This is a genomic window from Phreatobacter sp., assembly GCF_051860605.1.
Taxonomy (GTDB): Bacteria; Pseudomonadota; Alphaproteobacteria; order Rhizobiales; family Phreatobacteraceae; genus Phreatobacter.
In genome coordinates this window covers 57,672-168,860 of sequence record NZ_JBHYDR010000004.1, presented here as the reverse complement: position 1 = coordinate 168,860, position 111,189 = coordinate 57,672, and the positions used below count along the sequence as shown (strand labels likewise).

109 protein-coding genes, 1 other RNA gene and 1 riboswitch (2 of these 111 running past the window's edge) are annotated in these 111,189 nt (G+C 68.4%); of the genes, 66 read left to right on the top strand and 44 right to left on the bottom strand.

Annotated elements, in window-relative coordinates; all coding sequences use genetic code 11:
• The 3 genes from ACTIFS_RS08680 to ACTIFS_RS08670 all read left to right on the top strand — a co-directional run.
• Window positions 1-533: the 3' portion of a thermonuclease family protein gene (locus ACTIFS_RS08680; RefSeq protein ID WP_439573681.1), read on the top strand. It extends 22 nt beyond the left edge of the window; 533 of the gene's 555 nt are visible here — the last part of the coding sequence; the start codon falls outside the window, past its left edge; it ends in the stop codon at window positions 531-533.
• A gap of 78 nt (window positions 534-611) precedes the next feature.
• Entirely contained in the window at window positions 612-2,792 is a 2,181-nt protein-coding gene (locus ACTIFS_RS08675; RefSeq protein WP_439573680.1) for an ATP-binding protein, read from the top strand.
• 100 nt (window positions 2,793-2,892) lie between these two features.
• Window positions 2,893-4,410, top strand: a complete 1,518-nt coding sequence (locus tag ACTIFS_RS08670; protein ID WP_439573679.1) for a malonate--CoA ligase — start codon at window positions 2,893-2,895, stop codon at window positions 4,408-4,410.
• Window positions 4,411-4,641: 231 nt separating this feature from the next.
• On the opposite strand, the gene ACTIFS_RS08665 is transcribed toward ACTIFS_RS08670, so the two are convergent.
• Complete coding sequence (locus ACTIFS_RS08665) at window positions 4,642-5,988, bottom strand: 3-carboxy-cis,cis-muconate cycloisomerase (RefSeq protein WP_439573678.1); 1,347 nt, start codon at window positions 5,986-5,988, stop codon at window positions 4,642-4,644.
• Window positions 5,989-6,092: 104 nt separating this feature from the next.
• Here ACTIFS_RS08665 and ACTIFS_RS08660 point away from each other — a divergent pair, with 104 nt between their 5' ends.
• The 9 genes from ACTIFS_RS08660 to ACTIFS_RS08620 all read left to right on the top strand — a co-directional run bounded on the left by ACTIFS_RS08660 (window position 6,093) and on the right by ACTIFS_RS08620 (window position 14,537).
• A complete protein-coding gene (locus ACTIFS_RS08660) occupies window positions 6,093-6,323 on the top strand; it encodes a hypothetical protein (protein WP_439573677.1) in 231 nt (76 codons plus the stop codon).
• Window positions 6,324-6,394: 71 nt separating this feature from the next.
• Window positions 6,395-6,779, top strand: an RNA gene (gene rnpB / locus ACTIFS_RS08655) — RNase P RNA component class A.
• Between the two features lie 587 nt (window positions 6,780-7,366).
• Complete coding sequence (locus tag ACTIFS_RS08650; RefSeq protein ID WP_439573676.1) at window positions 7,367-8,515, top strand: Acg family FMN-binding oxidoreductase; 1,149 nt, start codon at window positions 7,367-7,369, stop codon at window positions 8,513-8,515.
• The gene (locus tag ACTIFS_RS08645; RefSeq protein ID WP_439573675.1) at window positions 8,512-8,997 is read left to right on the top strand and encodes a MarR family winged helix-turn-helix transcriptional regulator; all 486 of its coding nucleotides are present in this window, start codon (window positions 8,512-8,514) and stop codon (window positions 8,995-8,997) included. Before ACTIFS_RS08650 ends, ACTIFS_RS08645 begins: the two co-directional genes overlap by 4 nt.
• A gap of 115 nt (window positions 8,998-9,112) precedes the next feature.
• On the top strand, window positions 9,113-10,009 hold the full coding sequence (locus tag ACTIFS_RS08640; protein ID WP_439573674.1) for a DMT family transporter: 897 nt from the start codon (window positions 9,113-9,115) through the stop codon (window positions 10,007-10,009).
• A 48-nt stretch (window positions 10,010-10,057) separates the two neighbouring features.
• A complete protein-coding gene (locus ACTIFS_RS08635) occupies window positions 10,058-11,197 on the top strand; it encodes a lytic transglycosylase domain-containing protein (protein WP_439573673.1) in 1,140 nt (379 codons plus the stop codon).
• Window positions 11,198-11,267: 70 nt separating this feature from the next.
• Window positions 11,268-12,398 (top strand): M20/M25/M40 family metallo-hydrolase, encoded by a 1,131-nt coding sequence (locus tag ACTIFS_RS08630; protein ID WP_439573672.1) that lies wholly within the window; start codon window positions 11,268-11,270, stop codon window positions 12,396-12,398.
• Between the two features lie 9 nt (window positions 12,399-12,407).
• Entirely contained in the window at window positions 12,408-12,830 is a 423-nt protein-coding gene (locus ACTIFS_RS08625; RefSeq protein WP_439573671.1) for a carboxymuconolactone decarboxylase family protein, read from the top strand.
• Window positions 12,831-12,965: 135 nt separating this feature from the next.
• Window positions 12,966-14,537, top strand: a complete 1,572-nt coding sequence (locus ACTIFS_RS08620) for a Do family serine endopeptidase (RefSeq protein WP_439573670.1) — start codon at window positions 12,966-12,968, stop codon at window positions 14,535-14,537.
• A gap of 112 nt (window positions 14,538-14,649) precedes the next feature.
• Here the strand turns inward: ACTIFS_RS08620 and serB are convergent, their stop codons facing one another.
• A complete protein-coding gene (gene serB / locus ACTIFS_RS08615; RefSeq protein WP_439573669.1) occupies window positions 14,650-15,546 on the bottom strand; it encodes a phosphoserine phosphatase SerB in 897 nt (298 codons plus the stop codon).
• Here serB and miaA point away from each other — a divergent pair.
• Window positions 15,538-16,485 (top strand): tRNA (adenosine(37)-N6)-dimethylallyltransferase MiaA, encoded by a 948-nt coding sequence (gene miaA, locus ACTIFS_RS08610; RefSeq protein ID WP_439573668.1) that lies wholly within the window; start codon window positions 15,538-15,540, stop codon window positions 16,483-16,485. The genes serB and miaA overlap by 9 nt on opposite strands.
• Here the strand turns inward: miaA and ACTIFS_RS08605 are convergent.
• From ACTIFS_RS08605 to ACTIFS_RS08585, 5 genes are all read right to left on the bottom strand, one after another.
• On the bottom strand, window positions 16,476-18,017 hold the full coding sequence (locus ACTIFS_RS08605; protein WP_439573667.1) for a diguanylate cyclase: 1,542 nt from the start codon (window positions 18,015-18,017) through the stop codon (window positions 16,476-16,478). The two genes, miaA and ACTIFS_RS08605, sit on opposite strands and share 10 nt — an antisense overlap.
• A 98-nt stretch (window positions 18,018-18,115) precedes the next feature.
• Window positions 18,116-18,643: a hypothetical protein gene (locus ACTIFS_RS08600; protein WP_439573666.1), complete on the bottom strand. Its 528-nt coding sequence runs from the start codon at window positions 18,641-18,643 to the stop codon at window positions 18,116-18,118.
• 13 nt (window positions 18,644-18,656) lie between these two features.
• Complete coding sequence (locus ACTIFS_RS08595) at window positions 18,657-19,460, bottom strand: inositol monophosphatase family protein (RefSeq protein ID WP_439573665.1); 804 nt, start codon at window positions 19,458-19,460, stop codon at window positions 18,657-18,659.
• A gap of 90 nt (window positions 19,461-19,550) precedes the next feature.
• Window positions 19,551-20,534 carry a tetratricopeptide repeat protein gene (locus ACTIFS_RS08590; RefSeq protein ID WP_439573664.1) on the bottom strand — a complete coding sequence of 328 codons (984 nt, stop codon included), beginning with the start codon at window positions 20,532-20,534 and terminating at the stop codon, window positions 19,551-19,553.
• The gene (locus tag ACTIFS_RS08585; RefSeq protein ID WP_439573663.1) at window positions 20,531-21,262 is read right to left on the bottom strand and encodes a thiamine phosphate synthase; all 732 of its coding nucleotides are present in this window, start codon (window positions 21,260-21,262) and stop codon (window positions 20,531-20,533) included. Before ACTIFS_RS08585 ends, ACTIFS_RS08590 begins: the two co-directional genes overlap by 4 nt.
• Before the next feature lie 177 nt (window positions 21,263-21,439).
• On the opposite strand from ACTIFS_RS08585, the gene ACTIFS_RS08580 reads away from it, so the two are divergent.
• Complete coding sequence (locus ACTIFS_RS08580; RefSeq protein ID WP_439573662.1) at window positions 21,440-23,362, top strand: hypothetical protein; 1,923 nt, start codon at window positions 21,440-21,442, stop codon at window positions 23,360-23,362.
• 86 nt (window positions 23,363-23,448) lie between these two features.
• Here the strand turns inward: ACTIFS_RS08580 and fba are convergent, their stop codons facing one another.
• Window positions 23,449-24,516, bottom strand: coding sequence for a class II fructose-bisphosphate aldolase (gene fba / locus ACTIFS_RS08575; protein ID WP_439573661.1), 1,068 nt, complete (start codon window positions 24,514-24,516; stop codon window positions 23,449-23,451).
• A gap of 235 nt (window positions 24,517-24,751) precedes the next feature.
• Between fba and ACTIFS_RS08570 the strand changes: the two genes are divergently transcribed.
• The gene (locus ACTIFS_RS08570) at window positions 24,752-25,090 is read left to right on the top strand and encodes a hypothetical protein (protein ID WP_439573660.1); all 339 of its coding nucleotides are present in this window, start codon (window positions 24,752-24,754) and stop codon (window positions 25,088-25,090) included.
• Window positions 25,091-25,105: 15 nt separating this feature from the next.
• Here ACTIFS_RS08570 and ACTIFS_RS08565 read toward each other — a convergent pair whose 3' ends face one another.
• The 4 genes from ACTIFS_RS08565 to tkt form a co-directional block, all read right to left on the bottom strand.
• Window positions 25,106-25,690, bottom strand: a complete 585-nt coding sequence (locus ACTIFS_RS08565) for an alpha/beta fold hydrolase (RefSeq protein ID WP_439573659.1) — start codon at window positions 25,688-25,690, stop codon at window positions 25,106-25,108.
• 655 nt (window positions 25,691-26,345) lie between these two features.
• The gene (locus tag ACTIFS_RS08560; RefSeq protein WP_439573658.1) at window positions 26,346-27,545 is read right to left on the bottom strand and encodes a phosphoglycerate kinase; all 1,200 of its coding nucleotides are present in this window, start codon (window positions 27,543-27,545) and stop codon (window positions 26,346-26,348) included.
• Window positions 27,546-27,603: 58 nt separating this feature from the next.
• Window positions 27,604-28,614 (bottom strand): type I glyceraldehyde-3-phosphate dehydrogenase, encoded by a 1,011-nt coding sequence (gene gap / locus ACTIFS_RS08555; protein WP_439573657.1) that lies wholly within the window; start codon window positions 28,612-28,614, stop codon window positions 27,604-27,606.
• Window positions 28,615-28,714: 100 nt separating this feature from the next.
• Window positions 28,715-30,709 (bottom strand): transketolase, encoded by a 1,995-nt coding sequence (tkt, locus tag ACTIFS_RS08550; RefSeq protein ID WP_439573656.1) that lies wholly within the window; start codon window positions 30,707-30,709, stop codon window positions 28,715-28,717.
• A 294-nt stretch (window positions 30,710-31,003) separates the two neighbouring features.
• Between tkt and ACTIFS_RS08545 the strand changes: the two genes are divergently transcribed.
• From ACTIFS_RS08545 to rpsA, 4 genes are all read left to right on the top strand, one after another.
• A complete protein-coding gene (locus ACTIFS_RS08545) occupies window positions 31,004-31,294 on the top strand; it encodes a DUF4164 family protein (protein ID WP_439573655.1) in 291 nt (96 codons plus the stop codon).
• Between the two features lie 5 nt (window positions 31,295-31,299).
• On the top strand, window positions 31,300-31,674 hold the full coding sequence (locus ACTIFS_RS08540; RefSeq protein ID WP_439573654.1) for a cell division protein ZapA: 375 nt from the start codon (window positions 31,300-31,302) through the stop codon (window positions 31,672-31,674).
• A 117-nt stretch (window positions 31,675-31,791) separates the two neighbouring features.
• Window positions 31,792-32,079 carry a hypothetical protein gene (locus ACTIFS_RS08535; RefSeq protein ID WP_439573653.1) on the top strand — a complete coding sequence of 96 codons (288 nt, stop codon included), beginning with the start codon at window positions 31,792-31,794 and terminating at the stop codon, window positions 32,077-32,079.
• Window positions 32,080-32,455: 376 nt separating this feature from the next.
• Complete coding sequence (gene rpsA, locus ACTIFS_RS08530; RefSeq protein ID WP_439573652.1) at window positions 32,456-34,159, top strand: 30S ribosomal protein S1; 1,704 nt, start codon at window positions 32,456-32,458, stop codon at window positions 34,157-34,159.
• 94 nt (window positions 34,160-34,253) lie between these two features.
• Here rpsA and ACTIFS_RS08525 read toward each other — a convergent pair whose 3' ends face one another.
• Entirely contained in the window at window positions 34,254-34,832 is a 579-nt protein-coding gene (locus tag ACTIFS_RS08525; protein WP_439573651.1) for a transglycosylase SLT domain-containing protein, read from the bottom strand.
• 297 nt (window positions 34,833-35,129) lie between these two features.
• Between ACTIFS_RS08525 and ACTIFS_RS08520 the strand changes: the two genes are divergently transcribed.
• The 16 genes from ACTIFS_RS08520 (at window position 35,130) to ACTIFS_RS08445 (ending at window position 49,639) form a co-directional block, all read left to right on the top strand.
• Window positions 35,130-35,768, top strand: a complete 639-nt coding sequence (locus ACTIFS_RS08520; protein WP_439573650.1) for an MBL fold metallo-hydrolase — start codon at window positions 35,130-35,132, stop codon at window positions 35,766-35,768.
• 200 nt (window positions 35,769-35,968) lie between these two features.
• Window positions 35,969-37,042: a lysylphosphatidylglycerol synthase transmembrane domain-containing protein gene (locus ACTIFS_RS08515; protein WP_439573649.1), complete on the top strand. Its 1,074-nt coding sequence runs from the start codon at window positions 35,969-35,971 to the stop codon at window positions 37,040-37,042.
• Window positions 37,043-37,101: 59 nt separating this feature from the next.
• Complete coding sequence (locus ACTIFS_RS08510; protein WP_439573648.1) at window positions 37,102-37,680, top strand: NADPH-dependent FMN reductase; 579 nt, start codon at window positions 37,102-37,104, stop codon at window positions 37,678-37,680.
• Window positions 37,677-38,390 carry an orotidine-5'-phosphate decarboxylase gene (pyrF, locus tag ACTIFS_RS08505; RefSeq protein WP_439573647.1) on the top strand — a complete coding sequence of 238 codons (714 nt, stop codon included), beginning with the start codon at window positions 37,677-37,679 and terminating at the stop codon, window positions 38,388-38,390. The genes ACTIFS_RS08510 and pyrF overlap by 4 nt, the downstream gene beginning before the upstream one ends.
• 81 nt (window positions 38,391-38,471) lie before the next feature.
• Window positions 38,472-38,801 carry a hypothetical protein gene (locus ACTIFS_RS08500; RefSeq protein ID WP_439573646.1) on the top strand — a complete coding sequence of 110 codons (330 nt, stop codon included), beginning with the start codon at window positions 38,472-38,474 and terminating at the stop codon, window positions 38,799-38,801.
• Window positions 38,802-38,884: 83 nt separating this feature from the next.
• Window positions 38,885-39,856 carry a signal peptide peptidase SppA gene (gene sppA / locus ACTIFS_RS08495; protein ID WP_439573645.1) on the top strand — a complete coding sequence of 324 codons (972 nt, stop codon included), beginning with the start codon at window positions 38,885-38,887 and terminating at the stop codon, window positions 39,854-39,856.
• A gap of 62 nt (window positions 39,857-39,918) precedes the next feature.
• Entirely contained in the window at window positions 39,919-40,203 is a 285-nt protein-coding gene (locus ACTIFS_RS08490; protein ID WP_439573644.1) for an integration host factor subunit beta, read from the top strand.
• 1 nt (window position 40,204) lies between these two features.
• On the top strand, window positions 40,205-40,570 hold the full coding sequence (locus tag ACTIFS_RS08485; RefSeq protein ID WP_439573643.1) for a lipopolysaccharide assembly protein LapA domain-containing protein: 366 nt from the start codon (window positions 40,205-40,207) through the stop codon (window positions 40,568-40,570).
• Window positions 40,571-40,574: 4 nt separating this feature from the next.
• Entirely contained in the window at window positions 40,575-41,534 is a 960-nt protein-coding gene (locus tag ACTIFS_RS08480) for an ornithine cyclodeaminase family protein (RefSeq protein WP_439573642.1), read from the top strand.
• Window positions 41,535-41,543: 9 nt separating this feature from the next.
• A complete protein-coding gene (locus ACTIFS_RS08475) occupies window positions 41,544-42,209 on the top strand; it encodes a phosphoribosylanthranilate isomerase (RefSeq protein ID WP_439573641.1) in 666 nt (221 codons plus the stop codon).
• On the top strand, window positions 42,206-43,423 hold the full coding sequence (gene trpB, locus ACTIFS_RS08470) for a tryptophan synthase subunit beta (RefSeq protein WP_439573640.1): 1,218 nt from the start codon (window positions 42,206-42,208) through the stop codon (window positions 43,421-43,423). Before ACTIFS_RS08475 ends, trpB begins: the two co-directional genes overlap by 4 nt.
• The gene (gene trpA / locus ACTIFS_RS08465) at window positions 43,420-44,256 is read left to right on the top strand and encodes a tryptophan synthase subunit alpha (protein WP_439573639.1); all 837 of its coding nucleotides are present in this window, start codon (window positions 43,420-43,422) and stop codon (window positions 44,254-44,256) included. The genes trpB and trpA overlap by 4 nt, the downstream gene beginning before the upstream one ends.
• A gap of 70 nt (window positions 44,257-44,326) precedes the next feature.
• Window positions 44,327-45,241, top strand: coding sequence for an acetyl-CoA carboxylase, carboxyltransferase subunit beta (gene accD, locus ACTIFS_RS08460; protein ID WP_439573638.1), 915 nt, complete (start codon window positions 44,327-44,329; stop codon window positions 45,239-45,241).
• Window positions 45,242-45,345: 104 nt separating this feature from the next.
• Window positions 45,346-46,668: a bifunctional folylpolyglutamate synthase/dihydrofolate synthase gene (locus ACTIFS_RS08455; protein ID WP_439573637.1), complete on the top strand. Its 1,323-nt coding sequence runs from the start codon at window positions 45,346-45,348 to the stop codon at window positions 46,666-46,668.
• A 329-nt stretch (window positions 46,669-46,997) separates the two neighbouring features.
• Complete coding sequence (locus ACTIFS_RS08450; RefSeq protein WP_439573636.1) at window positions 46,998-48,476, top strand: methyl-accepting chemotaxis protein; 1,479 nt, start codon at window positions 46,998-47,000, stop codon at window positions 48,474-48,476.
• Window positions 48,477-48,565: 89 nt separating this feature from the next.
• The gene (locus ACTIFS_RS08445) at window positions 48,566-49,639 is read left to right on the top strand and encodes a DUF2272 domain-containing protein (protein WP_439573635.1); all 1,074 of its coding nucleotides are present in this window, start codon (window positions 48,566-48,568) and stop codon (window positions 49,637-49,639) included.
• 12 nt (window positions 49,640-49,651) lie between these two features.
• On the opposite strand, the gene ACTIFS_RS08440 is transcribed toward ACTIFS_RS08445, so the two are convergent.
• The 3 genes from ACTIFS_RS08440 to ACTIFS_RS08430 all read right to left on the bottom strand — a co-directional run bounded on the left by ACTIFS_RS08440 (window position 49,652) and on the right by ACTIFS_RS08430 (window position 52,806).
• Window positions 49,652-50,851 carry a multidrug effflux MFS transporter gene (locus ACTIFS_RS08440; RefSeq protein WP_439573634.1) on the bottom strand — a complete coding sequence of 400 codons (1,200 nt, stop codon included), beginning with the start codon at window positions 50,849-50,851 and terminating at the stop codon, window positions 49,652-49,654.
• Window positions 50,852-51,011: 160 nt separating this feature from the next.
• The gene (locus ACTIFS_RS08435; RefSeq protein WP_439573633.1) at window positions 51,012-51,989 is read right to left on the bottom strand and encodes a tripartite tricarboxylate transporter substrate-binding protein; all 978 of its coding nucleotides are present in this window, start codon (window positions 51,987-51,989) and stop codon (window positions 51,012-51,014) included.
• A gap of 67 nt (window positions 51,990-52,056) precedes the next feature.
• A complete protein-coding gene (locus ACTIFS_RS08430) occupies window positions 52,057-52,806 on the bottom strand; it encodes a GntR family transcriptional regulator (RefSeq protein WP_439573632.1) in 750 nt (249 codons plus the stop codon).
• Window positions 52,807-52,888: 82 nt separating this feature from the next.
• On the opposite strand from ACTIFS_RS08430, the gene ACTIFS_RS08425 reads away from it, so the two are divergent.
• The 7 genes from ACTIFS_RS08425 (at window position 52,889) to ACTIFS_RS08395 (ending at window position 59,711) form a co-directional block, all read left to right on the top strand.
• Window positions 52,889-53,176: a UxaA family hydrolase gene (locus tag ACTIFS_RS08425; protein WP_439573631.1), complete on the top strand. Its 288-nt coding sequence runs from the start codon at window positions 52,889-52,891 to the stop codon at window positions 53,174-53,176.
• Window positions 53,177-53,549: 373 nt separating this feature from the next.
• The gene (locus ACTIFS_RS08420) at window positions 53,550-54,701 is read left to right on the top strand and encodes a UxaA family hydrolase (RefSeq protein WP_439573904.1); all 1,152 of its coding nucleotides are present in this window, start codon (window positions 53,550-53,552) and stop codon (window positions 54,699-54,701) included.
• Window positions 54,702-54,818: 117 nt separating this feature from the next.
• Window positions 54,819-55,334: a GNAT family N-acetyltransferase gene (locus ACTIFS_RS08415; protein ID WP_439573630.1), complete on the top strand. Its 516-nt coding sequence runs from the start codon at window positions 54,819-54,821 to the stop codon at window positions 55,332-55,334.
• On the top strand, window positions 55,331-56,374 hold the full coding sequence (locus tag ACTIFS_RS08410; protein WP_439573629.1) for a YeiH family protein: 1,044 nt from the start codon (window positions 55,331-55,333) through the stop codon (window positions 56,372-56,374). Before ACTIFS_RS08415 ends, ACTIFS_RS08410 begins: the two co-directional genes overlap by 4 nt.
• A gap of 9 nt (window positions 56,375-56,383) precedes the next feature.
• Window positions 56,384-57,334 (top strand): hydroxyacid dehydrogenase, encoded by a 951-nt coding sequence (locus tag ACTIFS_RS08405; protein WP_439573628.1) that lies wholly within the window; start codon window positions 56,384-56,386, stop codon window positions 57,332-57,334.
• A complete protein-coding gene (locus ACTIFS_RS08400) occupies window positions 57,331-58,323 on the top strand; it encodes an Ldh family oxidoreductase (protein WP_439573627.1) in 993 nt (330 codons plus the stop codon). The genes ACTIFS_RS08405 and ACTIFS_RS08400 overlap by 4 nt, the downstream gene beginning before the upstream one ends.
• 140 nt (window positions 58,324-58,463) lie before the next feature.
• On the top strand, window positions 58,464-59,711 hold the full coding sequence (locus tag ACTIFS_RS08395; protein WP_439573626.1) for a pyridoxal-phosphate-dependent aminotransferase family protein: 1,248 nt from the start codon (window positions 58,464-58,466) through the stop codon (window positions 59,709-59,711).
• Between the two features lie 3 nt (window positions 59,712-59,714).
• Here ACTIFS_RS08395 and ACTIFS_RS08390 read toward each other — a convergent pair whose 3' ends face one another.
• Window positions 59,715-60,611 carry an HpcH/HpaI aldolase/citrate lyase family protein gene (locus tag ACTIFS_RS08390; RefSeq protein ID WP_439573625.1) on the bottom strand — a complete coding sequence of 299 codons (897 nt, stop codon included), beginning with the start codon at window positions 60,609-60,611 and terminating at the stop codon, window positions 59,715-59,717.
• Between the two features lies 1 nt (window position 60,612).
• Window positions 60,613-61,626, bottom strand: a complete 1,014-nt coding sequence (locus ACTIFS_RS08385; RefSeq protein WP_439573624.1) for an NADP-dependent oxidoreductase — start codon at window positions 61,624-61,626, stop codon at window positions 60,613-60,615.
• Between the two features lie 192 nt (window positions 61,627-61,818).
• Between ACTIFS_RS08385 and ACTIFS_RS08380 the strand changes: the two genes are divergently transcribed.
• The 3 genes from ACTIFS_RS08380 to ACTIFS_RS08370 all read left to right on the top strand — a co-directional run bounded on the left by ACTIFS_RS08380 (window position 61,819) and on the right by ACTIFS_RS08370 (window position 64,759).
• Window positions 61,819-63,003 (top strand): SbmA/BacA-like family transporter, encoded by a 1,185-nt coding sequence (locus tag ACTIFS_RS08380; protein WP_439573623.1) that lies wholly within the window; start codon window positions 61,819-61,821, stop codon window positions 63,001-63,003.
• Between the two features lie 304 nt (window positions 63,004-63,307).
• A complete protein-coding gene (locus tag ACTIFS_RS08375; protein WP_439573622.1) occupies window positions 63,308-64,516 on the top strand; it encodes a DEAD/DEAH box helicase in 1,209 nt (402 codons plus the stop codon).
• Between the two features lie 33 nt (window positions 64,517-64,549).
• Complete coding sequence (locus ACTIFS_RS08370) at window positions 64,550-64,759, top strand: cold-shock protein (RefSeq protein ID WP_296571147.1); 210 nt, start codon at window positions 64,550-64,552, stop codon at window positions 64,757-64,759.
• Between the two features lie 44 nt (window positions 64,760-64,803).
• On the opposite strand, the gene ACTIFS_RS08365 is transcribed toward ACTIFS_RS08370, so the two are convergent.
• The 4 genes from ACTIFS_RS08365 to ACTIFS_RS08350 all read right to left on the bottom strand — a co-directional run bounded on the left by ACTIFS_RS08365 (window position 64,804) and on the right by ACTIFS_RS08350 (window position 70,244).
• On the bottom strand, window positions 64,804-65,079 hold the full coding sequence (locus tag ACTIFS_RS08365; RefSeq protein WP_439573621.1) for a hypothetical protein: 276 nt from the start codon (window positions 65,077-65,079) through the stop codon (window positions 64,804-64,806).
• 464 nt (window positions 65,080-65,543) lie between these two features.
• Window positions 65,544-68,576, bottom strand: coding sequence for an isoleucine--tRNA ligase (ileS, locus tag ACTIFS_RS08360; protein ID WP_439573620.1), 3,033 nt, complete (start codon window positions 68,574-68,576; stop codon window positions 65,544-65,546).
• 219 nt (window positions 68,577-68,795) lie between these two features.
• On the bottom strand, window positions 68,796-69,548 hold the full coding sequence (locus ACTIFS_RS08355) for a hypothetical protein (RefSeq protein WP_439573619.1): 753 nt from the start codon (window positions 69,546-69,548) through the stop codon (window positions 68,796-68,798).
• Between the two features lie 60 nt (window positions 69,549-69,608).
• Complete coding sequence (locus ACTIFS_RS08350) at window positions 69,609-70,244, bottom strand: hypothetical protein (RefSeq protein ID WP_439573618.1); 636 nt, start codon at window positions 70,242-70,244, stop codon at window positions 69,609-69,611.
• A gap of 234 nt (window positions 70,245-70,478) precedes the next feature.
• Here ACTIFS_RS08350 and ACTIFS_RS08345 point away from each other — a divergent pair, with 234 nt between their 5' ends.
• Both ACTIFS_RS08345 and ACTIFS_RS08340 read left to right on the top strand, forming a co-directional pair.
• On the top strand, window positions 70,479-70,925 hold the full coding sequence (locus ACTIFS_RS08345) for a hypothetical protein (protein ID WP_439573617.1): 447 nt from the start codon (window positions 70,479-70,481) through the stop codon (window positions 70,923-70,925).
• A gap of 130 nt (window positions 70,926-71,055) precedes the next feature.
• Window positions 71,056-71,445, top strand: a complete 390-nt coding sequence (locus ACTIFS_RS08340) for a hypothetical protein (protein ID WP_439573616.1) — start codon at window positions 71,056-71,058, stop codon at window positions 71,443-71,445.
• A gap of 11 nt (window positions 71,446-71,456) precedes the next feature.
• Here ACTIFS_RS08340 and ACTIFS_RS08335 read toward each other — a convergent pair whose 3' ends face one another.
• From ACTIFS_RS08335 to ACTIFS_RS08300, 8 genes are all read right to left on the bottom strand, one after another.
• Window positions 71,457-72,182 (bottom strand): hypothetical protein, encoded by a 726-nt coding sequence (locus ACTIFS_RS08335; RefSeq protein ID WP_439573615.1) that lies wholly within the window; start codon window positions 72,180-72,182, stop codon window positions 71,457-71,459.
• Window positions 72,179-73,753 carry an aminomethyl-transferring glycine dehydrogenase subunit GcvPB gene (gcvPB, locus tag ACTIFS_RS08330; RefSeq protein ID WP_439573614.1) on the bottom strand — a complete coding sequence of 525 codons (1,575 nt, stop codon included), beginning with the start codon at window positions 73,751-73,753 and terminating at the stop codon, window positions 72,179-72,181. The genes ACTIFS_RS08335 and gcvPB overlap by 4 nt, the downstream gene beginning before the upstream one ends.
• 355 nt (window positions 73,754-74,108) lie before the next feature.
• Complete coding sequence (gcvPA, locus tag ACTIFS_RS08325) at window positions 74,109-75,464, bottom strand: aminomethyl-transferring glycine dehydrogenase subunit GcvPA (RefSeq protein WP_439573613.1); 1,356 nt, start codon at window positions 75,462-75,464, stop codon at window positions 74,109-74,111.
• Between the two features lie 223 nt (window positions 75,465-75,687).
• Window positions 75,688-76,062 carry a glycine cleavage system protein GcvH gene (gcvH, locus tag ACTIFS_RS08320; protein ID WP_439573612.1) on the bottom strand — a complete coding sequence of 125 codons (375 nt, stop codon included), beginning with the start codon at window positions 76,060-76,062 and terminating at the stop codon, window positions 75,688-75,690.
• A gap of 30 nt (window positions 76,063-76,092) precedes the next feature.
• Window positions 76,093-77,232, bottom strand: a complete 1,140-nt coding sequence (gene gcvT / locus ACTIFS_RS08315) for a glycine cleavage system aminomethyltransferase GcvT (RefSeq protein WP_439573611.1) — start codon at window positions 77,230-77,232, stop codon at window positions 76,093-76,095.
• Between the two features lie 177 nt (window positions 77,233-77,409).
• A riboswitch (glycine riboswitch) is annotated at window positions 77,410-77,516 on the bottom strand.
• A 72-nt stretch (window positions 77,517-77,588) separates the two neighbouring features.
• On the bottom strand, window positions 77,589-78,377 hold the full coding sequence (locus tag ACTIFS_RS08310; RefSeq protein WP_439573610.1) for an SPFH domain-containing protein: 789 nt from the start codon (window positions 78,375-78,377) through the stop codon (window positions 77,589-77,591).
• A 296-nt stretch (window positions 78,378-78,673) separates the two neighbouring features.
• Window positions 78,674-79,129 (bottom strand): DUF805 domain-containing protein, encoded by a 456-nt coding sequence (locus tag ACTIFS_RS08305; RefSeq protein ID WP_439573609.1) that lies wholly within the window; start codon window positions 79,127-79,129, stop codon window positions 78,674-78,676.
• A 97-nt stretch (window positions 79,130-79,226) separates the two neighbouring features.
• A complete protein-coding gene (locus ACTIFS_RS08300; protein WP_439573608.1) occupies window positions 79,227-79,871 on the bottom strand; it encodes a hypothetical protein in 645 nt (214 codons plus the stop codon).
• Between the two features lie 206 nt (window positions 79,872-80,077).
• Here ACTIFS_RS08300 and ACTIFS_RS08295 point away from each other — a divergent pair, with 206 nt between their 5' ends.
• The 5 genes from ACTIFS_RS08295 to ACTIFS_RS08275 all read left to right on the top strand — a co-directional run bounded on the left by ACTIFS_RS08295 (window position 80,078) and on the right by ACTIFS_RS08275 (window position 86,036).
• Window positions 80,078-81,259 (top strand): pyridoxal phosphate-dependent aminotransferase, encoded by a 1,182-nt coding sequence (locus ACTIFS_RS08295; RefSeq protein ID WP_439573607.1) that lies wholly within the window; start codon window positions 80,078-80,080, stop codon window positions 81,257-81,259.
• 159 nt (window positions 81,260-81,418) lie between these two features.
• Window positions 81,419-82,567, top strand: a complete 1,149-nt coding sequence (locus ACTIFS_RS08290) for a two-component system sensor histidine kinase NtrB (RefSeq protein ID WP_439573606.1) — start codon at window positions 81,419-81,421, stop codon at window positions 82,565-82,567.
• A gap of 9 nt (window positions 82,568-82,576) precedes the next feature.
• Window positions 82,577-83,224, top strand: coding sequence for a response regulator transcription factor (locus tag ACTIFS_RS08285; protein ID WP_439573903.1), 648 nt, complete (start codon window positions 82,577-82,579; stop codon window positions 83,222-83,224).
• 95 nt (window positions 83,225-83,319) lie between these two features.
• A complete protein-coding gene (locus tag ACTIFS_RS08280) occupies window positions 83,320-83,775 on the top strand; it encodes a (2Fe-2S)-binding protein (protein ID WP_439573605.1) in 456 nt (151 codons plus the stop codon).
• A 14-nt stretch (window positions 83,776-83,789) separates the two neighbouring features.
• A complete protein-coding gene (locus tag ACTIFS_RS08275; protein WP_439573604.1) occupies window positions 83,790-86,036 on the top strand; it encodes a molybdopterin cofactor-binding domain-containing protein in 2,247 nt (748 codons plus the stop codon).
• A gap of 12 nt (window positions 86,037-86,048) precedes the next feature.
• Here the strand turns inward: ACTIFS_RS08275 and cobT are convergent, their stop codons facing one another.
• Window positions 86,049-87,080: a nicotinate-nucleotide--dimethylbenzimidazole phosphoribosyltransferase gene (gene cobT, locus ACTIFS_RS08270; RefSeq protein ID WP_439573603.1), complete on the bottom strand. Its 1,032-nt coding sequence runs from the start codon at window positions 87,078-87,080 to the stop codon at window positions 86,049-86,051.
• Between the two features lie 174 nt (window positions 87,081-87,254).
• On the opposite strand from cobT, the gene cobS reads away from it, so the two are divergent.
• From cobS to ACTIFS_RS08245, 5 genes are all read left to right on the top strand, one after another.
• Window positions 87,255-88,055 (top strand): adenosylcobinamide-GDP ribazoletransferase, encoded by an 801-nt coding sequence (gene cobS, locus ACTIFS_RS08265; protein WP_439573602.1) that lies wholly within the window; start codon window positions 87,255-87,257, stop codon window positions 88,053-88,055.
• Window positions 88,052-88,240, top strand: coding sequence for a DUF1289 domain-containing protein (locus ACTIFS_RS08260; protein WP_439573601.1), 189 nt, complete (start codon window positions 88,052-88,054; stop codon window positions 88,238-88,240). The genes cobS and ACTIFS_RS08260 overlap by 4 nt, the downstream gene beginning before the upstream one ends.
• Window positions 88,237-88,953 (top strand): retropepsin-like aspartic protease family protein, encoded by a 717-nt coding sequence (locus tag ACTIFS_RS08255; protein WP_439573600.1) that lies wholly within the window; start codon window positions 88,237-88,239, stop codon window positions 88,951-88,953. Before ACTIFS_RS08260 ends, ACTIFS_RS08255 begins: the two co-directional genes overlap by 4 nt.
• Before the next feature lie 66 nt (window positions 88,954-89,019).
• Entirely contained in the window at window positions 89,020-90,540 is a 1,521-nt protein-coding gene (locus ACTIFS_RS08250) for a bifunctional metallophosphatase/5'-nucleotidase (protein ID WP_439573599.1), read from the top strand.
• Between the two features lie 92 nt (window positions 90,541-90,632).
• Window positions 90,633-91,442: a penicillin-binding transpeptidase domain-containing protein gene (locus ACTIFS_RS08245; protein WP_439573598.1), complete on the top strand. Its 810-nt coding sequence runs from the start codon at window positions 90,633-90,635 to the stop codon at window positions 91,440-91,442.
• Between the two features lie 9 nt (window positions 91,443-91,451).
• Here ACTIFS_RS08245 and ACTIFS_RS08240 read toward each other — a convergent pair whose 3' ends face one another.
• Window positions 91,452-92,312 (bottom strand): sulfite exporter TauE/SafE family protein, encoded by an 861-nt coding sequence (locus ACTIFS_RS08240; RefSeq protein WP_439573597.1) that lies wholly within the window; start codon window positions 92,310-92,312, stop codon window positions 91,452-91,454.
• 231 nt (window positions 92,313-92,543) lie between these two features.
• On the opposite strand from ACTIFS_RS08240, the gene ACTIFS_RS08235 reads away from it, so the two are divergent.
• The gene (locus ACTIFS_RS08235; protein ID WP_439573596.1) at window positions 92,544-92,807 is read left to right on the top strand and encodes a hypothetical protein; all 264 of its coding nucleotides are present in this window, start codon (window positions 92,544-92,546) and stop codon (window positions 92,805-92,807) included.
• A 62-nt stretch (window positions 92,808-92,869) separates the two neighbouring features.
• Here the strand turns inward: ACTIFS_RS08235 and dusA are convergent, their stop codons facing one another.
• The 9 genes from dusA to ACTIFS_RS08190 all read right to left on the bottom strand — a co-directional run bounded on the left by dusA (window position 92,870) and on the right by ACTIFS_RS08190 (window position 101,423).
• A complete protein-coding gene (gene dusA, locus ACTIFS_RS08230) occupies window positions 92,870-93,877 on the bottom strand; it encodes a tRNA dihydrouridine(20/20a) synthase DusA (RefSeq protein WP_439573902.1) in 1,008 nt (335 codons plus the stop codon).
• 296 nt (window positions 93,878-94,173) lie between these two features.
• Window positions 94,174-95,001, bottom strand: a complete 828-nt coding sequence (locus ACTIFS_RS08225; protein ID WP_439573595.1) for an SDR family NAD(P)-dependent oxidoreductase — start codon at window positions 94,999-95,001, stop codon at window positions 94,174-94,176.
• Between the two features lie 614 nt (window positions 95,002-95,615).
• Window positions 95,616-96,365 carry a sulfur oxidation c-type cytochrome SoxA gene (gene soxA / locus ACTIFS_RS08220; RefSeq protein WP_439573594.1) on the bottom strand — a complete coding sequence of 250 codons (750 nt, stop codon included), beginning with the start codon at window positions 96,363-96,365 and terminating at the stop codon, window positions 95,616-95,618.
• Window positions 96,362-96,691, bottom strand: a complete 330-nt coding sequence (locus tag ACTIFS_RS08215) for a thiosulfate oxidation carrier complex protein SoxZ (RefSeq protein WP_439573593.1) — start codon at window positions 96,689-96,691, stop codon at window positions 96,362-96,364. The genes soxA and ACTIFS_RS08215 overlap by 4 nt, the downstream gene beginning before the upstream one ends.
• Before the next feature lie 4 nt (window positions 96,692-96,695).
• Entirely contained in the window at window positions 96,696-97,178 is a 483-nt protein-coding gene (locus ACTIFS_RS08210) for a thiosulfate oxidation carrier protein SoxY (protein ID WP_439573592.1), read from the bottom strand.
• A gap of 4 nt (window positions 97,179-97,182) precedes the next feature.
• Window positions 97,183-97,623, bottom strand: a complete 441-nt coding sequence (soxX, locus tag ACTIFS_RS08205; RefSeq protein WP_439573591.1) for a sulfur oxidation c-type cytochrome SoxX — start codon at window positions 97,621-97,623, stop codon at window positions 97,183-97,185.
• Window positions 97,620-99,797 carry a molybdopterin cofactor-binding domain-containing protein gene (locus tag ACTIFS_RS08200; RefSeq protein WP_439573590.1) on the bottom strand — a complete coding sequence of 726 codons (2,178 nt, stop codon included), beginning with the start codon at window positions 99,795-99,797 and terminating at the stop codon, window positions 97,620-97,622. Before ACTIFS_RS08200 ends, soxX begins: the two co-directional genes overlap by 4 nt.
• 10 nt (window positions 99,798-99,807) lie before the next feature.
• Window positions 99,808-100,266 (bottom strand): (2Fe-2S)-binding protein, encoded by a 459-nt coding sequence (locus ACTIFS_RS08195; protein ID WP_439573589.1) that lies wholly within the window; start codon window positions 100,264-100,266, stop codon window positions 99,808-99,810.
• 131 nt (window positions 100,267-100,397) lie between these two features.
• The gene (locus ACTIFS_RS08190) at window positions 100,398-101,423 is read right to left on the bottom strand and encodes a LacI family DNA-binding transcriptional regulator (protein ID WP_439573588.1); all 1,026 of its coding nucleotides are present in this window, start codon (window positions 101,421-101,423) and stop codon (window positions 100,398-100,400) included.
• A 151-nt stretch (window positions 101,424-101,574) separates the two neighbouring features.
• Here ACTIFS_RS08190 and ACTIFS_RS08185 point away from each other — a divergent pair, with 151 nt between their 5' ends.
• From ACTIFS_RS08185 to ACTIFS_RS08150, 8 genes are all read left to right on the top strand, one after another.
• Window positions 101,575-102,351 (top strand): ABC transporter permease, encoded by a 777-nt coding sequence (locus ACTIFS_RS08185; protein ID WP_439573587.1) that lies wholly within the window; start codon window positions 101,575-101,577, stop codon window positions 102,349-102,351.
• A 3-nt stretch (window positions 102,352-102,354) separates the two neighbouring features.
• Window positions 102,355-103,143: an ABC transporter permease gene (locus ACTIFS_RS08180; RefSeq protein ID WP_439573586.1), complete on the top strand. Its 789-nt coding sequence runs from the start codon at window positions 102,355-102,357 to the stop codon at window positions 103,141-103,143.
• A 1-nt stretch (window position 103,144) separates the two neighbouring features.
• Entirely contained in the window at window positions 103,145-103,942 is a 798-nt protein-coding gene (locus ACTIFS_RS08175) for an ABC transporter ATP-binding protein (RefSeq protein WP_439573585.1), read from the top strand.
• Window positions 103,932-105,221 (top strand): DegT/DnrJ/EryC1/StrS family aminotransferase, encoded by a 1,290-nt coding sequence (locus tag ACTIFS_RS08170; protein ID WP_439573584.1) that lies wholly within the window; start codon window positions 103,932-103,934, stop codon window positions 105,219-105,221. Before ACTIFS_RS08175 ends, ACTIFS_RS08170 begins: the two co-directional genes overlap by 11 nt.
• A complete protein-coding gene (locus ACTIFS_RS08165) occupies window positions 105,218-106,276 on the top strand; it encodes an ABC transporter substrate-binding protein (RefSeq protein WP_439573583.1) in 1,059 nt (352 codons plus the stop codon). Before ACTIFS_RS08170 ends, ACTIFS_RS08165 begins: the two co-directional genes overlap by 4 nt.
• Window positions 106,277-106,386: 110 nt before the next feature.
• Window positions 106,387-107,700 (top strand): histidinol dehydrogenase, encoded by a 1,314-nt coding sequence (hisD, locus tag ACTIFS_RS08160; RefSeq protein WP_439573582.1) that lies wholly within the window; start codon window positions 106,387-106,389, stop codon window positions 107,698-107,700.
• A complete protein-coding gene (locus ACTIFS_RS08155) occupies window positions 107,701-108,480 on the top strand; it encodes an SDR family NAD(P)-dependent oxidoreductase (protein ID WP_439573581.1) in 780 nt (259 codons plus the stop codon).
• Window positions 108,481-108,490: 10 nt separating this feature from the next.
• Window positions 108,491-109,486 (top strand): alcohol dehydrogenase catalytic domain-containing protein, encoded by a 996-nt coding sequence (locus ACTIFS_RS08150; RefSeq protein ID WP_439573580.1) that lies wholly within the window; start codon window positions 108,491-108,493, stop codon window positions 109,484-109,486.
• A gap of 35 nt (window positions 109,487-109,521) precedes the next feature.
• Here the strand turns inward: ACTIFS_RS08150 and ACTIFS_RS08145 are convergent, their stop codons facing one another.
• The 3 genes in view from ACTIFS_RS08145 to ACTIFS_RS08135 are tightly spaced (each overlapping or abutting the next) and all read right to left on the bottom strand, a layout consistent with a single transcriptional unit that may run on beyond the window.
• Window positions 109,522-110,133, bottom strand: coding sequence for an ATP-binding cassette domain-containing protein (locus ACTIFS_RS08145; protein WP_439573579.1), 612 nt, complete (start codon window positions 110,131-110,133; stop codon window positions 109,522-109,524).
• Complete coding sequence (locus ACTIFS_RS08140) at window positions 110,130-110,831, bottom strand: ABC transporter ATP-binding protein (protein WP_439573578.1); 702 nt, start codon at window positions 110,829-110,831, stop codon at window positions 110,130-110,132. Before ACTIFS_RS08140 ends, ACTIFS_RS08145 begins: the two co-directional genes overlap by 4 nt.
• On the bottom strand, window positions 110,831-111,189 hold the end of the coding sequence (locus ACTIFS_RS08135) for an ABC transporter ATP-binding protein (RefSeq protein ID WP_439573577.1). The gene runs 385 nt beyond the window's last position; only the last 359 of its 744 coding nucleotides appear in the window; the start codon falls outside the window, past its right edge; its stop codon occupies window positions 110,831-110,833. Before ACTIFS_RS08135 ends, ACTIFS_RS08140 begins: the two co-directional genes overlap by 1 nt.

Below are 111,189 nucleotides of genomic sequence, written 5' to 3'. Positions count from 1 at the left end.
GCCACGCCACACGCCAGAGGCCCGCGCAACGGGGGCTGCCGACCTATGTGCTGCTGGCCTTCATCGCGGCGGCCACCGGGCTCGCCTACTACCTGACAAGCAGCCAGACACCGGCGAGCGTGACCGGCCGCGCCCGCGTCATCGACGGCGACAGCCTGGCTGTCGGCGGCGTGGAGGTGCGACTTCACGGGATCGACGCGCCGGAACTGTTCCAGCGCTGCCTGCGCGCGGGACGCGATGTCCAGTGCGGCCGCGAGGCCCTGCGGCATCTGGTGGCCCTGATCGCAGGCCAGCCGGTCACCTGCGAGCGGCGCGACATCGACCGTTTCGGCCGCATGGTCGCCACCTGCCGCATCGACGGTGTCGATCTCGGCCGGGCCATGGTCGCAGCCGGCCACGCGGTGTCCTATGGCGCCTATGTGGCCGACGAGGCTGCCGCCCGCTCCGAGCGGCGCGGCCTGTGGGGCGGCGAATTCACCCCGCCGCGGCAATGGCGGGACCAGCAGCGGGCCCGGCCCGGTCCGGGAGCCTGACACCTCGCTAAACGATCCTTAACCACGCGCGGCGAGACTTGGTCGGGAAATGCACTCCTGTTGCCGACCGAGCGTTTGATGGCCCCCCCGCAGGTGAACGACATCTGGCAGGTTGCGGCCGCGCTGTGCGTGTTTCTCGTGCTCGCCGGCCATGTGACGCTCGAAAGCGGCCTCGTCCGTGCCAAGCACAGCGTCAATGCTGCCGCCAAGGCGCTTGTCCAGACGGGCATTACCGCCATCGCGATCTGGCTGGTCGGCCAGGGGCTGATGGCCAGCGGCGGGCCTCTGTCCGGGCGTGGCCCCTTCGCGTCGGGCGATGGCGCGCTGGCCGCGCCCCTGCTGTTCGACATCGCGCTCGCTTGCGCCGCCGTCACCATCCTGTCCGGGCCGACCGCCGAGCGCGCCACGCTGAAAGGCCACGCGGTGGCCGTGCTGGCCTTTTCGCTCGCCATCTTCCCGCTCGCCGTCCACTGGGCCTGGGCCGGCGGGCCGACGCCCGGATGGCTGGCGGCGATCGGCTATGTCGACCTGGCGGGCGCCGGCGTCGTCCATGTCACGGCGGGCGCTGCCGCCATCACCGCCGCGGCGTTGATCGGCCCCCGCATCGGGCGTTTCAACGGCAACCGCAAGGTGGCGATCGTCCAGAGCCAGAGTTTTCCCTTTGCGGCCCTTGGCGTGCTGCTCCTGTGGCTCGGCTGGTTCGGCATCGCCATCGGCCGGACTGCCGCCGCCGGGCTGCCGCTCGCGCCCGTCGTGCTCAATCTCGTGCTGGCCGGTGCGGCCGGCACCACAGCGGCCTTCCTGGCAAACCAGATCCGTCCCCGTACGGTGACCGTCATCCACATGATCCAGGGCACGCTGGCCGGCGTGGTCGCGGCCTCGGCCGGTGCCCATCTGTTCGGGCCATGGCTGGCGCTTGCGGTCGGGGCCGCCGGCGCTGCGGCGGCGATCGGCGGCGGCCGGCTGCTGGAGCGGATGGAGATCGATGACGCGCTCGGCATGGCCTCGGTCCACCTGTTCGCCGGCGCGTTCGGCGTCCTGGCCACGGTGGCGGCAGGCACGATCGCGCCGGCCGGGCTTGTCATCCAGGGCGTCGGGCTGATCGCGCTCGTCTCCTGGGCTGCGACCATCATGGCGGCAGCGCTCGTGCTTGCCCGCATGGTCATGCCCATCCGCGTGGCGCCGGAACAGGAGCGCGCGGGCCTCAATGTCTCCGAGCACCGGATGACCACCGATGTCGCCCTGCTGGTCAGCCAGATGGGCACCGTCAACAGCCACAGCGGCATGTTCGCCTATCTGGAGGCCGATGCCGACGGGGAACTCGGCCAGATCGCCCAGGAATACAACCGTGCCATCGACATCTTCCGCGCCCAGATCCGCGGCGTGAAGGACCAGCTGGCCCAGACCGAGGCCGCCGTCGACGCGGCCGGCCGCGAGGCCTCGCGTCTCGCGCAGGACCTCGCCCAACGCGACGAGCGGCTGGAAGAGGCGACCCGGGAGGTTGGCCAGCTGACCGACCAGCTGGCCCGCTCGCTGGTGACGGTCCAGAGCCTCCACGGCATGCGCGACGGCATCGTCCGGCTGATCGGGCGCTCGTTCCGCCAGCCGATCGAACGGCTCCACATCATGGCGAGGCGCGCGGGCACCACCCGCCACCCCGCCGACATCGACGCACTGGTGGACGCCGCGCGCGAGGAATCGGCCCAGCTTGCCCGCCGGTTGGCCGAGGTGATCGACTATGCCCGTGCCTCCACCTTCGAGGCCCCGCCGACGCGCGACCATGCCTCACTCGAAAAGCTGATCGGCGAGATCAACATGATCTACCGGCCCCGGGCCGAAAACCGCGGCGTGAAGCTGCGCGTGGTCTGGACGCCCGACATCTCCTCGATGGCCGGCAGCGCGGCGGTGCTGCGCAAGGTGATGGGGGAACTGGTCAGCCGGGCCGTCGACGTGACGCCGGCCGGCGGGCTCGTCAGCTTCTCGGCGCGCCGCGGCGCAGCAGGCGACCTGGTGATCGACGTGGTCGATTCCGGTGGCGGGGTGAGCCCGGGCCAGATCGCGATGGCGCTGGACCCGCTGGCCGAAGGCACCACCGGCATGGCCGAGAACGAGGCAGGGCTCGGGCTGGCGCTGGTCAAGAAGCTGGTCGACATGCATGGCGGGGCGCTCACCATCCGGTCCCGTCCCGGCGTCGGCACCCAGGTGCGCGCCACCATCCATGCCGATCACGTGAGCCTTACCCTGCCGGCCGCCGTCTGAGGCGTCCGGGCCCGCGAGAGCCAGCCATTCCCGCGCCCCCTCGACCTGGGCAGCGCGATGCGGCATGGTCCGGCCCTCCCCTCACACCCGATCCGCAGCCATGTCCAATCACCTGTTCGACCTCGTCCGCCTTCATGCCGCGGACCCGACCAAGACCTTCATCGAGACCGAGACCGGCCGCGTGCTCACCTATGCCGACCTGCAGGCGCAGACGGCGCGCCTTGCCAATGTGCTGGTCGAACTGGGGGTGAAGGCCGGCGACCGCGTGGCCGTGCAGGTGGAGAAGTCGCCGGAGGCGATCCTGCTCTATCTGGCCTGTATCCGGGCGGGGGCTGCCTTCCTGCCGCTGAACACGGCCTACACGCTCACCGAGCTCGAATATTTCATCTCCGATGCCGAGCCGGCGCTGGTGATCTGCGACCCCGCGCGCCGCGAGGGCATCGCGGCCCTTGCCGCGGCGGCCGGCGTCGCGGCGGTGGAGACCCTCGGCCGCGCCCAGGACGGCTCGCTTGCGCACAAGGCCGCGCAGGCCAAGCCGGTCTTCGACACGGTCGCGCGCGGACCGGACGACCTTGCCGCCATCCTCTACACCTCGGGCACCACCGGGCGCTCGAAGGGCGCCATGCTGAGCCATGACAATCTCGCCTCCAACGCGCTGACATTGAAGGACTACTGGCGCTTCACCGCAGACGACGTGCTGCTCCATGCCCTGCCGATCTTCCACACCCACGGCCTGTTCGTCGCCACCAACACGATCCTGATGGCCGGCGCCTCCATGCTGTTCCTGCCGAAATTCGATGCCGAGCAGGTGTTCGCGCTGATGGGCCGGGCCACCACCATGATGGGGGTGCCGACCTTCTATGTCCGCCTCGTGCAGGACGAACGGCTGACGCGGCACGCCACCCGGCACATGCGCCTGTTCGTCTCCGGCTCGGCGCCGCTGCTGGCCGAGACGCACCGCAGCTTCCAGGAGAAGACCGGCCACGCCATCCTCGAGCGCTACGGCATGACCGAGACGAACATGAACACGTCCAACCCCTATGAGGGCGCGCGCGTGGCCGGCACGGTCGGCTTTCCGCTGCCGGGCGTGTCGCTGCGCGTGACTGATCCGGAGACCGGTGCGGAGGTCGCCAGGGGCGAGATCGGCATGATCGAGGTGAAGGGCCCGAACGTGTTCAAGGGCTACTGGCGCCAGCCGGAAAAGACCGCCGCCGAGTTCCGCGATGACCGCTACTTCATCACCGGCGACCTCGGCAAGATCGACGCCGACGGCTATGTCCACATCGTCGGCCGTGGCAAGGACCTCGTGATCTCCGGCGGCTACAATGTCTATCCGAAAGAGGTCGAGACCGAGATCGACGGCATGGCGGGCGTTGCCGAGAGCGCGGTGATCGGCGTTCCGCATCCCGATTTCGGCGAGGGCGTGACCGCCGTCGTGGTGCCGGAGAAGGGCGCGACGCTGAATGCCGGCGGCATCATGAGCGCGCTGGAAGGGCGGCTCGCCAAGTACAAGCTGCCGAAGCGGATCATCATCGTCGAGGACCTGCCGCGCAACACCATGGGCAAGGTCCAGAAGAACGTGCTTCGCGACACCTACAAGGGGATTTACGGGGGGTGAGGCGAGACCTGCCGCGCCCGCCGGCAGTTCAGCAAACTATCCGTCACCCCCGGCCGAGCGCAGCGAGGGGAAGGGGGTCCAGCGGCCGGGAGCGCCCCCCTCCGCGCCAGACGCCAAGACCCACAGCCATCCCCGCAGGGTTCGCCCTGCCACGTCTGGACCCCCTTCCCTCGCCCTTCGGGCTCGCCGGGGGTGACGGGGGAAGGAGCCTGAGCGCTTCGACAAGCGCCGTCAGCGGGCTTCGTAGCGCGCCAGCACGCGATCCACGAACACGCCGGCGGCGCCGAGATAGCCCGCCGGATCGAGCAGTTCGGCAAGGCGCTCCCGCGAGACATGGCGGGTGATGGCGTCATCGCCGGCCAGCACGTCGAGAAGCGCCCTGCCTTCGCCGACCGCCGTGCGGCAGGCCGCCTCGATGCGGTCATGGGCAACGAGCCGGCCGAGCGTCGGTGCGAGCGCCATCTGGACAGCCTCCGCCATCAGCAGCCCGCCGGTTGCGGCCAGATTTGCGGCCATCCGCCCGGGCCTGACCTCAAGCCCCTCCAGAAGCTCGGCAAGACGGGCCATGACCCCGCCGGTGAGGCGGGCAAGATCCGGCAACGCGAGCCATTCGGCCTGCCAGCCACCGGCGAACCGCTCGTGCTCGCCGGAGCCGCCGGCCGCGATCGCGGCCAGAAGCTGGGGCGCCAGTCCGGCCGCGCCGAGAATGGTCGCCGAGAGCGCGGGATTGCGCTTGTGCGGCATGGTCGAGGAGCCGCCACGACCGGGCGCGGCCGGCTCGAAGACCTCGCCGACCTCGGTCTGCATCATGAGGGCCGTGTCGCGGGCCACCTTGGCCGCCGTCGCGACGAGGCCGGCCATGAGGCTGGCGGCCTCCAGAATGCGGTCGCGCTGGCCGTGCCAGGGCGTGTCGGGCAGCGACAGGTCGAGGAGCGCGGCGAGCAGCCGGGCGACCGCGGGGCCCTTATCTCCAAGAGAGGCGAGCGTGCCGGCGGCACCGCCGAACTGCAGCGCGAGGATGCGCGGCCGCGCCTCGGCCAGGCGTTCGCGGTGCCGCATCAGGGCGTCGAGCGTTCCCGCCATCTTCAGCCCGAACGTGATCGGCAGGGCCTGCTGAAGCCAGGTCCGCCCGGCCATGGGCGTGTCGCGGTGGGCCTTTGCGAGGGCCGCGGCGGCGGCCATGGCACGGTCGAGATCGGCCTCGATGAGCTTGAAAGCCTCCCGCAACTGCAGGACCAGGCCGGTATCCATCACATCCTGGCTGGTGGCGCCGAAATGGACCCATCTGGCCGATTCGCCGTCATGCCCGGCCACTTTCGCGGTCAGCATCTTCACCAGCGGGATCGCGGTGTTGCCGGCCGTGGCGGCGGCTTCGGCCAGCAGGGCGGCATCGAGATCGCCGGCCCGGCACGCAGCGGCGATGGCGGGAACGGCCGCGGCCGGGATCACGTCCGTCCCGGCTTCGGCCTCGGCCAGCGCCGCCTCGAAGGCCAGCATGGCGGCGATGGTGGCGCGGTCTGACCAGATCGCTTCCATGGCCGGCGAGCCGAAGAGCGGCGAGACGAGCGAAACGGACATGGGCGACCTATATCCAGGAGGAAGCCGAGGCTTAGCAGAGGCTTTGCAACGCCACCACGGGGAACCCGCGCGTCCGGGCCCCGCCCCTGCTCAAGGAGAGCGCCATGACCGCCGATCCCAGGAAGGCCGCGGCCCTGCAGGAGCAGGGCACCCGCGAGTTCGACGAGGCGGTGGCCGGCAAGGGGCCCGCCATGCCGCCGCGCTCGGCAACGGCCGAAGAGGGCGCGAGCCTCGACGAGGCGCTGAAGCAGAGCTTCCCCGCAAGCGACCCGGCCAAACCGGCGGGATCGCGCACCGGGCTCGGCGCACCCAGCGGCCGCAAATCCGTCGACTGAGCGGCTCTCGCCGGCCGAACCCCGCCCCCCTGCCCTTGACACCGGCGGGCGCATACCGCACCTGACCGCCGTCAGCCGGCTGGACGGCCGCCGCCGCATCACCCGAAAGGGCGCGGGGGAGGAAAGTCCGGGCTCCACGGAAACACGGTGCCGGATAACGTCCGGCGGGGGCGACCCCAGGGACAGTGCCACAGAGAAGAGACCGCCGGGGCATGCTCCGGCAAGGGTGAAACGGTGGGGTAAGAGCCCACCGCGCGACCGGCAACGGAAGCGGCACGGCAAACCCCACCGGGAGCAAAACCGAATAGGGACGGCAGGGGGAAACCCCGGGCGTGGATCCGCGCCGCCGTCTGGGTAGGTTGCCAGAGGGGCCGAGCAATCGGTCCCCTAGAGGAATGGCCGTCGGGCGGGAGCGATCCCGCTGCACAGAACCCGGCTTACAGGCCGACTGATGACTGAGGGGCCCCGGCGCGAGAGCGTCCGGGGCCTCGCCATGTCAGGACAGAGGTCCGGCCGGGCCGTCAGCAGGTCATCCGGATTCGGCGCACGCCGCAATTGACGCTGGGCACGCCCCGGTTCGAGGAACAATAGGCATCGCCGGGCCTGAGGCCGAAAATGCGCCGCTGGCTGCCGGCCCTCACCGAAAAGACATTCGTCGTCCCGCTGCCGTGGAACAGCCGGAACCAGCAGGTCGGGCTTTCCCCGGGACTGCAGGTGAACCGGGCCACGCACTGCGCTTCAGCACTCCGCAAATCACCCATCAGAACACCACCGGCAATGGCTGCAATCGCCAAAGCCTTCACCATCCACCCCTTCATCGTCACAGATCCCTCGACTGACACAACGCCATGCTTGCAAGACCGGCGAAAGGCTAAGGGCCGGAAGGCGATGTGGCACCACCACCGTCCGCGACAAAGTGTCGTTCCGTGAGCGGCGGCCCCGCCGCGCCGTGCCGGCATCCGATCCACAGAAGGGTCTTGACCACGAGCACAAGGTTCGATATCGAATTATATAGTTCGATATCGAACTTAATGAGGTGAGCCATGAACCGTCGCATCTTCCTTGTCTCCGCCGGCAGCGCCGGCCTTGCCGTGGCAAGCGGTGCCACCGCCTTCGCCCTGACCCGCACGCCCACGCGCGCTCTGCTGCCCTGGTCCGAGGCCGGAGCGTCCCGCTCCGATCCCCGCCGATTCGTGGTCGAACACGCGGTCCTCGCGCCCAATCCGCACAACCGGCAGCCGTGGATCGTCGAATTGACCGGGCCGGAGACCATGACCCTGTTCTGCGATCCGGAGCGACGGCTGCCGCACACCGACCCGTTCGACCGGCAGATCGTCATCGGCCTCGGCTGTTTCGTGGAGATTGCCAGCCTGGCCGCCACTGCGATCGGCTACCGGCTGGAGGTCACCCCCTTCCCCGACGGCGAGCCGCAGCCGCGCCTCGACCAGCGGCCCGTGGCCCATCTGCGGCTGGTGCGCCAGGCCGCGACGGCGCCCGATCCGCTTTTCGCGGTGATCCGGAACCGCCGCTCGACGAAACGGCCCTTCGACATGGCGCGGCCAGTGCCTTCAGCGGCCCTTGCCAGCCTGACGGCGCAGTCCGGCCCGTTGGCCGCCGTGTCGACCGTCACCGATTCGGCGCGCGTGGCGCCGGTCCGCGACCTCACCTGGCAGGCCTGGGGGATCGAGGCGCAGACGAAGCGCACCCATATGGAAAGCGTCGAGCTGATGCGCATCGGCCGCTGCGAGATCGAGGCCAATCCCGATGGCATCTCGCTTGGCGGCCCGATGCTGGAGGGCCTTGCCCTGGTCGGCCAGCTGTCGCGCGAGCAACTGGCCGATACCGGGTCGGCTGCCTTCCGGCAGGGCGCGGACATGTATCGCGCCATGCTGGCAGCGACCCCGGCCTATCTCACGGTCCTATCGCCCGACCGCAGCCGCGCAGCCGAACTGGATGCCGGAAGGGTCTATGTCAGGGCCAATCTGGAAGCGACCCGGCTCGGCCTGTCCATGCACCCGGTCAGCCAGGCGCTGCAGGAGTTCGAGGAAATGGCCGAAACCCGCCGCCAGCTCGACGATGTTCTGGGCGCCCCGCCCAGCGGACGGCTGCACATGCTCGCCCGTCTCGGCTACGGTCCCGCGGTTGGCGAGACGCCGCGCTGGGCGGCAGCAACCCGCATACGGACGGCATGAGCCAGAAGACGTCCCCCGATCGCGATGCAGACCCGGCCGGCCCCGCGCCGGCCGAGCTTGCCTTTCGCGTGTTCAACGAGATCGGCATCATTCACCAGCTGGCGGCGACCGCCTTCGAGCGGGTGATGCCGGACGGCATGACGCTGGCCCAGTTCACCGTGCTCAACCATTTCGCCCGCCTCGGCGGGCGGCGCAGGCCCAGCGACCTTGCCCGCGCCTTCCAGGTGACCAAGGCCACCATGACCTCGACCCTCCAGCGCATGGAGGCCAAGGGGCTGGTGGTCATCGTTGCGGACGAGACGGACGGGCGCGGCCGGCTCGTCGAGGTCAGCGAGGCCGGACGCGCGATGCATCGCGACTGCATCGCGCGGCTGGGTCCGAAACTCGCCGGGATCGTCGCAGCGGTCGGCGTCGCCCCTTTCGCCGATGCGCTCGAACCGCTGACCGCGCTGCGGACGACCCTCGACAGGCTGAGGGACTGATCCGGTCCGGGTGATGCCATCCATCACCGAAATGCGCTTGTCGCGGCCGTGGCTGCCGCAGAGGCTGCGCGCCCATCCCGCCGCGGGCCCGTGCGGCCGCCGGACACCATGCGCCATGAGCCAGGCTGCCGCCATTCCGCCCGCTCCGCGGATCGCGCTGGGGCTCGCTCTCGGCGTAGCCGGGGTGGTGATCTTCGGCGCCACATTGCCGGCCACGCGGCTCGCCGTGGCCGATCTCGATCCCTGGTTCGTCACCTTCGGACGGGCCGCCGCCGCCGGTCTCCTGGCGGCCGTCGTGCTCGTCGTGCTGCGCCGGCCCCTGCCCGCACGGGCCGACCTGTCCCGCTATGGGGTGGCCGCCCTCTGCCTGATCACGGGGTTCCCCGGCTTCATGGCGCTCGCCATGGTGACGGTTCCTGCGGGACAGGGTGGGGTCGTGCTCGGCATCCTGCCGCTCGGCACGGCCGTGGCGGCGGTGCTTCTGGCCGGCGAGCGGCCATCGGTGGGTTTCTGGCTGGCAAGCGTCGCCGGAGCGGCGCTGGTGCTGATCTTCGCCCTGCGCCGGAGCGGGGGCTATGCTCTGACCACCGGTGACATCTACCTGTTCGCGGCCGTGGCCGCGGCCGCGCTCGGCTATACGGTCAGCGCCGTGCTGACGCGCGACCGGCCCGGCTGGGAGGTGGTGTCGTGGATGCTGGTGCTGGCCCTGCCGGTGACGCTCCCGGCCGCCTTCTGGTTCGCGCCGGCACACCCTGCGGCCGTGGGTGCCGCCGCATGGTGGGGCTTCGCCTATGCGGCGCTGTTCAGCCAGTATGTCGGTTTTTTCTTCTGGAATGCCGGGCTCGCGCTCGGGGGCATCGCCCGCGTGGGGCAGGTCCAGCTGCTTCAAACCTTCGTGACGCTTGGCCTCGCCGCCCTCGTCAATGGCGAGGTCATCGGCCGTGAAACCCTGCTGTTCGCGGCAGCGGTCGCGGTAACGGTTCTGGTCGGCAGCCGGATGCGCAGCCGCTAGGCTGACCATCGGGTGGTCCGCGCCACCACATTCGACTAGATTGGGACCATGCCACTCTTCGTGCGGCCCCTCCTTCTCGCGCTTGCCGGGGCGATCGTCGCCGTCGCGCCCGGCCAGGCGCAGCTCGACCTCAGGCCGCCCGGCGTCTCGACACCGGGCCGGTCTGCCGCGCCGGCGGTGCGCCGGCCTGCGGCCAGGGCGCTGCAGGCTGCACCGCTGCCCCTGCCGCGACCTCCCGAGGCCGACGAGGAGCAGGCGCCGGGCGAACCTCAACTCGCCACGGTGCCGCCTGCCGAAGCTCCATCCCCAGCGGCGCCTGCCGCCACGGCCCAGCCCGTGCCTGGCGCGTCGGCACCTGCTCCAGAGGCTCCGGCGCAGCCCGATCCTGCGTCAGCCGCCTCAGCCGCGCCGCCGGCGGCGCCCGCCGCGGCCGACGAGACACCGGCCGCCCCGCCGGCCACGGCCCCCAATCGCTTCGACGAGGCCTTTGTTGCCGCAAGCACGGCCACGGGGCCGGCCCTGACCCCGACCCGGCCGCCGCCGCCCTATGCCTTGCCGCCGGAACGACCGGTCGAGGGTCGCCCGTTCGCGGGACGCACCTTCCCGGTCGGGCGGGAGGCCCATCTGCCGGCGGTGCGGCGGCTTGCCGGCGACCGGCGCGTGCCGATCGACCTTGCCGACACGATCATTGCCATCGAGAGCGCCTACGACCCCCACGCGGTCGGCATGGCGGACGAGATCGGCCTGATGCAGATCCGGCTTTCCACCGCCCGCGAACTGGGTTTCGAAGGCGGCCCGCAGCTTCTGTTCGAACCGGAGACAAATATCCGCCTGGGCACCGCCTATCTGGCGGGCGCCTGGGAGCGGGCCGGGGGCAATCTGTGCGAGGCGCTCGCACGTTACCGTAACGGCTGGGACAGCCCGCGCATGTCGCCGCTGACGATGGAATATTGCCGGCGGGCGGTCATTCACCTGACGGCCATCGGGTCGCAGCTGGTACGAACGCCCGCACAGTCGGCGGCGCCCCAGGCTCCGAGAGGTCCGTCGGCCCCGACCCCGCCGTCAAGCGGCAGCGCCGATCCGGTCGGGGGAACAGACGACCGGTTCAACTGGTCCGACCACGAGACCCGCATACGCCAGATCGAGCAGCGCTTCGGCGGCGACAATTTCGGCATCATAGCTCGCTAGCTTTCCCGTCCATAGACGCAGCCGGCGCGCCCGGCCTAGGCTCCGTGACCGTTCGGGAAGGAGAATGCGCATGCCGGTTACCGCCGATGTTGAGCAGGTTGTCGCGGACATCATCCGCTGGGCCGCGATCGAGAGCCCGACCTATGATGCCGGTGCGGTCAACCGGATGATGGACGAGGGGTCTGCCGACCTGCAGGCCATGGGCTTCCGCATCGAGCGAACGACCGGCACTCAGGGCTTCGGCGACATCGTCGTCGGACGTCTCGACGGGGCCGAGCCGGGTCCCGGCCTGCTGATCCTCGCCCATGTCGACACCGTCCATGCCGTCGGGACGCTGGCCGGCCCGCTGCCGATCCGGCGCGAGGGCGAGCGGCTGTATGGCCCGGGCGTCACCGACATGAAGGGCGGCACGGTATTGACCCTGCACGTGCTGGCCAAGATCCTGAAAGCGCGCGGCGGGCGCCTGCGCCGGTCCGTCACCGTCGTGCTGATCCCGGACGAGGAGGTCGGCTCGCCCTCATCGCGCGCAACCATCGAGGCCGAGGCGCGCAACCACGCCCATGTGCTGGTGCCCGAGCCGGGCCGCGAGCATGTCACCACCACCGGCCGCCATGCGGTCGTGCGATACAACATCCACGTCCATGGACGGCCCTCGCATGCGGGCGCGGCGGTCAGCCGGGGCGTAAGCGCCATCCGCGCCATGGCCCGGATCATCGAGACGGTGGAGGACTGGTCGGACTACGAGCGCGGCCAGACGTTCGCGGTCGGCCGGGTGAATGCCGGCACATGGGTCAACGTGGTGCCGGTCATCTGTTCGGCGGAGGTCTTGTGCGTGGCGGCAACGCCGGAAGATGTCGCCGACATCGACGTGCGCCTGAAGACGCTGCGCCCGCCCTTCCCCAACACGCGGATCACGATCGAACCGGGACCGGTGCGGCCGCTGTTCATGGCCGAAGAGGGAACCATGGCGCTCTATGCCAAGGCCAAGGCGATCGCCGACGCCCATGGCTTCCCCATCGGCCACATGCAGTCAGGCGGCGGCTCGGACGGCAATTTCACCGGTGCCATGGGTGTTCCGACCCTCGACGGACTGGGTGTCTGGGGCGGCGGCATCCACACCAAGGAGGAGTTCTGCGACATTCGCTCGATCCATCCGCGCGGCATCATCCTGGCGGGGCTGATCGAAGATCTCGCGGGTTGAGGACCTGCCATGTCGACCATGCCGATCCTGACCGACGAGCAGCTCACGCCGGAGGCGGCCGCGGTGTTCGCGGAGATCCGGGCGCTGCGAAAGACCGATTTCGTCAACAATTTCTGGCGGGTTCTGGCCAATGATCCGCCCGCGCTGAAGCGGACATGGGAGAGCCTCAGGCAGGTCATGGGGCCCGGCGCACTCGACCCGCTGACCAAGGAACTGCTCTACGTGGCGGTCTCCATGGCCAATTCCTGCGAATACTGCATCCGCTCGCACACAGCGGCGGCGCGGGCCAGAGGCATGACCGATGCCCAGTACATGGAGATGGTGTCCGTGGTGGCCATGGCCGCCGAGACCAACCGCATGGTGATCTCCCTTCAGGTGCCGGTGGACGCCGCGTTCCTGCCCGAGCAGCCGGGGCCGTTCAATCAGGTGTGAAGGGGACAGGCACGAACCGGGCATTTCGGACCAGTCAGGTGGTCGCGTTGCCGGGCCGTTTCGTGCTTGACTGGTGTTCGACGCAATGCCGCCGAAACATGGCGGACCAATAGATCTGCCCGACGGGGATTCACCATGGCCAGGACAGTTTCGATGACGTCTCGGATGGGCGGCGGCCTTGCCGCTGCAGCACTCGCACTCGCACTGGGAACGGGACTTGCCCTCTCCCCCACCGCCATTCCGCAGGCCGAAGCCCGGCAGGCGATCGACCTGTCGGACCTCGCCGAGCGGGTGATCGGCGCGGTCGTCAACATCTCGACAACCACGCGGGTCGACACAGCCGGCGGTGCCCGTCCCGGCGCGCCGCCTCCCGGCCGTGGCGGACCGCCCGGCACGCCCCCCGGTGCCCGCCCGGGTCCTGGCGCACCCTTCGACGAACTGTTCGAGGAATTCTTCCGTCGGCGCGGCGAGAACCCGCCCGGAGCGCCCGGCGGACCGCCCGGCCAGCAGGCGCCGCAGCGGCGCCAGTCCTCGCTCGGTTCCGGCTTCGTGATCGATCCGGCCGGCATCATCATCACGAACAACCACGTGATCGACAATGCCGACGAGATCACGGTGATCTTCAACGACGGCACGCGCCTGCGCGCCGAACTGGTCGGCCGTGACCGCGAGACGGATGTGGCCGTGCTGCGTGTCCAGTCGCCGCGGCCGCTGACCCACGTGCCGTTGGCCGATTCCGACAAGATCCGCATCGGCGAGCCGGTGATGGCCATCGGCAATCCGCTCGGCCTCGGCGGCACGGTGACGGCCGGCATCGTCTCGGCCAAGAACCGCGACATCCAGTCCGGCCCCTTCGACAACTACATCCAGACCGACGCGGCCATCAATCGCGGCAATTCCGGCGGCCCGCTGTTCAACATGGCCGGCGAGGTGATCGGCATCAACACCGCGATCTTCTCCCAGTCCGGCGGCAATATCGGCATCGCCTTCGCCGTGCCGGCCAATACGGCAAAGCCGGTGATCGAGCAGCTTCGCGAGTTCGGGGAGACGCGGCGCGGCTGGCTCGGCGTGCGCATCCAGGAGGTGACCGACGAGATCGCCGAGAGCCTCAATCTCGGCACCCGGCGCGGCGCCCTGATCGCCGGCATCGAGCCCAACGGCCCGGCAGCGCCGGCCGGCATGCGGTCCGGCGACGTCGTCGTGCGGTTCGACGGCCGGGAGGTGCGCAATGCGCGCGAACTTCCGCGCATCGTGTCGGAGACGCAGGTCGGCAAGGCGGTCGCGGTGATCGTCATCCGCGGCGGGCAGGAGGAGACCCTGACCATCACGCTCGGCCGGCGCGAGGGCAATATCCAGCAGGCCTCGACCGGCCGACAGCCGACCCGCCCGACCCCGCCGCCGAACCCGACCGTCTCGGCGCTCGGCCTGCAACTCTCGGGCCTGACCAACGAGATCCGGCAGCGCTTCGGTCTGCGGCCGGACGTCCGGGGTGTGGTGGTGATGCAGGTCGATCCGAACTCGCGCGCGGCCGAGCGGCGCGTGCAGGCGGGCGACGTCATCCTCGAGGTGCAGAACGAGGCGGTGAATGCGCCGGCCGACGTGACCCGGCGGGTCGAGGCGCTGCGGTCCGAGGGGCGCAATTCCGCACTGTTCCTCATCGCCAATGCCGGCGGCGACCGCCGTTTCGTGGCCTTGAACCTGCGCTGAACCCGGGCTGGCCAGGGCCCCCCCTTGAACTAGACTTTTGACGGGCGGTCTCAGGCCCGCCCTTGAACGCGACTTTTGACGGGCGGGCTCAGGCCCGCCCTTCCCGTTTGCCCTACTCGGTGAAATCGGACCGCCGGTAGCCCTGCGCGTAGAGCAGCGCCGTCAGGTCGCCGTGGTCGATGCGGGCATGGGCGGCAGCGGCAACCGCGGGCTTGGCGCGGAACGCCAGGCCAAGGCCCGCCTCCTCCAGCATGGCCAGGTCATTGGCGCCGTCGCCGACCGCCATGGTCTCCTCGGCGGCAAGGGCATAGGCCACGCGCAGCGACACCAGCGCCTCGCGCTTGGCCTCGCGGCCGATGATCGGCTCCTCGACATGGCCCGCCAGTTGGTCATCCGCGACGGCGAGCACGTTGGCCCGGTCCTCGTGGAAGCCGATCATGGCGGCGATCCGTGCCGTGAACAGTGTGAAACCGCCGGAGACCAGCGCCGTATAGGCCCCGTTGGCGCGCATGGTGCGCACCAGTTCGCGGCCACCGGGGGTGAGCGTGATCCGACGCTCGATGACATCGTCGATCACCGAGACCGGCAGCCCCTTGAGCAGCCCCACCCGCTCGCGAAGTGCCGGCTCGAAGGCGATCTCGCCACGCATCGCCCGCTCGGTGATGGCGGAGACATGCTCCTTCAGCCCGACCAGATCGGCCAGTTCGTCGATGCATTCCTGCCCGATCATGGTGGAATCCATGTCGGCGACGAACAGGCGCTTGCGCCGCGATTCGACCGGCTGCACCACCACATCCACCGGCGCCCCGTCCAGCGCCGCGCGCAGTTGTGCGGCCAGCGCGCGGTTGTCGGACGCCCCGTCGGGTGCGAAAGGAACGTCGGCGGCAATTTCAGGGTCAAGGACCACCGGTTCGCCCGCCTGCGGCAGCAGGTCCCGGGCCCGCGCGATAAGCGCATCCGAGACAGCCGGTTCCGCCGGATTGGCAATGAGGGTTGCAACGTGGGTCAAGTTTCGGGTCCTTGCAGCGGCACGCGACCGGCGGCCGTCCTCATTGCAGGTCCGACCGCCAGCGGCAAGTCGGCGCTGGCGCTGGACCTTGCCCGGCGCTTCGGCGGCACGGTCATCAATGCCGATTCCATGCAGGTCTATCGCGACCTTGCCATCATCACCGCCCGGCCGACGCCTGCGGAAGAGGCGCTGGCGCCGCACCGGCTCTACGGCTGCGTGGATGCTGCCGAGAATTTCTCTGTCGGACGCTGGCTGGAGCGCGCCGGCGCCGCGCTGGCCGAGGTGCGCGAGGCCGGCCGGCTGCCCGTGCTCGTCGGCGGCACCGGGCTCTATTTCCGGGCACTGACCTCGGGCATGGCGCCGATCCCGCCCGTGCCGGATGCCGTCCGGGAGGCTGTGCGACGGGAGGCGGCAGACCTTGCCCCGCAGGTCCTTCACGCCCGGCTTGCCGCACGCGACCCCGAGACCGCAGGCCGGCTGCGGCCGAGCGACCCGCAGCGTATCCTGCGCGCGCTGGAGGTGCTGGAAGCGACCGGCCTGCCGCTGGCCGAGTGGCAGCGGGCCGCCCCGTCACCGGCCCTGCTCGCGCCCGGCGCCATTGCGGGCGTCTTCCTGTCGGTCGACCGCGCCGCGCTGCGGCTGACCATCGACCGTCGCTTCGAGGCCATGATGACCGCCGGCGCGCTGGAGGAAGTCGCCCGCCTCGCCTCCCGCCGGCTCGATCCGGCGTTGCCGGCCATGCGCGCCCACGGGGTGCCGGGACTGATCGCCCATCTTGAAGGCCATGCCAGCCTCGACGAGGCCATCGCGAGGGGGCAGCGCGACACCCGCGCCTATGCCAAGCGCCAGGAGACGTGGTTCCGCAACCAGATGCCGGATTTTCAATGGCTTTCGCCGGCCGAAGCCGGAACCCGCCTCGCGGCGCGGCTTCAGACCTGATCCGAGCGGTTGCGCGGCCGCGGCCGGCTGCGGACGCGCGGCGCGAACGGCAGCACGCTGTCCTCGGGCGCCACCGGCGCGGCATCGGGGACGCGGACGATCAGCGCGTCCTCGCCGCCCTCGTCAACCGCCACCACGTTGCGGCCGGAGGCTTTGGCCCGATACAGGGCCGCATCGGCGCGACAGAGCAGGCGGTCCATGCTCTCGCGCCCGTCCCAGGTAGCCACGCCGAAGGAAGCGGTGAAGGAGATCAGGCCGTGCTCGCTCTCGACGCCGGTTGCGGCGAAGGCCGCCCTCATCCGTTCGGCGGCCGCGGCCGCGCCCGTCAGCCCCGTATGCGGCAGGACCGCGATGAACTCCTCGCCGCCGAGCCGGCCGACAAGGTCAACATCCTCGCGCAGGCCGAAGCACATTATGCCGACCGCGGCCTTGAGAACCGCGTCGCCACCGGCGTGGCCGAAATGGTCGTTGACGCGCTTGAAATGGTCGAGATCGAGCGCGATCAGGGCGAGCGGATGGCCATAGCGCCCGGCGAGCGCCAGCGCCTTCTCAAGGCCGTCCGTGAGCGCGCGACGGTTCAGGATACCGGTCAGGGAATCGCGGGTGGCAAGCCAGCTCAGTTCCTGCTCGAGCTCCTGGCGGCGGACGATCTCGGCCCGCAGCGCCTCGTTGGCAGCGGCAAATTCCAGCTGTTTCAGGCGCGCCTCATCCTCGGCCTTCTTGCGGTCGGTGACATCGGCGAAGGTCACCATGAACCCGTCCGCCAGCGGGCCGACGGAGATGTCAAAATAGCGCGTCTCACCCTTTGAACGATAGGGAGCGACGAACTCGTTCGGCTCATGGGTCTCGGCCACACGGACATATTTGTCCCACAGACCGGCCTCGCGCAGCCTGGGAAAGACGCTCATCACGCGCGAGCCCAGCATGACCTCGATCGGCAGGTCGGCAAAGGCGGCGGCACGACGGTTGGCGACGATGAATTCGCCATCCAGTGCCTTCCCCTCGTCGTCGCGGATAATGCGTACCGCGACAATGGCATCCAGGGAAGCGTCCAGAATCGCGCTGAGCAGGTCGTCACGCAGTTCGCGCGGGCGCGAGAAGATGACGACGATCGGCGTTCCATCCTCGTCGCGGCAGGGCAGGACGAGGCGCTCCCAGAGATGGACCTGGGCGGCGAAGCTTGAACGGTGCAGCGTGAACAGGGGCGTCCCCGATGCGATCGCCCGCTCGTTGCACTCGCGGAAGAAGTCGCCGATCGGACCCTGAAACTTGCTGGAGCGCTGGCCGGTCATGTCCAGCCCGACATGGCTGGCAACCTGCTTGCCGTAATGGGCATAGAGATAGTCGCCGTCCTCCATGGGGACGAGGACGATCATCTCGTCGGCCGCCGGGCCGAGTTCGAGCGGGTCGAAGGGGGCGAAGGGGACGAAACCGAGCTTTTCATGCAGGCGCTGCCAGCGCGCGAGCAGATGCCGCACAGCCGGGGCCTGTGCGCGCTCCTCGATACCCGTTTCGAAAATCTCGCGATACATCGGCTGCCTGTCCCGGCGCCAAAACTGCCATCGGCCGTTTAAGGTTCGGTGAATCGCTCAAACCTTCATGCCGCTACGGCATGTATGGCCAAAACTGCTTAGAATTCGACGAAATCTGGAATATCCAGCGGCCTTCCCTCGGAATTGGCCAGCGCCACGTAGTCACGGGAGAGAACCTCACCGAACGTAAATACGTCCCGCACCACCATCTGCCTGCCGCGATCGGTGATGAACAGGGCGAACCCTCCGGTCAACTGCATTTTCAGGAAATCCGGCAAAGACGATGCTTTCCAAAGCATCGGTCGCTTCGGATCGACAAAGACGAATATGACCTTCTCCACCGGATCGCGGTGGAAATAGGCCCCGCAATCCAGCGGGTGGGGTATGCGATTGCGCTCCGGGGCGTCCTGGAGCCTGGCGGTCAGATAGGCGCATTCATAGGCCGCGCAGGCCCCCGGCCGCTCGGGCTTGCCGTAGATGGAGCAGCCACCGCCGGAGATGTGGGTGCAGGGCCTGTAGGCCGGCTTGTCCAGAGCCTCGATGCGCGGCAACCAGCAGCAATAGGTGCAGGTGCGGCAATGGGTGAACCGCTCCCCCGCTTCGCGCCGCCGCTTCGCCTGACCCATGACCCGTCCTGACCTAGGCGCCTTCCTTGCCGGCGTCCTTGAGGGTGCCCAGCAGCATGCGATGGATCGCCTCGTTGCCGGCGCAGACATCGCCATTGACCATCATGTTGTCATGACCGTCGCAATCGGTGACGAAACCTCCCGCCTCGCGCAGCACCACGATCCCGCCCGCCAGGTCCCAGGACGACAGGCCGCGCTCCCAGAAACCGTCGAACCGGCCGGCGGCGACATAGGCAAGGTCCAGCGAGCAGGCGCCGAAGCGGCGGATGCCGCCGAACCGGGCCTGGACGCGCTTCAGCTCGTTGCGGAACTCGACATGGTCGCCGCGCGCGATATGCGGCACGCCGCAGCCGACGACGCTCAGTTCGGGCTTGGTTCGGGCCGAAACCCTGAGGCGCCGGTCGTTGAGGTAGGCACCGATGCCGCGTTCCGCGACGAAGAGTTCGTCATTGGCGGGATTGTAGACGACCCCGGCAACCAGCACGCCGCTGCGCTCCAGCCCGATCGACACGGCAAAATGCGGGATGCCGTGCAGGAAGTTGGTGGTGCCGTCGAGCGGATCGACGATCCAGGTATGGGTCTCGTCGGGTCCCTCGATCTTGCCGCCCTCCTCGCCGACAAAGCTGTAGCCGGGGCGGGCCTTGAGCAATTCGGTCTTGAGGATCTTCTCGGCCTTGCGGTCCGCGGCCGAGACGAAGTCAGCCGGGCCCTTGATCGAGACCTGCAGGTTCTCGACCTCGCCGAAGTCGCGCTTCAGGCTGCGGCCGGCCTTGAGGGCGGCGCCGACCATGACGTTGAGAAGGGCGGAACGGAGCATGAGCGGCTTTCGGTCAGTTTGAGCCTGCCTCTTGCCCGCCGTGCCGCGGCGGGTCAAGTCGCAGGGCCTCAAGACGCGGACACGAGCCGGTCATTTCATCCAGGCCTGGGCACCCCGTTCGGCCTGGTCGCGCAGAACCGGGTCCATCCTCTGCACATAGTCGTGAAGCCAGTCGTCCTGGGCGCCGAGGAGCCGTGCCAGCGTATGCCACTGCGCCGCCATGCGCGGATCGGCGGTCACGCCGCGCCCGGCCGCCAGCAGCCGTGCATAGCGATTCATGGCCACCGGATTGCCGCGCAGGGCCGCCTTGCGGAACAGGGCCGCCGCGCGGGCCTCGTCCCTCGGAACGCCCTGACCGTTGAACAGCATGACGGCAAAGTCGATCTGCGCCTCGATCAGGTCCTGCGCCGCGGCCGCCTCCATCAGGCGTGCGGACCGGGCGATATCGGCGGCAACGCCCCTGCCTTCCTTGAACAGGACGGCCAGCGCATAGGTGGCATCGGCATTGCCCTCGTCGGTGGCGGCCTGGAACCAGCGCGCGGCCAGGACCGGATCCGCCTCGGTGTCGGAGGAGCCCGTCAGCGCGAGAAGGCCGAGATTGTAGGCCGCGGCAGCATGGCCGAGGGCAGCCGCCTTCTCGAAGAAGGGCCTTGCCAGCGCCGGATCCCGGGTCTGCCCGGCCCGGCCGTCGATATGCATCATGCCGAGCGCGAAAATGGCATTGCGGTCGCCGCGGTCGGCAGCGAGCCGATACCAGCCGAGCGCACGCTCCTCGTTGAGTGGCACCCCGAGACCGCCGGCGTGAAGTTCAGCCAGAAGGGTCATCGACACGGGGTCCGCCTCGGCCTCCACCCGCTCGGTGGCAAAGCGGAAGGCCGTGAGGTAGTGGCCGCGCTGGTAGGCACCGAAGGCCTGCTCGGGCGTTGCGACGCTGGCCTGGGGAGCTGCCGGCTGCGCCGCCGCAGGTGGCCGTGGCGCCGCCGCGCGCGCAGGGCCCTGGCCGGAGGCCTGGGCCGCCATCGGGCCGGTTGCCCCGGCAAGGATCGCAGCCGCCAACACCGCCCGCACGATCATGCAGCAGCTCCCTGCCCGATCGATGCCAGCGCGAGGCTGACGGCCGCTGCCGGCCCGTCGGCATGGTCCCAGACGGCATCGCCCAGGGCAATGAAATCGGCCTGCACCGCTGCCAGCGCCTTCACGCTGTCCAGGTCCGGCGCATAGCCGACCACCGGCACCTCGAACAGCTCCGCCCACCACGCGACACGGTCGACCACGGCGGCGAACGGCGGCAATGCTTCGCCCTCGGCCCGGCGCGTGACCGCCGGCTCGCCAAACATCACATAGTCGCAGCCGCATTCGCCGGAGGCCATCGCATCGTCGCGCGAGCGCAGGCCGGCCACGCCCACCATGCGGTCGGGCGACAGGCGCGAGACAGCCTCCTCGACCCCTGCCCGGTCGAAGGCCAGGTGGACGCCGTCGGCGCCGCCCCGCACGGCCACGTCGACGGAAGCGGCGACCATCAATGCGGCGCCTCGCGACTGGATCGCCGGGGCGATCTGCTTCAGCCGGTTGATCAGCGTGCGGTCGTCGGCCGGCTCGAACCGGAGGATGACCGCCGCCACGGGACCTGCGTCGAGGGCGGAAACGATCCGGTCCTCGAAGAGCGCGGGATCACCCAGAGGCGGCGTGACCAGCACGATCTGGGACGGCGCCGGCGGGACGGCAGCCGCCGCCCCTCCCGCGTGTCGGGAGGCAGCGGGCTGGCGGGGGGCGCCCCTGGCGGGCTTTCGTTTCGACGACATGGGCGCACCCTATGGCGGAAAGCGGCGAAAAAGGGGAGAGCTGTTTCGCCGCCATCGCCGGTCGGGACATCTTTCCGAAACAATGGCCGGCAAGCTTCGTCGCCGCACGGACTCGACCGGCCAACACGCCGGTGCAAAACTGCCCGTCCCGCCCTTGCCGCAACGTCAGGATACGTCATGGTTTCCCTTGCCTCTTCCCTGCGCCTATCGGCCGTCGTCTTTTTCTCCGTCTCGACGGCGGCATGGGCCGGCCCTGCCGACGACCTCAGCCGCGCAGCCACAGCAGCCTTCCCGGGAATGCAGGTTACCGGCGGCAGCATCGGCGAAGCACGCGATGAGGGTGGCAATGCCGTCCTGCAGAACATCACGCTGTCATCGACGGGTGCGGAGCCCATCGGGCTGAAAGTCGGCCGGGTGACCGTTTCCGGCGGCATCGGGAGCGACGGCTCGCTGTCGAACGCGCGCGTGCTGGTGGAGAATGCCGAGGGCGCCGGTTCCGACGGCAACGTCTTCCGTTTCGACAGGGCCGAGTTCACCGGCGTCGAGGGTTCGCTGGCGGCCATCCTCGCCAATCTCGCCGCGCAGCCGCCGCTGATCCAGAGCGCGACCCTGCCGGCATCGACCGGCTATTCCGCGCAGCGGATCAGCGCCACGGGCCTGTCGGTGACCCAGACCAACCAGGGCTTGCGACAGAGCCTGCGATACGGGGCCGTGACGCTGACAGACTATCAGCGCGGGCGGATCGGCGAGATTACCATGGCGGGCCTGCAGATGAGCCCCGACGGCGGGTCGCCGGCACCAACCGGCACGGTCGGCGCGATCCGGGTGACGGGGTTCGATTCAACCCTTCCTCTTCAGCCGGGCTCGGCCTCGGGCGTCTGGGCGAACAACGTGACCATCGAGGGCATGCAGTTCACCGTGCCCGAACAGGGGAGCCAGCCCGTCACCATCGGCAGGATTACGATCGGCAGGATGGCCGTCCGCTCCGGCCAGCAGTCGATCATGGAACTGACCCGTGCCATGCAGGCCCTCGCGCCCAACCGCGGAGACGAGGCAACGCAGCGGCGCCAGGCCGGATTGCTCGCCGAGTTCTTCGACCGGATCGACATGGAGCGGATCGAGATTGCCAATCTGACCGGAACCAATCCCGGCGGCGGCGCCTTCTCCCTCGGACGCTTCGCCTTCGTGGGCATCTCACAGGGCAAGATCGGTTCGATCGAGTTCGATAGCCTTACCGCCGAGGCGGGTCTCGGGCAGCGGGTCCAGATCGGACGGCTCGCCGTCGAGGGCATCGACGCGTCCGGGCTGATGGTGTTCGCACGCGAGTTCGCGGCCGGCCGGCACGACCGGCGCGCGCCGCCTCCGCCCACGGTCTTCCCGGAGATCCGGCGGATCCTGACCGACGGGCTCGAGGTCAACGACCAGCGCGGCCGTCTGCTTCGCGTCGAGCGTTTCGAGATCGAGGCAGGTCCGCGCATCGGCCTCGTGCCGACGCGCATCCGCGCCCAGCTTACCGGCTTCGAGGCGCCGATCCGCGATGCCGCGCAGCGTGCCCAGGTCGCTCCGCTTGGCCTGACCGACAAGGTGAATCTCGCCGCGAACCTGGAGATCGAATATGTCGAGGCCGCTCGCGAGCTTCGGCTGCGCACCTTCAAGGTCGAGGTCGACGATGTCGGTGCGCTTGAGCTTGCCCTGTCCATTGGCGGGCTGGAGCGTGCCCAGATCGAGCAGTTGCCGACCAGTGCCGCCGTTCTCGGCCTGTCGGCCAAGGCCGGCCCGGTGACCCTGACCTATACGGAAGAGGGTGGCGTCGCGGCACTGATCACCCACACCGCCGAGCAGTCCGGGGTCAGCGAGGACGACTTCAAGGAGCAGCTCAAGCAGCAGCTGGGACCGATCATCGGCCAGTTCGTGCCGAACGCGCCGCTGGCGGCCCGCATTGCCGAGGCGCTTGGCGAGTTCCTCGACGATCCGAGCTCCCTGGTGATCTCGGCGACGCCGAAGGGCGACATGCCGCTCGCCGCCCTCGCCATGGCGGTGCGCAACTCGCCCTTGATGCTGCTCAACATGGTGGATGTGCGGATCGAGGCCAATCCCTGATCGCCATCGGCCGGTTCCGGCCATGAAGAAGGGCGCGTCCTTGCGGGCGCGCCCTTTTCGGTTCTGAAAGGCCCTGCGGCCGCGTGTCAGGCGATCTTCGGGTCGAGCTCGCCCTTGGCGTAGCGCTTGGCCATGTCGGCCAGCGTCACCACACGCTTGATCTTGGAAGCCTGGCCGGCCGTGTTGAACTCCTGCAGGCGCTGCTTGCAGAGCGCCTGCATCGCCTCCATGGCGGGCTTCAGATATTTGCGCGGGTCAAACTCGCCGGGGTTCTCCGACAAAATCTTGCGGATCTGGCCGGTCATGGCCATGCGGTTGTCGGTGTCGATGTTGATCTTGCGGACGCCGTGCTTGATGCCGCGCTGGATCTCTTCCACCGGCACGCCCCAGGTCGGCTTCATCTGCCCGCCGAACTTGTTGATGATGTCCTGGAGTTCCTGCGGCACCGACGACGAGCCGTGCATGACCAGATGCGTGTTCGGCAGCTTCTGGTGGATTTCCTCGATGACATTCATCGCCAGGACCTTGCCGTCCGGCTTGCGCGTGAACTTGTAGGCGCCGTGCGAGGTGCCCATGGCGATGGCGAGAGCATCGACCCTGGTCTCCCTGACGAATTTCACCGCCTCGTCGGGGTTCGTCAGCAGCTGGTCATGGCTGAGCTTGCCCTCGGCGCCGTGGCCGTCCTCGGCCTCGCCCATGCCGCTCTCAAGCGATCCGAGCACGCCGAGTTCGCCCTCCACCGAGATGCCGCCGAGATGGGCCATCTCGGTGACCTTCCGCGTCACGCCGACATTGTAGTCCCAGTCACCGGGGGTCTTGCCGTCCGCCTTCAGCGAGCCGTCCATCATGACCGACGTGAAGCCTGCCTGGATGGCGGTCATGCAGGTCGCCGGCTCGTTGCCATGGTCGAGATGCACGCAGACCGGGATGTGCGGATAGATCTCCGTGACCGCGTCCATCATGTGCTTGAGCATGATGTCGTTGGCATAGGAGCGCGCGCCGCGCGAGGCCTGGATGATGACAGGAGCATCCACGGCATCGGCCGCCGCCATGATCGCCAGCGCCTGTTCCATATTGTTGATGTTGAAGGCAGGCACGCCGTAGTCGTTTTCTGCGGCATGGTCGAGAAGCTGGCGGAGGGTGATGCGGGCCATGGGCGATTTCCATCCTGTCGTGGCATGGGCTGGCGCTCGTCTAGCGCATGCAGGGTCTCAAAAAAAGGCGGTCCTGATGGCGCAGGCCCGATGCGCCATGGGTGCGGGGCGGCACGCGCAGACTGAAGGCAGCGCTTCCCGCGCCCAACGGCCCGCAACCCGAAGCAATTCCGGAACGTCCACCGATGCGGCATGACGCCTGTCGAAGACCCTTCACATCCCGGAGAAACCCGCCATGCCGACCGCCGCCCTTCTGTCACGCCGGACCGCGTTCATCACGCTCTTCGCCCCGCTCGTGCTCGCGGGCTGCTCGCCGTCCGGCCCGCAGCAGATCGCCAGCACGAGTGTGAATGGCAGGACCATCAGGGTCTATGCGACCGGCAGTGCCGCGCGCTCTTCCAGCGTCGAGCAGATCAACGCCTTGACACGACTGACCGTTGGCAACCGGCGCGTGGAGATCAACCCCGACGGGCGGGTGTCCGTTGACGGCGTGGAGACCGCCCATGGTGCCTTTACCGAGCTCAGCGTGACCTTCGGTGACGGTGGCCGCGTCGACGTCAGGGTCGTCCGCTAGGGCCGATTCATACGCTCAGTAGGGCCTGGGGATCGGAACCGGGGCGACAAGCGGGGCAGAGGTGGCCAGCCGTTCGGCGAGGATCGCCTCGGCCTGGCGCAGCACCATCTGCTGCACCGCCGGATTGGTCGCAAGCATGGCATGCGGGACCATGAAGGCGCCCGCCTGCCACGCATCGATGTTCTCTGCGCCCACCACCTTGGGAAAGCCGGGGCTGTAGATGTTGATGCAGCGCGTCGCCGGGCAGGCGCCGGAGCCGAAGGCCGCGTCGATGGTGATGACGACCGGCGCAGGCTTGCCGGCCGCAATCTGCTCGCGCGCATAGCGCAGCGCCGTCGATCCGCCCATGGAATGGCCGATGATGACGTCCGCCTCGAGGCCAGCCGTGCGGCTCATCAGGTGATTGTCGACGACGGCCCGATAGCCGAGCTGGTCGAGAAGCGAGGCCAGCGCAGAAACCCCGACATAGTTCTGGTGGACATAGATGCCCAGGCCGTCGAGCAGGAGCGCGGTCGGACGCGGCGCGCCGCTCGCGGCGGCGGGTGAGAGCCCGGCGAGGGTGAGAATGCCGGCGGCGATGCTCCTCAAGGCGCCGGTCATGGATCTCCTGCAAGTGTGAGGTCCGGCTCCATCGCCCCCAAGCGGCAGGTGGCAACGTCGACCAAATCTTTAACCTCGCCGGGCAGCGCCTTGCCAGCCCCTTGATGCGTTGCCACACCATTTCGAGCAATCGTGAACGAAGCCGACCCAGCCGCTGAGAAATCGCCGTTTGCTGGAAACAGTACGGTCGGCGTACCGCCCATCCATTTCCCAAGCGTCAGATTGCATCTTTCTTTGATTTTTATAGCAATAGACTCTGCTTGACGTAGATGCAATTTTGACGAGAGCGTCCTTTCTGCAGGAGCCACCTGTGCGCACAAGCGTCGTTGCCGTCCTGTTGTGGGTCGCGCTGACAAGCGCAGCAGTGTCGCAACAAAGGCAGTCTTGTCCGCGCGACGCCCGTGAGGCAAGCCGCGATATGTGGCAAACAGGATCAATTCGGACTGGAATGACCGTCAGAGGCCGCCACCCATGCGGGCGCCAGATCGAGTGCCAAGGTGGAACGCGAAACTCTGAACGCAGCCGCGTGTGTCGATGGACCTAGTTGTCAATTCTGCTTGAATTTGTGCTTACGATACAAAATAAAAACTCGGCAGATCCATGATTTGCTGAATAACCGGGACTGCGGACAGCAATTGGCCATGTGGCGCGAACGTTAGCTGCTGCGTGTTTTCAGCACGTCCACTCCCGGCAGCGGCTTGCCTTCCAGCCATTCCAGAAAGGCACCGCCGGCGGTCGAGACATAGGTGAAGTCGTCCGCGACCTTGGCCGCGTTGAGCGCCGCCACTGTATCGCCGCCACCGGCGACAGAGAGCAGCTTGCCCTCCCGGGTGCGCCGGGCGGCATGGCGGGCGGCCTCCACCGTGCCCTTGTCAAAGGGATTGAGTTCGAAGGCGCCCAGGGGGCCGTTCCAGACCAGCGTCGCCGCATCGTCGATCGCCGCATGGATGCGCGCGATCGACTGCGGGCCGACATCGAGGATCATGGCGTCGGACGGGATGGCATCCAGCCCATAGGCGAAGGAGGGCGCGTTGTTCTCGAAGTGAAAGGCAACCGTTGCATCAACCGGCAGGATGATGGCGCATTTCGCCTCTTCCGCCTTCGCCATGATGCGGCGGGCGGTATCGGCGAGGTCCTTTTCGGCCAGCGACTTGCCGATCCGGATTCCCTGAGCATGCAGGAAGGTGTTGGCCATGCCGCCGCCGATGACGAGGGCATCGACACGCGTCACGAGGTTTTCCAGCAGGTCGATCTTGGTCGAGACCTTGGCGCCGCCAACGACGGCGACGACCGGCCGCTTCGGCTGGTCCAGCGCCTTCGTCAGCGCCTCGAGCTCGGCCTGCATGGTGCGGCCGGCATAGGCCGGCAGGACATGGCCGAGCCCTTCCGTCGAGGCATGGGCGCGATGGGAGGCCGAGAAGGCATCCGCCACCCACAGGTCGCCATTCTCCGCCAGCGCCTTGACGAAGTCCGGGTCGTTCTTCTCCTCGCCCTTGTGGAAGCGCGTGTTTTCCAGGACCAGGATTTCGCCGGGCTTGATGGCATCCACCGCGCGCCTCGCCGCCTCGCCGATGCAGTCCTCGGCGAAGGCGACCGGGCGCTTCAGCACGTGGGCGAGCGAGGGCACGACGGCCTTCAGCGACTGGGAGGGATCCACGCCCTTCGGCCGACCAAAATGGGCGAGGATGATGACCTTGCCGCCGCGGTCGGCAATGTCGATGAGCGTCGGCACGATGCGCTCCAGGCGGGTCACGTCGGTGACCCGGCCGTTCTCCATGGGCACGTTCAGGTCCACGCGCACGAGCACGCGCTTGTCCTTCACGTCGGCGTCGTCGAGGGTGCGGAAAGTGGTCATGGGCATCATCCGAAAGAACAGGGCCGCCCGCGATGCGGACGGCCCGGAAGGCTTTGGGTCAGACCAGCTTCGCCATGGCGACAGCCGTGTCGCTCATGCGGTTGGAGAAGCCCCATTCGTTGTCGTACCAGGACAGGACGCGCACGAACTTCTCGTCCATGACCTTGGTCTGGTCGAGGGCGAAGATCGACGAATGCGGGTCATGGTTCATGTCGATCGAGACGTTCGGCTGGTCGGTATAGCCGAGGATGCCCTTCAGCGGCCCGCGCTTCGCCGCCTTCAGGATGGCCTCGTTGACCTTCTCGACCGAGGTCTTGCGCTTGGCGAGGAACTTGAAGTCCACCACCGAGACGTTCGGGGTCGGCACGCGGATCGAGGTGCCGTCGAGGCGGCCCTTCAGCTCCGGAATGACCAGGCCGATGGCCTTGGCGGCGCCGGTGGAGGTCGGGATCATCGACAGCGCCGCGGCGCGGGCGCGGTAGAGGTCCTTGTGCATCGTGTCGAGCGTCGGCTGGTCGCCGGTATAGGCGTGGATCGTCGTCATGAAGCCCTTGTCGATGCCGCAGGCCTTGTGCAGCACGGCGACGACGGGAGCGAGGCAATTGGTGGTGCAGGAGGCATTCGAGACGACCAGGTGGTCCTTGGTCAGCGCACCGTCATTGACGCCATAGACGACCGTGAGATCGGCGCCGTCGCAGGGGGCGGAGACGAGCACCCGCTTCGCGCCGGCCTTCAGGTGGGCGGCGGCCTTGTCGCGGGTGGTGAAGATGCCGGTGCATTCCATGGCGATGTCGACGGCGAGCGCCTTGTGCGGCAGCTCGGCCGGATCCTTGATCGCCGTGACCCTGATGCGCTTGCCGGCCACCACGATGTGGTCGCCATCCACCTCGACGGTCGCCGGGAAGCGGCCATGGACCGAGTCGAAGCGCAGCAGGTGCGCATTGGTCTCCACCGGGCCGAGGTCGTTGATGCCGACCACCTCGATGTCCTTGCGCTTGCCCTCGACGATGGCGCGCAGGATGTTGCGGCCGATGCGGCCGAAACCGTTGATGAAGACGCGGGTGGTCATGGAAATCCTCTCCTTCATGCGGTCCGCCTGATGCCGCGCGGACCCTTCCGGCTGGCGGGCGCCGTCCGTGGCGCCCGAATGCGTCAATCCGAGGGCGGGCTCAGCCGAGCCGCTTCAGAACGGCCTCGGCGGTGGCTTCCGCCGTGATGCCGAAGTGCCTGTAGAGGTCCTTGTAGGGCGCGGAGGCGCCGAAGCCGGTCATGCCGACGAACAGGCCGTCGGAACCGATCACGGCATCCCAGCCCATGCGCACGCCGGCCTCGATGGCGACCTTGACCGGCGCCGAGCCGATCACGGCATCGCGGAGATCGGCCGGCTGCTCCAGGAACAGGTCGAGGGATGGAACCGAGACCACGCGGGCGGCGACCCCCTTGTCGGCCAGCAGCTTGCGGGCCCCGGCGGCGATCTCGACCTCCGAGCCGGAGGCGAACAGCGTCACCTGCGCCCGGCCCTCCGCCTTCAGCAGTTCGTAGGCGCCGGCCGCCGAGCGAATGGCCTTCGCCTCGGTGCGCAACTGCGGCAGGTTCTGGCGGGTGAGCGCCAGGACGGTCGGGCCGTCGATGCGGTTGAGCGCCAGTTCCCAGCACTCGGCGACTTCCACGGCGTCGCAGGGGCGGAACACCCGCATGTTCGGCATGGCGCGCAGCGAGGCGACATGCTCGACCGGCTGGTGGGTCGGACCGTCCTCGCCGAGGCCGATGGAATCGTGGGTCATGACATAGACGACCGGCGTGCCCATCAGCGCCGAAAGGCGCATGGCCGGCCGGCAATAGTCCGTGAAGACGAGGAAGGTCGCGCCATTCGGGGCAAAGCCGCCATGCAGCGCGATGCCGTTCATGGCCGCGGCCATGCCGTGCTCGCGGATACCGTAATGGATGTAACGGCCCTTGGGATTCTTCGCCGAGAAGGCGACCGCCGACTTGGCCTTGGTGTTGTTGGAGCCGGTGAGGTCGGCCGAGCCGGCGAGGAACTCGGGCATGGCCGGCACGATGGCCTCGATGGCCAGTTCCGACGACTTGCGGGTCGCGATGTTCTGCGGGCTGGCGATCAGCGCCTTACGGTGGGCGGCAAGCGCCTTCGCCAGCTTTGCCGGCCGCTCGTGGGCGAGGCGGCGGTTGAACTCGGCCTGCTTCTTCGGCGGCAGGGTGCCGAAGAGCGATTCCCAGGTCTTGCGGGCAGCCGCGCCGCGCGCGCCGATCTTGCGCCATGCGTCGAGCACGTCGGGAGAAACGGCGAAGGGCTCGGGTGCGATGCCGAGCTTTTCCTTGGCGGCCTTCAGCTCGTCCGCCCCCAGAGGCTCCCCGTGCGCCTTGGAGGTGCCGGCCTTCTTCGGCGCGCCATAGCCGATGATGGTCTTGCAGGCGATCAGGGAGGGCTTGCCGGACTTCTGCGCCCGCGCGATGGCGGCGGCGATGGCCTCCGGGTCATGGCCATCGACGCGCTCGGCGCGCCAGCCGGCGGCCTGGAAGCGCTTCACCTGGTCGACCGAGTCGGCGAGCGACAGCGGACCGTCGATGGAGATGTCATTGTCGTCGAACAGCACGATCAGCTTGTTCAGCTTCCAGTGCCCGGCCATCGCGATGGCCTCCTGGCTCACCCCCTCCATCAGGTCGCCGTCGGAGGCGATGACGTAGGTGTAGTGGTCGACGGCCTTCTTGCCGAACTCGGCCGCGAGCATCTTCTCCGCGAGAGCCATGCCGACGGCGGTCGCGATGCCCTGACCCAGCGGACCTGTCGTCGTCTCGACGCCCCTGGTGATGAAGTTCTCCGGGTGGCCGGGCGTCTTCGATCCGAGCTGGCGGAAGTTCTTCAACTCGTCGAGGGTCATGTCCGGCGCACCGGTGAGATAGAGCAGCGCATAGACGAGCATGGAGCCGTGGCCGGCGGAGAGTACGAAACGGTCGCGGTCGGGCCAGGTCGGGTTGGCTGCATCGAACTTCATGAAGCGCGAGAACAGAACGGTGGCGATGTCGGCAGTGCCCATGGGCATGCCGGGATGGCCGGACTTCGCCTTCTCGACCGCGTCCATGGCCAGCGAGCGGATGGCATTGGCCAGCTTGTCGTGCTCGGCGCGCGGCGGGACTTGCGTGGACATCGGGTCTTGCTCCCTGGCAGCACCACTTCCGACGAGGGAACGGCGCGCGACCGGTCAAATCGGCCCGGAAACCGGATATCCGGGGCCTTCGGGCCGGTGTCGTATCAGCGACGGCCCTTGAGTCAATGGCCCGAACCGCAGAACCGCCCCTCTGGCGGATGCCGGGCACGCCGGAGCCCCGCGAACCCGCACGGTTCGGCCGTTGACGCTGTTCAACCCCCTCGCGTAGGGTCCGGACGCGTTATCGGGCCACGGCAGCCGGGCGCCACCTTCGAGTCACGTTCAGGACCACGCTTGGCAGTTTCAGCCGAACCCTCCCGTCTCGACCGATCCGCAGAACGGCTCTCGGCTGCGCTGGCGCGGCTGGACGCGGCCGTCGCGCGCAAGCAGGAGGCAGAGCGCGCCCAGGGCGCCGCCGCACGGCAGATCGAGGCCTTTCAGGCCGACCGGGCGCGCCTGGCCGATGAACTCGACCGCTCTGCCGAGCGGATCGCGACGCTGGAGGCCGCCAATCGCGACGTGGCGCGCCGCCTCGACATGACCATGGAAGCCATCCGCAGCGTTCTCAAGAGCTACGGGGCCTGACCGCCATGGCGCATGTGTCCGTCACGATCAACGGACGCCAGTTCCGGATGGCGTGCGACGACGGCCAGGAGGGCCATCTCCTCAAGCTGGCCGATGACATCAACGCCAGGATCGACCAGCTCAAGGGGTCGTTCGGCGAGATCGGCGACACACGGCTGACCGTCATGGCCGCGATCATGGTGGCGGACGAACTCGTCGATGTCGGCCGGCGGCTGAAGACGGCAGAACAGGAACTGGCGAGCCTGCGCGAGCAGCGCGCCCTGACGATCGAGCGGATGGAGCGCGAGAACGACAGGCTCGCGACGATGGTCGATCAGGCGGCGGAAACCGTCGAACGGCTGACCGATCGCCTGACCGCCCGGTTGCAGCCCGAGCCCTGATACCCGCCAAGAATGCGGCGCGACTCGGTTGCGCACCAGCCCAGCGATGTCTAAACCCGTGACAAGGAGGCCCGCCTGCACCGTGCCCACATGACCCGCGAGCCCGACAAGCAATCGATGCCGGATCCCGACGCGGACGATGCGATCGCCGACGGGCTTGAACTCGTCCCGCCTCCGCCCGATCAGCCACGCGAGGAATGGGGCGTTATCATCGCCCATCCCGAGCCTGGCAAGGGCGGCGAGCCGAAGATCGAGGCGCGCGTGGTGATGTTCCGCGACAAGAGCCGGTTCTTCGTCTCCTATCCGACGGGCAAGGAAGAGATCCTGTCGCCCCAGCAATTCGTGGCGCTGATCATGGAACTCAAGCGCACCCGTCGCTACACCTTCGAGCGCAAGCGGCCCTAATCGCCGCGTCCGGTGCCCTGAGGCGCCATGCCGGCTTGTGGTCGCTGACCGTTTCCTGTAATTGCGCCCGATCGTCCGAGGTTCGGTCCTTCCGTTTCATCGGCACGGCGAGGAGGCAGACTGCCTCCCGGAGCGGTTCCGCCTCTCCGCCTTCGCGTCTCCGCCGCGGCCCCCGACGGGCTGCCGCCTCCAGACGGGGTGCCGTGCCAGAGCCGGTTCCGACCCGCCGGACATGATACCAGCCGCCAATTGCCCGGGGTGCGCGCGTGAGCCGTTTCGGCCACGTCCGGACGCGATTTCAGCCCCTCGTCCGGTCCAGGCAATCAGGCGGTCCGATCCACTTCGCGCAGCAACGGGCTCTCAGGGACACGTCCATATGGCAACCACCGACAGCATGAATCCGACCCGCGACGATTTCGCCGCGCTCCTCGCCGAGAGTTTCGGCAAGACCGAGATGAACGAAGGTTCCGTCGTGAAGGGAACCGTCGTCGGCATCGAGAAGGACCTGGCGATCATCGACGTCGGTCTGAAGACCGAGGGCCGCGTCGCCCTGAAGGAGTTCACCGGCCCCGGCCGCGAGGGTGACATCAAGATCGGCGACGTCGTCGAGGTCTATCTCGAGCGCGTCGAGAACGCCCTGGGCGAGGCGGTCATCTCGCGCGACAAGGCGCGCCGCGAGGAGAGCTGGGTCAAGCTCGAGAAGGCCTTCATCGCCAACGAGAAGGTCTCCGGCACGATCTTCAACACCGTCAAGGGCGGCTATACCGTCGATCTCGACGGTGCCGTGGCCTTCCTGCCGCGCAGCCAGGTGGACATCCGCCCGATCCGCGACGTCGGCCCGCTGATGAACTCGCCGCAGCCGTTCCAGATCCTCAAGATGGACCGCCGCCGCGGCAACATCGTCGTCTCGCGGCGCACGGTGCTCGAAGAGACCCGCGCCGAGCAGCGTCACGAGCTGGTGCAGAACCTCGAAGAGGGCCAGGTCATCGACGGCGTGGTGAAGAACATCACCGATTACGGCGCCTTCGTGGACCTCGGCGGCATCGACGGCCTGCTGCATGTCACCGACATCGCCTGGCGCCGCGTCAACCACCCCTCCGAGGTGCTGGCCATCGGCCAGACCGTGAAGGTCAAGATCGTCAAGATCAACCACGAGACCCACCGCATCTCGCTCGGCATGAAGCAGCTGCTGGACGATCCGTGGCAGGGCATCGAGGCCAAGTACCCGATCGGCGCCAAGTTCAAGGGCCGTGTCACCAACATCACCGACTACGGCGCCTTCGTGGAGCTGGAGCCGGGCATCGAGGGCCTGATCCACGTCTCGGAAATGTCGTGGACCAAGAAGAACGTCCATCCGGGCAAGATCGTCTCCACCTCCCAGGAGGTCGAGGTCGCCGTGCTCGAGGTCGATTCGTCCAAGCGCCGCATCTCGCTGGGCCTCAAGCAGACCCTGCAGAACCCATGGGAGGCCTTCATCGAGCGCCACCCGATCGGCACGGTGGTCGAGGGCGAGGTCAAGAACAAGACCGAGTTCGGTCTGTTCCTGGGCCTCGAGGGCGATGTCGATGGGATGGTCCACCTGTCCGACCTCGACTGGAACCGTCCGGGCGAGCAGGTCATCGAGGAGTTCAAGAAGGGCGACGTCATCCGCGCCCAGGTCCTCGACGTGGACGTGGAGAAGGAGCGTATCTCGCTCGGCATGAAGCAGGTGGGCGGCGATCCGTTCGCCGATGCCGGTGAACTGCGCAAGGGCCAGATCGTCACCTGCGAGGTGACGGACGTGAAGGAAGGCGGCCTCGACGTGAAGCTGGTCGGAACCGACCTCTCGACCTTCGTGAAGCGTTCGGAGCTCGCCCGCGACCGTGCCGACCAGCGCCCCGAGCGCTTCGCCGCCGGCGAGAAGGTCGATGCCCGCGTCACCATGTTCGACCGCAAGGCGCGCAAGGTGCAGGTGTCGATCAAGGCGCTGGAAGTGGCCGAGGAGAAGGAGGCCATGGCGCAGTTCGGCTCGGCCGATTCCGGTGCCTCGCTCGGCGACATCCTGGGCGCCGCGCTCAAGGCCCGCACCGAGAAGAAGTGAGGCGCTCCGGCTTCACAGCCGGTCCCTCCCGACCAGACGCGAACGGCCGCCCCACGGGGCGGCCGTTCTGCTTTCAGACGCGCGGCGGGAGCCGTCAGAGGCTCGCCATCGCCCGCGTCACGCGCGCGGAATAGGCGGTGCGAGTGCAGGAGGCGGCCAGCCCGCGGTTGTGCAGGGCCGCCGCCCCGGCATGGGTGCCGCAGCGCCGGTAGGCGGCGGCAAGGTGCCGCATGCCCCATTCCAGGCCCGCCTCGCAGGAATTGAGCCCCGCGGCCGGGCCGCGATAGCCCAGGCCTCGGGCGGTGGCGGGCTTGATCTGCAGCGGCCCGAGTTCGCCCGCGCGCCCGCGCGCGTTACACCGCAGGCCGCTCTCCACCCGCGCCACCGCAACGGCAAGGCTTGCCGGAACACCATGGCGGGCCGCGACATCGGCGACACGCCGGGCAATGCCATTGGCAGGAACGGGGGCCGCGGCGCGCGGGTTGCGGGCCGGCCGGGCGACTGGGCTTGCCGGGGCGTCGGTCACTGCCGCCGCCTGGATCCTGGCCCAGGACAGATTGGCCGGATCGGCCGTGGAGGCCTCGAGGCGCGTCCCTCCCGCGGCGAGGACGATGGCAATGGCCGGCATGAGCCGAAACAGGAAACGGACGCGGACCGCGTTGAATTCATTCATTCTGATGATTTCCAGATTGAGAGGAGAAGGTTCAGGCAAACGCCCGAAAAGCGACCAGATCAGGCGCTGATGCGCCTCGGTGAATGACGTCGATCGCTGTGATCCACTGACGCCAATGTCGCGGCGGCGCTTATATCGACGAAAATTGTGCACCGCAATAACTTACCGTTACAATCACTAACCTGCCACTTGAGGGCCGCATCTGTGGCAGAATCTGGAACAGCTGGACGCCTGATCTGACGGGTTGCCTTGGCCGGCCGGTGCCGCTAGGCACGAGGTCAGCGCGAGGAGCAGGTGATGGCCAGACTGAAGGTGATGATCGTGCCGGTGACGCCGTTCGAGCAGAACTGCTCGATCGTCTGGGACACCGACACCATGAAGGGCGCCGTGGTCGATCCGGGCGGCGATGTGCCCCGCATCCAGGGCGCGCTCGCCGAGTTGAAGGTCGTGCCCGAGAAAATCCTGATCACCCACGGGCATATCGACCATGTGGGCGGGGCGGCCGAACTGGCGGAACTGCTCGGCGTGCCGATCGAGGGGCCGCATGAGGCCGATGTGCCGCTGCTCGCCAACCTCCCGAGCCAGGGTGCTCGGTTCGGCCTTGCCGGCGTCAGGGCCATGACGCCGGACCGCTGGCTGGTCGAGGGCGACACGGTGACCGTCGGCGGACTGACCTTCGACGTGCTGCATGTCCCGGGTCACGCGCCGGGTCACGTCGTCTTCGTGCATCACCCGTCGGAATTCGCGCTCGTCGGCGACACCGTGTTCCAGGGCTCTGTCGGACGTACGGACCTGCCCGGCGGCGACCACGACCTGCTCATCAAGGGCATCAAGGAGAAGATCCTGCCGCTCGGCGATGCGTTCACCGTTCTGCCAGGCCACGGGCCGGCCACAACGATCGAGCGCGAGCGGCTGAGCAATCCGTTCCTGCGCTGAAAACGCAACGCTACGCTGGACAATCGCGCAGGCCTGCCTACATTTCGTCCGTGAAGGCTCGATCCAGAGTGCCGTCTGTCCCGGGGCGCATCCTAAGGGTTTTTCCCTATATGATGTGACATATCCGCGAAATGGTTCGTCTGCTAGGTGCCGGACGCCGGCGCGGGCCTTCTCCCGCCTTCAGGACAATGGGACGGGCCTTGCTCAACAGCACCATCAGCTTCCTGCGCGATCGGATCGGCTTCAAGCGGATCGTGCTCGCAGTCTCCTTCGCGATGCTCGCCTTCGCGGTCTATATCCTCTACCACAAGTTGAAGGTCATCGACTGGTCGAAGGTCTGGGAGGCGATCGGCCAGATCGGGCCGACCACGCTGATCATCGCCGGGCTGTTTGCCGTCGCGGCCTATGCGACCCTGACCGTCTACGACTATTTCGCAACGCGCACGATCGGGCGTGACGACATCCCCTACCCGGCCTGCGCGGTGGGCTCCTTCACCAGCTATTCGATCGCCCACAATCTGGGAGCGACCGTCTTCACGGCGGCCGTCGTGCGCTACCTCGTCTATTCGCGCTACCAGATCACCGGTCCCCAGGTGGTGAAGATCTGCTTCATCGCAGGTCTCACCTTCTGGCTGGGCAATGCCACGGTCCTTGGCCTTGGCTTCGTGCTGGAGCCGGAGGTGGTGGCACCGGTGGTGCGGACCATCGGGCTCGGCGGCGATGCCGTCCGCATTGCCGGCTTTGTCGTGCTGGCGGCGCTGGCCGGCTGGCTCATCTTCGTCTCGGTGCCGCGCCAGTTCGGCTCGGGCGCCTGGGTTATCAAGCTGCCGAGCGCCAGGCTGACCGGACTGCAGATGGCCATCGGCGTGGTGGACCTCGCCTGCTGCTCGGCGATCCTCTACGTGCTGCTGATGGCCATGCCGAATGCGCCGCCCGCCCCCTTCGTGGCGGTGGCGGTCATCTTCTGCTCCGCCATGCTGCTGGGCTTTGCCACGCACGCGCCAGGAGCGGCCGGTGCCTTCGAGGCGACGCTGCTCGTGGCCCTGCCGCCGCTCGGCTTCACGGCGGAAGCGGTGGTCGCCGCCTTCATCCTGTTCCGGCTCTACTATTTCATCGGCCCCTTCCTGCTGGCGCTGCTGCTGATCGCCGTGCGCGAGTTCGCCTCCGGGCACCGGTCGCTTGACCACCTGAAGGAGAGCATGGCGGTGATCCGTCAGGCCGAAGCGAGCCAGGAAGCGGCCAAGCAGGCGACAAAGCCGGGCCCGGCCGAATAGGCGTTTACGGGCCTCGGCCCCGCCGCTAGAAGGCCGTCATCGCAGCGGATGGAGGCTCCATGGTCCGGGTTCTGGTCTTTTCGGGATCGATCCGTTCGGCATCGCTCAATGCGAAGCTCGCCGCGGCGGCCGCGCTGGAACTGGCGCGCCTCGACGCCGAGGTGACTTTGCTGTCGCTCGCCGACTATCCGCTGCCGCTCTACGACGGCGACCTGGAGGCGGCCGAAGGCCAGCCGGACAACGCCCTGAAGCTGAAACGCCAATTCTGCGACCACCAGGCCATCTTCATTGCCGGCCCGGAATACAATGCCGGGGTCACGCCGCTTCTGAAGAATGCAATCGACTGGGTCAGCCGCGTGCGCGAGGACGGCGAGCCGCCGCTCGCCGCCTATCGGGACCGGGTCTTCGCGCTCGGCTCGGCCTCGCCGGGCGGCTATGGCGGCATGCGCTCGCAGATGGCGACGCGCCAGGTGCTGGAACTCGGCTGCGGCGCCCTGGTCATCCCCGAAGGCGTCGCGATCCCGGCGGCGCATCAGGCCTTCGACGAGGACGGCAGCCTGAAGGAGGAGCGGCTTCGCAAGCTGCTCGCCAACACTTGCCGGGCGCTCATCGAACGGACGAGGCTGCTGGCACGATGACGATCCCGAACGCCGATCCACGAGCGAAGCTGTTCGTCGCTCTCGACCTGCCCTCCGTGGCCGCGGCCGAGCGGCTGGTGGCGCTGCTCGGCGAAACGGTGACGCACTACAAGATCGGCTACCGGCTGGGCTATGCCGGCGGCCTCGCCTTCGGCCGGGACCTGATCGCCGCCGGCAAGACGGTGTTCTTCGACCTGAAGCTGCACGACATCGACAACACGGTGCGGGAGGGCGTCGAGTCCATCGCGGCCAGCGGCGCCCATTACCTCACCGTCCATGCCTATCCGCAGACCATGCGCGCGGCGGTCGCCGGCAAGGCCGGCTCCGGACTGAAGATCCTCGCCGTGACCATCCTCACATCCTGGAACGATCTCGACTGCGCCGAGGCCGGCTATGCCGGGACCGTGCCGATCCTGGTCGCCAACCGCGCCCGCCAGGCGGCCGCACTCGGCATCGACGGCATCGTCTGCTCGGCAGAGGAGGCCGGCAGCCTCAGGACCTCCGGGCTGCCGGATCATGTGGAACTGGTCACGCCCGGAATAAGGCCCGCCGGATCGGCAGCCGGGGACCAGAAGCGGGTCGTCACGCCGGGCGCCGCCATTGCCGGCGGTGCCGACCGGCTGGTCGTCGGCCGCCCGATCACAGCGGCAGCCGACCCCGCCGAAGCCGCCAACGCGATTTTGATGGAGATCACCGCTGCAATGCGGTGAAGTCGTGTTATTCTGTTCGGGATCACAAGGTCCGGGTTCGGGGCATCGCCCCGCCTGACGTTTCAGGGAGCCCTTGCCCGAATGCCGAGATCGGACGTACCCCGTCGCCTGAGCCCGATCGAGGCGCTTCTGACGGCCATATTCGGCGTCGGCGGCGGCCTTTTCATCGCGGTGTTCATGTTCGTCCAGCTTCGATCCGCATGGATGAGCGGCGTCGTTGCGCTCGGCCAGGGCGGCGACGCAGCCGTTGGCCTCGACTACGAATCGGAGCCTTTCAGCTTCATCATCGCCATGTCGGCCCTGTTTCCCGCCGCCATCATCTGCGGCATTGCCCTGTCGGCTGCCAGCATCATCGTACTCGTCCGACACCGCGGTGCGGTCCGTCGCGCCGCCCGGGTCAGCCGCAAGTAGCGCGGCACGCCAAAGGCTTGCGCGAGCCGCTGCCGGGGGCTACCTGAACAGCGGGCCTGACGCCCGGCGGGAGCCTGCGGACCATGTCTCTGGATACCGATGTCGTCATGGACCGGCGCCTGATGCGCCGGAAGCTGACCTTCTGGCGGGTTTTGGCCGTGGCCGCCGTCATTCTCGCGATCGGCACGGCCGGCTGGACGATCGGACGGCGGACCGGGCTCATTCCCGGCCTCGAGCATGTCGCCCGTATCGAGGTGAAGGGCGTCATCACGCAGAACGCCGAAGTCATCCAGATGATCGATCGCATCCGGCAGAACCGCTATGCCCGCGCGCTTGTCGTGACCATCGACTCTCCCGGCGGCACGGTGTCCGGCTCCGAAGCGCTCTATCAGGCGATCCGGGCCGTGGCGGCGGTCAAGCCGACCGTGGCCGTGGTCGAGGGCCAGGCGGTGTCGGGCGGCTATATCGCGGCGATCGCCACCGATCACATCGTCTCGCGCGAGACCTCGCTGACCGGCTCGATCGGCGTCATTGTCCAGTTTCCCAATGTGGTGCGCCTGCTGGAACAGCTGGGCGTGCGGGTCGATGCCGTGCGCTCCACGCCGCTGAAGGCCAATCCCAGCGGCCTCGAACCGACCAGCCCCGAGGCGGTCGCCGCGCTGCGCGAGATCGTCGCCGACAGCTATTCCTGGTTCCAGCGGATCGTCCGGGAGCGCCGTTCGATGAGCGAGGACGAATTGCGAACGGCCTCGGACGGCCGCGTCTTTGCCGGAAACCGCGCGCTTGCCATGAAGCTTGTCGACACGATCGGCGGACCGAACGAGGCGCGCACCTGGCTCGTCGGGCGCGGCGTGGCGCGAACCCTGCCCATGCAGCGCTACCGGCCCGCCTCCACCACGCGCGCTTCCCTTGTCGGGGCGCTGGCAGCGCCACTGGTGGAAGCTGCAGGTCTCACGGCCTTCGCTGAAAGGTTGCGCGCGACCGGCGTCGCAACCCAGGTCGAGCTCACCGCGCTTGACGGGCTTCTGGCCGTCTGGCAGCCTCCAACCCCATGAGCTGATTTAGAAAAATAGCCCTCAGGGCAACAGAGGGGGCGCGCAGGCGGCGCGCGACAGAGATGATCAAGTCCGAACTCGTCCAGAAGATCGCCGAGCGAAACCCGCAACTCTACCAGCGCGATGTCGAGAACATCGTCAATGCCATTCTCGACGAGGTGGTTGCGGCGCTCGCTCGCGGCGACCGGGTGGAACTGCGCGGTTTCGGGGCTTTCTCCGTGAAGGCGCGCAATGCGCGGGTGGGTCGCAACCCGCGCACCGGTGCCCATGTGAAGGTCGAGGACAAGGTCGTGCCCTTCTTCAAGACGGGCAAGGAAATGCGCGAACGCCTGAACAAGGGCGCCTGACATGCTGCGCCGGATCGTCAACTGGCTGGTGGTGCTGCCGATCGCCATCGTCGCGGTCGCGCTGGCGGTTGCCAATCGCGGGTCGATGACGGTTTCGCTCGATCCGTTTTCGCGCGAGGCGCCGGCCTATGTGCTGACCATGCCGATCTATGTCGTCATCCTCTTGACCCTGACGCTTGGCGTCGTCCTGGGCGGGGTGACCGTGTGGTGGCGGCAGGGGCGGTATCGCAAGCGGTGCCGGCGCGCGGAAAGCGATCTCCATGTCGCCCGCGCGGAGGCGAACCGGCTGCGGACCGAACTCGACCGCTCGGCAGGACTGGCCGCGTCCGGCGGCGTGCCTGCCCGCATCTCGAGGCCGGCAGCCTGATTTCATGCGCATCGTCACAGCCGGCGAGATTGCCGCCACCCTGTCCTATCCGGCGCTGGTCGAGGCGCTCGCCGACGCCTTCCGCGCCGACTTCACGGTGCCGCTGCGCCATCACCATCCGATCCCGCAGGCGGGCGGCGAGCCCGAGGCCATGCTGCTGCTCATGCCGGCCTGGACACCGCCGGGCGAGGGCTCCTATGTCGGAACCAAGATCGTCTCGGTCTATCCGGGCAATGGCACGCGCAGCCTGCCGGCCATCTATGGCTCCTACCTGCTCAGCAACGGCCAGACCGGCGCCCCGCTCGCCATTCTCGACGGCACGACGCTGACCGTCTGGCGCACGGCCTGTGCCAGTGCGCTCGCATCGCGGTTCCTGTCGCGCAAGGACGCCTCGCACATGGTCATGGTCGGGGCCGGTGCGCTCGCCCCGCATCTGATCCAGGCCCATGCCGCCGTGCGGCCGATCCGCCAGGCCGCCATCTGGAACCGTTCGCGCGACAAGGCCCATGCGCTGGTCGAGGGCCTGCAGGGTCTCGTTCCGAATGTCCGGCTCACGGTCACGACCGACCTGCAGGCTGCGGTGGAGGAGGCAGATATCGTCTCCTGCGCCACCATCTCCGCCAAGCCGCTGATCCATGGCGGCTGGCTCAAGGATGGCGCCCATCTCGACCTCGTCGGAGGCTATACGCCGGCCATGCGCGAGGCCGACGATGCCGCCGTCACCCGCGCCAGCCTGTTCATCGACACCCGGACCGGCGCGCTGAAGGAGGCCGGCGACATCGTCGACCCGATCCGGCGCGGCGTCGTGACCGAGGCGGCGGTGAAGGCGGACCTGTTCGAGCTGTGCCGCGGCCGGCACGCCGGCCGCACGTCTGAACAGGAGGTGACGCTGTTCAAGTCTGTCGGCACGGCACTGGAGGATCTTGCCGCTGCCATGCTGGTGTGGCGCTCGCTGCCGGTCTAGGACAGCGGCATGTCGCTCATCGTCAAGATCTGCGGACTGAGGTCCGCCGCCGCCATGGACGCCGCCCTGCAGGCGGGAGCCGACATGGTCGGGCTGGTGTTCTACCCCCGCAGCCCGCGCAACGTGCAGGTGCCGGAGGCGGTCGCCCTGGCGGCCCGGGCCCGCGACCGGGCGGCGGTGGTGACGCTCACCGTGGATGCCGACGACGTGATCCTCGGCACGATCATCGGCGCGGTGAAGCCCGACATTCTCCAGCTTCACGGATCGGAAAGCCCCGAGCGGTTGGCGGAAATCCGCGCGCGTTTCGGGGTGAAGGTGATGAAGGCGGTCGGGATCGGCGAACCAGCCGACCTCTCCGACCTCTCGCACTATGCCTCGGTGAGCGACTATCTGCTCGTCGATGCCAAGCCGCCGAAGACGCCCGAGGCCCTGCCGGGCGGCAACGGCCTTGCCTTCGACTGGCGGCTGGTTGCCGGCCTTGACCCCGGCGTGCCCGTCGTGCTTTCGGGAGGCCTGACCCCCGAGACGGTCGCAGAGGCCGTGCGACTGACCCGGTTGCAGGGTGTCGACGTATCATCCGGCGTGGAGACTGCGCCGGGCATCAAGGATCCCGGCAAGATCAGGGCCTTCGTGGCCGCCGCCCGCCGCGCTGCCGGCGAAGGAGACAGGCGATGAACGCACCCGCAAAGCCGAACTCGTTCCGGTCGGGACCTGACGAGCAGGGGCGTTTCGGTCCCTATGGCGGCCGCTTCGTCGCCGAGACGCTGATGCCGAACATCCTGGAACTGGAGCGGGCCTATCAGGAGGCGCGGAGCGACCCGGCCTATGCGGCGGAAATGGGCGGCCACCTGACCCATTATGTCGGCCGCCCCTCGCCGCTCTATTTTGCCGAACGGCTGACCGATCATCTCGGCGGCGCGAAGATCTACCTCAAGCGCGAGGAGTTGAACCACACCGGCTCTCACAAGGTGAACAACGTGCTGGGCCAGATCCTGCTCGCGCGCCGGATGGGCAAGAAGCGGATCATCGCCGAGACCGGTGCCGGCCAGCACGGCGTTGCGACCGCCACGCTCTGCGCGCGCTTCGGCCTGGAATGTATCGTCTACATGGGCGCGGTCGACGTCGCCCGACAAGCTCCCAACGTGTTCCGCATGAAGATGCTGGGCGCCACCGTCGTCCCCGTTCAGTCCGGCGCGAAGACGCTGAAGGACGCCATGAACGAGGCCCTGCGCGACTGGGTGACCAATGTGGAGACGACGTTCTACTGCATCGGCACGGTGGCCGGCCCCCACCCCTACCCGTCCATGGTCCGTGATTTCCAGTCGGTGATCGGCAACGAGACCCGCGAGCAGATGATGGCGGCGGAAGGCCGCCTGCCCGACAGCCTGATCGCCTGTGTCGGCGGCGGCTCCAATGCCATCGGCCTGTTCCATCCCTTCCTCGACGATCCCTCGGTCGAGATTTTCGGCGTGGAGGCGGCCGGCCACGGCCTGGACAAGCTGCATGCCGCATCCATCTCCGGCGGCCGGCCGGGCGTGCTGCACGGCAACCGCACCTATCTGCTGATGGATGCCGACGGCCAGATCGAAGAAGGCCATTCCATCTCCGCCGGCCTCGACTACCCGGGCATCGGGCCGGAGCATTCCTGGCTGAACGACATCGGCAGGGTGACCTATCTCTCGGCGACCGACGACGAGGCGCTGGAGGCCTTCCAGCTCTTGTCGAAGGTCGAGGGGATCATTCCGGCCCTGGAATGCGCCCATGCGCTGGCCAAGGTCGCGGACCTCGCGCCGCAGCGCCCGAAGGACCATCTCATGGTCGTCAATCTTTCCGGCCGCGGCGACAAGGACGTGCCGCAGGTGGCCGACATGCTGGGGACAAAGCTGTGACCACCCGCCTCGACACCCGTTTCGCCGATCTGGCCCGCGAGGGCCGCGCCGGCCTCGTCACCTATGTCATGGCCGGCGACCCCGACCGGGAGACCGCCCGCTCCATCCTGAAGGCGCTGCCGGGCGCCGGTGCCGACGTGATCGAGTTCGGCATGCCCTTCACCGATCCGATGGCGGACGGGCCGTCCGTCCAGGCGGCTGGCCTGCGCGCACTCAAGGGCGGCCAGACGCTGAAAAAGACCCTGGAGGACATCGCCTGGTTCCGCGAGAGCGACCAGATCACGCCGATCGTGCTGATGGGCTACTACAATCCGATCTACATCCATGGCGTAGACCGCTTCCTGGCCGATGCCCGTTCCGCCGGCATTGACGGGCTGATCGTCGTCGACCTGCCGCCTGAGGAGGATGCCGAACTCTGCGTGCCGGCCCTCAAGGCCGGGCTCAACTTCATCCGTCTCGCGACCCCGACCACCGACGACAAGCGCCTGCCGACCGTGCTGACCAACACCTCCGGCTTCGTGTACTACGTCTCGATCACCGGCATTACCGGCGCGGCGACGCCGGATTTCGGCAAGACCGCCGACGCGGTCGCCCGCATCAAGGCGCACACCGCCCTGCCGGTGGCGGTGGGCTTCGGCGTCAAGAATGCTGACCATGCTGCGGCGGTGGCCCGCGGCGCGGATGCCGTGGTGGTGGGGTCGGCGCTGGTGGATGCGCTGAAGGGTTCGCTCGATGCGGACGGCCGGGCGAGCGACCGCACGGTGAGCGCGGTCACCGATCTTGTCGGCTCGCTGGCGGCAGGGGTTCGGAACGCACGCAGGGCTGCCGAATAACGGCCGTCTTTGCCGGTCATCTCACGCATTCCTCCGCGGATCGATTCTGTCCGCCTTCGGAGACCGAGCCATGAACTGGATCACCGACGTCCTGCCTCCGAAGATCCGCTCCTTCCTGAAGCGGGACACGCCGGAAAACCTGTGGATCAAGTGCCCGGAGACCGGGCAGATGGTCTTCCACAAGGATCTGGAGACCAATCTGTTCGTGATCCCCGGCTCGGGCGTGCACATGCGCATGGGCTCGACGGCGCGGATGCGGTCGGTGTTCGACAACGGCACCTGGATCGACGTGGCGCTGCCCGACGTGCCGGCCGATCCGCTGAAGTTCCGCGACGAGAAGCGCTATGCCGATCGCCTCAAGGACGCACGGACCCGCACCGGCATGGCCGATGCCATCAAGGTCGGCTACGGCAAGCTCGACGGTCTGGCGGTGACGGTGGCCGTGCAGGACATGGACTTCATGGCCGGCTCGCTGGGCACGGCGGCGGGCGAGGCGATCATCCGGGGCATGATGACGGCGGTGGAGAAGCACACGCCCTTCATCATCTTCACGGCCTCCGGCGGCGCGCGCATGCAGGAGGGCATCCTGTCGCTCATGCAGATGCCGCGCACGACCGTAGCCGTTCAGGCGCTGCGCGAGGCCAAGCTGCCCTATCTGGTGGTGCTGACCAACCCGACCACGGGCGGCGTCACGGCGAGCTATGCCATGCTGGGCGACGTCCATATCGCCGAGCCCGGCGCGCTGATCGGCTTTGCCGGCCCGCGCGTCATCGAGCAGACCATCCGCGAGAAATTGCCCGAAGGCTTCCAGCGTGCCGAATATCTGAAGGATCACGGCATGGTCGACATGGTCGTCCACCGCCACGACCTGCGAGACACGCTTGCGAGGCTCTGCCGGCTGCTTACCAAACAGCCGCCCCGGCCCGTGCCGGCCGAGATCCCGGTCGTCGAGACCAAGGAGACGGCAGAGCCGGCCGCATCCTGACGCGCAGTTCCGGCCTGCGCCGGCCACCCTTGACGGCGGGGCCTCCCCGGCCTTCTGTCACGCCGTTTCCGGCATCCTGCCCCCCTGTCGTTCCCCGCCGCATCATGACGGTTGCCACCACACCGATCGCCGACATCCTGGAGCGGCTCTCCCGGCTCCATCCCAAGCTGATCGACCTGTCGCTCGATCGGATGCACGGTGCGCTCGCGCGGCTTGGCGATCCGCATCTTGCCCTGCCGCCGGTCATTCATGTGGCCGGCACCAACGGCAAGGGTTCGACCTCGGCCTTTGCCCGCGCCTTCCTGGAGGCCTCCGGCCGGCGGGTGCATGTCTATACCTCGCCGCATCTGGTGCGCTTCAACGAGCGCTACCGGCTGGGCGCCGCCGGTGGCGGCCGCCTGGTCGACGACGAGACGCTCGGGGAGGTCCTGCTCGAGGTCGAGCGGAAGAACGAGGGGCAGCCGATCACCCAGTTCGAGATCACCACCATTGCCGGGCTGGTGATGTTTGCGCGCCATCCGGCCGATGCGCTGGTCCTGGAGGTCGGGATGGGCGGCCGTTTCGACGCGACCAATGTGGTGGCGCGGCCGGCCGTCTCGGTGATCACGCCGGTTTCGATGGATCATGCCGACTATCTTGGCGACACCATTCCAAAGATCGCGGCCGAGAAGGCTGGTATCCTGAAGCGCGGCCGGCCCGCGGTCATTGCCCGCCAGACGCCGGAGGCCATGGCGGTGATCGAGCAGGCTGCTGAAGCCACCCGCTCGCGGCTCCTGGTCTCCGGCCTCGACTGGTTCGCGCGCGAGGAGAACGGGCGGTTCATCTATCAGGACGAGAATGGCCTGATCGACGCGCCGCCGCCGCGCCTTGCCGGCGCTCACCAGTTCGAGAATGCCGGCACGGCGCTCGCGGCGGTCAAGACGGCCGGGTTCAGCCTGACCGACGCCGAGGTCGCCCGCGGATTGCAGGCTGTCCGGTGGCCGGCACGGCTGCAGAGGCTGACCGGCCGGGTCGCCGATGTGCTGCCTTCAGGCGCCGAGGTCTGGCTCGACGGCGGGCACAATCCGGGCGGCGGCGAGGTGCTGTCCGAGGCGATCGGGACCATGAACGCCCGCAATCCCCGGCCGCTGGTGATGGTGGCCGGCATGATCTCGACCAAGGATCCGCGCGGCTTCCTCGACCATTTCACCCGTTTCGCGCCGAGGCTGCTGGCCGTGCCGTTCGCCTATCCGGCGGCCCTGCCGGCCGAGGCGCTGGCGGAGGCCGCCCGCGCAACCGGGATCGATGCCGTGCCGGCGGCGAGCCTCGATGCCGCGCTGGACGCCATCCGCGTCTCCGACTGGCCCGTGCCGCCGCGTGTACTGATCACCGGCAGCCTGTATCTGGCCGGCGAGGTTCTGGATGCGGACGGCTGGGAGCCGGACTGACGCTGTCCGGTCGCGGCAGGGTGGCGCGCGCCGGAGGCCGAGCGATACCTCGCGGGGGTCGCCCAACCCTCGTGAAACGCCCCGGCCCGAGATGATCCCGGAAAGCCCCCCTCCCGTCACCTGCAGACAGACCACCGCGTTTGCGATTTCACCTCAAGTGCCTGCCAATTTCAGGTGATGCGCGAAACTGGAACCGGTTCAAGTTTGTTTCAAACGGTTGCATCCCGATCTTGTGATCGGCAGATTGCCGTTTCGAGGTTCCGTTAGGTCACCGTTAACCGGCCCCGGGGATGGTGTGGCCATTCCCTAACGTCATGGACGGACCATCGATGCTCGGCCCCTGGATCAACGACAAGGCAGCGTGGATTGCGGCGCTCGACCGTTCCCAGGCCATCATCCAGTTTGAGCCCGACGGACGCATCCTGGACGCGAATCGGCTGTTCCTGGACTGTGTCGGCTATGCGCTGGAGGACGTGCGTGGCCAGCATCATTCCATGTTCGTGCCGGCGGAGGAGCGGAATGCGCCCGCCTACAAGGCGTTCTGGAGCGAGCTTCGCGCCGGACGCTTCCAGAGCGCCGAGTTCCGGCGCATCGGCAAGGGCGGCCGCGAGATATGGATCCAGGCCAGCTACAATCCGCTGATCGACCGGCGCGGCAAGGTCTACCGGGTGGTGAAGTTCGCCACCGACATCACGGCCGAAAAGCTGAAGGCGGCGGACGTCAGCGGCCAGATCGCTGCGATCCACAAGTCGCAGGCGGTCATCGCGTTCGACCTGTCCGGCACCATCCTGACCGCCAACGACAATTTCCTCGCCACGCTCGGCTACCGGCTCGACGAGATCGCCGGCCGCCACCATTCGATGTTCGTCGATCCGGCGGAGCGGGACACGCAGGCCTACACGGCCTTCTGGGAGGCGCTCGCGCGCGGCGAGTTCCAGACGGCCCAGTACCGGCGCATCAGCAAGGATGGGCGAAGGGTCTGGATCCAGGCGAGCTACAATCCGATCCTCGACATGAGCGGACGTCCGTTCAAGGTCGTCAAATTCGCTACCGACATCACCGCGCAGGTGGAGGAGCAGGCCCGTCGTGCGCGTGTCCAGAGCGAGATCGCCCAGGGCCTCGACGCTATCACCGAGGCCGTCTCCAGCGCCACCCGGGAGGCGACCGAGGCGGCTGCCGCCTCCACCCAGACCACGGGCAATGTGCAGGCGGTCGCGGCCGGCGCAGAAGAGTTGACGGCATCGGTTGGCGAGATCAGCCGGCAGGCCGAGCACGCCCGCGACATCTCGACCCGCGCGGTCGACCAAGCCAACACCACCAACAGTATTGTCTCGGGACTGTCGAGCGCGGCGCAGCGGATCGGCGATGTCGTGCAACTCATCACCACCATCGCCGCCCAGACCAATCTCCTGGCGCTGAACGCCACCATCGAGGCGGCACGGGCCGGCGAGGCGGGCCGCGGTTTCGCGGTCGTCGCCTCGGAGGTGAAGAGTCTTGCCACCCAGACCTCGCGCGCAACCGAGGAAATCGGCGCGCAGATCGCATCGGTGCAGACATCGACCCAGGGTGCCGTTCAGGCCATCGACGAGATCGGCGCGACCATTTCGACGATCAACGAGATTTCCGCCGCGATCGCGACGGCCGTCGCCCAGCAGCGTGCCGTGGCCGAGGAGATGTCGGGCAACATGCGCGTGGCTGCGGAGGGCGTTTCGGCGATCAGCAGCAGCATGGGCGCCATCGCCCGCTCGACCGCGAGCGTGGACGATTCGGCACGGCACATCTCGGAGGCCGCGCGCGCCATTGCCTGAGGCGCGGAGCGCCAGATCCTCGCCCCGCTTGGCGCCGCGCCCCGAAGGCTGTCAGATGAGACGGCATCGGCAGGGCAGCGGCGACAGGCATGACGAGGACGGCACATCAGCGGGCTGCAATTCCCCGGGCGGCGGCCTTCGGGGCCAAAACCCTGCGCGCGGCGCTGCTGCTGCCAGTGCTGCTGGCGCCATCGACGCCGGCCAGGCCGAGCGAAAGCCTGCCGGCTCCCGAGAGGACCGCCCTGCGTGCGCTCTGCCTTGCGACGGCCCGGCAGCCGCCCTCCCCGCTGGCCATGGAGATTGCCGCAACGGCGCTCAGGGAGCATGCGGCCTTTGGCGGCCATGTGATCGGCCGCGACGGACGGCTGCTCGTGTTCGGGGCCGTGGAGGCCGATGCCCGCCGCGATCCGGCGCGGGGGCTCGAGCCGGCCTTCCGGCAGGTGATGCGCTACTGGCAGACGCTCGGCCCGGTCGAGGGCAGCCCACTTGGCCTGCGGAGCGGGGAGGACGGCACGCCGAACCTGCCGCTTGCGACAGCCCTTGAACGCCTCGGGCGCGCCGATCTCTCCGACACGGAGCGGCAGGCGCTCCAGGCAGCGGCCGAACGCGCGGCCGCCGTCGACGTGCCCTGGTCGGCCGCCTTCGTCTCACATGTCGTGCTGTCGGCCGGCGTGTCGCGCAGCCGCTTCGCCGCGTCCATGGCCCATGTCGACTATGTCGCCGAGGCGGCGCGGCGCTCGCGTGCGGAGACGGGCGGCACCGCCCATTCGGCGCTCTACCGGGCCTGCGATCCCCTGGCGACGCCGGTCCGCCCCGGCGATCTCGTCTGCCTGCACCGCCATCGGCCGGGCGAGGCGCCCCCGGCCGGCAGGGACGGGCTGTTCGCCACGCTGCTGCCCGGCCTTGCGAGCGGCGAGCGGCCCGTCTGGTCGCTACACTGCGACATCGTGGTGAGCCGCGACGAGCGACGGCGCACGGCGGAAGTGGTCGGCGGCAATGTGCTGCAATCGGTCAGCCGCCGGATGCTGCCGGTCGACCGGCGCGGCGCGCTCGCACGCGGGCCTCAGCGGCCGGACTGTTTCGAGGATCGCGGCCCCGGCCCGCTGTGCCGGCCGGAATCGGCCGCCTGGTTCATGCTGCTGCAGGCGACCGGCCCGGACTGACCCGCCCGGCGGTCAATAGGCGTCGCGCCGCCGCAGCAGGGCGAGCGAGGCCATGGCGCCGACCGCACCGAACAATGTCAGCGCCGTCATCGGCACCGGGCTGAGATAGGCCCCGACCATCGTGCCGGCGATCTGTGCGGCGATGGCGCCAAGTCCCATCTGGGCGAAACCCACGATGCCGGAAGCCGAGCCTGCAGCCTGCGGCCGGACGCTGACAGCGCCGGCGATGGCGCCAGGCAGTTGCAGGCCATTGAAGAGGGCAATCGCCGCCTGCGGGATGAACAGCATGGCCGGGTGGGTCATGTGACCGGTCAGGGCAATGGCGAACTGCACCAGCGCCGCAGCCAGCATGCCGATGCAGCCCCAGAGCATCAGCCGGTCGGAGCCGAGCCGCGCCGAATAGCGCCCGCAGATGGCGTTGCCGATCATGTAGCCGGAGGCATTGACGATGAACCACAGGCCGTAAGTGGTCGTCGACTGGCCCATCAGGGTGATCGTGATGTGCGGCGCGCCGCCGAGAAAGGCGAAGAAGGTGATCGAGGACAGCGCCCCGAGCAGCAGGTAGCCGACGAAGATGCGGTCGCGGGCCAGACCGCGGGCATCGGCGAGAAGCTGCGAGATGGTCGGCGACGACACCGTGGCGCGCGTTTCCGGCAGGCGCTGGAAGGTCAGCGCCATGGCGGCCAGCGCCACCACGGCCGTGGCGACGAAGACCCAGCGCCAGCCGACGCTCTCGATCAGCAGGCCGCCGAAGGTGGGCGCCACCATCGGCGCCACCACCATGGCCATGGTGACCCAGCCGATCATGGAGGCCGAACGGTCGCGATCGAACACGTCGCGGATGATCGCCCGGCCGATCACCTGGCCGGCCGAGGCACCGAAACTCTGCAACACACGGGCGAGCACCAGCATGGAGGCGCTGGCGGCGAAGGCCGCGAACAGGCTGGTGGCGGCCGTCAGCGCCAGCGCGGTGAGGACCACCGGGCGGCGGCCGAACCGGTCGGACAGCGGCCCGAGCACGAGCTGCGATACCGCCATGCCGGCGAGATAGAGCGTGATGGTCAGCTGGATGAAGCCGGGATCGGAATCGAACAGCTGCGTGAGCATCGGCAATGCCGGCAGGGGCAGATTGAGCGCCATCGGCCCGATCGCTGCCAGCACGACAAGGAGCGGCACCAGGGCTCGCGGCTGCAGGCGGACATCGGGCGTCACGGGCGGGGCTCGAGGCTCCAGAAGGCGGGGCCGGGGATCACGCCTGCTCGCCGCGCGCCGGTCAAGCCATGCGGGCGCCGGGCTGCCGTGCCCCAAAACGGCAAGGGCCCGCGCGGCAAGCGCGGGCCCTGACTGTTTGAACGGTTGACGGCCGTGGCGGTCAGTTGGACGGCACGAAGCCGGACTCCGCGATCACGCGGCGCCACTTCTCCACCTCGGCGACGAGCCGGGCGCGCGTGGCGTCCGGGCCGCGCTGGCCGGCAGGGAACAGCGCGGTGCCAAGGTCGGAGAAGCGCTTCAGGATGGTCTCGTCCTTCAGCGCCACTTCCATCGCCTGGTAGAGGCGATCGACGATGGCAGGCGGCGTGCCCTTTGGCGCATAGAGCGCGTTCCAGACCGTCACCTCGAAGCCGGGAATGCCAGCCTCGCGCAGGGTCGGCAGATCGGGCAGCTGGGCGACCCGTTCGGTGGAGGTCACCGCATAGGCGCGGACCCGGTTGCCCTGGATCTGGGGGATCGAGCTGGTGGTCTGGTCGCACAGGGCGTCCAGCTGGCCACCGACCAGATCATTCAGGGCCGGACCCGTGCCGCGATACGGAATCTCGGTGAATTTCACGCCAAGCGCCGACTGCAGCATCATGTTGCACATGTGCGAGCCCGAGCCGACACCGGCATTGCCGAAGGTGATGTCGCGGCCGACCTTCTTCACATGGGCGAGCAGTTCGGCGATCGTGCGGGTCTCCAGCGCATTCTTGGACACCACGACGAAACCGCCCTGATTGATCAGGCCGATCGGGGCGAAGTCATTGATCGTGTCGTAGGTCAGGTTGCGATAGAGCGTGGCACCGGCCGCCAGCGCCAGATGGTGGAACAGGATGGTATAGCCATCGGGAGCGGCGCGCGCGGCACGCGCGGCACCGGTCGTGCCGCCGGCCCCGCCGACATTCTCGATGACCACGGTCTGGCCGAGCGTCTGGCCCATCGACTGGGCGACGAGCCGGGCGATGATGTCGGACGGCCCGCCTGCCGCATAGGGCACGATCATGGTGATGGGGCGGGTCGGGTAGTTCTGGGCCGCAACCGGGGCGGCGGTGATGCCGAGGGCCAGGATGCCGGCGGCGATGGAACGTCCAATCATTCGTTTCCTCCAAGCGACAAGACGGGATTGTTGTCGGGCGCTGCCGGTCCGTCGTGCCGGCAGCGTTTCATTTCAGGTCCGCCAGATAGAAGAACGCATCCGTGCGGCAGATGGAAAGACGCCATTCGACCTTCCGGCCGTCGAGATCGGCGGCGAGGCGGTCGACGAGCAGGACCGGCGACCCGGCGGCGATGCCGAGCAGCGCGGCATCCTCGTCCGGGCAGGCGATCGCCTTCAGGTGCTCGGTCGCGCCGGCGATCGTAACACCGTAGCGCTCCGCATAGAGCCCATAGAGATTGTTCGGCACCGGATCGGCGACAAGCAGGCCGGGAAAGCGCGCGGCCGGCACGGTGACCGTCTCGGTCACGGCCGGCATGCCGCCCAGCGAGCGCAGCCGGCGAATGGCCACCACCTGTTCGCCCCGCACGAGACCCAGCCGCTCGCGCGCCTCCGCGGAGGGTGCCCGTTCGGAAACGCTGACCACGTCGCTGTCGGGAAAGGCCCTGCGGCCGTCGTCGCGGCGGAGCTTGAAGAACTGGAAGAGGACCCGGTCCTCGTCGTGGGCGGCGACGAAGGTGCCCACCCCCTGCCGGCGGACCAGCAGGTGATCGGCGGTCATCGCATCGAGCGCCTTGCGGACCGTTCCCTGGCTGACACCCAGGTCGCGGGCGATCTGGAATTCGGACGGGATCAGGGCGCCGGGCGTCCATTGGCCCTCGGCAATGCGACGCACGAGGCGCTCCTGCACCTGCCGGTAGAGCGGCCGGAAATCGACCGCCCCCGCCCCGTCAGCCTGTGCCCCGGCCCTCACCGCCATGCATTCCTCCGCAGAACCCACGTTGACAGACTATCACGTCCTGTGTCTTATACAAGACTAGAAGTCTGAGGAGGAAACGCCCATGGGGGCCCCACATCTCTTGGTGCACGAAAAGAAGGACACGGTCGGTGTCGTGGTGATCGAAGGGCTGAAAGCCGGCACCGACATGCTGGCCGTCATCACCCACGACAATTCCGATTTCCGCATCACCGCGAAGCAGGACATCCCGATCGGCCACAAGGTGGCGCTGAAGGATATCAAGAAGGGCGAGACCGTCTGGAAGTACGGCCAGGACATCGGCATCGCCAAGGCGGACATCAAGAAGGGCGAGCACGCCCACGTCCACAACATCAAGACCAAGCGCTGGTGAGGCAGGAGGGGGCGGTGGAGATCCGCCCCTGTCATCCCCGCCCAAGCGACAGCGAGGAGAAGGGGATCCAGGAGCCGGAAGGCTCATCTTTCGGGAAACCTGCCGCGCCAGGCACCGTCGGGATCCACAGGGACAGCCCATGGATCCCCTTCCCCCGCCAGACGCGCGATGCTCCGCATCCCGCGTTCCGGCTCGCCGGGGATGACGGGCAGCGACGGCCGACACACAAGAGGAAAACGCCATGTCGCTCATGGTCGCCAATTTCGATCTCGTCCAGCGCAAGCTGAAGACTGTCCGCGGCCGCAAGATCGAGGCCGAAGCCTTCAAGGCCCCCGTCGTGAAGCGCCCGACGGGCCGCGCGCTCGACAGCATCATGGGCTGGCGTCGCGAGAACGGCCGTGTCGGCGTGCGCAATCACGTCCTGCTGCTGCCCCTCGATGACCTGTCGAACGCCGCCTGCGAGGCGGTGGCCAACAACATCAAGGGCACGCTCGCGATCCCCCATGCCTATGGCCGCCTGCAGTTCGGCGAGGATTTGGACGTCCACTTCCGCACCCTGATCGGCGCCGGCTCCAATCCGAATGTCGCTGCCGTGGTGGTGATCGGCATCGAGGACCAGTGGACCAAGATCGTCGTCGACGGCATCGCCAAGACCGGCAAGCCGGTGGTCGGCTTCGGCATCGAGGGCCATGGCGACATCGCGACCATCGCCAAGGCGGGTTACGTGGCCAAGGAATTCGTCCAGTGGGCGAGCGAGCTGGCGCGCGAGAAGTGCCCGATCGAGGACCTGTGGATCTCCACCAAATGCGGTGAGAGCGACACGACGACGGGCCTGTCGTCCTGCCCGACGGTCGGCAACATGTATGACAAGCTGATCCCGCGCGGCATCTACGGCGTGTTCGGCGAGACCTCGGAGATCACCGGCGCCGAGCACCTGTGCAAGGAGCGCGCGGCCACCAAGGAGGTGGGCGAGCGCTGGTACAAGATGTGGAAGGCCTATCAGGACGACGTGATCGAGGCCCACAAGACCAACGATCTCTCGGACTCGCAGCCGACCAAGGGCAACATTGCCGGCGGCCTGACCACCATCGAGGAAAAGGCCCTCGGCAACCTCGAGAAGATCGGCCGCGAGTGCCGCTACATCGACATCCTGCAGCCGGCCGAGGCGCCGGCCAAGGGACCGGGCCTCTACTACATGGACACGTCCTCGGCGGCTGCCGAATGCGTGACGCTGATGGCGGCAGGCGGCTACGTGATCCACACCTTCCCGACCGGCCAGGGCAATGTCATCGGCAACCCGATCGTGCCGGTCATCAAGATCACCGGCAATCCGAAGACGATGCGGACCATGCCCGAGCATATCGACGTCGACGTGTCTGGCGTGCTGAAGCGGACCATGACCATCCCGCAGGCGGGCGATGCGCTGATCGAGAACATCGTGCGCACCGCCAATGGCCGCATGACCGCATCGGAAGCGCTCGGCCATCGCGAGTTCTCGCTGACCAAGCTCTACCGCTCGGCGTGAACGACGGGCGGGAGCTGGCCGAACCTGTCGCGAGGGACGCGCTGCATGATGCAGTCGCGTCCTTCGGGGCTTGCGTGCCTGCCCTGGCAGTTGTGAAGGGTTGAGTCCGGGACCGCCATGACCGCGCCCTTCGCCGACCCTCTTGCCACCGGGCACCTCTCGCTTACCCCCATTCGCGAATCCGACTTTGCCGACCTCTGCCGGCTGACCGGTGATCCGGAGGTGGGCGGCAGGCTGAAACATGGCGTGCTGGACGAGCAGGCCACGCGCGCCATGCTGGCAACCTATCTGGCCACATGGGAGAGGCGCGGCTTCGGCGTCTTCGCCGTCCGTGAACGCAACGCCGGCGCCTTCGTCGGCATAGCTGGCCTGTGGGATCACGACGACGACCTCGGGATCGCGCTGCGCTATGCGGTGATGCCCGCCTTTCGCGGCAGGGGCTATGCGGGCGAGGCGGCGCGTGCCGTGCTGGCCTTCGCCGCCTCCCGCGGCATCGGGTCCGTGATCGCGGCGACGCGGGAGGACAATCAGGCCTCCCGGCACATCCTCGAAGGTCTCGGCTTCACCCTGAGCGAGGTCCGCGGCCCCGCGGACCATCGCGTCGTCCTCTACCGGAGCGGGGCCGCGGAATGACCATGAGCCTTGCGGACGCCTCGCGCCTGCGCACTCTCGCCCCCGGCCTGGCACTGGCCGGCGCGGTGGCGGTGGCCGCCGTCCTCGCCGAACCGCTGATGCGGCTGGCGACCGGTGGCCGGTTCGTTCTGCCGGTGATGGTGATCGCGCTCATCATCGGGATTGCCCTCAACGGCATGGCCGGCGGGCAACGGTTCGAGCCGGGCCTGACCTTCTCGGTGAAGAAGCTGCTGCGCTGGGCCATCGGCCTGCTCGGCCTGCGGATCGCCTTCGGCGACATCCTCGGCCTCGGCCTCGGCACGCTGGCTCTGGTGGTGGGCTCGATGGTGGCGACGATCGCCGCCGGCATCTGGCTTGCCCGGCGGCTCTCCGTCCATGACGGCTATGGCGCGCTCGCGGGCGCGGCGACCGCCGTCTGCGGGGCCTCGGCCACGCTCGCCACGACCACGGTCCTGCCGAATTATCCCGCCAAGGCCGCCGATACGGCCTTCACCGTGGTGGCGGCCAATGCCGTGTCCACCATCGTGATGCTGGCCTATCCGCCGCTGGCGCTGCTGCTTGGCTTCGACGCCACGCAGACCGGCATCTTCCTCGGCGCCACCATCCACGACATGGCCCAGGTGGTGGGTGCCGGCTATGCGGTGTCGGAACCGGTGGGCAATGCGTCTGTCGTGGTCAAGCTGTTCCGCGTGTTCCTGCTGCTGCCGGTGGTGCTGGCGATCGGCTGGTGGTTCACGCGCCAGGGCGCCCATGCCGGCGAGGCCAAGGTGCCCGTGCCGGTCTTCGCCCTGGTGTTCCTGGCGCTGGTGGCGGTCAATTCGGTGCTGCCGGCCATTCCTGCCCTGGCCGCTCCCTATGCGCTGATCAAGGGCTGGCTGGTCCATCTGTCCAATGCCGGCCTGCTGATCGCCATTGCCGCTCTCGGCCTTGGCACATCGCTGACCGCGATCCTGTCCATCGGGTGGCGCCATGTCGCCGTCTTCCTCGGCACGACGCTGGTGATCCTCGCCATCGTCACCGCCGGCCTGTTCATCATCTAGGGGGCTGCCATGGCGGACACCGCAACACCCGACATCGTCATCTGCGAGTTCATGGACCAGGCAGCGGTCGACGAACTGGCACGCGACTTCTCCGTCCACTACGACAAGGCGCTGGTCGACCGGCCGGACGAACTGGCACGCCTCGCCGCCGGCGCGCGGGCGCTGATCGTCCGCAACCGCACGCAGGTTCGCGGCGCCTTGCTGGAGGCGGGCGCGAGGCTGGAAGCCATCGGCCGGCTGGGCGTCGGGCTCGACAATATCGACCTTGCCGCCTGCAAGACGCGCGGCATCGCCGTGCTGCCGGCCACCGGCGCCAACGACATCGCGGTCGCCGAATGGGCCATCGCGACCGTCATGATGCTGCTGCGCGGCGCCTATCATGCGAGCGACGAGGTTGCGGCCGGCGCCTGGCCGCGCGAGCGGCTGATGGGCCGCGAGGTGTTCGGCAAGACGCTCGGCCTCGTCGGTTTCGGGGCCATTGCGCGCGAGACCGCCATCCGCGCCAGGGCGCTGGGCATGGCCGTGGTGGCGCATGATCCCTTCGTTGCCGCCGACGACCCGGCATGGGAGCGCATCGGCGCGCGGCCGGCCGGGCTCGACGCCCTGCTCGCCGGCTCCGATGCGGTCAGCCTCCATGTGCCGCTGACCGAGGGCACGAAGAACCTCATGGATACCGCCCGCCTCGCCGCCATGAAGCCGGGCGCCGTGCTGGTCAATGCCGCGCGCGGCGGGGTGATCGACGAGGCGGCGCTCGCCGCCGCCCTCAAGGCCGGAACGCTTGCCGGCGCCGCGCTCGACGTGTTCGAGACCGAGCCGCTGAAGGCGGGAACGGCGCTGGCCGGTTGCCCGAACCTCATTCTTACCCCCCACATTGCCGGCGTGACGGCCGAGAGCAACGTGCGCGTCTCCTCGGTGACCGCAGCCAATGTCCGTCGGGTCCTGAAGGAGAACCGCCCATGACCACCACACCGCTGGTTGAGGCGCGCGCCTGGGTCGCCGGCATCTTCGCCCGCAATGGCGCATCGGATGCGGCCGCCGCCTCGGTTGCGCGCGCGCTGGTCGGCGCCGAGGCCGAAGGGCTGAAGGGCCACGGCCTGTCGCGCATCCCGACCTATCTCGCCATGCTCAAGGCGAACAAGATCGACGGCCGCGCCGTGCCGACCGCTTCGCGCGTCCGCGCCGCGACGCTGATGGTCGATGCCGCCAACGGCTTTGCCTATCCGGCCATTGATCTGGTCGCGGAGACGCTGCCGCGGATTGCCGCCGAGACCGGCATCGCCGCCGCGGCGATTGCCCGCTCCAACCATGCAGGCGCACTTGGCGCCCATGTCGAGCGTCTCGCCGAGGCCGGGCTGGTGACGCTGTTCTTCGCCAATACACCCGAGGCCATCGCGCCGGCCGGCGGCACGAAGGCGGTATTCGGCACCAACCCCATCGCCTTTGCCTGCCCCCTGCCCGGCCGGGCGCCGATCGTGGTGGATCTGGCGCTGTCCGCCGTGGCGCGGGGCAACATCGTCGCCGCGAAGCAGAAGGGCGAGACGATCCCGGAGGGCTGGGCCCTGGACGCCGAAGGCCGGCCGACCACCGATCCGGATGCGGCGCTGAAGGGCACCATGGTGGCGCTCGGGGGCGCCAAGGGCGCGACGCTCGCGCTCATGGTGGAGGTGCTGGCGGCGGCGCTGACCGGCGCGCATCTCGCCTTCGAGGCCTCCTCCTTCCTCGACGACAAGGGGCCGCCGCCCAATACCGGCCAGATGATCATCGCCGTGGACCCTGCCGGCTTTGGCCATGGCGCGTTTGGTCCCCGCATCACGGCCCTTGCGGGGGCCATCGAGGCACAGGCCGGCACGCGCCTGCCGGGCGAGCGGCGCAGGCAGTTGCGCCAGAAGGCGGAGACCGAGGGGCTCGTTCTGCCTGCAACGCTGGTCGAGGCTCACGGGGCGCCCTGAGCCGATCGCCTTGGCTCGGAACGGGTGCCGGGCCAGCATGGCTGGCCAAGCGCGGCTGCTGCGCCGACACCCATCTTGCTCCGGGAAGGGCCAGCGGCTAGGCGAGTGCGGGATCGGCCCGCGGGCCAGGAGGATCGTCCATGTCCGTCGCCAACGGCCGTCAGCTGCTCGCCATCCCGGGCCCCACCAACATTCCCGACCGCGTGCTGCAGGCGATGATCCGCCCGGCGGAGGAAATCTATTCCGGCCCGATGGTGCAGCTGACCGACAGCCTGATCGCCGACCTTCAGCGCATTTTTCGCACGCGCGCGCGCACGTATATTTACGCCGCCAACGGCCATGGCGGCTGGGAGGCAGCGATCTCCAACGTGCTGTCGCGCGGCGACAAGGTGCTGGTGGTGGCGAGCGGCCGCTTCGCCATCGGCTGGGGGCAGATGGCCGGCTTCATGGGTGCCGATGTCGAGGTGATGGACGGCTCCTGGCGCGCGAGCATCGACCCCGCCGCCCTGGAGGACCGGCTGCGCCGCGACACCGGCCATGCCATCAAGGCGGTCCTGATGGTTCAGATCGACACGGCCTCGGGCGTTGCCAATGACATCAGGGCGATGCGCAAGGCGATCGACGCGGCGGGCCACCCTGCCCTGTTCATGGTGGACTGCGTGGCCTCGCTGGCCTGCATGCCCTTCGAGATGGACGCCTGGGGCGTCGACGTCGCCATGTCCGCCTCGCAGAAGGGCCTGATGACCCCTCCGGGCCTTGCCTTCGTCGCGGCCAACGACAAGGCCCACAAGGCGCACCAGAGCGCCGACATGAAGACGCTCTACTGGGACTGGACCGCCCGGCAGGGCGAGCAGCACTATATGAAATATTGCGGCACGCCGCCGGAGCACCTCCTGTTCGGCCTGCGCGCCGCGCTCGACATGATCATGGACGAGGGCCTCGACGCGGTCTGGCGGCGCCATGCGCTGCTGGCCGCGGCCACCCATGCCGCCATCGGCAAATGGGCCGAGGGGCAGGTCCTGTCCTGCAACGTCATCGACCCGGCGCACCGGGCCTGTTCGGTCACGCCGGTGGTGGTGACCGGTGCCGATGCCGAGGCCATTTCGGCCTACACGCAGACCATCTGCGGCGTGACGCTGGGCTCGGCCATCGGCGATCTCTCGGGCCGGGCGTTCCGCATCGCCCATATGGGCCATGTCAACGCGCCCATGGTGATCGGCTCCCTGTCTGCCGTCGAGATGGCGCTGCGCGGCCTCGGCATTCCCCATGGCGAGGGCGGCGTTGCGGCCGCGATCGCCTCGCTGTCGGAAGGGGCCGGGCTGCCGGTGGGGCCGGCCATCCACGAACTGCCCGCGGACGACCTGTCGGCCCCGACCGCGCCGGTGTGAACGCTAGGCGTCCAGGGCTGCAAAGGCCTCGGCGCGCTCGATCAGGCGACGGGCGGCGTTGACGGTCGGCACCTCGACGAGGTGCCCATCGATCTCGCACGGAATTCCGGCACGGCGCGCGGCCTCGAACGCGGCAACCCGTCGGCGCGCCTCGGCGACCTCGCCGGCTCCCGGCGTGAGGATGCGATTGACCAGCGCGACCTGCTCGAAAGCCACGATCGACTTTGCCCGGAACCCGCGCCGGCGTGCCCAGAGCAGGTCTGTTTCCGCCTCGTCGAGGCCGGAAAACGTGAACGGGCAGTCGATGGCCACCGCTCCAGCCGCGACGCATTCGATGAGGAACCGCTCCCGGACTGCGGCAAGCTCGCTGCCCTCGGCGCTACGCTCGGCCCCCAGATCGGCGGCCATGTCCTCCGAGGCGACGAGGGCTGCGGTGATGCGGGAACTTGCGGACAGGATCTGGCCTGCCCGCACCAGGCCTGCCGCCGTCTCGATGTTCGGCACGATCTCGGTGGAGCCGACAGGCAGCCCGAACGAGCGTTCGTGGTCACCGATGGCCTGGTCCAGGGCCGCCACCTGATCGGCCGAGGCGACCTTGGACATCATCACGATATCGGGCGCGCCCGCCATGACACCTGCAAGGTCGTCGCGGCCGCAGGTCTCGAACGGATTGATGCGGACGGCCGCGAGCGCGCCCGCCTCGCGCCAGCGGGCAAAGACCGCCGGCGCCAGGCCGCGTGCCCCGGCCCTCATGTCCGGTGGCGTGAAGTCTTCCAGTTCCTGGATCAGGACGTCGGCACCGATCGCGCCGGCAGCCTCCAGCCGGGGACCGTCGGCACCGGCGACAAACAGCCAGGACCGGCGCAGCGCCGGCGGACGGCGCGGCGCCACTCCGCTCACGTCAGCTCACCTTGACGACGAGTTTGCCGAAGTTCTTGCCCTTCAGCAGGCCGATGAAGGCCTCCGGCGCCTTGTCGAGGCCCTCGACCACATCCTCGCGGTACTTGACCTTTCCGTCCCTGATCCACTGGCTCATGTCGCGGAAGAAATCCTTCGACTGATCGGCGAAGTCGCGGACGATGAAGCCGCGGAAGGTCAGGCGCTTGGTCAGGATGTCGCGCAGCATGAGCGGCATGCGGTCCGGCCCGTCGGGCAGCGAGGTCGCATTGTACTGGGCGATGACGCCGCAGACCGGGATGCGCGCGAAGAAGTTGAGCAGCGGGAAGACGGCGTCGAAGACATGGCCCCCGACATTCTCGAAATAGACGTCGATGCCATCCGGGCAGGCCGCCTTCAGATCCTGCGCGAAGGTCGGCGAGCGGTGGTCGAGACCGACATCGAAGCCGAACTCCTCCGTCAGCGCCTTTGCCTTGTCGGGGCCACCGGCGATGCCGACAGCCCGTGCCCCCTTGATCTTCGCGATCTGGCCGACCGCCGAGCCGACCGGGCCGGTTGCGGCAGCCACCACCACGGTCTCGCCGGGCTTTGGCTGGCCGATGGTGAGGAGGCCGGTATAGGCCGTCATCCCCGGCATGCCGAGGACGCCGACGGCCGTTGAGATCGGTGCCGCTGTCGGGTCAATCTTGCGCAGCGCCGAGGCGTCGGCGATGGCATGGCTCTGCCAGCCGGAATGCGAGAGCACGATGTCGCCGGGGCGAAAGCGCTCGCTGTTCGACACCAGCACCTCGCCCACCGTGCCACCCTCCATGACCCCGCCAACAGGCACCGGAGCGGCATAGGACTTGGCGTCGTTCATGCGGCCGCGCATATAGGGATCGAGCGAGAGATAGCGGATCTTCAGCAGGACCTGATCCGGACCCGGCTCGCCGATGGGCGTGTCCGCGATGGTGAAATTGGCTGGGGTCGGCTCGCCATGCGGGCGGCTGGCAAGCTGGATCTGGCGGCTCGTGGTCATGCGGCTCTCCCCATGCGGCGCAGTCGCCGCTCCCGGCCCATAGGTAGGCGGCAAGGCCAGCCACGGCAACCGACCGAAGGGCGGGGGCATAAGCAGAGCGCCGCATGGCGCCAGCCAGGCCAGCCCATAAGATGGCCCGGGCGGCCAGCACCCGACACAAGAGCGGAAGCGGCGGCCCGGGGGGCCCAAGGGTTGGAAGGATCAGGCGACAGCCTGCCACCGCGCGTCAATCCGATGCCGTTCTTCGGCCTTGCCGGCGGCTTCTGGACGCGGCCGGGATTTCATGCGGGCTGGCTGCTTGCCGTCTCGCTGCTGGTTCTGGTGGTGACCAATGTCGGCGTGCAGGTTCTGCTCAACCGGTGGAATGCGACATTCTTCAATGCCCTCGAACAGCGCCGGGCGGCAGACCTGATCGCCGGCATCTGGCTGCTTCTGGCCCTGGCGCTGGCGGCGGCGGTTGTCGCGGCGCTGACAATCTGGGCGCGCATGCGCCTGCAGGTCGGATGGCGCGGCTGGCTCACCGGCGCACTGATCGCCCGCTGGCTGGGGGAGCGGCGCTTCCTCTCCCTTCCGCAGACCGCGCCCCATGTCGATTCGCCCGAGTTCCGCATCGCCGAGGACGTGCGCATGGCCATCGACCCGATGGTCGAACTCGCGGTCGGGCTGGTGAACGCACTGCTGTCGGCCGCAGCCTTCGTCGCCATCCTGTGGGTGGTGGGCGGGGCGATCACCCTGCCCGTCGGTGGCGGCATCACCATCCCCGGCTTCATGGTCTGGGTGGCGGTGGCCTATGCGCTGGCAACGTCCGGAACGATTGCCCTCCTCGGCCGCCCCCTGATCCGCGACATCGAGCGCAAGAACGCGGCCGAGGCGGCACTGCGGGCCGACATGGTGACGGCCCGCGAGAATGCCGCGACAATCGCGAAAGAGCAGGCCGAGCCCGCCCATGCCCGCAGGCTGGACGGACGTCTGGGCAAGGTCGTGGGCGCCTGGCAGACGATTGCCGCCCGGCTCGGCCAGTTGACCGTGCTGATCAACCTGAATGTCACGCTGATGCCGCTCGTGCCGCTGATGGCCTGCGCGCCGCTCTATCTGTCCGACCGGATGAGCCTCGGTTCGCTCATGCAGATCGCCGCGGCCTTCGTGCAGGCGCAGTTTGCGTTCAACTGGTTCTTCGACAATTTCATCCGCATCGCGGACTGGGCCGCCTCGGCCGGCCGTGTCGTTGGCCTCGAACAGGCCTTCGCCCATCTCGACGGCAAGGGGGCAAGGGATGGCTCACAGATGCCGTCCGCAGATGCGCATGCCCTGCCCCTGCCTGTCGCCGCCGGGGTGCCACGAACGATGCCGCGGCCGCTCTCGGGTCCTACCAACTGAGCCGCGCGAACGATCCGTTTCAATTCAAGCACTTCGGAGAAATATTTCGAAAGTTCTTGGAACTATTTGAGGCATGGGCGAATTATTTTCCTACCGGGCTTGACGGACGCGAGGGAAGGCCTCATCCTGACGGAACCATCGTCGTGACTGCGCTGCGCCGCCTTCGTTCGTTTCGTACTTCAGGCGTCGACAACCGGATTTCCGGTGCGACAAGACCGTCTGATCCGCCCGGCGCGCGGTTCGTGACTTCAAGACTGGAGGACGCCTCGACAGGCGATTCCGGTAAGTTTGAAAGACCCCTTTCTTGACATCCTCGTCCTTTTCCGCGCTCGGCCTTGCCGAGCCGCTTCTGCGTTCGCTTGCCGATGCCGGCTACTCGACGCCCACCCCCATCCAGGCCAAGGCCATTCCGCATCTTCTCGACGACCATGACCTGGTCGGCATCGCCCAGACGGGCACGGGCAAGACCGCGGCCTTCGCCCTGCCCATCCTCCAGCACCTGGCCGAGGATCTGGAGCGGACGCCGTCCAAGTGCGTGCGCGCACTCATCCTGGCGCCGACCCGCGAGCTTGCCCTGCAGATCTTCGACAGCGTGCAGAAGCTTTCCGCGCATATGAAGCTGCGCAATGCGGTCATCTTCGGCGGCGTTGGCCAGAACCCGCAGGTTCAGGCGCTTGCCCGCGGTGTCGACGTGCTCGTGGCGACGCCCGGCCGTCTGCTCGATCTCATGGGCCAGGGCGCGGTCAGGCTCGACCGGGTCACCCATCTCGTCCTCGACGAGGCGGACCGCATGCTCGACATGGGCTTCATCCATGACGTCAAGCGGATCGTCGGCAAGCTGCCCGAGCAGCGCCAGTCCCTGCTGTTCTCGGCCACCATGCCGAAGGAAGTCGCCAAGCTCGCCCGCGACATGCTCTGGGAGCCGATGCGCGTCGAGGTCACGCCCGAGATCGTCACGGTCGAGGCCATCGAGCAGCATGTGTTCCATGTCCAGGCGCCCCAGAAGCGCGCGCTTCTGGAACAGCTCCTGAAGGACCCCAAGCTCAGCCGCGTGGTGGTGTTCACCCGCACCAAGCACGGCGCCAACCGCCTGGCCGGCCAGCTCGCCAAGGCCGGGGTCTCCGCCGACGCCATCCACGGCAACAAGAGCCAGAACGCCCGCCAGAAGGCTCTGGCCTCGTTCAAGGCCGGCGACTGCCGCGTGCTGGTCGCCACCGACCTGTTCGCCCGCGGCATTGACGTGGCGGAAGTGACCCATGTGGTCAATTTCGAGCTGCCGAACGAGCCGGAGAGCTACGTCCACCGGATCGGCCGGACCGGCCGCGCCGGACGCACCGGCATCGCCTATGCCTTCTGTGACCCCAGCGAGCGCAGCCAGCTCGCCGCCATCGAGCGGCTGACGCGCGTGCGCCTGGCCGTTGCGGGATCTCCGATCAGGGCACCGCAGGAGGGGGAGCATCCCCTGCCGCCGGTGCGTGACCAGCGTCCGCAGTCCCGGCGACGGGCTGCATGACATCCCACCACCGCCGAACATGAGGAGCATTCCATGGCGACCGGGACCGTTAAGTGGTTCAACCCCCAGAAGGGCTACGGCTTCATCCAGCCGTCCGATGGCGGAAAGGACATCTTCGTCCACATCTCCGCTGTCCAGCGCGCTGGCCTGAACGACCTGCGCGAGGGCGAACAGGTGAGCTACGAGCTCGCCACCGACCGTCGCACCGGCAAGCAGTCCGCGGACCAGCTGAAGCTCGCCTGATCCATCCGCCTCGGCGGGGGATCCTTTGACCATGCACGGGCTTGTCAGTGCACCGTCGCGGTTGCACTGGCGAGACCGGCGCCGATCTGCTCGAGGACGACGATCTCCGGATCCTCGTCCCCGGGCGACGGCGACACCGACAGAATGATGACGCCCGGCCTGCGGGCGGCAACGAATTTGGCCACCACCTGCGCCTGCTCGAAGGTGTCGAGGTAGTGGACGTCCTCGGCGACCATGCGTGCGCCGCGCTGGATGAAGGGCACCACGGCATAGTTGGTGCGTGCGACCCGCCGCCTGACTGCTGGATGTGACCGGGGCATGGCGCCCTCCCGATTGCGCGCCCCAAACATGGCACGCCCGGGCCGCCACGGGATCGGTCATTCTCCCCACGTGTTCTCGCTTAAGGAAAAGACCGGGGGCGCGGGCGGCGCTCCTGCACCGGAATCGTGTGCCCTGCGAGGCTCGCCATGGACTGGCGTCGGGCTCGCCTGCATCGGGCTTGCTGCGTCCTTCGCGGCTCGCTTCGCTCGCACCTCAGGATGAGGAAGTGTGTTGCATCGGCCCTTAGCGCGAGTCGACCGTCGCGGTTCGGCCAACGGCCGTGCCGTTCACCGCCCTCCTCATCCTGAGGTGCGAGCGAAGCGAGCCTCGAAGGACGCAGGACGCCGGATGCATCCGACAACTGGCGACGAAGGGCCCACGGACCTTGCACCCACGGTCCCGTTGCAACGCAGCCAGGGGCGGGACCCGTCCGCCCCTATGGGTCACATCCCTGCCCCGTCCCTCACATCGAGTGGCGCTGTCTCCACTCGCGCATCGCGCCCGCGTCACGCGGGGTGATGTCCGGATAGTCGGGGTCGGCGGTGGCGGGATCGAAATATTTCCAGGACCGCGCGCATTTGGTGCCAGCGGCCCGCGCCGGAACCACGGCGACGCCGCGCACCTCGTCGGTGCGGAAGGCGCCGGCAGGCCCCTCCCCCGCCACCACGCTGGCGCCCGAGGTGATGGCAACCTCCGCAAGGTCGATGCCCTCGAGCGCGGCCATCAGGTCGGCATCGTCGATATGGACGACCGGCGATGCCTCCAGCGAGGAGCCCATGCGCTTGGCCGCGCGCTCGACCTCCAGCGCACCGGTCACCACGCGGCGCACCTTGCGGATCTTCTCCCAGCGCGCGTCCAGAGCCGGGTCGAGCCAGTCCTCCGGCACAGACGCCAGCGGCTGCATGTGGACGCTGGTATCGCGGCCGTAGCGGTCCCACCAGGCTTCCTCGGTGGTGAAGGACAGGATCGGGGCCAGCCATGTCGACACGGCCCGGAAGACCTCCTCGATCACCGCCAGAGTCGCCTTGCGCTCGGGCGAGGAGACCGGATCGCAATAGAGCCGGTCCTTGCGGATGTCGAAATAGAAGGCGGAGAGATCGACATTCATGAACTGGGTGAGGGCCGCGAAGACCTTCTTGTAGTCATAGGTGCGGTAGGCCTCTCGGACGACCGGTGCGAGTTCGGCCAGCCGGTGCAGCATCAGCCGTTCCAGCTCCGGCAGCGCCTCGCGGGCCGGCAGCGGCGTGCCGTCGTGGTGGGCGAGCGCGCCGAGCATCCAGCGGATCGTGTTGCGCAGCTTGCGATAGGTGTCCGACGTGGTCTGCAGGATCTCCTTGCCGATCCGCAGATCGTCCGAATAGTCGGAGGCTGCCACCCACAGGCGCAGGATGTCGGCGCCAGACTGCTTGATGACGTCCTGCGGCGCGACCGTGTTGCCAAGCGACTTCGACATCTTGCGGCCCTCGCCGTCGAGGACGAAGCCGTGGGTCAGAACGACGTCATAGGGCGCGCGGCCGCGCGTGCCGCAGCTTTCCAGCAGCGAGGAATGGAACCAGCCGCGGTGCTGGTCGGAGCCCTCCAGATACATGACGGTATCCGTGCCGCCGTCGACCTTGCGCTTCAGGCCCTCGAAATTCGGGAAGTCCTGCGGGCTCTCAAGGGTGAAGGCATGGGTGGAGCCGGAATCGAACCAGACGTCGAGCACGTCGTCGACCTTGTCATAGTCGGCCGCCGGATATTTCGGCCCAAGGAACCGCTCCTTCGCGCCCTCCCTGAACCAGGCGTCGGCGCCCTCCTGCCGGAACGCCTCGATGATGCGTAGATTGACGGTCTCGTCCTTCAGCACCTCGCCGGTGTCGCGATGCACGAAGACGGCGATGGGCACGCCCCAGGCGCGCTGGCGCGACACCACCCAGTCCGGGCGGTTCTCGATCATGCCGCGGATGCGGTTCTCGCCCGATTCCGGCACCCATTCGGTCTCCGAGATCGCCTTCAGCGCGCGCTGCCGCAACGTGGTGCCATCGGCATAGGGGCGATCCATGGCGATGAACCATTGCGGCGTGTTGCGGAAGATCACCGGCTTCTTGGAGCGCCAGGAATGCGGGTACTGGTGCTTCAGCCGGCCGCGCGCGACGAGGGCGCCGGCTGTGACCAGCGCATCGATCACGGTCTGGTTGGCATCGCCCTTGTCGCCCTTGTCGGTGATGACCTGCCGGCCCTCGAAGCCGGGGGCCTCCTTGGTGAAGCGGCCGTCGCCATCGACCGTGTAGGGGATGGCCGTGTCGATGCCGCGCCCGGCCAGTTTTCGGCCGCTCGCCATCCAGATGTCGAAGTCCTCGCGACCATGGCCGGGTGCTGTGTGGACGAAGCCGGTGCCCGTCTCGTCGGTGACGTGGTCGCCGTCGAGCAGGGGAACCTCGAAGTCGTAGCCGAGACCGTGAAGGGGGTGAGCGCACACGGTCTCCGCCAGCATGCGCACCGGCACATCGAACAGCCGCTCATAGCCGGTGACCTTGGCGGCCCTGAACACATCGGCCGCCACCTTGTCAGCCAGAATGTAGTGGTCGCCGACGGCAGCCCAATTGTTCTCCGGCGCGTCTGTGACGCGGTAGATGCCGTAGGCGATGCGTGAAGAGAAGGAGATGGCGCGATTGCCGGGGATCGTCCACGGCGTTGTGGTCCAGATGACGACGTCTGCCTTTGCATAGGCTTCATACATCGCGCGGTGGCGTTCGAAGTCAGCTTCCGTCCAGGGATCGCCCGGCTTTTCCGGCCCAAGTCCGAACTCGATCTTGGGAAAACGGACCCATACCATGTCGCTGGTATGGTCATGATACTCGACCTCGGCCTCGGCCAGTGCGGTCTTCTCCACCACGCTCCACATGACCGGCTTCGAGCCGCGGTAAAGCTGCCCGGACTCCGCGAATTTCATGATCTCCTCGGCGATCACCGCCTCGGCATGGAAGGTCATGGTCTGATACGGATTGGCCCAGTCGCCGACGACGCCGAGGCGCTGGAACTCCTCGCGCTGGACATTCAGCCAGCGGGTGGCAAAGGCACGGCATTCCTGGCGGAACTCGACGACCGGCACGTCGTCCTTGTTCTTGCCCTTGGCCCGGTATTCCTCCTCGATCTTCCATTCGATCGGCAGGCCGTGGCAGTCCCAGCCGGGCACGTAGTCTGAGTCGAATCCCAGCATCTGCTGCGACTTCGTCACCAGGTCCTTCAGGATCTTGTTGAGCGCGTGGCCGATATGCAGGTGGCCGTTGGCATAGGGCGGGCCGTCGTGGAGGACGAAGCGCGCCCTGCCCTTCGCCTGCCGTCGCAGCTTGCCGTAGAGGTCCATCTCCTCCCAGCTTTTCAGGATCTGCGGCTCCTTCTCCGGCAGGCCGGCGCGCATGGGAAACGCCGTGTCGGGCAGGAGCAGGGTCTTCGAGTAGTCGAACGCGTCGGACGCGTCGGATGGGGCTCTGGCGGTCTTGACGGAGTCGGACATGGGACTGTTCGGCCGTAGGCGGCGGAAGGGCCGCGGATTTCGGGTCGGGTGGAGCAGAACCCCGGACCTCCGGGCGCGCGAGAGGCCGCGCGGCCTTCAGGAGGCCGGGCCGGTAATTCGCGCGACAATGCGGACAGAAAAGCGCATGCCGCCGTCATAAGCGCTGGCGCGCCGGGCGGCAAGGGCTGCGAGGAGCCGGCTGCGAGGAACCGGCTGCGATCAGCGCGCGCCGAGCGCGGCGATGAAGGCCTCCAGATCGGCTTCGGCCAGCGGCCCGGCAGAGGGCAACGCGTCGCGCGCGAAGGCCGCCAGCGCCGTCCGGTCACTCACCTCCAGGGAGGCAACCAGCCGCGGGGTGCTCTCGCGCAGCGCGCGGGCGATGCGCGTGGCCGAGCCGGGGTGAAACCGCCGCTCGCGGATCAGACCGAGGGCACCGATGATGCTGTCGGTCACCTGCCGGCGCAGGTCGTCGAAGTCCACCCGCGCTCGGTCCGTCAGCCGCTCCGGCGGCAGGTTGCGAAAGTGGCTGGCGCCCCACTCGAGCAGGACGATGGAGCAGCGCAGGGTGAAGTCCATGCCCGTCGCGATCTCCGGCTGGAACAGCGCGAGGTTGCCGGCGGCTGCCGGATCGTTGAAACCGCGGGTCCGGAAGGTGACGTAGCGGGCCACGACCTGGCCGCCAGTGACACAGAACGGAGCGAGGGCCAGGACGCGCTCTCGGTCGAAGGTCTGGTCCGGCGCGACGATCCGACGGTCCCACAGGCTCTGGAGGATCGGCCAGGCCTCCCTGTCGGACAGGCGTGGCAGGGTGCCGTTGCGCTCGGCTTCGGCCGACAGTTGCATGAAGCGGCTGATGGCCTCCTGCAGGACCCGCGGGTCGGGCCCGGCGGCCGGTCGGGCTGCGACCGCGGTCGCAAACGCTGGCATGACGGTGACAAGGGCGGCAAGCAGCAGCATCGGCAGGCGGGTCATGGCTGGCCTCGTTCCGGACAGGGGGAAAAAATCGACGCGTGACTGGATGGAATGCGGCCCTCACGGCGCGGTCAGAACCGTCACGAAAGCCTCGAAATCGGCGCTGGCGGACGTGCCGGCATAGGGCAGCGTCTGGCGGACCACGCCGGCGATCTCCTCACGCTCCTCGGCGGGAAAGGCGGCGATGAAGCGGGGCGCGCTCTCACAGAGGGCGACGGCCAGTCGGCCGACCGAGCCGCCCCGCAGATACCCTTCGCGGACCATGTGCAGCACGGCCGAGAGGTTGCGGAACGCGGACTGGCGCAGGTCCTGGAAGTCGACGTTCACGCCGTCGTTCATCTGCTCCGGCGGCATCTGCCGGACAATCCCAGCGATGCCCGCCATCAGGACGGCGTCGCAGCGCAGCCAGAATTCGACCCCTGTCGCAATTTCCGGCTGGTAGAGGAGCGCATTGCCCGGCTTGGCAAGATCGGGATGGCCGCGCGAGCGGAAGGTGAGGTAGTCGAAGACGATCTGGCCGGCCTTGACGCACAGGGGCGAGAGCGCATCGAGTTCGTCCTTCGCGAAGGTTCGGCCCGGAGCGACAAGACGCGGGTCCAGGATGGCGTGAAAGGCTGCCTGCGCCACCGGATCGGACAGGCGCGGAAGCGTTCCGCGCTCCTGCGCCGCCATGACCAGTTCGCTGACAACTGTCACGGCCTTGCGGACGGCGGCGGGCTCAAGCGGAATGGGTGGGTGCGGAACCTCTGCCGCGACAGGTGAAACAACCATCGCGACGGCAATCAGGACATGCCGGAAGCAGGACATGAAGAGAGGCCTCGCGAGCGCCGATCGGCTGATGAACCTATGATTGTTCCGCCATGTTTCCGGGATATGTTGACAAATTCCGCCAAAATGCCGGGTCACAGAACGGCGACACGATCCTGAAACATGACCGGCTCAGGGGATGCGCCCGTCGTCCAGCCACCGGATCACCCCCTGACGATGCCACGCCTGATCGCCCGTCTCCTCGCCGCGGCCCTGCCACTGGCGCCTCTGGCCGCCACCGCCCAGCAGAGCCCGAACGCCCTTCCCCCGGCCATGCACGGCACCTGGGGCTACGAGCCACGCTCCTGCACGGACGAGACCGATGACGGGCGGGTGAAGGTCGAGCCCCGCGCCGTCGAGTTCTTCGCGGCGGCCTGCCGTTTCACCCGGATCCGGACGGGACCGGACAATGCGCTGACGGCGAGCGGCCGCTGCCGGGGCGAGGGAGAGACAGGGGTTGACCAGGGCGCGATCCGCTTCAGGCAGGTGAGCCGCGACCGGCTCGAGATCTCGCTTCAGGGCTCGACCCACGTCTATCAGCGGTGCGAGCGTGCGCTGCCGGTGCGATGACGCCGGCCGCAGGCCTCTGCGCCAAGGAAACGCCATGGCGGGCCCAGAAAAAGCAGAGACGCTGCCGCGGCATGGTGGCGAAACAGGCGCGGATCACGGAGTGCATCCGTTCCTCGTGCACGGTGCCCCCATGATCCGCCTCGCCCTTGTCGCCTTCATCCTGTCCACCGCGACAGCCGGCGCCACGCCCGCCGTGCCCGCTTCCGCCATGCCGGACGACGTCCTCGGCACCTGGGGCCGGGACGAAGCAGCCTGCACAGACCCGGCCAGCGATGGCCGCATGAAGGTGGAGCGCCGGTCGGTGCAGATGTTCGACGCCACCTGCACCTTCGACCGCATCCGGATCATTGCCGACGGGATTTTCGAGGGCCGAGGCCCCTGCGTCGCGGCAAGAGGCGGGCGCCGCTATCGCGGCGGCGTGTCGCTCATGGGCCTTGGCGACCGCATGATGGTCCGCTTTCCCGACAGGCGCGAGAGCCCGACCTATCACCGCTGCGCGCAGGCGCTGCCGGTGCGCTGAGCCACGGAGCGTCAGCGCCCGGCGACCGTATCGGCGAAAAACTCAAGGTCCGCGCGGGCCAGCGGTTCGGCCCGTGCGGCCGCCTGCCGGGCGAGCGCGACCAGCGCATCGCGCTCGGCCTGCGGCAGCATGCCCGCGACGCGCCCGGCGCTTTCGCGAAAGGCCACCGCCATCCGGTCGAGTGCCTCGCCCGCCAGCGCCCCGGCGCCGATCGCCCTCAACGGCATGTTGAACTGGTCCAGCAACTGGGCGCGCAGATGCCCCCAGGACTGGCGCGCCTCGTCATAGGCGATTCCGGGCAGATAGCGTGCGGCCAGAGCGGTATGGGCCTGAAGAAGGCCAGCCGCGCAGCGGATGGCAAAATCGACACCCTCCAGGATCTCCAGCCAGTAGCGCTGGTCCGGCGGGCGGCTCGCGGCGGCGGCCGTCTCGTCGGCATCGAAATAGCGCACCAGCACCATCTGCCCGTAGGAGCAGATGCGCCGCAGCCTCTCGGTGTCGAAGGCGTCGAACGGACGGCCGGTCTCCAGCGCGACGCCGTTCCAGACGCCCAGAAGCACGGCCCGGCCGCGATCGGTGGACAGCCGCGGCAGCGCATCATCGGCGGATTCGCGGGCCATCCGGTCGAAGGCCGCGTAGGCCTCCCCGGCAGGCCGGTCATCGATGGGCGCGGCCGACGCCGGTGCGCCGCAGCCGAGGGCGGCGGCAACAAACAGCGTCGGCAGCAGGCGCCTCATTCTGCAGCCTCGGCATAGGGCGCCGGCCGGGTCCAGCGCAGGACGGGCGAACGGGCGGCGCGCGTCTCGTCGAGACGGCGGCGCGGAGCATGGTAGGGAGCGCCCTTGAACCGATCCACCTCGCCCCGCTTCGCACTCATGGCAAGGTCTCGCAGCGTGGCGATGAACAGGTCGAGGGAGGCCTTGGATTCCGATTCCGTCGGCTCGATCAGCATGGCGCCGTGGACGACCAGCGGAAAATACATGGTCATCGGGTGATAGCCCTCGTCGATCATCGCCTTGGCGAAATCGAGCGTCGACACGCCCGTATTCTTCAGCCAGTCGTCGTCGAACAGCGCCTCGTGCATGCAGGGCTGGTTGCCGAACGGCAGGCTCATCAGGTCCGACAGCGAGGCGCGGATATAGTTGGCGTTGAGCACGGCATCTTCCGACGCCTGCCTCATGCCGTCCGCGCCGTGGGAGAGCATGTAGGCCATGGCGCGGGTGAACATGCCCATCTGGCCATGGAAGGCCGACATGCGGCCGAAAGGCTGCTCGCCCTTGTCGAGCTTTCCGCCCTCCTCGACCAGCGAGAAGCCCTTGCCGACCCGCACGAAGGGATAGGGCACGAAGGCCGCGAGCCGCCCGGAGAGCACAACGGGGCCTGCGCCGGGCCCGCCGCCGCCATGGGGCGTGGAGAAGGTCTTGTGCAGGTTGATGTGCATGGCATCGACGCCGAGGTCGCCCGGCCGCGACTTGCCGACGATCGCGTTGAAGTTGGCGCCGTCGCAGTAGAAATAGGCGCCGGCATCGTGGATCGCCTTCGCGATCTCGACGATTTCCTTCTCGAAGATGCCGCAGGTGTTGGGGTTGGTCAGCATGATGGCCGCAACATCGGGGCCGAGCGCAGCCTTGACGTCCGACACATGAACAGTGCCGTCGGCATTGGCCGGGACCGATTTCACCTCGAAGCCGATGAGGGCAGCGGTTGCCGGATTGGTGCCGTGGGCGGATTCAGGCACCAGAACCACCTTCCGGTGGCCTTCGCCCTTGGCCTCGAGGGCCGCCTTGATCGCCATCATGCCGGCAAGCTCGCCATGGGCGCCGGCCTTGGGGCTCATGGCCACCGCCGGCATGCCGGTGAGCTCCTTCAGGTAGTGCGCCAGCGTGTCGATCAGTTGCAGCGCGCCCTGAACGGTGGAGACCGGCTGGAGCGGGTGGATGTCGCCGAAGCCGGGCAGGCGCGCCATCTTCTCGTTGAGGCGGGCATTGTGCTTCATCGTGCAGGAGCCGAGCGGGAACAGCCCGGTATCGATGCCGAAATTCTTCGAGGACAGGCGCACATAGTGGCGCATGGTCTCAGGCTCGGTCAGGCCGGGCAGGCCGATGGGCGCGGTCCGCGCCAGCTTGCCGAGGCGCGACTTCGCCTTTTTCGGCGCCGGGATGTCCACGCCGGTGACTTCTGGCCGGCCGATCTCGAAGATCAGCGGCTCCTCGATCTGCAGCGCCTTGTTGCCGGTGAAGGTCGGATGGGCGGCGGCGGTTCTGGCGTCACCGGCGGTGGTGGGACGGCCCTGGGTGTTCATGGACATCAGTTCGACCTTTTCATGATCTCTGGAAGTGCGCGACGCAGTTGATTAGCGTCAGCGAAATCAAACGCCGTTCCGAATTTCTCTGGAGATCGTCCACTACGGATCCGCCTTGGAAACTTCGAGAAATTTGAGTTCCATGTGAGATAGCCGCACGAACCCGCGACACAAGTTCCAGCAACCGTGTGTCTAGGGTCAAACACTGCTGTTCCTTCGTGATCCGCCTGCAAATAGGCGTATCCAAAATCTGCATGCCGAAACTCAATCGCGTGCCTCAAACCTCTGACGAATATGAAACCCGAAGCCCCAAAGACATTGGCGGCTGCCAGATGCCAACCCGCTAACGCTCGGCCATCCATCACACGCTCCCCGCCAACGCCGCCACGAAGGCGGCACGGTCGTCGTCGGTGTTCACTTCGGTGTTGGCGACGAGGATCACGTCCTTCAGCGCCTTCGCCTTCGGCCAGAGTCGCGCAGCCGGAACGCCGGCCAGCACGCCCTTCTTCGCCATCTTCTCGACGACCTTCGCCGCATCGCCTTCCACGCGGATGGCGAACTCATTGAAGAAGGACCGGTTCAGTACCTCGACGCCATCCACATCCGCCAGGCGGTCGGCAAGGTCGCAGGCATTGGCGTGGTTGACGGCTGCCAGGCGCCGCAGGCCGGCCTCCCCGAGCAGGCTCATGTGGATGGTGAAGGCGAGGCACATCAGTCCGGAATTGGTGCAGATGTTGGAGGTCGCCTTCTCGCGGCGGATATGCTGCTCGCGGGTGGACAGCGTCAGGACATAGCCGCGCTTGCCCTCGGCATCGACGGTCTCGCCGCAGAGGCGACCGGGCATCTGGCGGACATATTTCTGCTTGGTGGCGAACAGGCCGACATAGGGGCCGCCGAAATTGAGGCCGACGCCGATGGACTGGCCCTCGGCCACCACGATGTCGGCGCCCATCTCGCCGGGCGAGGTGACCGCGCCGAGCGAGACCACTTCGGTGACCACGGCGATGAGCAGCGCACCGGCCTCCTGCGCCTTCTTCGCGATCGCGGTCAGGTCATGCAGGTTGCCGAACACGTCCGGCGTCTGGATGACGATGCAGGAGGTTTCCGCGTCGATGGCGGCGGCCACTGCCTTCAGGTCCGCGCCGGCATCGACCGGGTTCGGCTCCAGCGAGACGAGGTTGTCGCCGGCCATGCGCGACAGGGTCTCGATCGTGTCGCGATAGTGCGGGTGCAGGTTGCCGGCGAGGATGGCTTTCCGCCGCCTGGTCACCCGGTGGGCCATCAGCACCGCCTCGGCGGCGCCGGTGGAGCCGTCATACATGGAGGCATTGGCCACCTCCATGCCGGTGAGCATCGCCACCTGGGTCTGGAACTCGAACAGATATTGCAGCGTGCCCTGGGCGATTTCCGGCTGGTAGGGCGTATAGCTGGTCAGGAACTCCGACCGCTGGATGAGGTGGTCCACCGAGGCCGGCACATGGTGCTTGTAGGCGCCGGCCCCGACGAAGAACGGCACTTCGGAGGCCGAGATGTTCTCGGCCGCGATGGCGCCCATGATCCGCTCGACCTCCAGCTCGCCCCTGCCCTTGGGCAGGTCGACGAGGCCCTTCAGCAGCTTGGCCTTCGGGACATTGGCAAACAGGTCGTCAACCGCGGCGACGCCGATCTTCGCCAGCATGTCGGCGCGGTCGTCAGGCGTCAGGGGCAGGTAGCGCATGGAGGGCTCCGGTCAGATTCGGGGACTCGCAGGACGGACATTGCGTCCTTCGAGGCTCGCTTCGCTCGCACCTCAGGATGAGGAGGTGAGAGCGCTGCATGATTGCTCAAGGGTCCGCAGGCGCGGTCCATCTGCTGCGAAGTGCCAGTCACCCCATCCCTCATCCCGCTGCGCGAGCGAAGCGAGCCCCGAAGAACGCAATGTCCGGCGTAAAGGCCATCCCTTACAGCGTGTCGAGGAAGGCCTTGTAGGCGGCCTCGTCCATGAGGTCGTCCAGTTCGGCGGGGTTGGCGATCTTCACCTTGAAGAACCAGCCCTTGCCGGCCGGGTCCTCGTTGACGGTGGCGGGCGCGCCCTCGAGGTCCGGATTGGCGGCCGTCACCTCGCCGGAAACCGGCGAATAGATGTCGGAGGCCGCCTTGACGCTCTCCACCACCGCGGCGCTGTCGCCCTTCTTCACCGGCTTGCCGACGCCCGGAAGCTCGACGAAGACCACGTCGCCAAGCTGCTCCTGGGCGTAGTGCGAGATGCCCACCGTGCCGGTGTCGCCATCGACGCGGATATATTCGTGGTCCTTCGTATATTTGACGGTGGCCATGGCAGGTCCTCTGAAGGCTTGTTGTGAGTGTCAGCCGCGGAAATAGCGGTGCGGCGCGAAGGGCATGGTGACGACCTTGGCCGGCAGGTCCTTGCCGCGCACCTCGAGGAGCACGGGCGTGCCCGGCTCGGCGAAGCGGCGGTTCACATAGCCCATGGCGACCGGGCCGTTGACGGTCGGGCCGAAGCCGCCGGAGGTCACAGTGCCGATGGGCTGGCCGTCGGCGGCCTTGATGACGGTGCCCTCGCGCGCGGGCGCGCGCCCGTCGGGCAAAAGGCCGACGCGCAACCTCGACGTCCCCTCGGCCAGTTCCTTCTGAACCCGCTCGGCACCCGGAAACCCGCCCTCGGTGCGGCGACGCTTCTGGATCGACCAGTTCAGCCCGGCCTCGATGGGCGATGTCGTGGTGTCGATGTCGTGGCCATAGAGGCACAGGCCCGCCTCCAGCCGCAGCGAGTCGCGCGCGCCAAGGCCGATAGGCTTCACCCGTCCGTCGGCGGTCAGGCGCTGCCAGAGATCGGCGGCATCGCGGGCATGGACCGAGATCTCGAACCCGTCCTCGCCTGTATAGCCGGACCGCGAGGCACGGATCAGCACGCCGCCGGGTTCTGCCGCGACCGACGTCATGAACGTCGTGGCGCTGATTCCCGGCACGAGGTCCTCCATCACGTCGGCGGCCTCCGGACCCTGGATCGCGATGAGCGCAAGATCGGGCTCGACCTGCAGCGTCACGCCGGCGGGCAGGCGGGCGCCGATATGCGCATAATCGGCATCCTTGCAGCCTGCATTGACGACCAGATAGGCGGAGCCCTCCTGCCCGGCCGCGGCGCAGCGGGTGATCATCAGGTCGTCGAGGATGCCGCCATCGGCTGCGAGCAACTGGCTGTAGCGCTGCTGTCCGGGCTTCAGGTTGAGGATATCGGCGGGAACAATCGTCTCCAGGGCGCGGGCCGTCGTCTCCCAATCGGGCCCGACGACGAAGCACTGCCCCATATGGCTGACATCGAACAGGCCGGCATGTTCGCGCGTCCAGTTGTGCTCGGTCAGCACGCCGGTGGGATATTGAACCGGCATGTCATAGCCCGCGAAGGGCACCATGCGGGCGCCCGCGGCGACATGCTGCGCGTGGAGCGGCGTCCTTAACAGGGGACCTGTGGTGTCGTCTGCCATGTCCTGCTCCGGCGCGCGGTCGCGCCCGGAATGAACCGGACACGTCCGAAACGCGGGCCTGTCGCCCGCTCGCGCCCCTCTGTCGCAGGACCTGAGAGATTCACGGCACGGCACGCGGCCGGTCGCTTACTCCGTCGGTGGGCCGGGTTTGGACCCCCGGCCGCTTTCCAGAATGCCATTCCCCCGGCGGTCCATTTTGCCTGAGAGGTTCCGGGGCCGTTGCTCCTTCGGCGCCGGGAGATCCCATCATGTGAAGACCGCCCGAACTCTCCCGCCGGGCTTGCATGGCACACCCATGGCAATGGCCGGATCGGCACGCCAAGTCAAGGCGAGGATGTGGGCAGACCGGCGCCCGGTTAGGCGATGGTGGGATCCGGCCGGCCGGCCGGGGCGGCCGTGCCGGGTTTCAAAGCACCCTCCCCGAGCACCACGGTCGGCTGGCTGCGTCCGGACCCTGAAAGCACCTGGAGCAGCCGGAGGTTCTGCAACTCGGGATTGTCCTTGAGCATGCGGGCCGCATTGCCGAGCGCGCGCAGGGCCGCCTGCTCGCCGCGCGCCCGCTCCAGCGCTGCCTGTCCCTCAAGGCGGGCGCGCTCGACCTCGGAAAAGAGCCGGCGCAGTTCGGGCGGCAGCACGATGGCCGCGATCCCCGCCGCCTGCAGGGTGCAGCCGCACACGACGTCCGGCAGAAGAGCTTTGAGCGTCTCGTCCAGGCCCTTTCGGCCGCCGAGCAGGTCCTCGACGGTCCGTTCAGCGGCCAGCGCCTGGAGAGCCCCGGTCACCGCGATGCGCAGGCTTTGATGATAATCGCCCTCGAAGGCCGCCTGCGGATCGGTGATGCGATAGCAGATCACGGCCGTCAGGCGGAACACCAGCCGGTCAGCACTGACCACGTCCACGGGGCCAACCTGCTCGAACTGATCGTTCCGGCGCAGCCGATAGACATCATGCCTTGAGAACAGTGGCTCGGGATGCCGACCAGGCGGCAGGAGCCGGTCGAAGCGGCCATCGACATAGCGAAGACCGTATTCCCACTCGTACACGATGGTCCGCATCCCGTTGTGGACGTAGAGATGCCGGGCATAGACGGCGAGCAGGAGCACTGCGACGACTGCAAGCGGGCCAAGAATGGCAGCGAAGTTCATCGAACCGTCTCCCGAGGCCACATCCATCAAACGGTGGCCCCCTGGCGCCGCGGGGAGGAGGCGGGAGCCCGAAGCCCGCAGAGCCTCATCCCGGCTTGGCCGAAGCTCGGCGCCAGGAGGCTTCCTGGTCCTTACCAAGGAGGTTCCCGGCCTTCTGGGCTGGCCGCGTCCGCGGTGGCGGATCGTCGCGCGAATTCCGGGAACCGGAGGGGGATCGAGCCCCGCAACAGATCAATCACGCGCTGCGCGGATGGTCAACGGTGAACGCCACAGCCGACCGAAGCCGCCGTGCGGGATCAGGCCGGCACGAGCGGATCGGGCCCGTGGCGGTTCGGGCCAGCGGTGCCGCGCACGAAGCCGAGGACACCGACGGACCAGACAACGTTGAGGACGAACAGGATCGCTGCAAACCAGCCCGAGAGGCCGGACAGATAGCGCACCCCCGCGAGGTCCATGAGCAGGTCGAGCACCACCGCACCGAGGCAGATTGCGACGGTCCACAGCGGAAAATCGAGATCCTTGGTGCGTTTGACCACCAGCGCCGACCAGGGGATGAGGATGGCAATGACCAGCGCCATCGATAGCTGCTTCTCCCCCGTCGAGCGTTCCTCGGCAAGCACGCCTCCAGACACGATGAACGCAACGATCAGGATGCCCGCCGCCAGCAGGCCGAAGCCGATGAGGATGAGATTGCCGATCCAGTACTGCCGGCGCGACAGGCGACCCTCGAAAGGCGGCAGGAACATCGACATGACGGCGTCTCCGGCATCGCCCAGAGTCTGACCGTGCCGTCTGCCGCCGACGGCAGTCAATGCGGGCTTTGCCTCATGACGGGGAGGCGCTGCCGGATCAGCGCTGCGCCGTCCGGCCCCGCCGCCGCTGCGGCCGCTCCGGCTGCTGGGCCTGGGTGTCGAAGCCGACAAAGACGATGTAGGTGGTCAGTTCCGACGCCTCGGGCAGGGCGAACTGAACCTGATCCTCGACCTGCGTGAAGGTGACGTTCGGCGAGCCGGCCGGTATCTCGATCGGCACCTGGTAGAGCCGGGTCCAGACCGGCTGCGACAGACCGCGTGTCACGGCGATGCGAATGGGCAGGGTGATGCGGCCCGCATCGCCCTTCGGGCCGACCAGGATGCGCCCTTCGAGGCCGACGCGAATAGTCATGGTGGTCCCGTCGATGCGGCATTCGCGGGCAAGGTCGGTGATGCTCGCCTGATAGCGCAGTTCGGTCGCGCCCTCCCCGCCCTGGCGCCAGACGTTCGACCCGTCCCGCACCTCGACGCGCGGGCACAGGCGCGGATCGACCTCTGCGGCCTCGGGCGTGACCGGCTGGCCGAACAGGACCGTATGCGCCGGCGAGCCCACACCGGGCGTCGTCTGTCCGCCGGCAGGCTGCGGCGTCGGCCCGCCGCCGAACATGCTTCCCGACGTGTTGCAGCCGGCCAGCACGAAGGCCGCCGCCAGAACACCCGCCACACCCGTCATTCGCCGCACGCCGATCACCCCGGTCAACCCGAACAAGTCGGCGCTTATAGCAAGCGGGTCGCGGCGGAACAAAGGCCGATGCGCATCGGCGGGACAACATGGAGCGGACGGCGGAACCATCGCCATTCCTGATGGACAGGGCCGAGCTTTTTGATGAGAAACGCCCCGGCGCGGCCTGTATGCTTGCGCCCTCTCCGAAAAGGGCCGCCCGCTTCATGACCTTGCCTCTCCTCGCCTCGCTGCGTCCCGAAGCCTCCGGCGCCCCGGCCAGCGGCATCGTCGAGCTTGCCAAATATGCCCGAACCTCGGGCGACGACGTGATCCAGCTGTGGGTCGGCGAGGGCGACCTGCCCACACCCTCCTTCATCTACGAGGCCGCCACGCGCTCCCTTGCCGCCGGCGAGACGACCTACACCTGGCAGCGGGGCATTCCCGAACTGAGGCAGGCGATCGCCACCTACGCGTCGCGGCTCTACGGGCGTGCGCTTTCCGCCGAGCGGTTCTTCGTCTGCGGCTCCGGCATGCAGGCCATCCAGATCGCGATGACCATGGTGGCGGGATCCGGCGACGAGGTGATCATCCCCTCCCCGACATGGCCGAACGCGCCCGCCGCCGCCGGACTGCGCGGCGCGACGCCCGTCTTCGTCGAACTCGTCCACGGCAACCGTGGCTGGCAGATGGACCTCGACCGGCTGGAAGCGGCGATCACGCCGCGCACCAAGGCGCTGTTCATCAATACGCCGTCCAATCCGACCGGCTGGACAGCGACCAGGGAGGAGCTTGCCGCCATCCTTGCCATGGCCCGCCGCCGCGGCCTGTGGATCATCGCCGACGAGATCTACACCCGCTTCGTCTGGCGCGAGGGAATGACGCGCGCGCCTTCGTTCCATGACGTGCGCGAGGACGGCGACCGCATCCTGTGGGTCAACACCTTCTCGAAGAACTGGGCGATGACCGGCTGGCGCACCGGCTGGGTCGAGGCAGACCCCTCGCTCGGCGATGTGGTGGAGAACCTGATCCAGTACTCGACCTCGGGCTCGCCGGTCTTCATCCAGCGCGCCTGCGTGGTGGCGCTGGAGCGCGGCGAGAGCTTCGTCGAGCACCAGATCGCCAAGGCCCGCAAGGCACGCGACATCATCTCCGCGGCCATCGAGGCGACGGGGCGGTGCCGCTTCTCCCGTCCGGACGGGGCCTTCTACCTGTTCTTCGGCATCGACGGCGTGACCGACTCCAACGCTGCCGCCATGCGGCTGGTCGACAGCGCCCGCGTCGGCCTTGCGCCGGGCAGCGCTTTCGGTCCCGGCGGCGAGGGCCATCTGCGCCTGTGCTACCTGCGTTCGCAGGACCAGATCGAACTGGCCGCCGAGCGGCTGGCCGCCGCCATCCCGCAGCTCTGACGGTCCCCCGGACGGCGGATCGCCCGCCGGATCGATTCGGTCTTGCCCTAGGGAAATCCCTGTCGCATGTTCTACGGATGAGGCTGTTTGACGCAGGTATCGCCTGCACGAGCGGCCATACGTGGTGCGTCGGCTCGGGAGGCGGCCATCGGCGAGATCGTGCATTCGCCTGTGAGCGCTTCTGAGGCACGCCTGTCGAGTGTTCTCGACATGGCAGGCGATGGCATCCTCGTGCTCGACGCCCGCGCGACCGTTCTGGTCTTCAACCGCGCCTGCGAGACGCTGTTTGGCTGGTCGGCCCAGGATATTGTCGGGCGAAATGCCGGGGTGCTGATCCAGGCCGAGATGCACAGTGTCGCGGACCTGCGGGTTCTCATCGGCACCGGCCGCGAAGTGATGGCCCGTCATCGCGACGGCTTGTCCTTTCCCGTCGAGATGTCGTTGTCGGAGGCGGAGACCCTCGATGGTCCACAGTTCATCGGCATCCTGCGGGATATCAGGCCGCGCAAGGAGGCAGAGGAGCGGTTCGGTCTGCTGCAGGCCGAACTGACGCAACTGGCCCGCATCTCTGCGATGGACCAGATGGGCGCAACCCTCGCCCACGAGCTGAATCAGCCGCTGACGGCCCTGACGCTCTACCTGCAGGCCGCGTGCAAGATGCAGGCACGCCCGACTGCGCGGCCGGGGAATGAACCGGACGGCAGCGATCACCGACGGAGCCTTAACGAGATCATGGCCAAGGCCCTGCGCGAGGCCGGCCGCGCCGGCCAGATCATTCAGGCGATGCGCCACTTCATCGAGAAGGGCTCGCCCGAACGTCGGCCGGAGGCGCTCAATCCCCTCGTGGAGGAGGCGATCGAACTGACCCTCCTCGGCCAGCGAGGCGGTGTCCGCGTCTCACGGCGTCTGGCGCGCGGGCTGCCGCCAGTTCAGGTCGAGGCGGTCCAGGTTCAGCAGGTGGTCGTCAATCTCGTTCGCAACGCGCTGGACGTGCTGCGGGACCGTGCCGATGGCCGGATCGTCGTCGAGACGCAGGCCCAGGCCGATCACATCGCGCTGACGGTTCGCGACAACGGACCGGGCATTCCGGCCGCCGCAATGGACGGGCTGTTCCGGCCCTTTGCCAGTTCCCGGCCGGCGGGTCTTGGTCTCGGCCTTGCCATCTCCCGCTCCATTGCCCGCAACCATGGGGGCGAGTTGACCGTCGATCCCGGCGGCGGGGGACGTGGCGCGGCCTTTACGCTGCTGCTTCCCCGCCATCCACCACTGCCGATCCCCCCGACGGCGCCCCCGCAAGCGAAGAGCTAGACCATGGCCATGCCCGCAGCCCCGGCAGCAAATGCTGGCAGGTATCCGGCCCCTTCCCGGCCGGATGTCTATGTTGTCGACGACGACGCGGCGGTGCGCGATGCCCTGTCGCTGATGCTGACCGCGGAAGGATATGCGGTCACCGGGTTTGCCGATGGCGCGTCGCTGGTGGAGGCCCTTCGGGGGCATCGGCCGCGCTGCGTGCTGCTCGATGTCAACATGCCTGGCCGTTCGGGCCTCGACGTGCTGCGCGCCATCCGCGAGGAGCATCTGGACGCCCCCGTCTGCGTGATGTCGGGGCAGGCCGATATCCCCATGGCGGTCGACGCCATGCGCCACGGCGCGCGCGACTTCATCGAGAAGCCGGTGGACGCGGACAGGCTGGTCTTTGCGGTGCGATCGGCCGTGGCGGAGCGCCTGCCCGGGCAGGCACCGGTCATCAACCCCGCATCGGAGGGCGTCGGCCAGTTGACGCCGCGCGAACGCGACGTGCTCGGCCAGATCGCCGCCGGCGCCTCCAACAAGGAAGCCGGGCGCAATCTCGGTATCTCGCCGCGCACGGTCGAGGTTCACCGGGCGCGGATCATGGAGAAGCTCGGCGCACGCAACGCGGCCGACCTCGTTCGCATCGTGCTGACCGACCGCCGCGGGGGCTGAGGGAGTCACTTTCCCGTGGTCATGGCGGCCCGGTGCTGGCGATCCGGCGGCCGCGCGCCTACCTTCGCTTCATCCCCATTCGAAGGAGCGCGACGATGCTCACCCTGAAGATCAACGGCCGGCTGGTCGAGGTGGATGTCGACCCCGACATGCCGCTGCTCTGGGCGCTGCGCGACCATGCCAACCTGACCGGCACGAAGTTCGGTTGCGGCAAGGCCCTGTGCGGGGCCTGCACCGTGCATGTCGACGGCCAGCCCGTCCGCTCCTGCTCGACCCCGGTCGGTTCGGTCGGCAACAGCGCCATCACCACGATCGAGGGCATCGAGGGCCCGGTCGCCGAGGCCGTGCAGACGGCCTGGCGCAAGCTCGATGTGGTGCAGTGCGGCTACTGCCAGTCGGGCCAGATCATGAGCGCCGTGGCGCTGCTTTCGGAGAACCGGCAGCCGAGCGACGCCGACATCGACGGCGCCATGCATGGCAACATCTGCCGTTGCGGCACCTACCAGCGTGTCCGCGCGGCCATCCACGATGCTGCCCGGACGCTCGGTTGAGGACGGAGGACATCATGACCGCTTTCCCCGCCATTCGTCCGCCGCATCTGACCACAGAACCTGCGATCACCGTCGAGACCCTGTCGGCGCGCCGGTTCGACGCCACCCGCCGGGCCTTCCTGAAGGGCGCCGTGGCAGCCGGCACCCTGATGGTTGCCGGTGTCGCAGGGCCCGGTGGCGAGGCCCTCGCCCAGGCTCCCGGCGCCAGTGCTCCGGCGAATCCTGCCGCGTTCGTGCGGATCGGTGCCGACGACACGGTGACCGTCATCATCAAGATCCTGGACAAGGGCCAGGGCGTCACGACCGGGCTTGCCGCCATCGTGGCGGAGGAACTCGATGCCGACTGGAGCCAGTTGCGCTTCGCCTTCGCTCCCGCCGACCACAGGCTCTACAACAACCTCCTCTGGGGTCCGGTGCAGGGCGTCGGCGGCTCCACCTCAGTGGCCGGGTCATGGATGCAGTTGAGGAAGGCCGGCGCAGCCGCCCGCCAGATGCTGGTGGCCGCGGCTGCCGCCGAATGGAACGTGCCGGCCAGTGAGGTGAAGGTGTCGCGCGGCGTGGTGAGCCACGGCGCCCGTCAGGCCCGTTTCGGCGCCCTCGCGGCACGGGCGGCGGCGATGCCGGTCCCGGCCAACCCGCCGCTGAAGGACCCGAAGGACTGGACCATCATCGGCAAGGAAGGCACCGCGCCGCGGCTGGATTCCGTTGCCAAGACGTCCGGCACCGCCACCTTTTCCCTCGACGTGCGCCGGCCCGGCATGCTGACCGCGATGGTCGCCCATTCGCCCAAGTTCGGCGGGCAGGTTCGCCGCTTCGATGGCAGCGAGGCCATGAAGGTCAAGGGTGTCGTCGCCGTCGTGGAGATTCCGACGGGCGTGGCCGTCGTTGCGCGCGACACATGGTCAGCCATGAAGGGCCGCGAGGCTCTGAAGGTGACCTGGGACTTTGCGGCTGCCGAGACGCGCTCGACCGATGTCATCATGACCGAGTTCAAGCGTCAGGCCGGTCGGCCGGGCCTGCCCGCCGGACGGCGCGGCGATGCGGCGCGCGGGCTCGCATCGGCCGCCAGGACCGTCGAGGCTGAATTCGAGTTCCCCTATCTCGCGCATGCCTCCATGGAGCCGATGAACGGCACCATCGAGCGACGGTCGGACGGAGGCATCGAGGCCTGGGCCGGGTTCCAGATGCAGACGCTGGAGCAGGCGACGATTGCCGCCATCTGCGGCGTGCCGGCTAGCCAGGTTCACCTGAACACGCTGTTCGCCGGTGGCTCCTTCGGCCGGCGCGCGACGCCCGACTGCGACTATGTCGCGGAGATGGCCCATATCCTCAAGGCGACCGGCTATCGCGCCCCGATCCATCTCGTCTGGACCCGCGAGGACGACATGCAGGCCGGCTATTTCCGGCCCATGGTCTATCATCGCGTGAAGGCGGGTGTGGACGCTGCCGGCAAGGTCGTCGGCTGGGAGCACCGCATCGTCGGCAAGTCGATCCTGATCGGCTCGCCGTTCGAGGCGGCGCTGGTCGCCAACGGTGTCGATGCCACCACCGTGGAAGGGGCAAGCGACACCCGCTATGCCATCCCCAACCTGAATGTCGAGGTCCATAACGGCCGCGAGGGCGTGCCGGTGCTGTGGTGGCGCTCGGTCGGCCACACCCATACCGGTCAGGTCATGGAAGTGGTGATGGACGAACTGGCCCAGGCGGCCGGCAAGGACCCGTTCGCCTTCCGCCTGGAGCACCTTGCCAATGCCCCGCGGGACGCGGCGGTGCTGCGCCTTGCCGCCGAAAAGGCCGGATGGGGCCAGCCGCTGCCGGCCGGAAAGGGCCGCGGCATCGCCGTTCACGAGAGTTTCCGCAGCCATGTCGCCATGGTCGCGGAGGTGACGGTGAACGGAACCGAGGTGAAGGTCGACCGCATCGTCTGCGCGGTGGACTGCGGCATCGCCGTGACGCCGGACATCGTGCGCGCACAGGTCGAGGGCGCGGTCGGCTTTGCCCTGTCCTCGGTGCTACGCAACCGCGTGACGCTGAAGGACGGCGAGGTGCAGGAGACCAATTTCGACACGTTCGAGCCCACCCGCATCACCGAAATGCCGAAGGTGGAGGTGCATATCGTGGCATCGACCGAGAATCCGACCGGCATCGGCGAGCCGGGCGTGCCGGTGCTGGGACCCGCCATCTCCAATGCGGTGTCGGCGGCGACCGGCAAGCGGATCCGCTCGCTGCCCATCGATCTTGCGGCCATTGGCGGCGCGTGACGGCGGCGCCGTTCACGCCTTCCGGCTGACCGCCGCCTGCTCGAAGGTCGCCATGCCGGCATGCAGGGCCAGCGCGTTGCGGACGATGCCGCAGGCGAGCGCTGCGCCCGAGGCTTCGCCGAGGCGCATGCCGAGGTCGAGCAGCGGGCGCTTGCCGATCTTGTCGAGCACGCGCCCGTGGGCCGGCTCCGCCGAGCGGTGGGCGGCCAGGCAATGGTCGAGGCTCGACGGGTCCATGGCGTGAAGCACGGCAGCGGCGGCCGTCACCACATAACCGTCGAGCAGGACGGGGATGCGCTGGAGCCGCGCGGCCAGGATCGCGCCGGCAATGGCGGCGATCTCGCGACCACCGACCCGGCGCAGCACTTCGAGCGGGTCGTCGAGCGCCCCGCCATGACGGGCCACGGCCCGGCGGACGGCATCGGCCTTGCGCCCGAGGCCTTCGGCATCGACGCCGGTGCCGGGGCCGACCCAGTCCTCGGGCGTGCCGCCATAAAGGCCGTGGTGAACGGCGGCGGCCACCGTCGTGTTGCCGATGCCCATTTCGCCGAGGCAGAGGAAGTCCGTGCCGGCAATCGCCTCCATGCCGAACGCGATGGTGGCCGCACAGGCCCGCTCGTCCATGGCATCGGCCTCGGTGATGTCGGGGGTCGGAACCTCGATCGCGAGGTCGAACACCTTCAGGCCGAGGTCGTTGGCAATGCAGAGCTGGTTGATGGCCGCACCGCCGGCGGCGAAATTGTCCAGCATCTGGCGGTTGACGCTGTCCGGAAAGGCCGAGACGCCCTGCCGCGTGACCCCGTGCGCGGTGGCGAAGATCGCCACCAGCGGCCGGTCGATGCGCGGCTCGGCCTTGCCGGACCAGGCGGCCACCCACTCGACGATCTGCTCGAGGCGCCCGAGCGAGCCGGCGGGCTTGGTGAGATTGGCGTCGCGGGCGCGCGCCGCCGCACGGGCATCCTCGTCAGGGCCCGGCATCCGCTTCAGGAGGTCGCGGATGTCGTCGAAGGGCAGGCCCGACGGGCTCGGAGGCGGCATCACCATGACAGGCTTTCGGACGAACGGGCGGCCGGAATCAGCCGAAGAGGGTCCGGAGGGGTTAGCAGCCCGGCCGGGGGGAGCACAAGGCGACGGGCGGAGGCAGCCCGATACCGGGGACCGGGCGCCCGCCAGATGGCCGCGATTGCCCGGCGGATGCGCGGCGGCTAAGCGTTCTGCATGAACCCATCGAGCGCGTTGCACACGCTGATCGCCGGCCTGCGCTTCTATTCGCGCCTGCCGCTGCCACCCGTTGAGGACGAGGCGGATGCGCATGCGCCTCCCGACCTCGACCGGCTCGCGCCTGTCGTGCCGCTGGTCGGCGCGGTTCTCGGCGGCCTTGCCGGGCTGGTGCTGGTGCCGGCGACATGGCTGTGGCCGCCGGTCATCGCCGCCATTCTGTGCGTCGCGGCGGCCATCGTCATGACAGGAGCCTTTCACGAGGACGGCCTGGCCGACACCGCGGACAGTTTCGGCGGATACACGGTCGAGAAGCGCCTGGAGATCATGCGCGACAGCCGGATCGGCACTTTCGGCGCGTCGGCACTCGGCCTCGGACTGCTGCTGAGGGTCGCGCTGATCGCGGCCCTCGTCGACCAGACCGGCGCCTGGGCGACCATGCTGGCGCTGGTCGCAGCGGGGGCGCTGTCGCGCACGGCCGCACTGAGCCTGTTCGTGCAGCTCGACCCTGCCCGTCCCGATGGCGCGGCCCAGGCCGCCGGCCGCCCCGGTTCACGCGCAATCCTTCGCAGCCAGGGGCTGGCCGCGATCCTCGCCATGCTGGTTCTGCCGGCTGCCGGGCCACAGGGTGTTTTCGCGGCGGTGGTCGTGGCTGCGGCGACCGCCCTCATGGCGGTCCGCTTCGCCCGGACCCATCTTGGCGGGCATACCGGCGATGTCGCCGGCGCCACCCAGCAGGTCGGGGAGATTGCGATCCTGCTGAGCCTGCTGGCGCTCGCGCCATCCGGAGCCCTGACATGAGAGACACCGCGATCGAGAGCCCCTGCATCCGCTGCTGCCAGATCAGTGCCACCCACGGCATCTGCGAGGGTTGCGGGCGCACGCTGGCCGAGATCGGTGGATGGCTGTCGCTGACACCGGCAGAGCGGCGATCGATCGTGGCGGAGCTTTCGTCCCGGCTCGCCAGGCTTTCGGAGGCCCCATGACCAACCGCACGCTGCTCTGGATCCTGCTCGGCGCCGTCGGCCTTGCCGTGCTGGTGGCGGCCATCCGCGCCGATGGGTTCGCTGCCGGCACGCTCGGGGTCGAGGACTATGCCTCGCTCGTCGGCCTCTCCATCCTTGCGGTGGTGATCGGCGCCAGCGCCCTCGGCCATTTCCGGTGGCGTATCGGCGATGCGATCCAGGCGATGATTGCCTGGGTGGCGATCTTCGCCTTTCTCGGCGTCATCTACACCTATCGCCACGAGTTCGAGGCCGTCGGCCGGCGGGTCCTTGCCAACCTCATCCCCGGCATGGCCACGACCGGCGTGACCGGGAGCCGTGAGGTCACCGTGCCGCGCGCGCCGAACGGCATGTATGCGGTGCGTGTCGAGGTGAACGGCGCGCGCGCGGTGGCAATGCTGATCGATACCGGTGCGTCCGCGCTGGTGCTGACCGACCAGGATGCGCGGCGGGCCGGAATCCGCGTCGACGACCTGTCGTTCACGATCCCCGTCCAGACCGCCAATGGCCAGGCCCTCACCGCGTCGGTGACGCTGGCATCGGTCGCGGTCGGGCCGATCGTCGAACGCAATGTCCGCGCGCTGGTCGCCCGGCCCCAGGCGCTGACGGCAAGCCTTCTCGGGCACACCTTTCTCGACCGGCTGGAGAGCTATCAGGTGCGCAGCGGGCAGATGGTTCTGCGGGGCCGGTCCTGACGCATCGCGCCGCTTGCCAGGCGTCCCCTGGCGAAGGCATGGTCCGGCCGCTTGAGGAGATCGGGGATGACCGGGATCAGCCGTCGGGACACGCTCGCTGCAGGCCTCGGCAGCCTGGCCGTGGGCCTTGCCGCCACCCCGGCCGGCGCGCAGGCGCCAGCGGATGACACCATCACCCTGCTGCTGGTCAACGACATCTACAAGATGGGCGAAGAAGCCGGCCGCGGCGGATTTGCCCGGCTCAACGCCATCGTCAAGGCGGAGCGGGCGCGGGGCCGGCCCCTGCTCTATGTCCATGCCGGCGACATGTTCTCGCCGTCGCTGATGTCCGGCTTCGACCAGGGCGCCCATACGGTGGAACTCACCAACCTTGCCCCGCCGGACGTCTTCGTGCCCGGAAACCACGAGTTCGACTTCGGGCCTGAGGCCTATGCGCAGCGGCGTGCCGAATCGCGGTTCGCCTGGTTCGCGGCGAACATGCGCACGGCCGATGGCGGCCTGCTGCCAGGACACGAGGACGGACGCATCATCGAACTCGGTATCGCCAGGCTCGGCGTCTTCGGCGTTGCGCTTCCCAACACGCCGGAGGTCTCGAATGCAGGCTCCATCCGCTTCCTGCCAACCATGGAGACCGTGCGGCGTGAGGCGGCACGGCTGCGCGCGGCCGGTGCCGACCTCATCGTCTGCTGCGCCCATACTGACCGGGCCGAGGACAACGACATCGTCCGCTCGCGCCTCGTCGATGTGCTGCTGACCGGCCACGATCACGACCTTGCCATCGCCTACGACGGGCGCACCGTGATGGTTGAGAGTTCCGAGGAGGGCTATTACGTCACCGCCATCGACCTGACGCTGCGCCGGGTGACGGTGGATGGCGTTACCCGCATGACCTTCACGCCGGCCTTTCGGGTGAACGACAGCCGCGCGGCAACGCCCGACCCGGCCACGCTCGCCCGGGTGCGCCAGTATGAGGCGGAACTCTCCGCCGAACTCGACGTGACGGTCGCCCGGCTGGCGGGCGAACTGGACACGCGCACCGCCTCGGTCCGCTCCGGCGAACAGGCCATCGGCAACATGGTGGCTGACGCCATGCGCCTTGCCGCGGGCGCCGAGATCGGCCTGACCAATGCCGGCGCGATCCGCGGCAACCGCGTCTATCCGGCCGGACACTCCTTCACGCGACGCGACGCGCTGGTCGAACTGCCCTTCGGCAATCGCACCGTCGTGGCCGAGGTGACCGGAGTTGACCTGCTCGCCGCACTGGAGAACGGGCTCTCGCAGGTCGAACAGCGTGCGGGGCGCTTCCCGCAGGTCGCCGGCCTGGTCGTGACCGCCGATCGGTCCCGCCCCGCGGGCAGCCGGATCGTTTCCGTCACGGTCGGCAATGCGCCGCTGGAGCCGACCCGGCTCTACCGGGTCGCGACCCACGACTTTCTGCTGCGCGGCGGCGACGGCTATGTCACGCTCGGCCGAAACACGCGCGACAAGGACGTGCAGGGGCGGCTGGTGGCCCTGGACCTGATGAACTACATGCGCCGGCTCGGAACCGTCACGCCCGCCATCGAGGGACGCATCGTCCTGCGCTGAAACGGCCGCGCGGCCGCCCGATCCGTGCCACCTTTACCGCCGAAGGTCTCGCCGCCCGGACTCCGGCCCGCCTTTTTCGTCACGAGACCGACATGACCCGCAGCCTGCTTCTGCCCTCCCGCCGCGATGCCCTGATTCTTGCGGCGGCCCTGCCTCTGGCGACACCGGCCATCGCCACCGGAGCGGCCGACCTCAAGCAGCCGTTCCGGGCCGAGGGGGTGACCGGCACGTTCGCTCTGGTGGCCTCCGATGGCGGCGCGCCCGTTCTCGTTGATCCGGCCCGCGCACGGCGGCGCTACGTGCCGGCCTCGACCTTCAAGATCCCGAACAGCCTGATCGCCTTCGAGGCCGGCGCGGTGGCCGATGCCGACGCCATCGTGCCCTATGGCGGAACACCGTCGCGCAATCCCGCCTGGAACCGCGACATGTCGCTTCGCGAAGCCATGCCGATCTCCAACGTGCCAGCGTTCCAGCAGGTCGCCCGGCGTGTCGGGCTGCCGGCCTATCGCGACTGGCTGGCACGGCTCGACTATGGCAACCGCGACCCCGGCACCGTGGTCGACCGCTTCTGGCTGGAAGGGCCGCTGACGATCAGCGCGCTGGAGGAAGCCGGCTTCAACCTGCGCCTCGCCCGCAGTGGGTTGCCGGCCTCGGAGCGCGCGCAGGCCCTGACGCGCGATATCGTCCGCCTCGAGGCCGACGGCGGGGCGACGCTCCACGGCAAGACCGGCTGGTTCGTGAAGCGCGGGCAAACCTCGATCGGCTGGTGGACCGGCTGGGTGGAGCGCGGCAGCCGCATCCACGCCTTCACCCTGAACATCGACATGCCGCAGATGGCTATGGCGCCGAAGCGCCTTGCGGTCGGCAGAGCGATCCTGAAGACGCTCGGCGTCTACGGCTGAGCCTCAGGCTCAGGCGCCACGGGCGACGAGATCCCACAGAAAGCGCAGGCAGACGATCAGAAGGAAGGCGCCGAAGGCCAGTTCCAGCCGCCGCTTGGGCATGGAATGGGCCAGCCGGGCGCCGATCGGCGCGGTCCACATTGATGTCGGGATGAACAGCAGGAAGCCGATCAGCGAGACATAGCCCAGCGCGAACGGGAACTGGATGGCTGCGACCGCCGGAAACTCGGCCGCCTTCGGCCAGCCGGCATAGATATAGCCCAGCGCGCCGGGGATGGAGATGAGAACGCCGAGGCCGGAGGAGGTCGCCACCGCGTTATGAATGGTGCGCCCATAGGCCATCATCACCAGATTGCCGAGCTGGCCGCCGCCGATGCCCATCAGGCTGGACAGCACGCCGATGACGCCGCCCGTGGCGACCATGCCGGCAGGGCCCGGCATTCCCGTGCCGAAGTTCAGTTCCTTGCCGGTGAGCAGGCGCCAGGCGGACAGCCCGGCGACGAACACGAAAACGGCCTTGAACACGCCGGGCGGTGCGTAGCGGGCAACCAGCGAGCCGGCAATGACGCCGACGATCACGGGTATGGCCCAGGCCCGCAGCACCTCCATGTCCACCGCACCCTTCGCCTTGTGGGCCTGGAAGGAGCGGATGGACGTGGGGATGATGATGGCCAGCGAGGTGCCGACAGCCAGCGGCATCTTCAGGTCGGCAGGCACCCCGACCACGCCGAACAGTTCGTAGAGCACCGGCACGATGACCGCCCCGCCCCCGACGCCGAACACGCCGGCCAGAATGCCCGTGGCCGCACCTGCGATCAGGAGGCCGACGGCAAGAATGGCGAGTTGGTCGAAGGGAACGCCGAAGAGCATGGCAAACCGGGGGCAGGCGGAGGGAGCGGCGACTTAAAGACCGATGGCGCCGGTGGCGCAAGCGTGGCACGCGCGCAGCCGCCCTGCCCCGCCGCTGCAACAAAGGCCGATACAGTGGAAACAGCGCGGCCATCCGGCGGGGCGCGAGCGAAAACAGCAGCCGTCATGGTCCCGGTCGACGCAGCCGGCCACCGGCCAGGTGCTGCAGACCCGAACACGCAAGGACCTCCCATGACCCGCCTCAAGACCCTGTCCCTCGCCGGTGCCCTGTCGATCGCGCTCGCCACCTCCCTGTCCGGCCTCGCCATGGCCCAGACCGCCGGCAGCGGTGGCGCCGGCGGCGGCGACGGCGGCATCTCGTTCAATGACGTTCCGGTCGTCATGATCCAGATCCCGACCTACCCGCAGCCGGTCCAGAATCAGGCGACCACGGCCCGCGAATGCGCCTTCGAGCTGCTGCGCGGCCACTACTGCACGCCCCGCCGCGCGCGGTAACAGGCACCAAGGCCAGAACCTGACGGGCGGCGGTCGAAGGACCGCCGCCCGTCGCCATGTGGTCAGGCCGCCAGACCCGCGGTCCGTTGCTCGCGGCGCACCAGCGCAAGCGCCGCGCGGATCACCTCGATGCCGGCGCCGGGCCGGGGTGCCTCGACGGACAGGTGGCGCCGGAACGCGCGGGCGCCGGGCACGCCCTGGAACAGGCCAAGAGTGTGCCGGGTGATCGAGGACAGGCGAATGCCCCGGCCGAGAGCCGCCTCGACATAGGGATACAACCGCTCGACAGCGTCATGCAGGCAGTCGACCGGTGATGCCTGTCCGAACAGGACGGGATCGACAGAGGCCAGAAGCCAGGGGTCCTGATAGGCGGCCCGGCCGAGCATAACCCCGTCGAGAACGACGCCATCGCGCGGCGCCAGCAGGTCGCGTGCCTGTTCGAGGGTGCTGATCCCGCCATTGATGGCTACCCGCACATGCGGAAGCCGGGCCTTGAGACGGAACACCCGGCCGTAGTCGAGCGGGGGAATCTCCCGGTTCTCGCGCGGCGACAGGCCCTTCAGCCAGGCCTTGCGGGCGTGAACGATGATGGCGTCCGCCCCGGCCGCAACGACCGCATCGGCCAGCGTGTCCAGCGCCACCTCCGGATCCTGATCGTCGATGCCGATGCGGCATTTCACCGTGACCGGCACCGCCACCGCCGCCTTCATCGCCGCGATGCAGTCTCCGACGAGCGCCGGCTCGGCCATCAGGCAGGCGCCGAAGCTGCCGCCCTGCACGCGGTCGGAGGGGCAGCCGACATTCAGGTTGATCTCGTCATAGCCGAAACCCTGGCCGATGCGCGCCGCTTCCGCCAGGGCGCGGGGGTCGGACCCGCCGAGTTGCAGTGCGACCGGATGTTCGGCCGGATCAAACCCGATGAGCCGCTCGCGGTCGCCATGGATCACGGCATTGGCGGTGACCATCTCGGTATAGAGCAGCGCATGGCGCGTCAGCCCCCGATGGAAGAACCGGCAATGCCGGTCGGTCCAGTCCATCATCGGGGCGACGGAGAACCGCCAGGGCCCGATCCTGGCTGTCTTTTCCTCGTCCCCAACGGTTTGCTGCCGATTCACGCCGCTCGTTCCTGTCCCTGATCCTGCCGGTCCGCAGCCGCTTCCGGTCGCGACCCGCACAACTTCTGCAGACACGGGGCCCATCCTGTAAACCGAAGGACACCATCGTCCAACTCATTCGCAGGGGCAGCGGGATCAAGTTGGCCAGGCGGGCACGCCCGTGTCAGACATCAGGAGAACAGTTGCGGGGCGGCCCGGCATCGCCAGCGGGATCCCACGTCGCCGGACTGCGGCGTCGCGGCAGGCGCGGGTCAGCGCGGCCCGGGCGAGAGGCGCTTCAGAACCTCGGACACAAGCCGTGCGAAACGGCCGTAGGCGCCGGGCATCAGCCTTTGAATAACATCGGCCAGACGAGCGTCGCGCCCTATGACGAGACGGGTTCTCGAACCCCTGATTGCCTCCACGATCCGTCTGGCGATGTCGTCGGGGGCGAGGCGCGCGTTCCGATAGAAGCGCTCCTCGTGCTGTTCGCGAACCTCGTCCGGCATGCGGAGCGCCGACAGGGCATTGCGGGCGATCCTTGTTTTCGCCGCCGCCGGATAGACGGTGAGAACCAGAACGCCATCGCGGGCGAGTTCGTTTCCCAGCGCCTCGCTGAAGCCACGCAGGCCAAACTTCGATGCCGAATAGGCCGCCTGACCGGCGGGCGCCACCAGACCGAAAACGCTCGACATGTTCACGACCACCCCGCGGGGGGCTGCCTTGACCAGCGGGAGAACCTGGGCGGTGAACCGGATCGGCCCCAGGAGATTTGTGCTGATCACCGACTCGAGTGACAGAACGTCACACTCATCGACCCGGCCATGAAGCGCGATGCCAGCATTGTTCACGAGAACGTCGATTCTCGGAATGGTCGCCAGCAGATGCGCGGCAGCGTCAGCGATGGAGGCCGAATTCGCGAAGTCCACCACCAGGCTCAGCACCTCGACCCCGTCCTCGAGCGAGCGCCGGACGTCCGCAAGCCCTTCCGCGTCGCGATCAAGCAGGACAAGCCGATAGCCGGCGGCGGACAGTTGGACAGCAAGCGCTCTCCCGATGCCGGCAGCGGCACCGCTGATCGCAGCTACTGGTCGCTCCAACCCTTCCTCCCAAACTGAACCTGGCCGGGCATGACGTCTTCCTGAGCCGTTTGACCAATCCGCCTTTTTCTATGCTAATTGCGGTTCCCAACCTATCGTTCGGCGAGGCACTGTCCGAGGAAAATCGGCTTTCGGCCGGTGTGGGAACCAGCGGCCTTCAGGGCAAAGTCCACCCCCGCAATGTTCGCCATTTCATGAGACGTCCCTCGATCATCCCGATGGCGTTGGTGATCGAGTTCCGTATCGTCCGGCGTGTTGCGCCTCCAGGCTGGCGATCGGCTCGTTGCCCTTGCGGTCAGTGTCAGCCGCTGGCCTGTAGAAGACTCGGGCGGCTCAGGATTTCCCGCAAACATGCCGCCAAGTCGCTTTCCGTCAAACTTCAGCGTCTTGCAACACGACGTCGGCCTCGTTCTCATTTATCTGCTATTCCATGACTATTATCTTGATGCCTTGCAATTCATCATGGGCGCCACCGAGAAGCGCAAGGGACTAGCCGGCCCCGTCTCGTGCATTCGCGGTACTCTCGCCGACGCGCTTCACGCCACGTTTGTCCATTGTCATCGATGTCTTTTCTTTTCAAAGAATGGTCTTTGACCTCAACTCGGCCTACGGCCTCAGCGACGAAGTCCCGGCGCCTCGATCGGCAGGCCTTTGGCGCGCGCGGCCAGATAGAGCTCCAGGGCGAGGTACTCCGCCGAGCCATGGGGAAACTGCGTCGCGCGCACGCCAAGCGAACAGGCGCGCAGGCGCCGGTGCAGCGAGCCCATCGCGTTCCATTCGAGCCGGTAGGCCGGAAACCCCGTGCCGACCCCGCTTGAAATGACATCGCCACGCAGGCGGCGGCCGACATGATCGTCGTGGCACTGGCTACAGGCAAGATTGAGCTGGCCCTGGCGGGTTTCATAGAAGCGGCGACCCTGCTCGACAAACCGCGTGGCCGGCCCGTCGGTCGCGACCGCCATCGGCAGACCGCGCGAGCGCAGGGCGATGGCGGCGGTGAGCGACAGCAGCGCTTCGCTCTCGTAGCCGAAGGCGGGAGCAGCCTGGTTCTCACTGCGACAGCGCTCGATCCGCCCTTCGAGATTGATCAGCGCACCGTCACCCGTCACGGCCGGGTAGCGGGCGGCAACGCCGCGCATGCTGCCGATATCGCCGTGGCAACCCTGGCAGGCCGGCTTGCCCGTGGCCGGAACGGCCTTCCACTGCGCCTCGCCCTCGTCGACCCAGAGCCAGCCGGGATGGCGCGAGGGATCGTCCTGCAGGGCGCGCAACTCCGGCGACAGGAAGGTGGCGGGCGCTCGCACGTCCCCGGCGGTCGCGACCCCGGCCAGCAGGCATCCGGCAATGGCCGCGGCAAGCCTCATGTGACCGTCAGCATCTGCCGGCGCTCATAGGTGACACCGCCGTCCTCCAGCCATTCGAAGACGATGTCGGCGGACACGGTCGCTCTGGTGGTAAAGGCGATATAGGGATTGGCCGCGATACCGGGCGACAGGTCCATCCGCATGATCTCCGCGCCGTCATAGGTGGCGCGAAAGGTGTGCAGGATGCGGCGCGGCACGGGCGTGAGGCCCTGGGCACTCACCCCCCGCTCCATGGCATGGCGCACGAGAACGCGGATCTCGACGATATCGCCGCGCCTGGCTTCCGCCGGCATGGTGATGCGCGCGGGGATGGTTGCGCTCGTCATGGTGTCAGCCCCCGTCCACACAGGCCCCGAGGATCACGATGACCTCCCTGGCCGCCCGATGCACCGCGCCCTTGCTGGTCTCGGCAAGCACGACGACCGCCTGCGTCTCGGCAAGGCGGATGCGCGTCGCGACCTCGGCCCGTCCGGCCCGTGGGCCGATGTGAAAGACGGCCACACGGGGAAACGGGTTCTTCTCCGACAGGACATGGATGGCGGAGACGTGATCCTCCTCGTTCATCGGGCTGTCAACGGCGATGGTCAGGTCGATGGAATTGCCGTTCTCCGAAAGGGGCGGCATGTCGAGCACGATTCCGGACGCGGCGGGGATGCGGCCGGCGAGAATTGAGGCCTCGACCGATGCGAAGGTTTGCCCGGTGGCGGGCTGGGCCATCGTCCGGCCCGGCATGGCAACCGCAGCAGCCGTGGCCGCCAGCGCTGCCCGACGCGACAGCCTCACAGGCCGGTGTTGATGGTCGAGCTCCGCCATCGTCTCACTCCTTCAGACCCGACAGATAGGCGACGACGTCCTCGATCTCCTGCGCACCGAGGACGGGCCGCCCACGATAGCGCTCCTCGACATGGACGAGGCCCGCAACACGATGATAGGCCGGCATGACCGCGTTCGCGTTCACCTGGGTCGGATCGATGACGCGCAGCCTGATCTGCCCGGCCGACAGCCTGAGGCCGACACCGGCGAGCGGTGGGCCTACCTCACCCATGAAGGTCTCCGACGGGTCCGGGATCGTGTGGCAGATCAGACAGTTCGCAGTCTCCCGGTTGCGGACGATACGGGCGCCGCGCGCCGCATCGCCGGTGAGCCCGCCAAGCGGCGCCTCCACGGCATCGGCGGTTACCGTGAACGGGGCAACCTCCTGCCCCGCGGAGGGTCCCGCGAGGCACAGGCCGAGGAGCAATGCCGCGACCCGCGTCACGCGCGGCGCAGGTCCTGGTCCTTCAGCGGCACGGTGCGGATGCGCTTTCCCGTGGCGGCGAAGATGGCATTCAGGACAGCAGGCGCGGCCACCATGATGGTCGGTTCGCCGACGCCACCCCAGAACCCGCCCGAGGGCATGACGATGGTCTCGACCTTCGGCATCTCGTCCATGCGCAGGACGTTATAGGTGTCGAAATTGGTCTCGACGATCCGTCCGTCCTGCACGGTGCACTCGCCGTAGAGCAGCGCCGAGAGCCCATAGACGAACGAGCCTTCCACCTGCATCTCGATCTGGCGAGGATTGACCGCATGACCGCAATCGGTGGCCGCGACGATGCGATGCATCTTGAGCTTGCCCTGCGCATCCACCGAAACCTCGGCCGCGGCGGCGACATAGCTGCCAAACCCCATCTGCTGGGCGATCCCGCGATGGATACCGGCCGGCGGGGGCGTTCCCCAGCCGATGCGCTCGGCAACCGCGTTCAGAACCGCGAGATGACGGGGATGGTTGCCCATCAGCTTGCGCCGGAACGCAAGCGGGTCCTGCCCTGCCGCATGGGCCAGCTCGTCGAGGAAGCACTCGAGATAGACCGCGTTCTGGTTGTGGTTCACGCCTCGCCAGAAGTGCGGCGGAACGTGGGTGTTGCGCATGGCATGGTCGATCAGAAGGTTCGGGAATGCGTAGCCGATCTGGCTGTCGTTGCCGCCCGGGTTGAGCCCCTGGAACACCACCGGGTCACGACCGTTCTGCAAGGCCGTCGGGAACACATAGGACAGGATCGACTGGCCGGAAATGCGCATGTGCAGGCCGGTGAGGTTGCCCTGCGCATCGAGGCCGCCGGTCAGCTTGCACATGGTGACGGGGTGGTAGCGCCCCTGAACCATGTCCTCCTCGCGGGTCCACATGGTCTTGATCGGCACGCCGGGCACCTGCTTGGCAATGTTCACTGCCTGGATCAGCCAGTCATGCGTGGTGCGGCGGCCGAACCCGCCACCCAGATCGAGGCGGTGGACGTCACAGGCGGTCTGCGGCAGGCCGGCGGCCTGGGCCGTCGCGGCCAGGGCCGACTCGCCGTTCTGCGTCGGGCACCACACCTCGCAGCGGGTCGGCGTCCAGCGCACCGTGGCATTCATCGGCTCCATCGGCGCGTGGTTCTGGAAGGGGTAGGAGTAGACCGCCTCCACCTTGCGCGGTGCGGCCGCGATCGCGGCGCGGGCGTCGCCATTGGAATTGCCGACGAAGGCTTCGGCCGCATCAAGCCCCTCGCGCAGCTGCGCGGCAATGGTTTCAGAGGACACGGCCCGGTTCGGGCCGTAGTCCCACTCCACCGGCAGGGCGTCGAGCGCGCTCTTGGCCTGCCAGAATGTGTCGGCCACCACGGCGACCGCCGTATCGCCGACCTTCAGCACATGCCGGACGCCCGGCATGGAGGAGACCCTGGCCGCATCGAACGAGGCGACCTTTCCACCGAAGACCGGGCATTCCTTCGGCACGGCCACCAGCATCCCGTCCATTTTCAGGTCGGAGCTGTAGACCAATGAGCCGGTTGTCTTGGCAGCCGTGTCGAGCCGCTTCACCGAATGGCCGATCACCGTCCAGTCCTTCGGATCCTTCAGCGGCACATCCTGTGGCGGCGTCACCCGGGCTGCGGCTGCGGCGACCTGCCCGTAGCGCACCGAGCGTCCCGAGGCGGCATGGGTGATGACGCCATCCTTGGCCGCGCATTGCGCGGCAGGCACGCCCCAGGCCTCGGCCGCTGCCTGGATCAACATGATCCGCGCGGTGGCGCCGCCGCGCCGGACATAGTCCTGGCTCTGGCGAATGCCCTGGCTGCCGGCGGTGAGGAACGCGCCCCAGGCGCGGTTGCGCGCCAGCGACTGGCCCGGCGTCACATATTCCGTGACGATCTTCGACCAGTCACACTGGAGTTCTTCGGCGATGAGCTGGCAGAGCCCGGTGCGGGTTCCCTGCCCCATTTCGGAGCGCGCCATGCGGATGACGACCGTATCGTCCGGACGGATGACGACCCAGGCATTGATCTCGGGGGCCGCAGCGGCAGGCGCGGCCTGCGCGAGCACGTCCCGTGCGGGCAGGTAGAAGCCGACGGCGAGCCCGGCTGCAGCCTTCAGCATCGTGCGGCGGGTGGGGCGGGCGTTCTCGATCAAGTTCATGGTGCCCTCCTCAGCCCTGGCGGTTGCCGGCGGCCTGCTTGATGCCGGCCCGCACGCGATTGTAGGTACCGCACCGACAGATATTGGTCATCGCGGCGTCGATATCCTCGTCGGTCGGGCTTGGCTTCTCCGCGAGCAGCGCCGCCGCCGCCATGATCATGCCCGACTGGCAATAGCCGCACTGGGGAACATCGAGGTCGCGCCATGCGACCTGGATCGGGTGCATGCCGTCCGGCGACAGGCCCTCGATGGTGACGATCTTCTGGTCTTCGGCAATGGCACTGACCGGCATGGTGCAGGCGCGCATGGCCTGACCGTCGAGCAACACCGTGCAGGCGCCGCAGGCGCCGATGCCGCAGCCATATTTCGTCCCCGTGAGACCCGCCTGCTCGCGCAGCGCCCACAGGAGCGGCGTATCGTCTGCCACCTGGATCTCGACCACCCGGCCGTTGATGTTGAGTTTCGCCACGCACCGTCTCCCGCTTTGATCCGGACCTTGGGCGGCCTCTTGTCTGGAACGAGTCCACAGTTTCAGGGCCGCCGACACAACCCCGGATCGGCTCACGGGCGTTTCACTTTGTCGAGAGCCGAGCCGACCCTTCACCCGGCCCGCGCGGGTGGAACAGGGCCCGTCGACCTGCGCACGACCAGTTCGATCGGCAGGTCGAGCGTCTGGGCGACCGGCCTGCCCTCGATCATGCCGATCAGCTTGAGCGCAGCCTCGGCGCCAATCGCCGTCGTCGGCACGTGCACGGTCGTCAGCGACGGTGCCAGATGCGCCGACATGTCGATGTCGTCGATGCCGGCGACCGACAGGTCGCGGGGAACGGTCATGCCGCGCGCCTGCGCCTCGATCATGCAGCCGATGGCCAGAAGGTCGATTCCGCCGATCAGCGCTGTCGGCGACTCGGCCAGTTCGAGCAGGGCGGCACAGCCGGCACGCCCGCCGGCCAGCGTGGTCGGCTGCTGCGAGACCATCCAGTCGGACAGCGCCAGGCCGCTTTCCTTCAGGCCGGCCCGTGCACCCTCCAGGCGCGCCCGCTGGCGGTCGTTGAAAGCGGTCCGGCCGATGACCATGCCGATGCGCCGATGCCCCAGTCCGGCCAGGTGGCGGGCGGCGAGATAGCCTGCCCGCTCGTTGTCCACGGTCACGCCCGTCCGGCCAGGCTGGGTCCGCCAGGTGAAGACGACGGGAATGCCGGTATCGTCCAGAAGCGCGCTGGTTTCAGGGGCGCGCTCCGCACCGACCAGCATCAGCCCGTCGACCCCGCGGCCGAGCAGAGACCGCACGGCCCTCGCCTCCGCGGCGGCGCTGTAATCATGCGAGGCGACGAGCAGCTGGTAGCCCCGTTCGGTGAGGGCCCGCTGCATCGCCTGCAGCGTGGAGGAGAAGATCGCGTTGTCGAGGGTCGGCATGACCGCCCCGATGGTGCGCGAACGCCCCGATGCGAGCGCCCGCGCTGCGGCGTCGGGCGTGTAGCCAAGGCGCTCCGCGGCGCTGCGAACCTTTGCGAGCGTCTCCTGCGACAGCAGTTCGGGCTGCGATATAGCCCGCGAGACTGTCGCCGGAGAGACACCGGCCTCGCGAGCGACATCGACGAGCCGGTATTTGCGCTGCGCTTTCATCACGAAATCTTGCCTGAAAATTCTTTCATCGACAACAGCGATCTTGGCTATGATGCGGCATTTGTTGCGCTCGACTCTGCTTGACAAGGCTCACTCTTGCTGAAACTCTGAATGAAAGCGCTCTCATAAGAAGAGCGAGAGGAACCCAGGGATGGCGGCAAGGCGGACATGGATCGGCCTGACTACGCTCGCAGCACTTGCCGCGACGTGGTTCATGCTCACCAGCGTGACGGGGATGGTCTCGGGCGCGCGCTTTCCCTCGCCCGCCGAGTTCCAGCAGGCGCTCGGGCAGATCTGGTCGCGTGGCTATGCCGGCGGCCACCTCCTCCAGCATGCCATCCAGTCGCTCAAGCTCGTCGCAATGGGTTTTGCCGTTGCCATCCTGACCGGCGTCCCGCTCGGCCTTTGGATGGGCTGGAGCCGGCGCGTCGAGGCGGCGGTCAATCCGGTCTTCCTGATCATCCGGCCCATTCCGCCGCTCGCCTGGATCCCGCTGGCCATTCTCTGGCTCGGACTGGGCGACAGCGCCAAGATCATGGTGATCTGGTTCGCCGCCTTCGTGCCGTCGGTCATCAACAGCTTTGCCGGCGTGCGCAACATCGACCGGCCCATTCTCGAGGCGGCGCGGATGCTCGGCACCCCGCGCTGGCGGATGATCACGGAGATCATCGTGCCTGCGGCCGCGCCGATGATCTTCACCGGCCTTCGCCTCTCGCTTCAGGCCTCGTGGACGACGCTGGTCGCCGCCGAACTGGTGGGTGCGCTGGCGGGCATCGGCTTCGTCCTCAACATGGCGCAGCAGGATCTCTATCCCGGCATGATCCTGGTCGGGATGGTCACGGTCGGCCTGCTCGGCTGGGCGACGACGGCCCTGCTGGCGCGGGCCGAGCGTCGGGCGCTCGCCTGGAACGTGGCGGCGAGGGACTAGGCGATGAACGGTCGTCCGCTCACTCTGCTGGAAACATGGGCCTGGGGCGGGCTGGGCATTGCCCTGTTCATCGGCCTGTGGACGGGTCTAACCGTCACCGGCTTCGTGCCGCGTCAGTTCCTCCCCGCCCCCTGGGACGTGGTGGAGCGCGCCCTTCAGCTCATGACGTCCCCGTTCGCCGGCGCCACGCTGCCGCAGCACCTGGCCTCGTCGTTCCAGCGCTATGCAACCGGGGTGCTGCTGGCCGCCGCCATCGGCGTGCCCCTCGGGCTGCTGATGGGCTGGTTCCGCCTGCTCGACGACATCGTCACTCCCATCTTCGACGGCTTCCGGTTCATTGCGCCGATCGCCTGGGTTCCCTTCGCAGCCCTCTGGTTTGGGACCGGCATCGGCGGCCCGGTCCTGATCATCTTCGCCGGCGCGTTTCCGCCCTGCCTGATCAATGCCTACCGGGGCGCGCGCTTCGTCGAGCCGCGGCTCATCGAGGCCGCGCGCATGCTCGGCACGCCCAACCACCGGATGATCATGGAGATCCTGCTGCCGGCCTCCCTGCCCTCCATCGTGGCGGGCCTGCGCGTCTCGGCCGGGCTCGGCTGGCAGTCGCTGGTCGGTGCGGAACTCATCGTCGCGGCTGCGGGGGTCGGGTTCATGATGGTTCAGGCCCAGGCCAATGTCGCCACGCCGACCGTGATGGCCGGCATGGTCGCCATCGGGATCGTGGGAATGCTGATCGACGTCCTGCTCCGGCAGGGCGAGGCCTGGATGCGCCGCCGGCGCGGACTGGAGGCGTAAGGTGGGTTCGATCCGGTTTGACAAGGTGGACAAGGTCTTCGGCCCCGCCGACAGCGGCGTGAAGGTCCTCGACGCCATCGACCTGACCATTGCCGATCAGGAATTCGTGGCGATCGTCGGCCCGTCGGGCTGTGGCAAGACCACCTGCCTGCGCATGGTCGCCGGGTTCGAGGGGCCAAGTTCCGGCGTGGTCAGCGTCAATGACCGTGCCGTCACCGAACCCGGCCCCGACCGGGCCGTGGTCTTTCAGCAGTTCGCCCTGTTCCCCTGGAAGAGAGTCCGGGAGAACATCGATCTGGGGCTGCGCAACAAGAACCTGCCGGCTGCCGAGCGCGTGGAGCGCATCGACGCGGCGCTGCGCCTGATGAATCTGGAAAGCCACGCGGAAGCCTTTCCCCACCAGCTTTCGGGCGGCATGCAGCAGCGGGTCGCCATTGCCCGCGCCTATGTTCTGGACCCGGAGGTCCTGCTCATGGACGAGCCCTTCGGGGCGCTCGACGCCCAGACGCGCGTCGTGATGCAGGAGGAACTGGTCAGGCTGGCGCGCCGCAATCCGCGCACGGTTCTGTTCATCACCCATGCGGTGGAGGAAGCGGTCTACCTCGCCGACCGGGTCGTGATCATGACCCGGCGACCGGGGCGCATCAAGGAAGTGCTCGACGTCCGGTCGATCCGCAAAGCGGAGGACTGGGACCGCTTCTCCCGCATCGAGGACGTGATGGACCTCGAATCCTTCGTCCACCTGCGGACCCACATCTGGAAATCCCTTCGCGAGGAGAAGGGTGCCCATGGCGTCTGATCCAGCCCTGCGGCGCCTGACGCGCGACCTGACCGAACCGGAGCCGATCCCGGAAGCGGGCATTGCACGGGCGGTCGAGCTCATGCGCTCCGGCCGGCTGTTCCGCTATGGCGAGATGGGCGCAGACCAGGCCGACACGGCCCTGCTCGAGCAGGAATTCGCCGCCTTCACCGGCCGCAAATATTGCGTCGCCGTCAATTCCGGTGGCTGCGCGCTCTTTCTGGCCCTGAAGGTTGCGGTGGTTCAGCCTGGCGAGCCTGTCCTCGTCAACGGCTTCACGCTGGCGCCGGTGCCCGGTGCCATCCTGCACGCTGCTGCAAGGCCGGTCGTCGTCGAGGTCGGGCGCGACTATGTGATCGACGCCGAGGACCTGCGCCGCAAGGCCCGGGCATCGGGTGCGAAGGTGCTGCTGCTCTCGCACATGCGCGGGCACATCGCCGACATGGATGCGGTGATGGCCGTCGCAGATGATTGCGGGCTTGCCGTCATCGAGGACTGCGCGCATGCCATATGCGCCAGCTGGCGTGGCCGGGCGATCGGCACATTCGGGCTGGCGGCAGCCTTCAGCGCCCAGACCTACAAGCACCTCAATGCGGGCGAAGGCGGCTTCCTGGTGCTCGACGACGAGGCCATGGCCGCGCGCGCGATCCTGCATTCGGGCAGCTACATGCTGCATGGTCAACACCTGTCGGCACCGCCGGCGGAAAGCCTGGAAGCGGCAAGCGGCACGACGCCGAATTTCAGCCTGCGGATGACGGCCCTCGCCGCCGCGATCCTGCGTCCGCAGCTTGCCGAACTGCCGCGCCGGGTCGCCCGCTGGAACGCCATCCACGATCGGATCGCCTCGGGCCTCAGGCGCAGCCAGCATATCCATGTGCCGGCCCGGGGCGGCGGCCAGAGCTTCTCCGCCACGTCGATCCAGTTCTCGCTGCTGGATTTCGCTCCCGACGAGATGAGGACCATCCTCGACCATGCGCGGGACCGCGGCCTGCCAATCAAGTGGTTCGGCGCCGAACGCCAGGCGGGCTTCACCAGCGCGCCGCGCCACTGGACCTATGCCGGCCCGCAGGGACCGCTCGATGCCACGCATCGCGTGCTCGCCGGCCTCTGCGACATCCGGACACCCGTCGCGCTGACCGATGACGATTGCGACCTGATCGCCGACATCGTTCGCGATGGCGTGGAATTCGCCGTGGCCACTCGTGCCGCGGCGGGACGAGCGGGCAGCGGCCCCGAGCCGGAAACTGCCCGGAAACACGGAAAGGGAGGAATGCGATGAAGAAGATACTGGCCGCAATGGCCTGTGCGACCGCCATCCTGATCGCCCAGGCGCCGACCGCCCGGGCACAGGCCCCGGCGGCGATCGGCGTCAGCTACCAGCCCTCGCTCTACTGGGCGCTGCCATTCCACTACGCCACCGTGAAGGGCTGGTGGCGCGAGGTCGGCCTCGAGCCGACCTTCTCGACCTTCCCGGCCGGCGCACCCCAGATTGCCGCGGCAGCGGCCAGGTCCTGGGATGTCGGCGGAACGGGCTCCGTTCCCGCCGTGCTCGGCGCGGTCCGGTTCAACATCCTGACCATCGGCATCACCAATGACGAATCCAAGGCGAACGCCGTCATGGTGCGCGGCGACCGCTTCGAGGCGATCCGCTCCAATCCCGCCTCGCTACGCGGCCAGCGACTGCTCCTGACCACCAATTCGACGGTCCATTTCGCGGCCCGCCGCTGCCTTGAGAAGATGGGCGTCAACCCGTCCGACGTGCAGTTTGTCAATCTCGGCCAGGCCCAGATCATCACGGCCCTGACCTCCAACAATGGCGACATCGCGGGCGTCTGGGCCCCCAACACCTATACGCTCGAGGAGCGCGCCAATGCCCGGTACCTCTGCTCCGGGGCGGATGCCAATGCGATCGTTCCCGGCGCACTGATTGTCCGCGCCGATTTCGCCCGCGAACGGCCCGACGATGTGGCCAAGTTCCTCGCGGTCTTCCTGCGCGGCTGGTCATGGGCCAAGGCCAATCCGGAGGAGGCCCGCCGCCTCGCGCTCGACTTCTACAAGCAGGGCGGGCTGGAGGTCTCGGCACGGGCGATGGAGCAGGAATTCGCCCTCAGGCCGACCTTCGGCCTGGATGAGCAGCTGCGGCTGATGGCGCGCAATGCCGGGGCGGCGTCCACGGTGGACGGCTGGTTCAACGAGATCGGCAAGTTCGTCACCGAAGCCGGCACCATCCCGAGCAACCCGGCACCCGGCTCGTATGTGACGGACGACTTCTTGAAGCGTGTCGCAGCCAATCCGCAACTGCGCGCCTTCGCCACCGAGTTCGACCGGCGCTGAGCCAGAGCGGACCGATCATCGGGCAGGCCGCGCCTTGCGGCCTGCCCGGCCCCATCTGTCGCGGCTCGTTCCGGCCGGGTGCCGCAACCGCAATCACAGGACCAAACGTCATGGGCATCACCTTCCTGAAGAAGGCGTCGAAAACCCCCGAGACCGAGACGGATGCGGCGCGCGAGGTGGTCACGGCCATGCTTGCCGCCATCGAGGCGGATGGCGAGCAGGCGGTCAGGGACTATGCGCTCAAGCTCGACCGCTGGTCCGGCCCGATCGTGATGGATGCCGGCATGATCGCGGAGCGGACGCGGGCGGTACCGCAGGCCGTGAAGGACGACATCGCCTTTGCCGCCGGTCAGGTCCGCCGTTTCGCCGAGGCCCAGCGCGCCTCGGTCCAGGATTTCTCGCTTGAAATCGCTCCCGGCCTGCAGCTCGGCCAGCGCCTCGTGCCGGTCAATGTCGCCGGCTGCTACGTGCCGACCGGGCGCTATGCCCATATCGCCTCGGCCTATATGTCGATCGCGACCGCCAAGGCCGCAGGCGTCAGGACCGTGGTGGCCTGTTCCGCGCCGTTCAGGGGCGAAGGCATCCATCCCCATGTCCTGCACGCCATGCAGGTTGCCGGCTCCGACATCGTCATGTGCCTCGGCGGCGTCCAGGCGATCGCCGCCATGACCTTCGGCCTGTTCACCGGCCGCAAGGCCGACATCATCGTCGGGCCGGGCAACAAATATGTCGCCGAAGCCAAGCGAATGCTGTTCGGCAAGGTCGGTATCGACGTCTTTGCCGGTCCGTCCGAGGTCTGCGTCATCGCCGACGATACGGCCGATCCGCTGATCGTTGCGACCGACCTGGTCGGGCAGGCCGAGCATGGCCACGAGAGCCCGGCCTGGCTGATTACCAATTCCCGCCGCATCGCGGACGAGGTTGCCCGCCTGGTGCCCACGCTGATCGCGGCCCTGCCGCCGACCGCCCGGGATGCCGCGGGGGCTGCCTGGCGCGACTATGGTGAGATCGCGCTCTGCGACAGCCGGGAGGACATGGTGACGCTGTCCGACGACTATGCCTGCGAACACCTCGAGGTCCACTGCTCCGACCTTGACTGGTGGCACGGGCGCCTGTCCAACTACGGGTCTCTGTTCCTTGGCGAGGAAACCAATGTGGCGTTCGGCGACAAGGTTTCGGGTCCCAACCACATCCTCCCGACCAAGTTTGCCGCCCGCTATTCGGCAGGCCTGTCGGTCCACAAATTCCTGAAGCCCCTGACGTGGCAGCGCATGAGCCGCGAGGCGTGCCGCCAGATCGCCCCCGTGTCCGCCCGCATCTCGCGGCTTGAAGGCATGGAGGCCCATGCCCGCACGTCGGATGCCCGCATGACGAAATACTATCCGGGGTCGAACATCGACCTGGGAACACCCGTGGAGGCGTGAGTGGCGTTCAGGCTGACCCACCTGTTCGATCTGACCGGCCGGACCGCGCTGGTCACGGGCGGCAATTCCGGCATCGGCCTTGCCATGGCCCGCGCGCTTGGCCTGGCGGGGGCGGACGTGGTGCTGGTCGCGCGTCGCGACGAGCTACTGCGGGACGCAGCTGACAGGCTCGGCGCGGAGGGCATCGCGGCGACGTTCATTCCGGTCGATCTCGGCAGGGCCGATTGCGGCGACGCTGTCCTGAACGGTCTTGCGCAGCGCGAGCCCCCGCTGGACGTGGACATCCTCGTCAACGCTGCCGGCATCAATCTCCGGCAGCCTTTCGCAAAGGTCACAGCCGAGGCCTTCGACCTTCACATGGCCGTGCATCTGCGCGCGCCGTTCCTGCTGACCCAGGCTCTGGCACCCGGCATGGCGTCGCGCGGGTTCGGGCGCATCGTCAATATCGCGTCGCTGCAGAGCTACCGCGCCTTTCCCGATTGCGCGCCCTACGGGGCCGGCAAGGGCGGCATCGTCCAGCTCACGCGTGCCATTGCCGAGGAGTTCTCGCGCCATGGCGTCACCTGCAACGCGATCGCGCCGGGCTTCTTCCCCACGCCGCTGACCGAGCCGGTGTTCAACGACCCGGAGCGCGCCGCCAAGAACGCGGCCCAGACAGCAATCGGCCGCAACGGACAACTCGACGACCTGGCCGGTGCGACCGTCTTCCTCGCCTCGGAGGCCTCTGCCTACGTCACCGGCCAGACGCTCGCTGTCGATGGCGGTTTCACCGCAAAATGAGGGTCGATCCTTGAAGGCACTTGTCTATACCGGGGCCAACAGCCTCGCCTTCCGGGACGAGCCCGACCCGGTCGCCGAAGCCGGCGAGGTGCTGGTCAGGGTCGAGGCGGTGGGCATCTGCGGCTCTGACATGCACGCCTACCATGGCCATGACTCGCGGCGCCCGCCGCCGCTCATCCTCGGCCACGAGGCGGCCGGCCGCATCATCGGGGGCGCACGCGACGGCGAAAGGGTGACGATCAACCCGCTGGTCGTGGACCCGGCCTGTCCCTACGCCGTCGAGGGGCGCTGGCACCTGTCGCCGACCCGCCAGATCCTGTCGATGCCGCCGCGACCGGGCGCCTTTGCCGAACGGGTCCGCGTCCCGGAGCGCAACGTCGTGTCGATACCCGAAGGACTGCCGACGGCCCATGCCGCCCTGGCAGAGCCCATCGCCGTGGCCTGGCATGCGGTCAAGCTCGGCCAGCGGCACCTCCACCTGCCCCTGGCGGTTGCCCGCATCGTCATCCTTGGCGGCGGGGCCATCGGGCTTGCCGCCGCCATCGTCGCGCGCCGCTTCGGTGCGGTGGGACTGCGGGTCGGCGAACCCAACGAAGGACGCAGGCGCACGATCGAGACGCAGGAGGGTTTTGGAACCTATGCGCCCGGCTCCGCGGGCGAACCGGCGGAGAATTCCGTCGATCTGGTCATCGATGCGGTGGGGGCGGCTGCGACCCGCGCAGCAGCCTGTCACATGGTCCGGCCCGGCGGCGTCATCATCCATGCCGGGCTGCTGCCCGGCCAGGAGGGCCTCGATATCCGCAAGGTGACCCTTCAGGAGATCGTCGTCAGCGGCACCTACTGCTACACGCCGCAGGACTTCGCGGAGACGGTCGCCGCCCTGTCGGCACGCGAACTGGGTGCGCTCGGCTGGTTCGAGGAGCGGGATCTCGCCAGCGGCGCAGCAGCCTTCGCAGATATCGATGCGGGGCGCACGCCTTTCGCCAAGATCGTGCTTCGACCCTAGCCGGGTTTTCGCGACGGTCGACGGTGCCGCGCCTGCTAGCGTGCGACCGCCCCCAGATAGCTGCGGATGTCGGGAGCGGCCATGGCCCCGGCAAAATCGGCGTGGCCGGTCACTGTGCCTCCGGCCACGAACAGGAACCGGTCGCAGATTTCCTTCAGGATATCGAGCTGGAACGGCGCCGTGGGATGCAGGCAGACAAAGACCAGGCGCCCCTCGCGCTTCAGATGCCTGAAGAAGTCCAGCATGAAGCCGATATAGCCGTCCTGCGTGTTGAACTGCGGCTCGTCGAACAGGTGGACCAGCGGATAGTCGCTGCCGGCGCGCTCCATCAGGAAGGCCGGCCTGGTCCGCCGGAAGCGGCGGACCTGGTAGGACTGGTGGTAGTGAATGGCGAGGCGGTCCCGCTCGTCGTGGCGGACCTGATGGATGTCCCGGCCGGCGACCAGTACGCGGCCGCCACTCGGCGTGTTGGAACCGGCGATCATCTCGAACAGCGTGGTCTTGCCCGCGCCGTTCGGCCCGAGGACGCCGACGATCTCCGGCACGTTGAAGGTGGAATCGATAGACAGGCTGAAGCTCGGCTCACGGGCGAACATGCCGCGATAGGCCTTTTGCAGACCATCGAGCGCCAGAATGGGAGGGTTCATTGCAGGCCTCCGAGCAGGCTGTGCCGCAGGGCCGGATCTCCCGACAGTTCGCCGGCCGCTCCCTGCCAGACGATCTGGCCGCGCGACAGCACGATCGCGCGGTCGGCCACGGACAGCGCCACGTCGGCATTCTGCTCGACGATGATGGAGGCAACGCCTTCGGATCTCAGGCGGCGGATCACGTTCACAACGTCGTCGACGATCTTCGGCGCCAGGCCCTGGCTCGGCTCGTCGAACAGGACGAGGCCCGGCGAGCCGAGCAGCACGCGACCGATGGCGACCATCTGCATCTCGCCGCCGGACAGCGTCTCGGCTTCGCGGGCCATCAGATATTTGAGGGCGGTGAAGATGTCCGTCACCTCGTCGACCGACCAGGAGCGGAAGCCCGTCGCCTTGATGCCCAGCGACAGGTTCTTGGCCACCGTCAGCGTCGGGCACAGGCGCCGGTCGTCGGGCACCCATCCCACGCCCGCGCGCGCGATGTCATGGGTATCCCAGGCCGTGATCGACCGATCCCGGAACCGGATCTCGCCGCGCCTCGGCCGGGTGAGCCCGAGCACCGAGCGCAGCAGGGTCGTCTTGCCGGCCCCGTTCGCGCCGAGCAACGCGAGCACCTCGCCCTCCGCGACCGACAGCGACACGCCGAACAGGGCCTGCGTCTCGCCGTAATAGGTGTCGATGCCGCGAACGTCGAGCATCAGGCCGCCTCCCCCAGCCGGGACGCCTTCACCCAGGGATTGGCCATCAGGGCCTCCGGCGTTCCGTGCGCGATCACCTGCCCCCAGTGGATGACCGAGATCTCGTCCGCGAGGGAAAACAGGAACTGCATGTCGTGCTCGATTACCACGATCGTCGTATCGCCCTTGAGCGAGCGGATCAGGTCGGCAAGCCGGGCGCGTCCGTCCGAGCCCAGACCGGCCGTCGGTTCGTCGAGGAACAGGAGCTTCGGCCGCGAGGCCAGCGCGACGGCAATCTCCAGTGCGCGGCGGGCGCCATAGGGCAGCGACTTGGCCGGGTCTGCGGCGCGGCGCTGCAGCCCGACCCGCTCGAGCACGG

Excerpts from the sequence above, each read along its gene's own strand:
- ACTIFS_RS08675 (WP_439573680.1), top strand. The coding sequence starts at position 612 with ATGGCCCCCCCGCAGGTGAACGACATCTGGCAGGTTGCGGCCGCGCTG.
- ACTIFS_RS08670 (WP_439573679.1), top strand. The coding sequence starts at position 2,893 with ATGTCCAATCACCTGTTCGACCTCGTCCGCCTTCATGCCGCGGACCCG.
- ACTIFS_RS08665 (WP_439573678.1), bottom strand. The coding sequence starts at position 5,988 with ATGTCCGTTTCGCTCGTCTCGCCGCTCTTCGGCTCGCCGGCCATGGAA.
- ACTIFS_RS08660 (WP_439573677.1), top strand. The coding sequence starts at position 6,093 with ATGACCGCCGATCCCAGGAAGGCCGCGGCCCTGCAGGAGCAGGGCACC.
- ACTIFS_RS08650 (WP_439573676.1), top strand. The coding sequence starts at position 7,367 with ATGAACCGTCGCATCTTCCTTGTCTCCGCCGGCAGCGCCGGCCTTGCC.
- ACTIFS_RS08645 (WP_439573675.1), top strand. The coding sequence starts at position 8,512 with ATGAGCCAGAAGACGTCCCCCGATCGCGATGCAGACCCGGCCGGCCCC.
- ACTIFS_RS08640 (WP_439573674.1), top strand. The coding sequence starts at position 9,113 with ATGAGCCAGGCTGCCGCCATTCCGCCCGCTCCGCGGATCGCGCTGGGG.
- ACTIFS_RS08635 (WP_439573673.1), top strand. The coding sequence starts at position 10,058 with ATGCCACTCTTCGTGCGGCCCCTCCTTCTCGCGCTTGCCGGGGCGATC.
- ACTIFS_RS08630 (WP_439573672.1), top strand. The coding sequence starts at position 11,268 with ATGCCGGTTACCGCCGATGTTGAGCAGGTTGTCGCGGACATCATCCGC.
- ACTIFS_RS08625 (WP_439573671.1), top strand. The coding sequence starts at position 12,408 with ATGTCGACCATGCCGATCCTGACCGACGAGCAGCTCACGCCGGAGGCG.
- ACTIFS_RS08620 (WP_439573670.1), top strand. The coding sequence starts at position 12,966 with ATGGCCAGGACAGTTTCGATGACGTCTCGGATGGGCGGCGGCCTTGCC.
- ACTIFS_RS08605 (WP_439573667.1), bottom strand. The coding sequence starts at position 18,017 with ATGTATCGCGAGATTTTCGAAACGGGTATCGAGGAGCGCGCACAGGCC.
- ACTIFS_RS08600 (WP_439573666.1), bottom strand. The coding sequence starts at position 18,643 with ATGGGTCAGGCGAAGCGGCGGCGCGAAGCGGGGGAGCGGTTCACCCAT.
- ACTIFS_RS08595 (WP_439573665.1), bottom strand. The coding sequence starts at position 19,460 with ATGCTCCGTTCCGCCCTTCTCAACGTCATGGTCGGCGCCGCCCTCAAG.
- ACTIFS_RS08590 (WP_439573664.1), bottom strand. The coding sequence starts at position 20,534 with ATGATCGTGCGGGCGGTGTTGGCGGCTGCGATCCTTGCCGGGGCAACC.
- ACTIFS_RS08585 (WP_439573663.1), bottom strand. The coding sequence starts at position 21,262 with ATGTCGTCGAAACGAAAGCCCGCCAGGGGCGCCCCCCGCCAGCCCGCT.
- ACTIFS_RS08580 (WP_439573662.1), top strand. The coding sequence starts at position 21,440 with ATGGTTTCCCTTGCCTCTTCCCTGCGCCTATCGGCCGTCGTCTTTTTC.
- fba (WP_439573661.1), bottom strand. The coding sequence starts at position 24,516 with ATGGCCCGCATCACCCTCCGCCAGCTTCTCGACCATGCCGCAGAAAAC.
- ACTIFS_RS08570 (WP_439573660.1), top strand. The coding sequence starts at position 24,752 with ATGCCGACCGCCGCCCTTCTGTCACGCCGGACCGCGTTCATCACGCTC.
- ACTIFS_RS08565 (WP_439573659.1), bottom strand. The coding sequence starts at position 25,690 with ATGACCGGCGCCTTGAGGAGCATCGCCGCCGGCATTCTCACCCTCGCC.
- ACTIFS_RS08560 (WP_439573658.1), bottom strand. The coding sequence starts at position 27,545 with ATGACCACTTTCCGCACCCTCGACGACGCCGACGTGAAGGACAAGCGC.
- gap (WP_439573657.1), bottom strand. The coding sequence starts at position 28,614 with ATGACCACCCGCGTCTTCATCAACGGTTTCGGCCGCATCGGCCGCAAC.
- tkt (WP_439573656.1), bottom strand. The coding sequence starts at position 30,709 with ATGTCCACGCAAGTCCCGCCGCGCGCCGAGCACGACAAGCTGGCCAAT.
- ACTIFS_RS08540 (WP_439573654.1), top strand. The coding sequence starts at position 31,300 with ATGGCGCATGTGTCCGTCACGATCAACGGACGCCAGTTCCGGATGGCG.
- ACTIFS_RS08535 (WP_439573653.1), top strand. The coding sequence starts at position 31,792 with ATGCCGGATCCCGACGCGGACGATGCGATCGCCGACGGGCTTGAACTC.
- rpsA (WP_439573652.1), top strand. The coding sequence starts at position 32,456 with ATGGCAACCACCGACAGCATGAATCCGACCCGCGACGATTTCGCCGCG.
- ACTIFS_RS08525 (WP_439573651.1), bottom strand. The coding sequence starts at position 34,832 with ATGAATGAATTCAACGCGGTCCGCGTCCGTTTCCTGTTTCGGCTCATG.
- ACTIFS_RS08520 (WP_439573650.1), top strand. The coding sequence starts at position 35,130 with ATGGCCAGACTGAAGGTGATGATCGTGCCGGTGACGCCGTTCGAGCAG.
- ACTIFS_RS08510 (WP_439573648.1), top strand. The coding sequence starts at position 37,102 with ATGGTCCGGGTTCTGGTCTTTTCGGGATCGATCCGTTCGGCATCGCTC.
- pyrF (WP_439573647.1), top strand. The coding sequence starts at position 37,677 with ATGACGATCCCGAACGCCGATCCACGAGCGAAGCTGTTCGTCGCTCTC.
- ACTIFS_RS08500 (WP_439573646.1), top strand. The coding sequence starts at position 38,472 with ATGCCGAGATCGGACGTACCCCGTCGCCTGAGCCCGATCGAGGCGCTT.
- sppA (WP_439573645.1), top strand. The coding sequence starts at position 38,885 with ATGTCTCTGGATACCGATGTCGTCATGGACCGGCGCCTGATGCGCCGG.
- ACTIFS_RS08490 (WP_439573644.1), top strand. The coding sequence starts at position 39,919 with ATGATCAAGTCCGAACTCGTCCAGAAGATCGCCGAGCGAAACCCGCAA.
- ACTIFS_RS08485 (WP_439573643.1), top strand. The coding sequence starts at position 40,205 with ATGCTGCGCCGGATCGTCAACTGGCTGGTGGTGCTGCCGATCGCCATC.
- ACTIFS_RS08480 (WP_439573642.1), top strand. The coding sequence starts at position 40,575 with ATGCGCATCGTCACAGCCGGCGAGATTGCCGCCACCCTGTCCTATCCG.
- ACTIFS_RS08475 (WP_439573641.1), top strand. The coding sequence starts at position 41,544 with ATGTCGCTCATCGTCAAGATCTGCGGACTGAGGTCCGCCGCCGCCATG.
- trpB (WP_439573640.1), top strand. The coding sequence starts at position 42,206 with ATGAACGCACCCGCAAAGCCGAACTCGTTCCGGTCGGGACCTGACGAG.
- accD (WP_439573638.1), top strand. The coding sequence starts at position 44,327 with ATGAACTGGATCACCGACGTCCTGCCTCCGAAGATCCGCTCCTTCCTG.
- ACTIFS_RS08455 (WP_439573637.1), top strand. The coding sequence starts at position 45,346 with ATGACGGTTGCCACCACACCGATCGCCGACATCCTGGAGCGGCTCTCC.
- ACTIFS_RS08450 (WP_439573636.1), top strand. The coding sequence starts at position 46,998 with ATGCTCGGCCCCTGGATCAACGACAAGGCAGCGTGGATTGCGGCGCTC.
- ACTIFS_RS08445 (WP_439573635.1), top strand. The coding sequence starts at position 48,566 with ATGACGAGGACGGCACATCAGCGGGCTGCAATTCCCCGGGCGGCGGCC.
- ACTIFS_RS08435 (WP_439573633.1), bottom strand. The coding sequence starts at position 51,989 with ATGATTGGACGTTCCATCGCCGCCGGCATCCTGGCCCTCGGCATCACC.
- ACTIFS_RS08430 (WP_439573632.1), bottom strand. The coding sequence starts at position 52,806 with ATGGCGGTGAGGGCCGGGGCACAGGCTGACGGGGCGGGGGCGGTCGAT.
- ACTIFS_RS08425 (WP_439573631.1), top strand. The coding sequence starts at position 52,889 with ATGGGGGCCCCACATCTCTTGGTGCACGAAAAGAAGGACACGGTCGGT.
- ACTIFS_RS08420 (WP_439573904.1), top strand. The coding sequence starts at position 53,550 with ATGGGCTGGCGTCGCGAGAACGGCCGTGTCGGCGTGCGCAATCACGTC.
- ACTIFS_RS08415 (WP_439573630.1), top strand. The coding sequence starts at position 54,819 with ATGACCGCGCCCTTCGCCGACCCTCTTGCCACCGGGCACCTCTCGCTT.
- ACTIFS_RS08410 (WP_439573629.1), top strand. The coding sequence starts at position 55,331 with ATGACCATGAGCCTTGCGGACGCCTCGCGCCTGCGCACTCTCGCCCCC.
- ACTIFS_RS08405 (WP_439573628.1), top strand. The coding sequence starts at position 56,384 with ATGGCGGACACCGCAACACCCGACATCGTCATCTGCGAGTTCATGGAC.
- ACTIFS_RS08400 (WP_439573627.1), top strand. The coding sequence starts at position 57,331 with ATGACCACCACACCGCTGGTTGAGGCGCGCGCCTGGGTCGCCGGCATC.
- ACTIFS_RS08395 (WP_439573626.1), top strand. The coding sequence starts at position 58,464 with ATGTCCGTCGCCAACGGCCGTCAGCTGCTCGCCATCCCGGGCCCCACC.
- ACTIFS_RS08385 (WP_439573624.1), bottom strand. The coding sequence starts at position 61,626 with ATGACCACGAGCCGCCAGATCCAGCTTGCCAGCCGCCCGCATGGCGAG.
- ACTIFS_RS08370 (WP_296571147.1), top strand. The coding sequence starts at position 64,550 with ATGGCGACCGGGACCGTTAAGTGGTTCAACCCCCAGAAGGGCTACGGC.
- ACTIFS_RS08365 (WP_439573621.1), bottom strand. The coding sequence starts at position 65,079 with ATGCCCCGGTCACATCCAGCAGTCAGGCGGCGGGTCGCACGCACCAAC.
- ileS (WP_439573620.1), bottom strand. The coding sequence starts at position 68,576 with ATGTCCGACTCCGTCAAGACCGCCAGAGCCCCATCCGACGCGTCCGAC.
- ACTIFS_RS08355 (WP_439573619.1), bottom strand. The coding sequence starts at position 69,548 with ATGACCCGCCTGCCGATGCTGCTGCTTGCCGCCCTTGTCACCGTCATG.
- ACTIFS_RS08345 (WP_439573617.1), top strand. The coding sequence starts at position 70,479 with ATGACCGGCTCAGGGGATGCGCCCGTCGTCCAGCCACCGGATCACCCC.
- ACTIFS_RS08340 (WP_439573616.1), top strand. The coding sequence starts at position 71,056 with ATGATCCGCCTCGCCCTTGTCGCCTTCATCCTGTCCACCGCGACAGCC.
- ACTIFS_RS08335 (WP_439573615.1), bottom strand. The coding sequence starts at position 72,182 with ATGAGGCGCCTGCTGCCGACGCTGTTTGTTGCCGCCGCCCTCGGCTGC.
- gcvPB (WP_439573614.1), bottom strand. The coding sequence starts at position 73,753 with ATGTCCATGAACACCCAGGGCCGTCCCACCACCGCCGGTGACGCCAGA.
- gcvPA (WP_439573613.1), bottom strand. The coding sequence starts at position 75,464 with ATGCGCTACCTGCCCCTGACGCCTGACGACCGCGCCGACATGCTGGCG.
- gcvH (WP_439573612.1), bottom strand. The coding sequence starts at position 76,062 with ATGGCCACCGTCAAATATACGAAGGACCACGAATATATCCGCGTCGAT.
- gcvT (WP_439573611.1), bottom strand. The coding sequence starts at position 77,232 with ATGGCAGACGACACCACAGGTCCCCTGTTAAGGACGCCGCTCCACGCG.
- ACTIFS_RS08310 (WP_439573610.1), bottom strand. The coding sequence starts at position 78,377 with ATGAACTTCGCTGCCATTCTTGGCCCGCTTGCAGTCGTCGCAGTGCTC.
- ACTIFS_RS08305 (WP_439573609.1), bottom strand. The coding sequence starts at position 79,129 with ATGTCGATGTTCCTGCCGCCTTTCGAGGGTCGCCTGTCGCGCCGGCAG.
- ACTIFS_RS08295 (WP_439573607.1), top strand. The coding sequence starts at position 80,078 with ATGACCTTGCCTCTCCTCGCCTCGCTGCGTCCCGAAGCCTCCGGCGCC.
- ACTIFS_RS08285 (WP_439573903.1), top strand. The coding sequence starts at position 82,577 with ATGCCCGCAGCCCCGGCAGCAAATGCTGGCAGGTATCCGGCCCCTTCC.
- ACTIFS_RS08280 (WP_439573605.1), top strand. The coding sequence starts at position 83,320 with ATGCTCACCCTGAAGATCAACGGCCGGCTGGTCGAGGTGGATGTCGAC.
- ACTIFS_RS08275 (WP_439573604.1), top strand. The coding sequence starts at position 83,790 with ATGACCGCTTTCCCCGCCATTCGTCCGCCGCATCTGACCACAGAACCT.
- cobT (WP_439573603.1), bottom strand. The coding sequence starts at position 87,080 with ATGGTGATGCCGCCTCCGAGCCCGTCGGGCCTGCCCTTCGACGACATC.
- cobS (WP_439573602.1), top strand. The coding sequence starts at position 87,255 with ATGAACCCATCGAGCGCGTTGCACACGCTGATCGCCGGCCTGCGCTTC.
- ACTIFS_RS08260 (WP_439573601.1), top strand. The coding sequence starts at position 88,052 with ATGAGAGACACCGCGATCGAGAGCCCCTGCATCCGCTGCTGCCAGATC.
- ACTIFS_RS08255 (WP_439573600.1), top strand. The coding sequence starts at position 88,237 with ATGACCAACCGCACGCTGCTCTGGATCCTGCTCGGCGCCGTCGGCCTT.
- ACTIFS_RS08250 (WP_439573599.1), top strand. The coding sequence starts at position 89,020 with ATGACCGGGATCAGCCGTCGGGACACGCTCGCTGCAGGCCTCGGCAGC.
- ACTIFS_RS08245 (WP_439573598.1), top strand. The coding sequence starts at position 90,633 with ATGACCCGCAGCCTGCTTCTGCCCTCCCGCCGCGATGCCCTGATTCTT.
- ACTIFS_RS08240 (WP_439573597.1), bottom strand. The coding sequence starts at position 92,312 with ATGCTCTTCGGCGTTCCCTTCGACCAACTCGCCATTCTTGCCGTCGGC.
- ACTIFS_RS08235 (WP_439573596.1), top strand. The coding sequence starts at position 92,544 with ATGACCCGCCTCAAGACCCTGTCCCTCGCCGGTGCCCTGTCGATCGCG.
- soxA (WP_439573594.1), bottom strand. The coding sequence starts at position 96,365 with ATGAGGCTTGCCGCGGCCATTGCCGGATGCCTGCTGGCCGGGGTCGCG.
- ACTIFS_RS08215 (WP_439573593.1), bottom strand. The coding sequence starts at position 96,691 with ATGACGAGCGCAACCATCCCCGCGCGCATCACCATGCCGGCGGAAGCC.
- ACTIFS_RS08210 (WP_439573592.1), bottom strand. The coding sequence starts at position 97,178 with ATGGCGGAGCTCGACCATCAACACCGGCCTGTGAGGCTGTCGCGTCGG.
- ACTIFS_RS08200 (WP_439573590.1), bottom strand. The coding sequence starts at position 99,797 with ATGAACTTGATCGAGAACGCCCGCCCCACCCGCCGCACGATGCTGAAG.
- ACTIFS_RS08190 (WP_439573588.1), bottom strand. The coding sequence starts at position 101,423 with ATGAAAGCGCAGCGCAAATACCGGCTCGTCGATGTCGCTCGCGAGGCC.
- ACTIFS_RS08185 (WP_439573587.1), top strand. The coding sequence starts at position 101,575 with ATGGCGGCAAGGCGGACATGGATCGGCCTGACTACGCTCGCAGCACTT.
- ACTIFS_RS08180 (WP_439573586.1), top strand. The coding sequence starts at position 102,355 with ATGAACGGTCGTCCGCTCACTCTGCTGGAAACATGGGCCTGGGGCGGG.
- ACTIFS_RS08170 (WP_439573584.1), top strand. The coding sequence starts at position 103,932 with ATGGCGTCTGATCCAGCCCTGCGGCGCCTGACGCGCGACCTGACCGAA.
- ACTIFS_RS08165 (WP_439573583.1), top strand. The coding sequence starts at position 105,218 with ATGAAGAAGATACTGGCCGCAATGGCCTGTGCGACCGCCATCCTGATC.
- hisD (WP_439573582.1), top strand. The coding sequence starts at position 106,387 with ATGGGCATCACCTTCCTGAAGAAGGCGTCGAAAACCCCCGAGACCGAG.
- ACTIFS_RS08145 (WP_439573579.1), bottom strand. The coding sequence starts at position 110,133 with ATGAACCCTCCCATTCTGGCGCTCGATGGTCTGCAAAAGGCCTATCGC.
- ACTIFS_RS08140 (WP_439573578.1), bottom strand. The coding sequence starts at position 110,831 with ATGCTCGACGTTCGCGGCATCGACACCTATTACGGCGAGACGCAGGCC.